At 60.7% G+C, this 115,343-nt stretch carries 100 protein-coding genes (1 of these 100 running past the window's edge); 46 read left to right on the top strand and 54 right to left on the bottom strand.

Annotated elements, in window-relative coordinates; all coding sequences use genetic code 11:
* Positions 1 to 254, bottom strand: partial view of an MFS transporter gene (locus K0H47_RS22565; RefSeq protein WP_063033811.1) — the start only. It extends 1,036 nt beyond the left edge of the window; only the first 254 of its 1,290 coding nucleotides appear in the window; it begins with the start codon at positions 252 to 254; the stop codon falls past the left edge of the window.
* Positions 255 to 710: 456 nt separating this feature from the next.
* Here K0H47_RS22565 and K0H47_RS22560 point away from each other — a divergent pair, with 456 nt between their 5' ends.
* Both K0H47_RS22560 and K0H47_RS22555 read left to right on the top strand, forming a co-directional pair.
* Positions 711 to 1,115 (top strand): acyl-CoA thioesterase, encoded by a 405-nt coding sequence (locus tag K0H47_RS22560; protein WP_003176975.1) that lies wholly within the window; start codon positions 711 to 713, stop codon positions 1,113 to 1,115.
* A gap of 58 nt (positions 1,116 to 1,173) precedes the next feature.
* Complete coding sequence (locus tag K0H47_RS22555; RefSeq protein WP_219273689.1) at positions 1,174 to 2,073, top strand: D-hexose-6-phosphate mutarotase; 900 nt, start codon at positions 1,174 to 1,176, stop codon at positions 2,071 to 2,073.
* 120 nt (positions 2,074 to 2,193) lie between these two features.
* On the opposite strand, the gene K0H47_RS22550 is transcribed toward K0H47_RS22555, so the two are convergent.
* The 5 genes from K0H47_RS22550 to K0H47_RS22530 all read right to left on the bottom strand — a co-directional run bounded on the left by K0H47_RS22550 (position 2,194) and on the right by K0H47_RS22530 (position 5,984).
* Positions 2,194 to 2,727 carry a DUF3299 domain-containing protein gene (locus tag K0H47_RS22550; protein ID WP_023659290.1) on the bottom strand — a complete coding sequence of 178 codons (534 nt, stop codon included), beginning with the start codon at positions 2,725 to 2,727 and terminating at the stop codon, positions 2,194 to 2,196.
* A gap of 78 nt (positions 2,728 to 2,805) precedes the next feature.
* A complete protein-coding gene (locus K0H47_RS22545; RefSeq protein ID WP_003213408.1) occupies positions 2,806 to 3,051 on the bottom strand; it encodes a GlsB/YeaQ/YmgE family stress response membrane protein in 246 nt (81 codons plus the stop codon).
* Between the two features lie 104 nt (positions 3,052 to 3,155).
* The gene (locus tag K0H47_RS22540) at positions 3,156 to 4,241 is read right to left on the bottom strand and encodes a 5-(carboxyamino)imidazole ribonucleotide synthase (RefSeq protein ID WP_017476761.1); all 1,086 of its coding nucleotides are present in this window, start codon (positions 4,239 to 4,241) and stop codon (positions 3,156 to 3,158) included.
* Positions 4,242 to 4,252: 11 nt separating this feature from the next.
* On the bottom strand, positions 4,253 to 4,744 hold the full coding sequence (purE, locus tag K0H47_RS22535) for a 5-(carboxyamino)imidazole ribonucleotide mutase (RefSeq protein WP_003195648.1): 492 nt from the start codon (positions 4,742 to 4,744) through the stop codon (positions 4,253 to 4,255).
* A gap of 316 nt (positions 4,745 to 5,060) precedes the next feature.
* On the bottom strand, positions 5,061 to 5,984 hold the full coding sequence (locus K0H47_RS22530) for a LysR substrate-binding domain-containing protein (RefSeq protein WP_063033807.1): 924 nt from the start codon (positions 5,982 to 5,984) through the stop codon (positions 5,061 to 5,063).
* A gap of 181 nt (positions 5,985 to 6,165) precedes the next feature.
* On the opposite strand from K0H47_RS22530, the gene aspA reads away from it, so the two are divergent.
* From aspA to K0H47_RS22495, 7 genes are all read left to right on the top strand, one after another.
* Positions 6,166 to 7,590, top strand: a complete 1,425-nt coding sequence (gene aspA, locus K0H47_RS22525; protein ID WP_003213415.1) for an aspartate ammonia-lyase — start codon at positions 6,166 to 6,168, stop codon at positions 7,588 to 7,590.
* A 390-nt stretch (positions 7,591 to 7,980) separates the two neighbouring features.
* The gene (locus tag K0H47_RS22520; protein ID WP_063033806.1) at positions 7,981 to 9,432 is read left to right on the top strand and encodes a sodium:alanine symporter family protein; all 1,452 of its coding nucleotides are present in this window, start codon (positions 7,981 to 7,983) and stop codon (positions 9,430 to 9,432) included.
* 77 nt (positions 9,433 to 9,509) lie between these two features.
* On the top strand, positions 9,510 to 10,487 hold the full coding sequence (locus tag K0H47_RS22515; protein WP_063033805.1) for an asparaginase: 978 nt from the start codon (positions 9,510 to 9,512) through the stop codon (positions 10,485 to 10,487).
* A 105-nt stretch (positions 10,488 to 10,592) separates the two neighbouring features.
* Positions 10,593 to 15,164: a hypothetical protein gene (locus tag K0H47_RS22510; protein WP_257626723.1), complete on the top strand. Its 4,572-nt coding sequence runs from the start codon at positions 10,593 to 10,595 to the stop codon at positions 15,162 to 15,164.
* Positions 15,165 to 15,222: 58 nt separating this feature from the next.
* Positions 15,223 to 16,215, top strand: a complete 993-nt coding sequence (locus K0H47_RS22505) for an AraC family transcriptional regulator (RefSeq protein WP_219273685.1) — start codon at positions 15,223 to 15,225, stop codon at positions 16,213 to 16,215.
* A 152-nt stretch (positions 16,216 to 16,367) separates the two neighbouring features.
* Positions 16,368 to 17,402 (top strand): histone deacetylase family protein, encoded by a 1,035-nt coding sequence (locus K0H47_RS22500; protein WP_219273683.1) that lies wholly within the window; start codon positions 16,368 to 16,370, stop codon positions 17,400 to 17,402.
* Positions 17,399 to 18,490, top strand: coding sequence for a polyamine ABC transporter substrate-binding protein (locus K0H47_RS22495; protein ID WP_093203570.1), 1,092 nt, complete (start codon positions 17,399 to 17,401; stop codon positions 18,488 to 18,490). The genes K0H47_RS22500 and K0H47_RS22495 overlap by 4 nt, the downstream gene beginning before the upstream one ends.
* Before the next feature lie 21 nt (positions 18,491 to 18,511).
* Here K0H47_RS22495 and K0H47_RS22490 read toward each other — a convergent pair whose 3' ends face one another.
* Positions 18,512 to 20,074: a PLP-dependent aminotransferase family protein gene (locus K0H47_RS22490; protein ID WP_219273681.1), complete on the bottom strand. Its 1,563-nt coding sequence runs from the start codon at positions 20,072 to 20,074 to the stop codon at positions 18,512 to 18,514.
* 90 nt (positions 20,075 to 20,164) lie between these two features.
* Between K0H47_RS22490 and K0H47_RS22485 the strand changes: the two genes are divergently transcribed.
* Genes K0H47_RS22485 through K0H47_RS22475 form a run of 3 tightly spaced genes read left to right on the top strand, consistent with a single transcriptional unit; the run spans position 20,165 to position 21,928 of the window.
* The gene (locus tag K0H47_RS22485) at positions 20,165 to 20,800 is read left to right on the top strand and encodes an FMN-binding negative transcriptional regulator (protein ID WP_219273679.1); all 636 of its coding nucleotides are present in this window, start codon (positions 20,165 to 20,167) and stop codon (positions 20,798 to 20,800) included.
* The gene (locus K0H47_RS22480) at positions 20,797 to 21,243 is read left to right on the top strand and encodes a GNAT family N-acetyltransferase (RefSeq protein WP_003213433.1); all 447 of its coding nucleotides are present in this window, start codon (positions 20,797 to 20,799) and stop codon (positions 21,241 to 21,243) included. The genes K0H47_RS22485 and K0H47_RS22480 overlap by 4 nt, the downstream gene beginning before the upstream one ends.
* Positions 21,244 to 21,256: 13 nt before the next feature.
* Positions 21,257 to 21,928 carry a GNAT family N-acetyltransferase gene (locus tag K0H47_RS22475; RefSeq protein WP_219273677.1) on the top strand — a complete coding sequence of 224 codons (672 nt, stop codon included), beginning with the start codon at positions 21,257 to 21,259 and terminating at the stop codon, positions 21,926 to 21,928.
* Between the two features lie 220 nt (positions 21,929 to 22,148).
* Here K0H47_RS22475 and K0H47_RS22470 read toward each other — a convergent pair whose 3' ends face one another.
* Positions 22,149 to 22,424, bottom strand: coding sequence for a helix-turn-helix domain-containing protein (locus tag K0H47_RS22470; protein ID WP_063033796.1), 276 nt, complete (start codon positions 22,422 to 22,424; stop codon positions 22,149 to 22,151).
* Positions 22,425 to 22,511: 87 nt separating this feature from the next.
* Between K0H47_RS22470 and K0H47_RS22465 the strand changes: the two genes are divergently transcribed.
* From K0H47_RS22465 to K0H47_RS22455, 3 genes are all read left to right on the top strand, one after another.
* Positions 22,512 to 25,484 (top strand): autotransporter domain-containing protein, encoded by a 2,973-nt coding sequence (locus tag K0H47_RS22465; RefSeq protein ID WP_219273675.1) that lies wholly within the window; start codon positions 22,512 to 22,514, stop codon positions 25,482 to 25,484.
* Positions 25,485 to 25,595: 111 nt separating this feature from the next.
* On the top strand, positions 25,596 to 26,924 hold the full coding sequence (locus K0H47_RS22460; protein ID WP_219273673.1) for an autotransporter domain-containing protein: 1,329 nt from the start codon (positions 25,596 to 25,598) through the stop codon (positions 26,922 to 26,924).
* 111 nt (positions 26,925 to 27,035) lie between these two features.
* Entirely contained in the window at positions 27,036 to 28,109 is a 1,074-nt protein-coding gene (locus K0H47_RS22455; protein ID WP_219273671.1) for a hypothetical protein, read from the top strand.
* A gap of 74 nt (positions 28,110 to 28,183) precedes the next feature.
* Here K0H47_RS22455 and oadA read toward each other — a convergent pair whose 3' ends face one another.
* Complete coding sequence (oadA, locus tag K0H47_RS22450; protein WP_201140717.1) at positions 28,184 to 29,992, bottom strand: sodium-extruding oxaloacetate decarboxylase subunit alpha; 1,809 nt, start codon at positions 29,990 to 29,992, stop codon at positions 28,184 to 28,186.
* An 11-nt stretch (positions 29,993 to 30,003) separates the two neighbouring features.
* Complete coding sequence (locus K0H47_RS22445) at positions 30,004 to 31,419, bottom strand: acetyl-CoA carboxylase biotin carboxylase subunit (RefSeq protein WP_003213442.1); 1,416 nt, start codon at positions 31,417 to 31,419, stop codon at positions 30,004 to 30,006.
* A 196-nt stretch (positions 31,420 to 31,615) separates the two neighbouring features.
* Between K0H47_RS22445 and K0H47_RS22440 the strand changes: the two genes are divergently transcribed.
* Positions 31,616 to 32,590, top strand: a complete 975-nt coding sequence (locus tag K0H47_RS22440) for a LysR family transcriptional regulator (RefSeq protein WP_063033791.1) — start codon at positions 31,616 to 31,618, stop codon at positions 32,588 to 32,590.
* Here the strand turns inward: K0H47_RS22440 and K0H47_RS31195 are convergent.
* From K0H47_RS31195 to K0H47_RS22430, 3 genes are all read right to left on the bottom strand, one after another.
* Positions 32,520 to 32,717, bottom strand: a complete 198-nt coding sequence (locus K0H47_RS31195) for a PA3496 family putative envelope integrity protein (RefSeq protein ID WP_081253237.1) — start codon at positions 32,715 to 32,717, stop codon at positions 32,520 to 32,522. The genes K0H47_RS22440 and K0H47_RS31195 overlap by 71 nt on opposite strands.
* 225 nt (positions 32,718 to 32,942) lie before the next feature.
* The gene (gene hexR, locus K0H47_RS22435) at positions 32,943 to 33,809 is read right to left on the bottom strand and encodes a transcriptional regulator HexR (RefSeq protein ID WP_010168370.1); all 867 of its coding nucleotides are present in this window, start codon (positions 33,807 to 33,809) and stop codon (positions 32,943 to 32,945) included.
* A gap of 162 nt (positions 33,810 to 33,971) precedes the next feature.
* A complete protein-coding gene (locus K0H47_RS22430; protein ID WP_177069887.1) occupies positions 33,972 to 36,845 on the bottom strand; it encodes an EAL domain-containing protein in 2,874 nt (957 codons plus the stop codon).
* A gap of 279 nt (positions 36,846 to 37,124) precedes the next feature.
* Here K0H47_RS22430 and uvrD point away from each other — a divergent pair, with 279 nt between their 5' ends.
* From uvrD to K0H47_RS22415, 3 genes are all read left to right on the top strand, one after another.
* A complete protein-coding gene (gene uvrD / locus K0H47_RS22425; RefSeq protein ID WP_003213452.1) occupies positions 37,125 to 39,308 on the top strand; it encodes a DNA helicase II in 2,184 nt (727 codons plus the stop codon).
* Between the two features lie 191 nt (positions 39,309 to 39,499).
* Positions 39,500 to 40,375, top strand: a complete 876-nt coding sequence (locus K0H47_RS22420) for a Tim44 domain-containing protein (RefSeq protein ID WP_017476777.1) — start codon at positions 39,500 to 39,502, stop codon at positions 40,373 to 40,375.
* Between the two features lie 136 nt (positions 40,376 to 40,511).
* Positions 40,512 to 40,919 carry an SMI1/KNR4 family protein gene (locus K0H47_RS22415; RefSeq protein ID WP_003213456.1) on the top strand — a complete coding sequence of 136 codons (408 nt, stop codon included), beginning with the start codon at positions 40,512 to 40,514 and terminating at the stop codon, positions 40,917 to 40,919.
* An 84-nt stretch (positions 40,920 to 41,003) separates the two neighbouring features.
* Here K0H47_RS22415 and K0H47_RS22410 read toward each other — a convergent pair whose 3' ends face one another.
* On the bottom strand, positions 41,004 to 42,767 hold the full coding sequence (locus K0H47_RS22410; protein WP_063033788.1) for a cation:proton antiporter: 1,764 nt from the start codon (positions 42,765 to 42,767) through the stop codon (positions 41,004 to 41,006).
* Between the two features lie 295 nt (positions 42,768 to 43,062).
* Between K0H47_RS22410 and K0H47_RS22405 the strand changes: the two genes are divergently transcribed.
* Positions 43,063 to 43,548: an acyl-CoA thioesterase gene (locus K0H47_RS22405; RefSeq protein WP_003213461.1), complete on the top strand. Its 486-nt coding sequence runs from the start codon at positions 43,063 to 43,065 to the stop codon at positions 43,546 to 43,548.
* Here the strand turns inward: K0H47_RS22405 and pdxY are convergent.
* A complete protein-coding gene (pdxY, locus tag K0H47_RS22400; protein ID WP_063033787.1) occupies positions 43,545 to 44,417 on the bottom strand; it encodes a pyridoxal kinase PdxY in 873 nt (290 codons plus the stop codon). The genes K0H47_RS22405 and pdxY overlap by 4 nt on opposite strands.
* Positions 44,418 to 44,534: 117 nt before the next feature.
* Between pdxY and K0H47_RS22395 the strand changes: the two genes are divergently transcribed.
* Entirely contained in the window at positions 44,535 to 44,933 is a 399-nt protein-coding gene (locus tag K0H47_RS22395) for a DUF3301 domain-containing protein (RefSeq protein ID WP_017476780.1), read from the top strand.
* Here K0H47_RS22395 and K0H47_RS22390 read toward each other — a convergent pair.
* Genes K0H47_RS22390 through dksA form a run of 4 tightly spaced genes read right to left on the bottom strand, consistent with a single transcriptional unit; the run spans position 44,927 to position 48,216 of the window.
* The gene (locus K0H47_RS22390; RefSeq protein WP_219273669.1) at positions 44,927 to 45,889 is read right to left on the bottom strand and encodes a GTP-binding protein; all 963 of its coding nucleotides are present in this window, start codon (positions 45,887 to 45,889) and stop codon (positions 44,927 to 44,929) included. The genes K0H47_RS22395 and K0H47_RS22390 overlap by 7 nt on opposite strands.
* Before the next feature lie 45 nt (positions 45,890 to 45,934).
* The gene (locus tag K0H47_RS22385; protein WP_063033785.1) at positions 45,935 to 46,579 is read right to left on the bottom strand and encodes a DUF1826 domain-containing protein; all 645 of its coding nucleotides are present in this window, start codon (positions 46,577 to 46,579) and stop codon (positions 45,935 to 45,937) included.
* Positions 46,579 to 47,784: a zinc metallochaperone GTPase ZigA gene (gene zigA / locus K0H47_RS22380; protein WP_076013227.1), complete on the bottom strand. Its 1,206-nt coding sequence runs from the start codon at positions 47,782 to 47,784 to the stop codon at positions 46,579 to 46,581. The genes K0H47_RS22385 and zigA overlap by 1 nt, the downstream gene beginning before the upstream one ends.
* A gap of 27 nt (positions 47,785 to 47,811) precedes the next feature.
* Positions 47,812 to 48,216, bottom strand: coding sequence for an RNA polymerase-binding protein DksA (dksA, locus tag K0H47_RS22375; protein WP_177043646.1), 405 nt, complete (start codon positions 48,214 to 48,216; stop codon positions 47,812 to 47,814).
* Between the two features lie 126 nt (positions 48,217 to 48,342).
* On the opposite strand from dksA, the gene K0H47_RS22370 reads away from it, so the two are divergent.
* Positions 48,343 to 48,711, top strand: a complete 369-nt coding sequence (locus K0H47_RS22370) for a glutamine synthetase (protein ID WP_201140707.1) — start codon at positions 48,343 to 48,345, stop codon at positions 48,709 to 48,711.
* On the opposite strand, the gene K0H47_RS22365 is transcribed toward K0H47_RS22370, so the two are convergent.
* On the bottom strand, positions 48,708 to 49,931 hold the full coding sequence (locus K0H47_RS22365) for an N-acetylmuramoyl-L-alanine amidase (RefSeq protein WP_177069882.1): 1,224 nt from the start codon (positions 49,929 to 49,931) through the stop codon (positions 48,708 to 48,710). The two genes, K0H47_RS22370 and K0H47_RS22365, sit on opposite strands and share 4 nt — an antisense overlap.
* A 127-nt stretch (positions 49,932 to 50,058) precedes the next feature.
* Here K0H47_RS22365 and folE2 point away from each other — a divergent pair, with 127 nt between their 5' ends.
* From folE2 to K0H47_RS22330, 7 genes are read left to right on the top strand one after another with little or no spacing between them, the layout of a single operon-like run.
* Entirely contained in the window at positions 50,059 to 50,955 is an 897-nt protein-coding gene (gene folE2 / locus K0H47_RS22360; RefSeq protein WP_063033780.1) for a GTP cyclohydrolase FolE2, read from the top strand.
* Positions 50,952 to 51,620 (top strand): metal ABC transporter ATP-binding protein, encoded by a 669-nt coding sequence (locus tag K0H47_RS22355; protein ID WP_093203514.1) that lies wholly within the window; start codon positions 50,952 to 50,954, stop codon positions 51,618 to 51,620. Before folE2 ends, K0H47_RS22355 begins: the two co-directional genes overlap by 4 nt.
* Positions 51,620 to 52,486 (top strand): metal ABC transporter permease, encoded by an 867-nt coding sequence (locus K0H47_RS22350; protein WP_063033778.1) that lies wholly within the window; start codon positions 51,620 to 51,622, stop codon positions 52,484 to 52,486. Before K0H47_RS22355 ends, K0H47_RS22350 begins: the two co-directional genes overlap by 1 nt.
* Positions 52,487 to 52,497: 11 nt before the next feature.
* A complete protein-coding gene (locus K0H47_RS22345; RefSeq protein WP_219273667.1) occupies positions 52,498 to 53,382 on the top strand; it encodes a metal ABC transporter substrate-binding protein in 885 nt (294 codons plus the stop codon).
* Entirely contained in the window at positions 53,379 to 53,804 is a 426-nt protein-coding gene (gene hisI / locus K0H47_RS22340; protein WP_219273665.1) for a phosphoribosyl-AMP cyclohydrolase, read from the top strand. Before K0H47_RS22345 ends, hisI begins: the two co-directional genes overlap by 4 nt.
* Positions 53,801 to 54,361 carry a carbonate dehydratase gene (locus K0H47_RS22335; protein WP_219273663.1) on the top strand — a complete coding sequence of 187 codons (561 nt, stop codon included), beginning with the start codon at positions 53,801 to 53,803 and terminating at the stop codon, positions 54,359 to 54,361. The genes hisI and K0H47_RS22335 overlap by 4 nt, the downstream gene beginning before the upstream one ends.
* 2 nt (positions 54,362 to 54,363) lie before the next feature.
* Entirely contained in the window at positions 54,364 to 55,701 is a 1,338-nt protein-coding gene (locus K0H47_RS22330; protein WP_219273661.1) for a dihydroorotase, read from the top strand.
* 140 nt (positions 55,702 to 55,841) lie between these two features.
* Here the strand turns inward: K0H47_RS22330 and K0H47_RS22325 are convergent, their stop codons facing one another.
* A complete protein-coding gene (locus K0H47_RS22325; protein ID WP_219273659.1) occupies positions 55,842 to 56,363 on the bottom strand; it encodes a DUF3617 domain-containing protein in 522 nt (173 codons plus the stop codon).
* 130 nt (positions 56,364 to 56,493) lie between these two features.
* Between K0H47_RS22325 and cls the strand changes: the two genes are divergently transcribed.
* Positions 56,494 to 57,933: a cardiolipin synthase gene (gene cls, locus K0H47_RS22320; protein WP_219273657.1), complete on the top strand. Its 1,440-nt coding sequence runs from the start codon at positions 56,494 to 56,496 to the stop codon at positions 57,931 to 57,933.
* A gap of 129 nt (positions 57,934 to 58,062) precedes the next feature.
* Here cls and cfaB read toward each other — a convergent pair whose 3' ends face one another.
* The 8 genes from cfaB to hflK form a co-directional block, all read right to left on the bottom strand.
* Positions 58,063 to 59,247: a C17 cyclopropane fatty acid synthase CfaB gene (gene cfaB, locus K0H47_RS22315; protein WP_063033772.1), complete on the bottom strand. Its 1,185-nt coding sequence runs from the start codon at positions 59,245 to 59,247 to the stop codon at positions 58,063 to 58,065.
* Positions 59,248 to 59,334: 87 nt separating this feature from the next.
* Positions 59,335 to 60,120, bottom strand: coding sequence for a DNA-binding domain-containing protein (locus tag K0H47_RS22310; RefSeq protein WP_219273655.1), 786 nt, complete (start codon positions 60,118 to 60,120; stop codon positions 59,335 to 59,337).
* Complete coding sequence (locus K0H47_RS22305) at positions 60,111 to 60,956, bottom strand: DUF692 domain-containing protein (RefSeq protein ID WP_219273653.1); 846 nt, start codon at positions 60,954 to 60,956, stop codon at positions 60,111 to 60,113. The genes K0H47_RS22310 and K0H47_RS22305 overlap by 10 nt, the downstream gene beginning before the upstream one ends.
* Before the next feature lie 67 nt (positions 60,957 to 61,023).
* A complete protein-coding gene (locus K0H47_RS22300) occupies positions 61,024 to 61,275 on the bottom strand; it encodes a hypothetical protein (RefSeq protein WP_003213503.1) in 252 nt (83 codons plus the stop codon).
* Positions 61,276 to 61,382: 107 nt separating this feature from the next.
* Positions 61,383 to 63,278, bottom strand: a complete 1,896-nt coding sequence (locus K0H47_RS22295) for a cation-translocating P-type ATPase (protein ID WP_177025250.1) — start codon at positions 63,276 to 63,278, stop codon at positions 61,383 to 61,385.
* A complete protein-coding gene (locus K0H47_RS22290; RefSeq protein ID WP_218263606.1) occupies positions 63,275 to 64,309 on the bottom strand; it encodes an SPFH domain-containing protein in 1,035 nt (344 codons plus the stop codon). The genes K0H47_RS22295 and K0H47_RS22290 overlap by 4 nt, the downstream gene beginning before the upstream one ends.
* The gene (hflC, locus tag K0H47_RS22285) at positions 64,306 to 65,304 is read right to left on the bottom strand and encodes a protease modulator HflC (protein ID WP_167410192.1); all 999 of its coding nucleotides are present in this window, start codon (positions 65,302 to 65,304) and stop codon (positions 64,306 to 64,308) included. The genes K0H47_RS22290 and hflC overlap by 4 nt, the downstream gene beginning before the upstream one ends.
* Before the next feature lie 9 nt (positions 65,305 to 65,313).
* A complete protein-coding gene (gene hflK / locus K0H47_RS22280; RefSeq protein WP_093203484.1) occupies positions 65,314 to 67,245 on the bottom strand; it encodes a protease modulator HflK in 1,932 nt (643 codons plus the stop codon).
* 184 nt (positions 67,246 to 67,429) lie between these two features.
* Between hflK and K0H47_RS22275 the strand changes: the two genes are divergently transcribed.
* The 6 genes from K0H47_RS22275 to K0H47_RS22250 are packed head-to-tail and all read left to right on the top strand — an operon-like array spanning position 67,430 to position 73,114.
* A complete protein-coding gene (locus K0H47_RS22275; protein ID WP_219273651.1) occupies positions 67,430 to 68,050 on the top strand; it encodes a CDP-alcohol phosphatidyltransferase family protein in 621 nt (206 codons plus the stop codon).
* A gap of 10 nt (positions 68,051 to 68,060) precedes the next feature.
* Complete coding sequence (locus K0H47_RS22270; protein ID WP_093203480.1) at positions 68,061 to 69,815, top strand: bifunctional alpha/beta hydrolase/class I SAM-dependent methyltransferase; 1,755 nt, start codon at positions 68,061 to 68,063, stop codon at positions 69,813 to 69,815.
* 3 nt (positions 69,816 to 69,818) lie between these two features.
* On the top strand, positions 69,819 to 71,117 hold the full coding sequence (locus tag K0H47_RS22265; RefSeq protein WP_219273649.1) for a phosphatase PAP2/dual specificity phosphatase family protein: 1,299 nt from the start codon (positions 69,819 to 69,821) through the stop codon (positions 71,115 to 71,117).
* Entirely contained in the window at positions 71,107 to 71,550 is a 444-nt protein-coding gene (locus K0H47_RS22260) for a hypothetical protein (RefSeq protein WP_093203471.1), read from the top strand. Before K0H47_RS22265 ends, K0H47_RS22260 begins: the two co-directional genes overlap by 11 nt.
* A 9-nt stretch (positions 71,551 to 71,559) precedes the next feature.
* Positions 71,560 to 72,180 (top strand): 1-acyl-sn-glycerol-3-phosphate acyltransferase, encoded by a 621-nt coding sequence (locus tag K0H47_RS22255; RefSeq protein ID WP_218263603.1) that lies wholly within the window; start codon positions 71,560 to 71,562, stop codon positions 72,178 to 72,180.
* 1 nt (position 72,181) lies between these two features.
* Positions 72,182 to 73,114, top strand: a complete 933-nt coding sequence (locus K0H47_RS22250; RefSeq protein ID WP_063033761.1) for a phosphatidate cytidylyltransferase — start codon at positions 72,182 to 72,184, stop codon at positions 73,112 to 73,114.
* 256 nt (positions 73,115 to 73,370) lie between these two features.
* Here K0H47_RS22250 and K0H47_RS22245 read toward each other — a convergent pair whose 3' ends face one another.
* Entirely contained in the window at positions 73,371 to 73,844 is a 474-nt protein-coding gene (locus K0H47_RS22245; protein ID WP_026078018.1) for an Lrp/AsnC family transcriptional regulator, read from the bottom strand.
* Positions 73,845 to 73,989: 145 nt separating this feature from the next.
* Between K0H47_RS22245 and K0H47_RS22240 the strand changes: the two genes are divergently transcribed.
* From K0H47_RS22240 to pbpC, 3 genes are all read left to right on the top strand, one after another.
* Positions 73,990 to 74,619 (top strand): LysE family translocator, encoded by a 630-nt coding sequence (locus tag K0H47_RS22240; RefSeq protein ID WP_219273647.1) that lies wholly within the window; start codon positions 73,990 to 73,992, stop codon positions 74,617 to 74,619.
* A gap of 80 nt (positions 74,620 to 74,699) precedes the next feature.
* Entirely contained in the window at positions 74,700 to 80,543 is a 5,844-nt protein-coding gene (locus tag K0H47_RS22235) for an alpha-2-macroglobulin (RefSeq protein ID WP_219273645.1), read from the top strand.
* Entirely contained in the window at positions 80,524 to 82,821 is a 2,298-nt protein-coding gene (gene pbpC / locus K0H47_RS22230; protein WP_063033759.1) for a penicillin-binding protein 1C, read from the top strand. The genes K0H47_RS22235 and pbpC overlap by 20 nt, the downstream gene beginning before the upstream one ends.
* Here the strand turns inward: pbpC and K0H47_RS22225 are convergent, their stop codons facing one another.
* From K0H47_RS22225 to rpmH, 23 genes are all read right to left on the bottom strand, one after another.
* Positions 82,822 to 83,988: a hypothetical protein gene (locus K0H47_RS22225; protein ID WP_218263600.1), complete on the bottom strand. Its 1,167-nt coding sequence runs from the start codon at positions 83,986 to 83,988 to the stop codon at positions 82,822 to 82,824.
* Positions 83,985 to 84,566, bottom strand: coding sequence for a LemA family protein (locus K0H47_RS22220; RefSeq protein ID WP_177025258.1), 582 nt, complete (start codon positions 84,564 to 84,566; stop codon positions 83,985 to 83,987). Before K0H47_RS22220 ends, K0H47_RS22225 begins: the two co-directional genes overlap by 4 nt.
* Before the next feature lie 161 nt (positions 84,567 to 84,727).
* Positions 84,728 to 86,560: a glutamine--fructose-6-phosphate transaminase (isomerizing) gene (glmS, locus tag K0H47_RS22215; protein ID WP_093203419.1), complete on the bottom strand. Its 1,833-nt coding sequence runs from the start codon at positions 86,558 to 86,560 to the stop codon at positions 84,728 to 84,730.
* 10 nt (positions 86,561 to 86,570) lie between these two features.
* Complete coding sequence (locus K0H47_RS22210) at positions 86,571 to 87,338, bottom strand: DeoR/GlpR family DNA-binding transcription regulator (protein ID WP_063033752.1); 768 nt, start codon at positions 87,336 to 87,338, stop codon at positions 86,571 to 86,573.
* A gap of 228 nt (positions 87,339 to 87,566) precedes the next feature.
* Positions 87,567 to 88,934: a bifunctional UDP-N-acetylglucosamine diphosphorylase/glucosamine-1-phosphate N-acetyltransferase GlmU gene (gene glmU / locus K0H47_RS22205; RefSeq protein ID WP_219273640.1), complete on the bottom strand. Its 1,368-nt coding sequence runs from the start codon at positions 88,932 to 88,934 to the stop codon at positions 87,567 to 87,569.
* A gap of 115 nt (positions 88,935 to 89,049) precedes the next feature.
* Positions 89,050 to 89,475: a F0F1 ATP synthase subunit epsilon gene (locus tag K0H47_RS22200; RefSeq protein WP_008439541.1), complete on the bottom strand. Its 426-nt coding sequence runs from the start codon at positions 89,473 to 89,475 to the stop codon at positions 89,050 to 89,052.
* A 44-nt stretch (positions 89,476 to 89,519) separates the two neighbouring features.
* Entirely contained in the window at positions 89,520 to 90,899 is a 1,380-nt protein-coding gene (gene atpD, locus K0H47_RS22195; protein ID WP_003213545.1) for a F0F1 ATP synthase subunit beta, read from the bottom strand.
* Positions 90,900 to 90,926: 27 nt separating this feature from the next.
* Entirely contained in the window at positions 90,927 to 91,787 is an 861-nt protein-coding gene (gene atpG, locus K0H47_RS22190) for a F0F1 ATP synthase subunit gamma (protein WP_003213547.1), read from the bottom strand.
* Positions 91,788 to 91,837: 50 nt separating this feature from the next.
* Complete coding sequence (atpA, locus tag K0H47_RS22185) at positions 91,838 to 93,382, bottom strand: F0F1 ATP synthase subunit alpha (RefSeq protein WP_003213549.1); 1,545 nt, start codon at positions 93,380 to 93,382, stop codon at positions 91,838 to 91,840.
* A 21-nt stretch (positions 93,383 to 93,403) separates the two neighbouring features.
* On the bottom strand, positions 93,404 to 93,940 hold the full coding sequence (locus K0H47_RS22180) for a F0F1 ATP synthase subunit delta (protein WP_003213551.1): 537 nt from the start codon (positions 93,938 to 93,940) through the stop codon (positions 93,404 to 93,406).
* Positions 93,941 to 93,952: 12 nt separating this feature from the next.
* Positions 93,953 to 94,423, bottom strand: coding sequence for a F0F1 ATP synthase subunit B (locus K0H47_RS22175; protein ID WP_008439543.1), 471 nt, complete (start codon positions 94,421 to 94,423; stop codon positions 93,953 to 93,955).
* Between the two features lie 56 nt (positions 94,424 to 94,479).
* Positions 94,480 to 94,737, bottom strand: coding sequence for a F0F1 ATP synthase subunit C (gene atpE, locus K0H47_RS22170; RefSeq protein WP_002555987.1), 258 nt, complete (start codon positions 94,735 to 94,737; stop codon positions 94,480 to 94,482).
* 133 nt (positions 94,738 to 94,870) lie between these two features.
* Complete coding sequence (atpB, locus tag K0H47_RS22165) at positions 94,871 to 95,740, bottom strand: F0F1 ATP synthase subunit A (protein WP_093203414.1); 870 nt, start codon at positions 95,738 to 95,740, stop codon at positions 94,871 to 94,873.
* Positions 95,741 to 95,756: 16 nt separating this feature from the next.
* On the bottom strand, positions 95,757 to 96,164 hold the full coding sequence (locus tag K0H47_RS22160; RefSeq protein ID WP_017477892.1) for a F0F1 ATP synthase subunit I: 408 nt from the start codon (positions 96,162 to 96,164) through the stop codon (positions 95,757 to 95,759).
* A gap of 148 nt (positions 96,165 to 96,312) precedes the next feature.
* Positions 96,313 to 97,185, bottom strand: coding sequence for a ParB/RepB/Spo0J family partition protein (locus K0H47_RS22155; protein ID WP_003213558.1), 873 nt, complete (start codon positions 97,183 to 97,185; stop codon positions 96,313 to 96,315).
* Positions 97,186 to 97,194: 9 nt separating this feature from the next.
* Positions 97,195 to 97,992 (bottom strand): ParA family protein, encoded by a 798-nt coding sequence (locus tag K0H47_RS22150; RefSeq protein ID WP_017477894.1) that lies wholly within the window; start codon positions 97,990 to 97,992, stop codon positions 97,195 to 97,197.
* Positions 97,993 to 98,010: 18 nt separating this feature from the next.
* Positions 98,011 to 98,655 (bottom strand): 16S rRNA (guanine(527)-N(7))-methyltransferase RsmG, encoded by a 645-nt coding sequence (gene rsmG, locus K0H47_RS22145; RefSeq protein WP_003213561.1) that lies wholly within the window; start codon positions 98,653 to 98,655, stop codon positions 98,011 to 98,013.
* On the bottom strand, positions 98,652 to 100,544 hold the full coding sequence (mnmG, locus tag K0H47_RS22140; RefSeq protein ID WP_063034100.1) for a tRNA uridine-5-carboxymethylaminomethyl(34) synthesis enzyme MnmG: 1,893 nt from the start codon (positions 100,542 to 100,544) through the stop codon (positions 98,652 to 98,654). Before mnmG ends, rsmG begins: the two co-directional genes overlap by 4 nt.
* Before the next feature lie 552 nt (positions 100,545 to 101,096).
* Positions 101,097 to 102,467, bottom strand: coding sequence for a tRNA uridine-5-carboxymethylaminomethyl(34) synthesis GTPase MnmE (gene mnmE / locus K0H47_RS22135; RefSeq protein WP_177069850.1), 1,371 nt, complete (start codon positions 102,465 to 102,467; stop codon positions 101,097 to 101,099).
* Positions 102,468 to 102,547: 80 nt separating this feature from the next.
* Positions 102,548 to 104,230: a membrane protein insertase YidC gene (yidC, locus tag K0H47_RS22130; RefSeq protein WP_003213572.1), complete on the bottom strand. Its 1,683-nt coding sequence runs from the start codon at positions 104,228 to 104,230 to the stop codon at positions 102,548 to 102,550.
* A gap of 2 nt (positions 104,231 to 104,232) precedes the next feature.
* Positions 104,233 to 104,478, bottom strand: coding sequence for a membrane protein insertion efficiency factor YidD (yidD, locus tag K0H47_RS22125; protein WP_003213574.1), 246 nt, complete (start codon positions 104,476 to 104,478; stop codon positions 104,233 to 104,235).
* Positions 104,471 to 104,875 carry a ribonuclease P protein component gene (gene rnpA / locus K0H47_RS22120; RefSeq protein ID WP_053128141.1) on the bottom strand — a complete coding sequence of 135 codons (405 nt, stop codon included), beginning with the start codon at positions 104,873 to 104,875 and terminating at the stop codon, positions 104,471 to 104,473. The genes yidD and rnpA overlap by 8 nt, the downstream gene beginning before the upstream one ends.
* A gap of 16 nt (positions 104,876 to 104,891) precedes the next feature.
* The gene (gene rpmH / locus K0H47_RS22115) at positions 104,892 to 105,026 is read right to left on the bottom strand and encodes a 50S ribosomal protein L34 (RefSeq protein WP_003213577.1); all 135 of its coding nucleotides are present in this window, start codon (positions 105,024 to 105,026) and stop codon (positions 104,892 to 104,894) included.
* A 585-nt stretch (positions 105,027 to 105,611) separates the two neighbouring features.
* Here rpmH and dnaA point away from each other — a divergent pair.
* The 5 genes from dnaA to dinD all read left to right on the top strand — a co-directional run bounded on the left by dnaA (position 105,612) and on the right by dinD (position 112,846).
* Complete coding sequence (gene dnaA, locus K0H47_RS22110) at positions 105,612 to 107,132, top strand: chromosomal replication initiator protein DnaA (protein WP_063033748.1); 1,521 nt, start codon at positions 105,612 to 105,614, stop codon at positions 107,130 to 107,132.
* 39 nt (positions 107,133 to 107,171) lie between these two features.
* Complete coding sequence (gene dnaN / locus K0H47_RS22105; RefSeq protein WP_003213582.1) at positions 107,172 to 108,275, top strand: DNA polymerase III subunit beta; 1,104 nt, start codon at positions 107,172 to 107,174, stop codon at positions 108,273 to 108,275.
* A 20-nt stretch (positions 108,276 to 108,295) separates the two neighbouring features.
* Complete coding sequence (recF, locus tag K0H47_RS22100) at positions 108,296 to 109,399, top strand: DNA replication/repair protein RecF (protein WP_003213585.1); 1,104 nt, start codon at positions 108,296 to 108,298, stop codon at positions 109,397 to 109,399.
* 4 nt (positions 109,400 to 109,403) lie between these two features.
* Positions 109,404 to 111,827 (top strand): DNA topoisomerase (ATP-hydrolyzing) subunit B, encoded by a 2,424-nt coding sequence (gene gyrB, locus K0H47_RS22095; RefSeq protein WP_219273637.1) that lies wholly within the window; start codon positions 109,404 to 109,406, stop codon positions 111,825 to 111,827.
* 164 nt (positions 111,828 to 111,991) lie between these two features.
* Positions 111,992 to 112,846: a DNA damage-inducible protein D gene (gene dinD, locus K0H47_RS22090; protein ID WP_219273635.1), complete on the top strand. Its 855-nt coding sequence runs from the start codon at positions 111,992 to 111,994 to the stop codon at positions 112,844 to 112,846.
* A gap of 71 nt (positions 112,847 to 112,917) precedes the next feature.
* Here dinD and K0H47_RS22085 read toward each other — a convergent pair whose 3' ends face one another.
* A complete protein-coding gene (locus K0H47_RS22085) occupies positions 112,918 to 113,640 on the bottom strand; it encodes a response regulator transcription factor (RefSeq protein ID WP_063033745.1) in 723 nt (240 codons plus the stop codon).
* Between the two features lie 171 nt (positions 113,641 to 113,811).
* On the opposite strand from K0H47_RS22085, the gene K0H47_RS22080 reads away from it, so the two are divergent.
* Both K0H47_RS22080 and K0H47_RS22075 read left to right on the top strand, forming a co-directional pair.
* The gene (locus K0H47_RS22080) at positions 113,812 to 114,063 is read left to right on the top strand and encodes a hypothetical protein (RefSeq protein WP_063033744.1); all 252 of its coding nucleotides are present in this window, start codon (positions 113,812 to 113,814) and stop codon (positions 114,061 to 114,063) included.
* Between the two features lie 275 nt (positions 114,064 to 114,338).
* Positions 114,339 to 115,325 (top strand): FecR domain-containing protein, encoded by a 987-nt coding sequence (locus tag K0H47_RS22075; protein ID WP_374106780.1) that lies wholly within the window; start codon positions 114,339 to 114,341, stop codon positions 115,323 to 115,325.
* Positions 115,326 to 115,343: the final 18 nt, after the last annotated feature.

Genomic DNA, 115,343 nt, shown 5'->3' with positions numbered 1-115,343 from the left:
TGCGCCATGATGATCCCGCCCAGCGGGCGCGCCAGGTAGCCGGCGGCGAAGATGCCGAAGGTCTGCATCATGCGCAGCCATTCGGGCATCTCGGCAGGGAAAAACAGTTTCCCGACCACTGTGGCGAAAAACACGAAAATGATGAAGTCGTAGAATTCCAGCGCCCCGCCCAAGGCAGACAGCGACAGGGTTTTGTAGTCGTTGCGGGTCAGCGGGCGCGAGGGTTGCGCACTGCTTGCGGGCACGGAGGACATGGCAAGGCTTCTCTTATAGTAGTCAGGACGGCAAGCCCGGGACTTGCGGCAGGCTTGGCAAGATAGCAAATCGCTTGAAAAAGCACAGCGTTGGGCCGTTAACAGTTCAGATAAGCGAAATATTCCCGTAGCAGAAGCGCAATTAGCATGAGCAGGAGCACAGTTGCCGGAAAAAGCCGCGATACAGCCTCTATTTACCGACCAAATGAGCGCCGGGAGGTCGTCGTGGCGCCGACGGCTCGATATACTCGCCCATTGCAAGCGCCAGACCCGCATCCTTGAGGGGCTGCTGTGCCAAAACGCCGTTGGCTGCCCGCCAGCCGATTTGGCAGAGTTTCCCTTTAGTACGCCTTACGAGAAACGCATCGAGCGGTGTATGTTGGTGCTGAAACGTTTTTCCAGAGACGGCTATCCACTTGAAATACCCATAAAGCGTCACGGGTCAGAGGCACCGGCATGATCGAACTCGAACAAGAAGATCCTATCCCGCAAGGCGATCTCGCCCTGCAAATTACCGCACTCCCGCGTGAAACCAACGGTTTCGGCGACATCTTCGGCGGCTGGCTGGTCGCGCAGATGGACCTGGCCGGCACCGCCATGGCGAGCAAGGTTGCCGGTGGCCGCGTCGCGACCGTGGCGATTGATCGCATGGCATTCCTGGTGCCGGTGGCCGTCGGCGCGCAGTTGTCCTTCTATACCCAGGCCCTGGAAATCGGCCGCAGCTCGATCCAGATGATGGTCGAAGTGTGGAGCGACGACCCGCTGTCCAGCGAATGGCGCAAAGTCACCGAGGCGGTGTTTGTGTTCGTTGCCATTGATGGCAGCGGTCGCACCCGGTCGGTTCCGTCACGGGCGCGTTAAACATCGCGACGTTTTGACGGTCCATTGCCCCATTGTCTGCCATTGAGAGCGCGCGCCTATGTCTACGCCCAACGTTGAAACCGTAAAACTGGATGAGCTGAACGCGTGGCGCATCCGCCATAACGGCGCCGAATTGGTGGTAGCCCAGCAAGGCGCGCATATCGTCAGCTACCAGCGCGCTGGCGAGAAGCCAATCATCTGGCCCAACGATCAGGTGGTGTACAAGAAAGGCAAAGGCATTCGTACCGGCGTGCCGGTGTGCTGGCCATGGTTTGGCGTGTTCGACCGCAACCCGCAAAGCGTCAAGGCGATGTACCAGGGTGACGAGCCGGCTGGGGCGCATGGTTTCGTACGGACCGCGGACTGGACGCTGGCTGGCGTGGAAGCTGAAAGCACGGCGTTGCGGGTTGAACTGGAACTGCCGGTGCCTGAAGGCGGCTTCCCGGGTTGGCCGCATCTAGTTGACCTGAAGATGAGCATCCTGCTGGATGATCAACTGCACATCCGCCTGACCAGCCATAACCGTGGTACCGAGACCGTCAGCCTCAGCCAGGCACTGCACAGCTACTTTGCCGTCAGCGATGTACGCAACGTGCAGGTCGACGGCCTGGACGGGCGAACCTATATCGACACCGCCGACGGTTGGACCCACAAGCAGCAATCCGGGCTCCTGCACTTCACCGCCGAGACCGACCGCATCTACCTCGACACGCCAGCGCAACTGAACATCGTCGATAAAGACTGGCAGCGCCGCGTCCAACTCACCAGCACAGGCTCGCGCTCGACGGTGATCTGGAACCCGTGGACCGACCGCGCCAAGGCTTTCAGCGACATGGCCGACGACGGCTGGCAGGGGATGCTGTGCATCGAGACGGCGAACGTGCTGGACGATGTGGTGACACTGGCGCCGGGTGAGAGCCATACCCTGGGCGTGAGCATCGCCGGTATTGCCCTGTAAACCCAATCAAAAATGTGGGAGCGGGCTTGCTCGCGAATGCGCCGTGTCAGTCAATACATGTGCTGACTGACACACCACTTTCGCGAGCAAGCCCGCTCCCACATTAGGTTCTGCGTCAGATCAGAGATCCGACTCTTTGACCGCCCGTACTTTCCCCGCATCCAGCGCATACGCCGCATCGGCCAGGTCATTGTTGACCTTTTCCACCTTCAGCGTGCCCGTCACCCACAGCGGCGTGTAGATGTCATCCAGCTTCAAACCCTTGGGGTAACGCACCAGCACCAACTGGTTGGGCGGCGGTGGCGGCACGTGGATGCAGGCGCCCGGGTAAGGCACCAGGAAGAACAGCGTACTGCGGCCCTTCGCGTCGGTTTCAAGCGGCACGGGGTAGCCGCCGATGCGGATGTTCTTGCCGTTCATGGCAGCCACAGTCTTGGTGGAATACATCACCGCCGGCAACCCCTTGCTTTGCTTCAGGCCACCCTTTGCGGTGAAGGTGCCTTGGGCTTCCGGGGAGTTGTGATCGATTTCCGGCATTTCTTCGAGGGCTTTCTGGTCCGACTTGGGCATCAGTTCCAGCCAGTCGGTTTCCGGCAGTTCGCCAGCGTGGGCCAACCCGGTGCATAGAAGAAGGGATAACAGGAGACGGCGCATGGAGAAGCTCGGCAAGGATTACAGTGCCGGCATTCTAGCCCTCTGCGCCTGCGCAGCGCAGAGGGCTTGGTCGCTAAATTACTTCTTTTTCAGCAAACCGTAGATCACCAGCAACACCACGGCACCCACCAGCGCACCAATGAAGCCTGCGCCTTGGCCCGCCTGATAGATGCCCAGTGCCTGGCCACCATAGGTCGCAACCAGCGAACCGGCGATACCCAGCAGGATGGTCATGATCCAGCCCATGCTGTCGTCGCCTGGTTTCAGGAAACGCGCCAGCAGGCCGACGATCAAACCGATAAAGATGGTTCCAATGATACCCATGGCATTTCCCTCTGATTGAAGTGAGCTAAGTCAAAGCCTAGTCAGACTTTGGCTTCCTGCAATCAGAGGGTGGCGGGTACCAATGGTTCCCGCCCGGCCTTGGGTTATTGCTCGGCGATCAGCGCTTCGACCTTGAGGATCTGCGCTTGCAGCGTCGCGCGGTCCTTGCAGCGCAGGTTGGCGTGGCCGACCTTGCGCCCGGCCTTGAACGCCTTGCCGTAGTGATGCAGATGGCAGTCATCAATCGCGATCACGCGATCAACCGGCGGCACCACGCCGATGAAGTTGAGCATGGCGCTCTCACCGACCTTGGCCGTCGAGCCTAACGGCAAGCCCGCCACCGCCCGCAGGTGGTTTTCGAACTGGCTGCACTCGGCGCCTTCGGTGGTCCAGTGCCCGGAGTTGTGCACGCGCGGGGCGATTTCGTTGGCCTTGAGGCCACCGTCAACTTCAAAGAACTCGAACGCCATCACGCCGACGTAATCCAGTTGCTTGAGCACACGGCTCGAATAATCTTCGGCCAGGGCTTGCAGCGGGTGGTCGGTGCTGGCCACGGACAGCTTGAGGATGCCGCTGTCGTGGGTGTTGTGTACCAGCGGGTAGAAACGGGTTTCGCCATCACGGGCACGCACGGCGATCAGCGAGACTTCACCGGTGAACGGCACGAAGCCTTCCAGCAGGCAGGCGACGCTGCCCAGCTCGGCGAAGGTACCGACCACATCGGCGGCGGTGCGCAGGACTTTCTGGCCCTTACCGTCATAACCCAGGGTGCGGGTCTTCAGCACAGCCGGCAAGCCGATGGAGGCGACTGCAGCGTCCAGGTCGGCCTGGGACTGGATGTCGGCGAAGGCCGGCGTCGGGATGCCCAGGTCCTTGAACATGCTCTTCTCGAACCAGCGGTCACGAGCGATGCGCAAGGCTTCGGCGCTCGGATACACCGGCACGAACTGCGACAGGAAGGCCACGGTTTCAGCCGGGACACTTTCGAACTCGAAGGTCACCAGGTCGACTTCATCGGCCAGTTGGCGCAGGTGATCCGGGTCGCTGTAGTCAGCCCGCAGGTGTTCACCCAGCGCAGCCGCGCAGGCGTCCGGCGCCGGGTCCAGGAAAGCGAAGTTCATCCCCAGCGGCGTACCCGCCAGGGCCAGCATGCGGCCCAGTTGGCCGCCACCGATTACACCGATTTTCATCGTCAACAACCTCAGGCAATGCGTGGGTCTGGATTGTCCAGGACGCTGTCTGTCTGTTCAGCACGGAATTTTTTCAGCACCGCGTGGAACTGCGGGTGCTTGGCGCCGAGGATGCTGGCGGACAGCAAGGCTGCGTTGATCGCGCCGGCCTTGCCGATCGCCAGGGTGGCCACCGGAATACCGGCGGGCATCTGCACGATGGACAACAGCGAATCCACGCCCGAGAGCATCGACGACTGCACCGGAACGCCCAGTACTGGCAGGTGAGTCTTGGCCGCACACATGCCTGGCAGGTGAGCTGCACCGCCGGCACCGGCGATAATCACCTCGATGCCACGGGATTCTGCTTCATCGGCATACTGGAACAGCAAATCCGGAGTGCGGTGGGCGGAAACCACCTTCACTTCGTAGGGAATGCCGAGTTTTTCCAGCATATCGGCGGTGTGGCTAAGGGTGGACCAATCGGACTTGGAGCCCATGATCACGCCAACCAATGCACTCATCGTCGTGCCTCTTCTCTCTGGGCGCCCGCAGGCGCGTCAAAAAACAACAAGCCACGCGGGAAATCCAGCGTGGCTTGTTGTACGAATTAAGGCCGGTTGGACCGGCCGAAGGCCGCGCAGTATACCGTAATAACGCAGATAAACAGCCCCTGGCATGACCATCTGTCTTACACCTCAAACAGGCGGTTTTATTGACTTCCAGGTCAGCGAAAACACCACAAAATACTGCGGGAGCTGGCTTGCCTGCGATGGCGGAGTGTCAGTGCCTGAAATGTCAGCTGATACACCGCTATCGCAGGCAAGCCAGCTCCCACATTTAACCGCGCTCAGCCGCCGGGGACTGCGCCGCACCACCTTCCAGCTTGCGCCACAACAACCGCACATTCGCCTTGCGCACCAACGCGCAGCGATACAGCCGGATCTCCAGCGGCACATGCCATTGCGGGCCGCCGCACACCACCAGTTCGCCCCGGGCCAGCTCGGCGCGCACGCTCAACTGCGGCACCCAGGCGATGCCCAAGCCTTCAAGGGCCATGCTTTTCAGGCTGTCGGCCATGGCGGTTTCGTAAATCGTGGTGAAGCGCAGCGCCCGCTGGCGCAGCAGCAGGTTAACCGAGCGCCCCAGGAAGGCGCCGGCGCTGTAGGCCAAAAGCGGCACACTGCCCTCGCCTTCCAGGTCGAACAGCGGCTTGCCATCGGCATCCGCGGCGCACACCGGCAGCATCTCGGTGTTGCCCAAGTGCAGCGACGGGAAGATTTCCGGGTCCATCTGCATGGCCGCATCCGGGTCGTAGAACGCCAGCATCAAATCGCAGCCGCCTTCACGCAAGGCATGCACGGCGTCGCCCACGTTGGTGGCGACCAACCGCGTGGCGATGTTCAGCCCTTCGTTGCGCAATTGCGCGATCCAGCGCGGGAAGAAGCCCAACGCCAGGGAGTGCGCCGCCGCGACTTGCATGACTTCACCCTGCCCGCCTTCCAGGTGATGCAAGTGCCGCAGCACTTCGCCGAGCTGCTCGACCACGGTGCGCGCGGTGACCAGGAACAGCTGCCCCGCCGCCGTCAGTTCGACAGGCGTGCGTGAACGATTGACCAGCGTCAGCCCCAGCGCGGCCTCGAGGCTACGGATGCGCCGACTGAACGCCGGCTGGGTGACGAAGCGCCGCTCAGCCGCCTGGGAGAAGCTGCGGGTGGCAGCCAGGGCGCTAAAGTCTTCCAGCCATTTGCTTTCAAGGTTCATCACATCCTCCCGGGGCACGCACCATTTTGGCACACACGTCCGTCATGGTAACGGGGTCACACCGACATTATGCCGTTTATGCATAGGCCAGTGTTTAACAGCATTGGCCCAAAATCTCCTGCAAGCCTAGCATTCACAGCGTTCCGGCCTAGCCCGGGTCCATATCGAGATGATTTCCGTCATGTCCTCCGCTGCATCTTTCCGCACAGAAAAAGACCTGCTTGGCGTACTCGAAGTACCCGCTCAAGCGTATTACGGCATCCAGACCTTGCGAGCGGTGAATAACTTCCGCCTCTCGGGCGTTCCGATTTCGCATTACCCGAAATTGGTGGTCGGCCTGGCAATGGTCAAGCAGGCAGCTGCTGACGCCAACCGCGAGTTGGGCCAGCTCAGCGAAGCCAAGCACGCTGCCATCAGCGAAGCCTGTGCCCGTCTGATCCGCGGCGATTTCCACGAAGAGTTCGTGGTGGACATGATTCAAGGCGGCGCTGGCACTTCAACCAACATGAATGCCAACGAAGTCATCGCCAACATCGCGCTGGAGGCCATGGGCCACAGCAAGGGCGAATACCAATACCTGCACCCGAACAACGACGTGAACATGGCGCAGTCCACCAACGACGCCTACCCGACCGCGATCCGCCTGGGTCTGCTGCTGGGCCACGACGCACTGTTGGCCAGCCTCGACAGCCTGATCCAGGCATTCGCCGCCAAGGGTGAAGAGTTCAGCCACGTCCTGAAGATGGGCCGTACCCAGCTGCAAGACGCCGTGCCGATGACCCTCGGCCAGGAATTCCGCGCCTTCGCCACCACCCTCGGTGAAGACCTGGCTCGCCTGAAGACCCTGGCGCCTGAGCTGCTGACTGAAGTGAACCTGGGCGGCACCGCCATCGGCACCGGCATCAACGCCGACCCGCGTTACCAGGCCCTGGCCGTTCAACGCCTGGCGACCATCAGCGGCCAGCCGCTGGTACCGGCTGCCGACCTGATCGAAGCCACCTCCGACATGGGCGCCTTCGTGCTGTTCTCCGGCATGCTCAAGCGTACCGCGGTGAAGCTGTCGAAGATCTGCAACGACTTGCGCCTGCTGTCCAGCGGCCCACGTACCGGCATCAACGAAATCAACCTGCCGGCGCGCCAGCCAGGCAGCTCGATCATGCCCGGCAAGGTCAACCCGGTGATCCCGGAAGCCGTGAACCAGGTAGCGTTCCAGATCATCGGTAACGACTTGGCACTGACCATCGCGGCCGAAGGCGGCCAGCTGCAACTGAACGTGATGGAGCCGCTGATCGCCTACAAGATCTTCGACTCGATTCGCCTGCTGCAACGCGCCATGGACATGCTGCGCGAGCACTGCATCGTCGGCATCACCGCCAACGAAGCCCGCTGCCGCGAACTGGTGGAGCACTCCATCGGCCTGGTCACCGCGCTGAACCCCTACATCGGCTATGAAAACGCCACCCGCATCGCCCGTATCGCTCTTGAAAGCGGCCGCGGCGTGCTGGAACTGGTGCGCGAAGAAGGCTTGCTCGACGACGCCATGCTCGACGACATCCTGCGCCCCGAAAACATGATCGCTCCACGTTTGGTCCCGTTGAAGGCCTAAGCGTTTGTTGCACCGCTCACCAGGTTGAGGGACTAGACACCTCTCACCTTTTGAGGGCCTGAAGGCTCGTTCTTCAGGCCCTTTTTTTTGCCTCAAGGTTGCGAAATGATGCCAATAAAAACGCCAAGATCGCCCCACAAAACCGCCTTGCCCGTAACGCCGTGGCTGAAACCTTTAATCGCCTCGTGCAGACGGATCACACACTCCTAGGTATAGTGCCGCCCCTCTTCGCGTCAGCGGTCGTCGGTAACGAGACCCTGGAAGCGCGAAACCGCATGAATAACAACACCCGCAAAAGGATTGGGGCGAAGCGTCGTGCACTGCCTGGTGCCGAGCGATGCATCGGACCGTCCTGCGTTTGCCATTAGAAAAATCAGCGAGGAACACTCCATGCTAGAAGTCATCAACGACTTCCTCTCAGGGAAAGTATTGATCGTGCTCATTGTCGGGCTCGGTGGTTACTTCACGATCCGCTCGCGTTTCGTTCAGTTGCGTCACTTTTTCCACATGTTTTCGGTGTTTCGCGACAGCCTGAAAAGCAGCGCCGGCCAGCTCAGCTCGTTCCAGGCGCTGATGCTCAGCCTCGCCGGGCGCGTGGGTGCCGGCAACATCGCAGGCGTCGGCATTGCTGTGACTCTGGGTGGCCCGGGCGCCGTATTCTGGATGTGGGTCACCGCACTGGTGGGCATGTCTTCGAGCTTTATCGAGTGCTCCCTCGGCCAACTCTACAAACGCACCGACGCTGAAGGCACCTACCGTGGCGGCCCGGCGTATTACATCCAGCACGGCCTGCACAAGCGCTGGTTGGGCATGGTGATGGCGTTCCTGCTGCTGGTGACTTTCGGCTTCGCCTTCAATGGCCTGCAAGCCCACGCCGTCACCCACTCGCTGAACAATGCGTTTGGCCTCGACACCACCTACACCGGCCTCGCCCTGGCGGTGCTGCTGGGCCTGGTGTTCATCGGCGGGATCAAGCGTATCGCCTCGATCGCCGACCTGCTGGTGCCGGTCAAGACCCTGGTCTACATCGCGGTGACCCTGTACGTGATCGTGCTGCAATTCGACCACGTGCCGGCCATGCTCGCGACCATCGTCAAGAGCGCCTTCGGCCTCGACCAAGCCTTCGGTGGCCTGGTGGGCAGCGCGATCATCATGGGCGTGAAACGCGGCGTGTTCGCCAACGAAGCCGGCCTGGGCAGTGCGCCTAACGTGGCGGCAGTCGCTTCGGTAGAACACCCGATCGCCCAAGGCGTGGTGCAAGCGTTCAGCGTATTCCTCGACACCTTCGTCATCTGCACCTGCACCGCGCTGCTGATCCTGCTCTCCGGTTTCTACACTCCGGGCTTCGAAGGCGACGGCATTGCCCTGACCCAGAACTCCCTGGCGGCAGTCGTTGGTGACTGGGGCCGGATGTTCATCTCGGTGGCCCTGGCGTTGTTCGTGTTCACCTCGATCATGTACAACTACTACCTCGGCGAGAGTAACCTGCGCTTCATCGTGGGCGACAACCGCAAGGTCCTGATGGGCTACCGCGCGCTGGTGCTGGTGCTGATTTTCTGGGGTTCCATCGAGAACCTGAGCACCGTGTTCGCCTTCGCCGACATCACCATGACCATGCTGGCGTTCGTCAACCTGTTCGCCCTGGCGTTCCTGTTCAAGATCGCCATGCGCATCCTGAATGACTACGACGGTCAGCGTGCTGCGGGCATCAAGACTCCGGTGTTTGATTCCAGCAAGTTCCCCGACCTGGACCTGGACCGCAAGGCGTGGCCGGCGAATCCGGTGAAGCCCGAGCCAGCCGCTCAAGCGACGGCAGAACTGAACGCTCAAACGCAACGCTAAACCTAGATAGATGACACGCCGCCCGGCCTTGGGCATGCTCTGGGCCCGGCGGCGTTTTTCGTTCAGGAGATTCTTCAATGCAACCAGCCAACAACGTCATGGTGCTCTACACCGGCGGCACCATCGGCATGCAGGCCAGCGCAAACGGCCTGGCCCCCGCTTCGGGTTTTGAAGCGCGAATGAGCGAAGCCCTCGCCCAACTGAATATGCCAGCCTGGCGCTTCCGGGAAATGTCCCCGCTGATCGACAGCGCCAACATGACCCCCGCCTACTGGCAGCGCCTGCGCGCCGCCGTGGTTGAGGCGGTGGACGAGGGTTGCGACGCCGTACTGGTGCTGCACGGCACCGACACCCTGGCCTACAGCGCGGCCGCCATGAGTTTCCAACTGCTGGGCCTGCCCGCACCGGTGCTGTTTACCGGCTCGATGCTGCCGGCCGGTGTGCCCGACAGCGATGCCTGGGAAAACGTCAGCGGTGCGCTGGCAGCCTTGGGCGAAGGCCTGGCGCCGGGCGTGCAACTGTACTTCCACGGCGCACTGATGGCCCCGACCCGTTGCGCGAAAATCCGCAGTTTTGGTCGCCACCCGTTTGCCGCATTGCAGCGTAACGGCGGCGTCGCCAAGGCGGATATGATTCCGGCGGCGCTGCATTACCGCCAGCCCAAGGCGCTGATCAATGTGGGCGTGCTGCCACTGGTGCCGGGCATCGCCGCCGCGCAATTGGACGGGTTGATCGACAGCGGCATCCAGGCGCTGCTGCTGGAATGCTTCGGCAGCGGCACCGGGCCGAGCGACAACCCCCAGTTCCTCGCCAGCCTCCAGCGCGCGCAGGATAACGGCGTGGTGGTGGTGGCAATCACGCAATGCCATGAAGGCGGTGTGGAGCTGGATGTGTACGAAGCCGGTAGCCGCTTGCGTGGCGTGGGCGTGTTGTCAGGTGGCGGGATGACCCGCGAGGCCGCGTTCGGCAAGCTCAACGCACTGCTCGGTGCCGGCCTGCCGGTGGCCGAGGTTCGCCGCCTGGTGGAACTGGACCTGTGCGGCGAACTCGCCTGAGGCTGGCCAACCTATATATCCACCCCCAGGTCAGCCAGGCGCTCCCTAGCATGAAACCCCCGAGGCATCGCCTCGGGTCGTTTTCATACGCCAGGGATGCCCGCCATGACCACACCCACCCCGCTCCGTCCAACGCCTGAAAGCCTGCTCACCCAACTGTGCCTGGGCCCCTCGTTTCGCGAGACCGCTTCGGTGCAGTTGCGCTATTCACTGCACACGTTATATCCCGCCTTGGCACTGGACCCGGATATCGTCCTGGTCTGCACACCCGCCTGGGGGGTTGTCGGTGACCAGGTTCAGCCACTCGAACCCCGCTACCAGACCCTCACCGATATCCTTGCGCACCAGGCTGTATCGGGCCTCCCGACCCTTTACATCGAGGGTGTGCATTTCTTGACCCAGCAGCCGCTCAGCGACCCACCGCTGCACTTGCCGGTGCGCATCGGCGAGATCGCCCAGATGCTCAATGTGCTGGCGCCCGTCATGCTCTGTGCCTTCCAGGAGCAACAGCTCAATTACTGGAACCGCATGATCGAAGGCCAACCCCAGTGGCGCACGCTGTCCAGCAGCCTGCAGGCGGTGTGGAATGTCGACACGGTCGAGGGCTGGGACAGTGATGACTGTGCCATGGCCCGGGGACTGTTCAACGCCCCCGACCAAAGCAACCGTCAGGCTACCGACACCTATGCCAGCAAGGCCTACCTGATCGATATCTGCCAGGTGGAAGGCAACACCCTGACCGCGCTCAACCTGATGCCCATGGCCGTGCTGATCGGCACCCATCAATCGAGCTCGCGGATCCTCAGCCATTCGCTGGTGCATGGTTATCAGAAGTTTGCCACCCTGGAGAACCTGGGCAACGCCTTGGGCACCTTGATGGTACGTACGCAATTGCAATGGCGACTGTACCGCCCCGACGGCAACTTCTTCGACCAACTGGCCTGCGCGCTGATCGGCATTCAGATCGAGGCCATTGCGGCCATTGATTTCCCCACCCTGCGCCAGGTCGATGCCAACCCCGAACCGCTCGGCGCACCGCCGGCCGTGCAGTCGCTGGTTGCCCGCCAGGACCCCGACCTCGACTGGTATCAAGCCCGGCTGCCCAACTGGCTGGCCAATGCCCTGACCAGTGACCTGAACCTGTACGCCCGGCACTTGAAAGACCTCGCGGCGCTGCACAGCCAGAACCAGGGCAAGTCCTACCAGGATGACATCCCGCCCTTGCGCGACTACGCCCTCACTCAACTGAAAGCGCGCATGACCGCCGACCATCCCGATGCAGCTCAACTGAACCTCAACGACCTTGAAATGCGCGTAGACAGCCAGGTGGTATGGGGCCTCTTCACCGTACCCGGACAGGTCGAGACAACCACGTTCCGGCTGGCGGACCTGGCGCTGCAAAACCTGATCGCCCTGCCGCTGGGCAACAAGACCTTGCGTTTGCACAACGCAACAAAGGCTCCCGCGTGGCTGACGGTGGCCTACGTCGAACGCTTGATCAGCCAGGCCGATATCGGCAACCGCTACCCGGCACTGGTCAAGGCCAAGCTGCTGGATGACTCACTGGAGTCAGCCCGCCGCCAGCAGCTGTACCGCCAGCACCTGCAGGTGCAGCTGCCGTTGCTGGCGCTGCAATGCAAGATCCACCAGGAAGCGGGTATCGACGAACTCGGCTACCGGTACGTCGCGGCGCTGATGGAGACGGATGTTGCCAAGCGCCAGGTGCAGGGCCAGAAGATTGTTTTGCGCCCGTTGGCATTTGCCCCGCAACGCCGGGCCGGAAACACAGTGGATGAGGTGGCCAACATGTTCGTCATCGGCCCTCAAGACCCGAGCGCGGGCCCTTGCCTGTTGTATCGGCCACTGTTCGACCAACCCTTGAGCCAATACCCGTCGCCCGCCAACTTGCTGTACACCCTGACCCAGGACCGCAACCTGCGCGATTCAGTGCTGGCCTGGCTGCCGGAAAGCGTGCGCAGCGACTACGTCAACTACGTGTTCCCAGGCGCATTGCCTTCGCCGTGGGCGGTGCTGCGGTTTCTGGTGGAGCCGACCAAGCTCTGGGCGATGTCCGGCCCCATGGCCTTGGGTACCCAAGTACTGCCTGGGGATCTGTTCGAGAGTTTGTTCCGCGCCAACGCCAAGGCCCTGGTGGAGCTGGCCGACCGCCAATCGGTGTCCAACACCGAAGCCCGCTGGGCGACATTTAAACGGGCCGGCTGGTTGCTGCTCAATGCTGCACTGCCGTTCCTGGGCCGCACTGCCGGTACAGCGGCGTGGATCTGGCAACTCATGGACCAGGTACAAGCCTTGGCCGACGCACAACAACGTGGCAAATCCGAAGACCAATGGCAGGCCTTCACCGAACTGCTGCTGAACCTGGGCATGGCTATCACCCTGCACGCCACCGGTCGCAGCCACCCCGCCAGCCGTCGCCTGCCGGGTTATCAGGCGGAAAAAGCCCCCCTCGCCCCGGCCAAACCCAAGACCAGCGTGATCCAGCAACAGCCGAACATCGCGACCACCGAACTGCCAGCCGGCCATCCACAGTCGCTGCATGTACTTGGCGCCGTCACCCGCACTCCCAGCGGCCTGGCACACCTGCTGGATCGCTTCAAGGTCAGCAAGCCCGAAGGGCTCGGGCAGGCCAGCGCCCAGGTCGACGTCCATCAGCATCTCTACCCGTTGGGTACGAAATGGTATGCGCCTGTGGGAGAGCGCTGGTTCGAAGTGCAGCTGGACGAAAACGCCAACGTGCTGATTGTCGACCCGAGCCAACCCGCCCACACCGGCCCGCTGCTGATTCATAACCTCAAGGGAGAATGGTTCATCGACACGCGCCTGCACCTGCGCGGCGGCGGGCCAAAAATCATGACCAAGAAAGCCCAGGACCAGGCCACCGTCAAAGCCGCCGAGGTTCGCGCGAAACTGGCACTGTTTGAAAGCGGCAAGCATGCAGCCCAGCGCCAACTGGAGCTCGCGCGCCAAGCCATGAACAACGCCCCGGGCACCTCCGCCGACGCCCGGCGCCAGACTTACCTGGAGAAACTCGACACCCAGCGCAGCGCGTACGACGCCGCACTGCAAAATCTGCAAACCTTGAGCATCTTCACCAACATGCCCGACTACCAGCCTCGGGCACTGGGCTACCTCAAGGCTCAGCTCGATCTCAACCAGGCCGGCATCAGTGAAGTCCAGACCCGGTTCAGCCCCAAGCTCAAGACCGTGCTCGACCAGGTCGAACGCCAGATTGAAGCGCCCGGGGAACGGCATATCGAAGACGCGCGGCAAATGAGCGAGCTGATCCAGGACATGATCACTCGCATCGACTACACCACCTCCCGCTTCGACCAACTCAAGGGACTGGCCAGAGAGGGCCTGCAACTGATCCAGGAGACCAGGCGCCTGCTGCCGTCCTACACCAGCGATCACCTCAAGGCCCTACAAGTGATGCTGGCGCGCAACCTCTGCGTGTCCAAAACCACCCTCGGCACCGACCCACAGGCCTGGACGGCGATCGACCAGATTATCGACAAGGCGGCCATCGCAGTGCGAACCTTGAGCGACACCCTGAGCGAACGCAGCGAGTCGCGGCTCGATGAGCGCATCGAAACCCTGAGCAGCCTGATTGATCAGTTCAAGCACGTGGATGAACGCCTGGAAGACTTCCCCGGAGAGTTTCCCGATTCCGCCCAGGACACGCCGATCCAGCAGTTGCGCCAGCAATTGAGTGAATTTTCCCAGCGCGCGTTGAGCAACCTAACCTTGCTGCATGCCGAACGCGACATGCTCAGGAATCGGCCAACCCCGCCGCCGACGCCGCCGCGCCCGCGCAAGAAATTCATCAAGACCCGCTTCGACGGCGTGCTGGTAGGCGAGCCACGCCTGACAGAACTTGGCCTGGAGACCCACTTGGTCGACATCAAGTCACCGCTGACCGACACCGTAATGGCGACCTTCCACGAGAAACTTCCGGGCCTGTGGTTCCGGCATATCGAGGCACCGGCCACGCCGCCTCCCGCGCCCGACCTGGCAACCAGCCTGCGCGATGGGCAGGCATTGATCGATGGCTTGCCCACCTTTAACCAGCGGGCCGCCGTGCAGATGAGCAAGCCTGCCCGCACCATCGAAGGCATCGAGCAGATGCTTCACCAGCACGCCATGCACCTGGAACAAGCGGATCGAGACATCGAGCACGCCTTGACCCTGATCAACGCCACGGAAAGTGATACCACTTCCGCCGCCGCCCTGGGCAAACAGCTCAGCCAGGCAGCCGAAGCGCTTTACCAAAAGGCTGCCCAGCATCGGCTGCAACTGACCAAACAACGCCCACCCACCCTCGACGGCGTGGAATGGCTGAAAAACCGCAACGAAATCACCATCAAGAAAACCATCAACCGTCGCCGCCTCAAGGCACCCAGCCCGGACTACCTGGACGAGTACACCATCACCGAGCGCTCCACCCGCAAGATCCTCTGGTATGCGCACTTTCACTATTCGGCCGCCTGGACACCGGCCAAGGCGTTTATCTCGGCACGTCTGAAAACCCCGGACGAATTCCGCCGCGGCTCTGCTGCCGATACGACTGAAGGCTTGAGCGAGCACCAATTGGCCGCGTTTTACCGCAGCGAATTCAGCCTCGACCAGGCCACGCGGGTATTCTTCGCGATCGGCTGATGACGCGGCGCGGCATGTAACTTGCTCGGTCCAGGGCAGTCTCCGGCGGGAATTACCCATGTTGCATTCGCACCTCACCACCCTCAACGCCGTCTCCCTGGTACTCGGCACCTTCAAGGCCCAGGGCATGCCCAGCGAAGCGTTGCTGGCCGGCAGCGGTATCTGCACGGCCGACCTGGGCCGTGCCGATGCGCGTATTACCACCCACCAGGAGATGCGGGTGTGTGCCAATGCCGTGGCGTTGCAGCAGGATATCGGCCTGGAACTGGGCCAGCGCATGCATGTTTCGTCCTACGGCATGCTTGGCTATGCCCTGCTCACCAGTGCCACCTTCGGTGACGCTTTGCGCCTGGCCCTGTGTTATCCCGCACTGTTGGGAACACTCTTCGAGCTGAGCCTGGTGCAAGAAGAGGAGCGCATCTGGTTCACCGCCAGCGATTATCGAGAAGACCCGGCGCTGGCGATGTTCAACGTCGAACTGTGCCTGGTCTCGTTGAAAGTCATCTGCGACGACTTGCTGGGTCAGCCCCTGCCCTTGCTCGGCGCGCGCTTTGAACACGACGCCCCGGCCTATCGGGCCCACTACGCCGAACACTTCGATTGCCCGCTGCAATTTGAAGCCACGGCCAATGCGTTTGCCTTCGACCGCCGCTGGCTAGACCAGCCATTGCCCCTGGCCGATGCGGTAACGCACCAGGCCATGGCCGAGCGCTGCCGCAAGCAGAACACCGAATTCACCGGGCGCCAGGCCTGGCTGGGGCGGATTCGCCAATTGCTGGGGTCGCAGTTGCACGCGGCCCCGGGCCTTGATGGGCTGGCGCTGCAGATGAACTGTTCAGCCCGCACCCTTCGCCGGCATTTGCAGAACCTGGGGTGCAGCTACCAGGAACTGCTCGACGAGCTACGCTTCGAGCGGGCCAAGCAGTTGCTGGGCGAAGATGCGCTGCCGATCCATCGGATTGCCGAGCAGTTGGGTTTCAGCGAGACCGCCAGTTTCCGCCATGCATTTGTACGCTGGAGCGGGGTCGCGCCCAGCCAGTTCCGGCCTTGATCCATTCAAGGGCATGGCTGCGCTATTGAGGGGCGAATTGCGGACAGATAATTTGGCCATATAGATCCCCTTTTGGCCGCTCCTGCCATTCTCATAAACCGCGCCCGCCGCAAGACTGGACCTCACCGATTCAGCCTGCGGAGAACAACAATATGCTGACGATCTACTCGGACGATCACCACCTGCACCATGGCCGGTGCGAGTTGATGGACGGGCAACTGATGCCGTGTTTCGAAATGCCCTCGCGCGCCGACCACGTGCTGCAACGCGTCAGGGATCGCGAACTGGGACCAGTGCAAGCCCCGGAGGATTTTGGCCTGGCGCCGCTGCAACGTGTTCACAGCCCGGCATACCTGGACTTCTTCAAAGACGCCTGGCAACGCTGGACGGCATTTGGCCAAGACGGGGACTTGCTGCCCTACACCTGGCCCGCACGCACCTTGCGCCGGGTCATCCCCACCAGCCTGCACGGCCAGCTCGGCTATTACAGCTTCGACGGCGGCGCGCCGATCACCGCCGGTACCTGGCAAGCGGCCTACAGCGCAGCGCAAGTCGCGCTGACGGCGCAACAGGCGATCCAGCAAGGCGCTCACAGTGCCTTCGCCCTGTGCCGTCCGCCCGGGCACCATGCCGCCAGCGACTTGATGGGCGGCTATTGCTACCTGAACAACGCGGCGATCGCAGCCCAGGCGTTTCTCGACCAGGGCCACGGGAAGGTCGCCATCCTCGACGTGGACTACCACCACGGCAATGGTACCCAGTCGATTTTCTACGAGCGCAGCGATGTGCTGTTCACCTCGATTCATGGCCATCCGGAAGCCGAGTTTCCGTTCTTCCTGGGCTACGCCGACGAGTTGGGCGAAGGCGCCGGTGAAGGTTTCAACTTCAATTACCCGCTGCCTGCAGGTTCTGGCTGGGACCGCTGGAGTGCCGCCCTGGAGCAGGCGTGTGAGGAGATTGAACGCTATGGCGCCGACATCATCGTGGTCTCGCTGGGCGTGGACACCTTCAAGGACGACCCGATCTCCCAGTTCAAGCTTGACAGCCCCGACTACCTGGCGATGGGTGCGCGAATCGCCCGCCTCGGCAAACCGACGCTGTTTGTGATGGAAGGCGGCTACGCCGTGGAAGAAATCGGCATCAATGCCGTCAACGTTCTCGAAGGTTTTGAGGGATTCGCCCAATGAACATGCTCAAGCATCTCGTCCTCTGCGCTGCCGTGCTGAGCGGGGCCGCGCACGCCGAAGAAAGAACCCTGCGGGTCTACAACTGGTTCGACTACATCACCCCCAAGGCCCTGGAAGATTTCAAGGCGCAGAACCCCAGCGTCAAGCTGGTCTACGACATCTTCGACACCAACGAGGCCCTGGAGGCCAAGCTGCTGACCGGCAACTCCGGCTATGACGTGGTGGTGCCGTCCAACGTGTTCCTGGCCAAGCAGATCGAAGCCTCGGTGTTCCAGCCGCTGGACCGAAGCAAACTGCCCAACTGGAACCACCTCGATCCCAAGTTGATGAAGCTGATCGAGGCCAACGACCCCGGCAATAAATTCGCCGTGCCCTACATGTACGGCACCATCCTGATCGGTTTCAACCCGGACAAGGTCAAGGCCGCGCTGGGGGCCAACGCGCCCGTGGACAGCTGGGACTTGATCTTCAACGTAGAGAACATCAGCAAGCTCAAGCAATGCGGCGTGGCGCTGCTGGATTCGCCTTCGGAAATTCTGCCGCTGGCCCTGCAACACCTGGGCCTGGACCCCAACAGCAGCAACCCGGCGGACTATGTCAAAGCCGAAGCGCTGCTGATGAAGATTCGCCCGTACATCACCTATTTCCACTCGTCCAAGTACATGGCCGACATTGCCAACGGTGACATCTGCGTGGCGGTCGGCTATTCCGGCAGCTTCTCCCAGGCCGCCAACCGCGCCAAGGAAGCCAAGAACGGCGTGACCGTGGACATGCGACTGCCGAAAGAAGGCGCGCCGATCTGGTTCGACATGCTCGCCATCCCCAAAGGCGCCAAGGACCCGGAAGACGCCTACGCCTTTATCAACTATCTGCTGCAACCCGGCGTAATTGCGCCGATCAGCGATTTTGTCGGCTACCCCAACCCCAACAAGGACGCCACCGGGTTGGTGGATCCGGCGATTCGCAACAACCCCAACCTGTACCCGACCGAGGCGGCCATGGCCACGCTGTATACCCTCAAGCCCCTGGGACGTGATGCCGAACGGGCCAGGACCCGCGCCTGGACCAAGATCAAGTCAGGCACCTGATCGGTTACCGCCGGTTGCGCCTCAGCGCGTAACCGGCGCGTGCCAAACCTGGCCCAAGCGCTTCAACGCCTGACTGATCTGCGCCTCGGGCACGGCAGCAAACCCCAACACCAATCCGGCACGCTGATCCTGCGGCGTAAGCGAGTCCGGCAGCCAATAGTTGCTCAGGCCATTGATCTCCACACCCACCGCCGCGGCCTGGGCGATCAGCTCCTTTTCCCGCGCCAGGCTGTCGACCCGCACGGTCAAGTGCAGCCCGGCCGCCACTGACGGTAGGCGGCCAACGCCATCGATACCGGCGGGCCATTCGGCCACCAGCGCATTGAGCCGGCTTTGCGCGGCTCGGCGCATGCGGCGCACATGGCGTTGGAAATGCCCGGTCGCCATGAACTCCGCCATCACCGCTTGAGTGCTGACTTCCGAGTGGCGCACGTCCACCGCGCGGCGCCGGGCAAAGGCCTGGACCAGGCCGACCGGCAACACCAGGTAACCCAGGCGTAGCGCCGGAAAGGCCACCTTGCCGAAGGTCCCGACATACAGCACCCGCCCCGTACGATCGAGGGCTGCCAATGGCGCCAAGGGCGCGCCGCTGTAGCGGTACTCACCGTCGTAGTCGTCCTCGACGATCCAGCCGCCCGTACGCTCGGCCCAGGCCAGCAGTTCCAGGCGCCGGGCCAGGCTCATCACCACACCCGTTGGGTATTGATGCGACGGGGTGACGTAGGCCAGACGGCAACTGCCGAGGCCGTTCAAGGCAGCGCAGTCGATGCCCTCGCTGTCCACCGTCACGCCATGCAATTGGCCCCCCGCCACCGCGAACGCATGGCCCGCCGCCCGATACCCAGGGTTTTCAATGGCAACTGCATCGCCGGGCTCCACCAGTAACTGTGCACAAAGGCTGATTGCCTGCTGCGCGCCACTGGTGATCACTATTTGCTCAGCAGTGCACTGCATGCCGCGAGAACTGCGCAAATAGGCAGCAATCAATCCACGCAGGCGCTCGTCGCCGGCCGGGTCGCCATAACACAGTTGCTGCAAGTCCGGCTTGCGCCAGAAAGCCGCATTCAGCTTGGCCCACACGTCGAAGGGGAACAGATCAAAAGCCGGTACGCCCACCCTGAAAGCTCTCGGCGGACCGCTGGGTGGAAGTGCCAAATGATTGTTTTCCACCCGCGCCAACGCACCGCTGTGGATAACTTGACTGGACGAAACCCCAGGTAAATCCGCCCGATTTGTGGATAACCCTGGGGATAAGCCTGTTGATAACCCTGTGGACACTTTTGTGGATAGTTTTTTTGCGGGCGTCGGCGTCTGCGGCAATTGCGCCACATAGGTGCCATCACCCACGCGGCCCTCAATAAATCCTTCGGCATACAACTGGTCGTAAGCGCGGACCACGCTGTTGCGTGAGATCGACAGTGCCGCCGCCAGGTCGCGGCTGGCGGGGAGCCGGGTGCCACTGACCAGCCGGCCATCCAATACCCGCTGGCGCAGCGCCTGATAGAGCTGGCGCGTGAGGCCCTGGCGACGGTCCAACTCGATACCCGCCGGGTTGAACGAGAGCGGTGGTTCTAACGCAGGCATGGAATTGGACCTATGAAATTGACTGTAGATGGCTCTTACAACGAACCAATAGCCTGCCTAGGATGCAGGCATTCGCCAAGGAAAATCTTCATGTACACACCACGCGCCTTTGCCCTCGATGACTTGCCTGAAATCCAGCAACTGATCCAGCACACGCGCCTGGCGCAACTGGTGACCTTTGGTGAACAAGGCCTGCAAGCCAGCCATTTGCCGCTGCTGCTCAACCCTGATGAAGGGCCCAACGGCACCCTTTACGGGCACATGGCCAAGGCCAATCGCCAATGGCAGGACCTGCAAAATGGCGGCGAGGCCCTGGTGATTTTTGCCGGTGCCGAGGCCTACGTCAGCCCATCGTTCTACCCGGCCAAAGCCGAACACGGCAAAGTGGTGCCGACCTGGAATTACATCGCGGTACACGCCTATGGCACCGGCGAAGTGTTCACCGAAACCGAGCGCCTGCTGGAGCTTGTCAGCGCCCTCACCGACCGCCATGAAGGCAAGCGCGCCCAGCCCTGGAACGTCAGCGACGCCCCGGCCGACTACATCGACGGCATGCTCAAGGCCATCGTCGGCTTTGCCCTGCCGATCCAACGCCTGGAAGGCAAACGAAAACTCAGCCAGAACCGCAGCCCGGCGGACATCGCCGGCGTTCGTGAGGGCCTGGCGGCCAGCACCGACGTGCGCGACCAGACCCTCGCCCGCTTTATTCCCAAGGAGCCAACATGAGCCAGATCGAAATCCGCCAGGTCAGCGCCGCCGACCACGCCGCGTGGCTGCCCCTGTGGCAAGCCTACCTGCGCTTCTACAACACCGAGTTGCCGGACGCCGTCAGCCAGAACACCTGGCAACGCTTGATCGACGCCAATGAGCCGACCCACTCGGCCCTGGCCTGGCAGGACGGCAAGGCCGTAGGCATGGTCAACTTCATCTACCACCGGTCCAACTGGAGCATCGAAAACTCCTGCTACCTGCAGGATCTGCTGGTAGACCCGGCCCAACGTGGCACCGGCGTCGGCCGCAAGCTGATCGAATTCGTCTACGCCACCGCCAAGGCCGACGGTTGCTGCAAGGTCCACTGGCTGACCCACGAGACCAACGCCACCGCCATCCAGCTGTACGAACGCATCGCCGAACGCCCCGGTTTTATCCAGTTTCGCAAAGGTCTTTAAGGAGAAGCACAGCATGACGACATCATTGGCCGACTGGAAAGGTGTCCCGGCGCCTACCGTCACCGTTATCGAAGGGCGCTTCATCCGCCTGGAAAAACTCAACCCGGCCCGCCACGGCGATGACCTGTTCAACGCCCTGCAAGGCCCCGGTGCTGATCCAAAGCTGTGGGACTATTTGCCTTACGGCCCGTTCCCCGAGCGCGCCGCCTTCGACGCCTGGCTGAACAACCACGCGTCCCACAGCGACCCGTACTTCTTCAGCGTGATCGACAAGGCCAGCGGCGACGTGCAAGGCATCCTCAGCCTGATGTCCATCGTGCCCGAGCAAGGCCGCATCGAAATCGGCCACGTGACCTTCGGCGCGCCGATGCAACGCTCTCCGAAAAGCACCGAGGCGGTGTACCTGCTGGCCAAGCACTCGTTTGAGCTGGGAAATCGTCGCCTGGAATGGAAGTGCAACAACGCCAACGCCCGCTCCAAAAATGCGGCCGAGCGGTTGGGATTCAGTTTTGAAGGGGTGTTTCGCCAGCACACCGTGGTCAAGGGCCGCAACCGGGATACGGCGTGGTATTCGATCCTGGATGGGGAATGGCCGGCGATTGGGGCGGGCTTTGAGCGGTGGCTGTCAGATGCCAACCAGACCGGTTCGGGACAGTTGAAAACGCTGGTGGAATGCCGTACCTAATCCACCCTGCCACCCCCTTACAAATGTGGGAGCGGGCTTGCTCGCGAAAGCGGTGTATCAGTCACAAATGTATTAACTGACCCACCGTCATCGCGGGCAAGCCCGGCTCCCACATTGTATCTTCAGCGTATCCGGGCCTTGTGCTCAGCCGAGGCGAATAGGCGAGCATCTATACCTTGAAGTACTTGCTCACGATCAAACACCACGGCATCGCTTTTTCCTACAAGCTTCTGCGAACCTTCACCACTCCCATCTTCAACCCAAACGGCCTGAACACTGCGTTCAACGACTTCAGCGTCTGATTGCCCTCGCCATGTTCGATATGCACCAGCGTGCGTACGGAGATTTTGCACATCTTGGCAAACTGGCTCTGATGCAGCCCAGTGACTTCCGTTCGCAGCCGGCGTACCGCCTCGGCTATTTCCAGCATTCCCTCGGCCAATGCATCCTGAATGCTTTCGATCAACCGGGTTCGTTCTTCAACCGTCAGGCTCATTTCAATCCCCGTCACCTCCCCGCCATCATTCTGTAAAAAACCTCCGCTATACAGGTCGACTCTTTTCCAAAAACAAGGTCGCCCGCCATGCCCCCTTCGCCCCAGCGCCTTGCGCTCACTCTCGGCCTGCTGGTCAGCAGCGGTTTTGCCGATGCGGCGCCCGCGCCAACCAAGACGCTGCAGATCGACACGCCCACTACCACCGGGCAAACCCTCGGCGGTAGCGACTCGTTGACGATTTCGGCACCGGGCAGCATCACGACTTCCAAAGTCGCGGTGACCTTGAAGGACGGCACCACCGGCAATGGCGTGGTGATCGACAACGCCGGCAGCATTACCTCCACGGGTGGCCGGGCCATCGACAGCAGCGGCGATCTCACCGCCGCGCGCAACTACAGCATCTACAACCGCGCCGGCGGCGTGATCCAGGGTGCCAACGACGCGCTGCGCATCGACAGCAATTTCGCCAGCGGCAGCCTGTTGATCGACAACAGCGGCACCATTCGCTCTGCCACCGGCCAAGGCCTGGACCTGGATGCGATCCGCAGCCCCAACGTCACCACCACTATCATCAACCGCCAGGGCGGGTTGATTCGCGGCGACGCCAGCGACGGCATGAAGACCGGCGGCAACGCCAGCATCACCAACTACGGCGAGATTTCCACCGGCGACACTCACTCGCGCGATGACAAATTCGACGGCGTCGACATCGACTCCGCCACCGGCGTGACCGTCACCAACTACGGCCTCATCTCCGGCGGGCGCCACGGCATCACCACCGACCTGGGCGCCACGCTGACCAACTACGGCACGGTGATCGGCCGTAACGGCTCGGGCTTTGGCTCCGACGGCGACGGCACGGTGATCAACCACGGCACCATCACTGGCGCATTCTCCGGACTGCAGCCGGATGGCGACGGCGACGGCGTGGACATCGACAAGATCGCCCACATCGAAAACTACGGAGTCATCCAGGGCGTAGGCGCCGGTGGCGTCGACAAGAACGGCTTTGCCAACGGCAGCGAAGGCATCGCCCTTGGCGGTGGCTATGTGTTCAACGGTGTCGGTGCGCTGGTGAGCGGCGCCAATAACGCGGTGCTGGTGGACGACGGCAGCGACGGCTCGGGACTGGCAGCCACGACCCTGATCAACCACGGCACCATCCAGGGCCTGGATGGCTTCGGCGTGAAGTTCGTCGGCGAGTTTGCCGACACGGTGGTCAACGCTGGCTTGATCAGCGGCAGCAACGGCCTGGCCCTGGATTTGGGCGGCGGCGATGACAAGCTGACCCTGCTCGGCGGCAGCCGTTTTGTCGGCGTGGTGGATGGCGGCACGGGATATGACCGCGTGATCATGGACGACGCCGCCGGCGGCAGTTTCGGCGACAGCCGCAACTTTGAATGGCTGGACGTGAAGCAAGGCACCTGGACCCTCACCGGCAGCGGTGACTTCAGCGATGGCGGCGAGATTTTCAGCGGCGCGAAGCTGATCAACCAAGGCGGGATCGCCGGCAACGTGACCGTCGATGAAGGCGGTATTTATGCCGGTGGCGGCAGCGTCGGCAGCCTGTTGGTCAAAGGCACGTTGCAGACAAACACTGCACTCGGCACCGCCAGCATCATCCGCGACCTGACCATGACCAGCGGCTCGACCCTGGCCTATGGCGTGAATGCCGACGGCAGCAGCGCTCCAGTCCAGGTCGGTGGCACGGCCTACCTGAATGGCGCGACCCTGGCGGTCAATCCCGGCACCGGCACCTACCCGTGGCAAAGCCATTACACGGTGCTGCAGGCCGGCAGCATCAATGGCACATTCGGCAAGGTCACCAGCGACTATGCCTTCCTCACCCCCACCCTGGATTACAGCCCTACCCAGGTTGGCCTGACCTATACCCGCAACGACGTGGCCTTCAATCAGTTCGCCAACACCGGCAACGGCACCAGCGCCGCCAACGCCCTGGCAACCCTGGGCAACAATAACCCGCTGTATAACGCCCTGCTCAACACCACCAACAGCAGCGCCGGTGCCGCCATCGAGCAACTGGCAGGCAGCAGCACTGCCAACCTGACCAGCGCGACCCTCGGCGCCAGCGCCCAGGTCGGCAACAGCATGCTCAGCGCCATGCATCAACTGGGCGGCGGCGCAGGATTGCTGGTGGGCCTTGATCAAAAAGACACCCCCGTTCTGGCCGCCACTGGCGTACCCGCCGAAGCTCGTAACCTCAACGATCCGAATGCCCGAGGCCGCCTGTGGCTGCAAGGCATCGGCAGCTACGGCAAGCTCGACGGCGACCACGGCAGTAACGGCTTGACCCAGCGCACCAAAGGCAGTGTGCTGGGGGCCGATTGGGCACTCGATTCGGAGTGGCGCGTGGGCGTACTGGGCGGTTACTCGAAGACCGACCTGGACACCACCGGCGTCGATGGCAGCGTCGACAGCTGGCACGCCGGCGTCTACGCCATGCGCCAGAGTGGACCGCTGGCCTTGCGCCTTGGTGCTGCCTACAGTGGGCATCAAGGGGACAGCAAACGCACCGTGACCTTCGACGGTTTCAGCGATCGCCCCAAAGGTGACTACGACGCCAACAGCCAACAAGCCTTCGCCGAACTGGGTTATGCCTTGGGCAGCGGGCGTCTGAGCGCCGAGCCGTTCGCCAACCTCGGCTACCAGCGCTACCACCGCGACAGCTACAACGAAAAAGGCGGTGCTGCGGCCCTGCATGTCGACGGGCAAACCCAGGACAATTTCAGCAGCACGTTCGGCCTGCGCCTGGCACACCTGAGCCAGCTCGACAATGGCATCAGCCTCACGCCACGGGTCAGCGCCGGCTGGAAACACACCTACGGCGATGTCGACAGCAGCACTCGCCAGGCCTTCCTGATGGGCGGTACCGCGTTCAACGTCGAAGGCAGCGCACTGGACCGTGACAGCTTGATGCTGGAGGCCGGGCTGGATGTTGGCCTGTCGGCCCGCCACACGCTGGGTGTGGGCTACAGCGGCGAAATAGGCAGTAACAGCCGCAATCACGGGTTGATCGGGCAATGGCAGATGAGTTTTTAATCGCAGCCCACTAGAGACATCTCTGGCAAGGCAAGGGTGGATAGCCTGACATTTATCCGCCCTTTACCTCGCTAGATTTCCCGACCTCATACATCAAGAGGTTCGGTTTACATGCCACTCCTACAGAAACAGCTCGCTGTCGCCATCATCTTCGCACTGGGAGCCAACAGCGCCCAATTCGTCCAGGCGCAAGAGGAGATTGATCCAGACAGCGAGTGGCTCACCCCACAACCGGCGGTAGGCCAGCAGGGCCACCCGTATCCCAAGCCACCCGAGCCCACTCCCGACTTCTACTTCGCCGACCAAGCGACCACCCGCAACGGCCAGCAGGTCGCTCGCGTCTTGGACTCGGCCGTGGATACCCTTCTCGAGTCGGGAAAGCTCAACGAATGGCAAGAATATCAACTGGAAAGCTTCACCCGGGACCTCGACAATCTGGCACCAGGCCGTGCGGGTGCGGTCCTTGAGCAACTGGCAGGCAGCCAGAACGCCAACCTTGGCACCGCCACTCAAGACAGCATGAAACAGCTCAATAGCAGCCTGCTTTCAGCCATGCGCCAACTGAGCGACGACCGCAACGTCAGCAATGGCGCAGGCAATGGTCGCGTCTGGCTCCAGGCTCTGGGCGACGCTGGCAAGCTCGATGGGCAGCACGGTAGCGCGGGTCTGGATCGCCGAACCACTGGCCTGATGCTGGGTGGCGACTGGGCAGTGAATGACGCATGGCGAGTGGGTGTAATGGGCGCCAAGTCTGCCAGCGACCTGAGCGCCAAACGCTTCAAGGGTGACCTGGACAGCTGGCACCTTGGTGGTTACGCGGTGCGGCAGGACGGGCCCCTGGCCCTGCGCCTGGGTGCGATCTACAGCGGCCATGCCGGCCAATCCAAACGCTCCGTGGACTTTGACTTCGTCGATTATCGCGAGCAGGCCAAAGGCAAATACAACGCCCAAAGCCAGAACGCTTTCGCCGAACTGGGCTATCAACTGGACAAGGGCAGCTTCAGCGTCGAACCCTTTGCCGGTGTCGGCTACCAGCGCTATCACCGTGACAGCTACCAGGAAAAAGGCGGCTTCACAGCGCTGAACGTCGGCACCCAGACCCAGGAAAACCTCAGCAGTACCTTCGGCCTGCGCATGACCAGCGCGTTTGAGCTGGACAACCGGATGACCTTGAAACCGCATCTGAGCACTAGCTGGAAGCATCTCTACGGCGACGTGGACAGCAGCGTGCGCCAATCCTCAGCCTTGATAAAACGACCAAGCTTCAACAGTGACTTCAGCATCGAAGGCACCTCCCTTGACCGTGACAGCCTCGCCTTGCATACCGGGCTCGACCTGGCACTCTCGACACAACAGACCATGGGCCTGGCCTATACCGCCGAGGTCGGCGGCAACAGCCTTCAACAAGGACTGATGGGCAACTGGCGGATGGCGTTCTAACCTCGGTGAATTGAGGAAGAATCCCGCAAGCATCGGCCCGATGGCCTGACAGTCAACAACCCGGGTTGCTCGCTACATTCCGGTCTCTTTCACCCAAGAGGCCGGAACATTATGTCGTCGACAATCCCGTACCTTCCTTCCCTAGGCTCCCTGCTGGCCTACGGCACTCGGTCACTCGCCGAGGCCGTCGCACCTCGCCCACCTTCAGCCGCCCCCGTCGGTGGAAACTTCACCTCCATCTCCGTAACCCTCAACAATGGGGCAGGACTGGACATCGATAATGTCAGCCAGCTGATTTCCCCCTACGCCAAAACCGGTCCCCGCACTTCACTGCGAGGCATCGAAATCACCAACTCGCCTACCGCCACGACCCAGGGCCTTTCAAGCGCCGGCCAGAATCCTGTCTGGCTGGAAAACCAGGGCCTTATCGAAAACAAAAAGGGCACCGGGGTAAAACTTGCGGGCAACCAGGCGGACGAGGTGGTGAACGCAGGCCTGATCAAAGGCAGCAACGGCATTGCCCTGGACATGGGCGGCGGCGACGACCTGTTGATTGTGCGCGGCAGCGGCGGTTTCGACGGCGCCGTCGACGGAGGCAGCGGCACCAACCAGGTGCTGCTGGACAGCGCCAAGGGTGGCACCTTTGACGGTGCCAGCCAGATGCAACACCTCTGGGTCGGCAGCGGCACCTGGACCTTGACCGGCCCCGTGCCCGCCAACCAGAAGGGTGAGGTCTACGCCGACGCAACCCTGATCAACAAAAGCCGAATCGGTGGGGAGATGCACATACGCCCGGGCGGCACCTACGCAGGTGGCACCATTGGCAGCCTGAATGTCGCGGGCACCCTGCTGCTCGACCCGGCCACGAAGTCGCAGACCAGGATCAAGGACACCTTGAGCCTTGAACCGGATTCGACACTGGCCTTCAAGGTCGGCAAGGACGAAGCCCACAGCACGTTGAAAGTCGAGAACCGCGCCGTCTTGAATAACGCCACGCTGAACATCGACGTCACGGCCGAGAATGACCAGCTTCTGGGGCGCCAGCTACGGGTGGTTGATGCCCAGCAGGTAGACGGCCAGTTCGGCACGGTCACCAGCAACCTGAAGGCCTACACCCCCGAGCTGATCTACACCCCAACCGGGGCTTCTGTGGCGTTCAAACCCAAGGAAGCCGTGGCGGCCTGAGGGCAAATTCCAGGCGAAAAAAAAGGGGGCACATGCCCCCCCGAGGTTTAAGCGGTAATCTCGAAGGCTGTTGATCAGCCTTCGATTTCAATCAGGATTTCACCCGGGTTGACCCGGTCGCCCTTGGCCACATGAACGGCGGTGACCTTGCCGGCGATAGACGCCTGTACTTCGGTCTCCATCTTCATCGCTTCAGTGATCAACACGGCCTGGCCGGCTTTCACCACATCGCCTTCCTTGACCAGCACGTCGACGATATTGCCCGGCATTGCGGTGCTGACATGGCCCGGCGCGGTAGCGTGCTTGCGCTTGCTGCCGCCGCTGCTGACGAATTCGTTGAGCGGTTCGAACACCACTTCTTCGGGCATGCCGTCGATGGACAGGTAGAAGTGGCGCTTGCCTTCAGCCTTGACGCCCACGCCGGTGATATCCACGCGGTAGCTTTCGCCGTGCACGTCGATCACGAACTCGGTCGGCACGCCTTCACCACCGGCACGGGCCACGCCGCCGGCTTCAGGAATCGGCAACAGCACTTCAGGGCTCAAGGTGCCGGCATCACGCTCTTCGAGGAACTTGCGCCCGATGTCCGGGAACATGGCGTAGGTCAGCACGTCTTCTTCGGACTTGGCCAACGCGCCGATTTCGCCGCGCAGCTTGGTCATTTCCGGCTTGAGCAGATCGGCCGGACGGACGTCGATCACCTCTTCGCTGCCGATGGCCTGGCGCCGCAATTTTTCGTTCACGGTACCCGGCGCCTTGCCGTAGCCGCCTTGCAGGTACAACTTCACTTCGTTGGTGATGGTCTTGTAGCGCTCGCCGGCCAGCACGTTGAAGAACGCCTGGGTGCCGACGATCTGCGAAGTCGGGGTAACCAGCGGCGGGAAGCCGAGGTCTTCACGAACGCGCGGGATTTCGGCCAGCACTTCGCTCATGCGGTTCAGCGCGCCCTGCTCTTTCAACTGGTTGGCCAGGTTGGAAATCATCCCGCCCGGTACCTGGTTGACTTGCACACGGGTGTCGACCGCCGTGAATTCGCTTTCGAACTGGTGGTACTTCTTGCGCACGGCGTAGAAGTACAGCCCGATTTCCTGCAGCAGTTCCAGGCTCAGGCCGGTGTCGAATTCGCTGCCTTTGAGGGCGGCGACCATCGACTCGGTGCCCGGGTGGCTGGTGCCCCAGGCGAAGCTGGAGATGGCGGTGTCGATATGGTCGGCGCCGTTTTCGATCGCCTTGAGTTGGCACATCGCGGCCAGGCCGGCGGTGTCATGGGAGTGAATGAAGATAGGCAGGCTTTGCTCTGCTTTCAGCGCCTTGACCAGTTCGCCGGTGGCGTATGGCGTCAGCAGGCCGGCCATGTCCTTGATCGCCACCGAGTCGCAACCCATGGCTTCCATTTGCTTGGCCTGGGCCACGAACGCCTCGATGGTGTGCACCGGGCTGGTGGTGTAGGCGATGGTGCCCTGGGCATGTTTGCCGGCCGCTTTTACCGCTTCGATGGCCACCCGCAGGTTACGCACGTCGTTCATCGCGTCGAAGATGCGGAACACGTCGATACCGTTGACGGCAGCCTTGGCGACGAAGGCTTTGACCACGTCGTCGCTGTAGTGGCGATAGCCCAACAGGTTCTGGCCACGCAGCAGCATTTGCAGGCGCGTGTTGGGCAATGCCGCACGCAGTTTGCGCAGGCGCTCCCACGGGTCTTCTTTCAGAAAGCGCACGCAGGCGTCGAAGGTCGCGCCGCCCCAGACTTCCAGGGACCAGTAGCCGACTTTGTCGAGCTTGTCGCAGATCGGCAGCATGTCGTCAGTGCGCATGCGGGTCGCCAGCAACGATTGGTGGGCGTCGCGCAGGATGGTGTCGGTTACGAAGATCTTTTTAGTCATTGGAATGTTCCTCACAGGCCTGCGTGGGCGGCGATGGCGGCGGCGATGGCCAGGGCCAGCTCTTCGGGTTTGCGCTTGATCGAGTAGTTGGTCAGCTCAGGGTGGCTTTCCACAAAACTGGTGTTGAACTGGCCGCTGCGGAATTCCGGGTTACGCAGGATTTCCTGGTAGTAGGCGGCAGTGGTCTTCACGCCTTGCAGGCGCATGTCGTCCAGGGCGCGCAGGCCACGGTCCATGGCTTCTTCCCAGGTCAACGCCCACACCACCAGCTTCAGGCACATGGAGTCGTAGAACGGCGGGATGGTGTAGCCGGTGTAGATCGCCGTGTCGGTACGCACGCCGGGACCGCCGGGCGCGTAATAACGGGTGATCTTGCCGAAGCTGGGCAGGAAGTTATTCTTCGGGTCTTCGGCGTTGATGCGGAACTGCAACGCGAAACCCCGGTGCTGAATATCTTCCTGCTTGACCGACAGCGGCAGGCCCGACGCAATGCGGATCTGCTCACGCACAATGTCGATGCCGGTGATTTCTTCGGTGATGGTGTGTTCCACCTGCACCCGGGTGTTCATCTCCATGAAGTACACCTCGCCCTCGGCGAGCAGGAACTCCACGGTGCCGGCATTCTCGTAGCCCACGGCTTTGGCGGCACGCACCGACAGGTCGCCGATGTAGGCGCGCTGTTCAGGGGTCAGCTGGGGGCTTGGGGCGATTTCGATCAGCTTCTGGTTACGGCGCTGGATCGAGCAATCACGCTCGAACAGATGCACCACGTTGCCGAAGCTGTCACCGAGGATCTGCGCCTCGATGTGCTTGGGATTGACGATGCATTTTTCCAGGAACACCTCCGCCGAACCGAACGCCTTGGTGGCTTCGGAAATCACACGAGGGAAGGCTTGTTCGAGTTCTTCACGGCTGTTGCAGCGACGAATGCCGCGACCGCCACCACCGGAAGTTGCCTTGAGCATCACCGGGTAACCGATACGGTCGCCTTCGGTGAGGGCTTCAGCAATGTCGGCAACGTTACCTTCGGTGCCAGGGGTGACCGGCACACCGGCCTTGATCATGCTGCGGCGGGCTTCGGTCTTGTCGCCCATGCGACGAATCACTTCGGCCGACGGGCCGATGAACTTGATCCCACGTTCGGCGCAAATATCCGCCAGCTCGGCATTTTCCGAGAGGAAGCCGTAGCCGGGGTGCAGCGCGTCGCAACCGGTTTCCACCGCCAGGTTCACCAGCTTGCGCGGGTTCAGGTAGCCGGCCAATGGCTCGGCACCGATGCTGTGGGCTTCATCTGCGCGCTTTACATGCAGGGCATGGCGATCGGCGTCGGAATAGACCGCGACCGAACGGATGCCCATCTCGGCGCAGGCACGCACGATACGTACGGCAATCTCACCACGGTTGGCGATCAGGATCTTTTTTATCACTTGGAAATTCCCTTGAGCCGATTGCTACCTACTTCGACCCGCCGGAGCCGGGTCGGCGCGTGACCAAATGTTTCAAGCCAGTCGCGAGACACACACTATGCCCCTGTAGGGATTAACAAAAATCAATAATAATTGGGTTGTGTATAAGCAAAGACTTATAGTCAGGGCATCAGAGGTTGGCGGGAGTGCTTGAGTAATGCGTAAGTCATTGATGCGTATGACATTGCGTCAGTTGCAGATTTTCAATGAAGTCTGTGATTTGCGTTCCTATAGCCGCGCAGCCGAGGAAATGTCCCTCACGCAACCGGCCGTTAGCCTACAAATCAAGCAGCTGGAAGAGCTGCTGGGCCAGCCGTTATTCGATTACGTCGGCAAAAAGCTCTATATGACTGAAGCAGCTGAAGCCCTGCAACGGGCCAGCCGAGACATCTTCGGGCGCCTGGAAAACCTCGACATGCAGCTCTCTGACATGCAGGGCTCGTTGCAAGGCCAGCTGAAACTGGCGGTGGAATCCAGCGCCAAGTACTTCGTGCCGCACCTGTTTGCCGCCTTCAAGCGCCAGCACCCTGAGGTCAACCTGCACCTGACGGTGGTCAACCGCGCCCAGGTGATTCGCAGGCTGTCGGACAACCGCGATGACCTGGTGATCATGTCCATGGTGCCCCAGGACATGGGCCTGGAATTCCTGCCGTTCCTGAACAACCCGATTGTCGCGGTGGCGCCCCACGACCATCCGCTGAGCCATCAAGGGCCGTTGCGCCTGCAGGACCTTGAGCCTTACACCCTGCTGTTGCGCGAGCCGGGGTCCGGGACGCGGATGGCGTGCGAGGAGTACTTCAAGGAGAAGCGCGTGCACTTCACCCAGACGGTGGAAGTGTCTTCGGCCGAGGCGCAGCGCGAGTGCGTGACCGCCGGGTTGGGCGTGGCGCTGCTGACGCGCCACGCGGTCAACCTGGAACTGGCCACCGGCAGGCTCAAGGAGCTGCCGGTGGAAGAACTGCCGCTGTACCGCAGTTGGTGCCTGGTGCAGGCCAAGGCCAAGCGTCTGTCACCGGTGGCCCATGCCTTCCTGGGCTTTATCCGCAGCGAGCGGCTGCAAATCAGCGCGCTGGCTGAGCGCTTCGCTGGGCAGCTGCGGGCGCCTGCCAGTGGAGTTCCGGATAGTCACTGATGCTCTGTTGCAATTGGCGCTGATCGCAGCGGTCTTCAATTGCGCGACGGAAGGCCATGCGGCGCTGGTCTTCCTGTTGGCGGCGGGTTTTGACAGCGCTGTTGCTTTCTTCGTATTGCCGAGCCATTTCGAGTCTCCCAATGCGAGTAAGGGGAGTTCAGGATGGGCTCGGGCAATGACGGTTTAGCGGCACGGGGATGACAGGACGATGAATCTTCCGAGGCTCAAACACGATCAACTGTGGGAGCTGGCTTGCCTGCGATAACGGTGCATCAGCCAATGAAGATGGCAACTGACAGATCGCTATCGCAGGCAAGCCAGCTCCCACATTTTGACCGAGTATGCCCTTGAGTCAGTCGTCGAGGGCTTTTACGGACTTGGGTGACAACCGCAGACTGCGCAAGCTTCGCTTCACGCTCTTGAGGTGGTTGACCAGGCTCGGGCCCCGCGCCATGGCCACGCCCATCGCCAGCACGTCGATCACCACCAGGTGGGCGATACGCGAGGTCAATGGCGTGTAGATTTCGGTGTCTTCGTGCACATCGATCGCCAGGTTGACGGTCGACAGCTCCGCCAATGGCGTCTGGCTCGGGCACAGGGTAATCAGGGTCGCACCGCTTTCACGCACCAGGTTGGCGGTGATCAGCAAATCCTTGGAGCGGCCGGACTGGGAAATGCAGATCGCCACGTCGGTGGGCTTCAACGTCACTGCCGACATCGCCTGCATGTGCGGGTCACTGTAGGCCGCCGCCGTCAGCAGCAAACGGAAGAACTTGTGCTGGGCATCCGCCGCCACCGCACCGGACGCGCCGAAACCATAGAACTCCACGCGCTGGGCCTGGGACATGGCGGTCACGGCTTTTTGCAGCTCTACCGGGTCAAGCTTTTCCCGCACTTCCATCAGGGTATGCAGGGTGGTGTCGAAGATTTTCAGGCTGTAGTCGGCGACGGAGTCGTCTTCGTGAATCGCGAACTGCCCGAAGCTCGCACCGGCGGCGAGGCTCTGGGCCAGCTTGAGCTTCAAGTCCTGGAACCCGGAGCAACCAATGGCGCGGCAGAAGCGCACGATGGTCGGCTCGCTGATGCCCACGCTGTGGGCCAGGTCGGCCATGGAACTGTGCATCACAGCCGCAGGGTCAAGCAGCACGTGATCGGCAACCTTGAGTTCCGATTTGCGTAACAGGTGGCGCGACTGGGCGATATGTTGCAACAGGTTCAAAGGGCTGGACTCTTGTTATTGGCAGACGCCAGGGATGTAGCAAGCTTGTAGTTATACTACAAGAATTACCGATTTGCCCGCTCGATGCATCACTTAATCACGCTGCTGCCCGCTGAAACAGCGGGCAGGACCGATGTAGCCCCGCGTGCGGCTTGGGCTCAACTACGGAAAATCGGCATTTTTTCGTAACAAATCCGCCAGACCGTCCGCTTCCACCGGCCGACTGATCAAATAGCCCTGCACTTCATCGCATTGCTCGGCCCGCAGGAAATCCAGCTGCTGCTGATCTTCCACGCCCTCGGCCACCACCTTGAGCGACAGCCCGTGGGCCATGGCGATGATTGCACGGGTGATCGAGGCATCTTCGCGGCCCTGCCCGAGGCCTCGAATGAACGTCTGGTCGATCTTCACGTAGTCCACGGGGATGCGCTTGAGGTAACTGAGGGACGAGTAGCCGGTGCCGAAATCATCAATCGCCAGTTTCACACCCAAGTCGCGCAGTTGCTGGAAGGTCGAAATAATGTGTTCGACACTGTCGAGCAGTTGGCTTTCGGTCAGCTCCAGCTCCAGGTACTGCGGATCAAGCCCGGTTTCTTCCAACACCTGGCGCACCAGACTGACCAGCTTCCCTTGGCGCAACTGGTGCACCGACAGGTTGACCGACACACGGATCGGTTCCAGCCCCTGGCGCTGCCACTCACACGCTTGCCAGCAGGCCTGACGCAATACGAACTCCCCCAGCGGTACGATCAATCCGGTTTCTTCGGCCAGCCCGATAAAGTCCCCTGGCGGCACCATGCCCCAGTGCGGATGCTCCCAGCGAATCAACGCCTCAGCGGCATTCAGCTTGCCGCTGGCCAGGCACAGCTTGGGTTGGTAGAACACCGTGAGCTGGCGCTCATCAATCGCCTTGCGCAGCTGGTTTTCCAGCTGCAAGCGCTCCAGGGTGCTGGCTTGCAGGCTGTCGGTGTAGAACTGGAAATTATTCCCGCCCAGATGCTTGGCGTGCTGCATGGCCATGTTCGACTGGCTGACCAATGCGGATATTTCCCGTGCATTGTCGGGCAACAGGCTGACGCCCATTGAGGCGCTGACCACCAGCTCATGCCCTTCCACCGTCACCGGCACCCGCAACTTGGCCAGCAACCGCGTGGCCACCCGCGCCAGGCTCGACAGGTTGCCGTACGCATCGAACAACACGGCGAATTCATCGCCCGAGAGCCGCGCAATGGTGTCGGCTTCGGGCAAGGCGTTGATCAAGCGGCGGGCCATCTTCTGCAATAACTGGTCAGCCACTTCATGCCCGAGGCTGTCGTTGAGCAGCTTGAAACGGTCCAGGTTGATATGCAGCAGGGCCAGGCTGCGGCCGCCCTGGCGCACACGTTGATGAGCTTCCCGCAGCCGCTCGCGGAACAACGAACGGTTGGCCAACCCGGTCAATTCATCGTAATGAGTGAGGTAGCGCATGCGCTCCTCGGACTCGCGCCGCGCGGACAGATCGGCGAAGAAGCCGACGATATGGCTGACATTTCCCCGAATATCGCGCACCACGTTCAGTTGCAGCCATTGCGGGTAGAGCTCGCCGTTCTTGCGGGTTTCCACCAGTTCGCCCTGCCAGGTGCCGTGGCTAAGCAGCGCCTGGCGGATTACCGGGAAGTGACGCCGTGCGTCGCGGCTGCTGGGGAGTTCGACGACATTGCGGCCGATCATGTCGTCAATGTCGAAGCCGGTGACGCGGCTGAACGCCTGGTTGACCGCTACCAGCACGTAGTCCGGGTCCAGGATCACAATGCCTTCACTGGCCGCCTCGAACACCGTCGAGGCCAGGCGCTGCTGTTCTTCCAGAGCTTTGCCAGCACTGATGTCGCGGCGGGTGCCGAGCATCCGCGTGACGCGTCCGCCGGGCGAGCGCTCCACGGCGCGGCCACGGTCCTGAATCCACACCCAATGGCCATCGCCATGGCGCACCCGGTACTCCACCAGGTAATCCTCGCTGCGGCCTTTCAGGTGTTCCACCAGCGCACGCTTGAGCAGCGGTAAATCGTCCGGGTGCAGACGCGGCTTGAGATGGCTGAGCATCGCCGTGACGTATTCCGGCTCCAGGCCGAACAGTTCCTTGAGTTGGGTGTGGTGGACCTCGTCGGTTTGCAGGTTCCAGTCCCACAGGCCCAGTTCGCTGGCCTGCAATGCCATCGCCAGGCGCGCCTCGCTTTTGCTCAGGGCCAGGCTGGCGACATCCAGTTCCTGGCTACGCTGATCGACGCGCTGTTGCAGGCCGATCTGCGCCTCGCGCAACTCTTGCTCGACCTGGCGTCGCTGCTCCACTTCACGCACCAGTTCCTGATTCAACTGCTCGCTGCGCTGCTGCGCTTGCTGCAGGTGCTCGATCAACGCCTGGTTCTGGAAGCGCCTGAGCAGCCCGCGCTGGATCAGGCGGTTGACCTGCCACGCCACCAGACTCAGGGAGGCCAGCAGAATCAGGCCCAAAAAGCCCCAACCCTGCTGCTGCGGGTCGCCGGTCCAGAATAAATAGAGGATGGCCGGCACCAGACAGGGCAAGGCAAACGACAGAAACGCAGGCAGGCTGACGGCGTAGGCCACACTCGCGGACAAGGTCGCCGCGCCGAGCAAGCCGAACACCCAGGCCTGTTGCGCGAAGCTGTCCACCGGCACCAGGGCGATGGCAGCGCTGGCCAGCGTCAGGCCGCTGACGGCCGAGCCCAGCATGAACATGCGGCGCCAGATCGGCAGCGCCTGACGACTCGGCATGGCCGAATCGAACGCCGCCACCTGAATCACCCGCAGCGCCACCAGCGTCAGCAGCCACACCAGCCAAATGCTGTCCAGCAGGTAACGCTGCGGGCTCCAGAGTAACCAGGCGCAGACCAGTCCGTTCACCAGCATTAATAAGGTAGGCAGCAGGGAGCCCTGGTAAAGCAGGCGCGTGCGCTCGACCGCCATCTCCATGGCGTAGTGCTTGCGGATAACCTGCGCCGGCGCCACCGAGGGGCCAGCCAGGTCAATGCTAAGGGTCATAGGCAGTGTTCTTATAATGGTGAGCCCGAAACGTCGACGGAGCATACACAAGCAAACGCTCGGGCCAAACTGCTCCACGTCATAAAAACAGCGCGATAATCAGGCGCAAACCTTGGAGCCAGACAGCTTGAGTGAGACAGGGCGCGGGCTGTGGGCGATGACCGACCGGTCATCACCGTGAATAGATTGTTGCCTTATCCAGTGCAGGCCCTGAAGTTTTCCCGCGACCATCCGGCATTGGGATTTGCCCGACTCCCCCGGGCACCCTAGAATGCGCCGATGCGCGATGATCTCTCCCTTTTGCTGAACTCCCTCAACGATGCCCAACGCCAGGCCGTAGCTGCCCCCGTTGGCCGTCAGTTGGTCCTGGCCGGTGCTGGCTCCGGTAAAACCCGAGTGCTGGTGCACCGTATCGCCTGGTTGATCCAGGTCGAGAACGCCTCGCCTCACTCCATCCTGTCGGTGACCTTCACCAACAAGGCCGCTGCGGAGATGCGTCATCGCATCGAGCAGTTGATGGGCATCAGCCCGGCCGGCATGTGGGTGGGCACCTTCCACGGTCTGGCGCACCGCCTGCTGCGGGCCCATTGGCAGGAAGCCGGCCTGAGCCAGACCTTCCAGATTCTCGACAGCGACGACCAGCAACGCCTGGTCAAGCGGGTGATCCGCGAGCTGGGCCTGGACGAACAACGCTGGCCGGTCCGTCAGGCCCAGTGGTTTATCAATGGCCAGAAAGATGAAGGCCTGCGCCCGCAACATATCCAGGCCAGCGGCGACCTGTTCCTGGCGACCATGCGCAGCATTTATGAAGCCTATGAAGTGGCTTGCCAACGCGCCGGTGTGATCGACTTCTCCGAACTGCTGTTGCGCGCCCTCGACCTGTGGCGCGACAACCCGGGCTTGCTGGCGCACTACCAGAAGCGTTTCCGCCACATCCTGGTGGACGAGTTCCAGGACACCAACGCCGTGCAGTACGCCTGGTTGCGCCTGCTGGCCAAAGGCGGCGACAGCTTGATGGTGGTGGGCGACGACGACCAGTCGATCTACGGCTGGCGTGGCGCGAAAATCGAGAACATCTACCAGTACAGCGACGACTTCCCGGACGCCGAAACCATTCGCCTGGAGCAGAACTACCGCTCCACCGCCGGGATTCTCAAGGCCGCCAACGCCTTGATCGCCAACAACACCGGGCGCCTGGGCAAAGAGCTGTGGACCGACGGCGGCGAAGGCGAGGCGATCAACCTGTACGCCGCCTTCAACGAACACGATGAAGCGCGCTACGTGGTGGAAACCATCGAAAGCGCCCTGAAAACCGGCCTGGCCCGCAGCGATATCGCGATTCTTTATCGTTCCAACGCCCAATCACGGGTGCTGGAAGAGGCCTTGCTGCGCGAGCGCATTCCGTACCGTATCTATGGCGGCCAGCGCTTCTTCGAACGTGCTGAAATCAAGAACGCCATGGCCTACCTGCGCTTGCTGGAAGGTCGTGGCAACGATGCGGCGCTGGAGCGGGTGATCAATATCCCGGCCCGCGGCATTGGCGAGAAGACCGTCGAGGCGATTCGCGACCATGCACGCCACAGCGATGTGTCGATGTGGGAAGCCATGCGCCTGCTGATCGCCAACAAGGGCCTGACCGGCCGTGCGGCCGGTGCGTTGAGCGTGTTTGTCGAGCTGATCGAGAACCTGGCCGCCAAGTGCATGGAAATGCCCCTGCACCTGATGACCCAGACCGTGATCGAGCAGTCCGGCCTGATCGCCTACCACGAAGCGGAAAAAGGCGAGAAAGGCCAGGCCCGGGTAGAAAACCTTGAGGAACTGGTCAGCGCCGCCCGCGCGTTCGAAAACACTGAAGAAGACGAAGACCTGACGCCACTCGCGGCATTCCTCGGCCATGCTTCGCTGGAGGCCGGCGACACCCAGGCTGACGAGCACGAAGACAGCATCCAGCTGATGACCTTGCACAGCGCCAAGGGCCTGGAATTCCCGTACGTGTTCCTGGTGGGCATGGAAGAAGGCCTGTTCCCCCACAAGATGAGCCTGGAAGAGCCCGGCCGCCTGGAAGAGGAACGCCGCCTGGCCTATGTGGGCATCACCCGGGCCATGCAGAACCTGGTGATGACCTACGCCGAAACGCGGCGCCTGTACGGCAGTGAGACCTACAACAAGGTCTCGCGCTTCGTACGTGAAGTGCCGAAAGGGCTGATTCAGGAAGTGCGCCTGTCCAACAGCGTCAGCCGACCATTCGGCGGCGGCCAGCAGCAGAACTCCAGCAGCATGTTCGCTGGCTCGGAAATCCCCGAAACACCGTTCAGCCTTGGCCAGCAGGTCAAGCATGCGATCTTTGGCGAAGGCGTGATCCTCAACTTCGAAGGCGCCGGCGCCCAAGCCCGGGTGCAGGTGAACTTCGCCGAAGGCAGCAAGTGGCTGATGATGGGCTACGCCAAGCTCGAAGCAATCTGAAACAACTGCAGAACATGAAGGATGTTGCCCCGCCCTTGTATTTGGCAGCGGTGGGGCCAATATCTGTACTAAGTCCTACAGACGATTCGGTATTGGCCCTACGCAAAAGCCCGAAACACTATGCCGCTAGCCACTGACATCACACCTGTGCAACATGGCGCGCGTGCAATCCACAAATGGGAATTCCCTTTATGAAACGTTTTCTTAGCATCGCCATGGCGTTGTGCATCGGCCTGACGATGAGCCTCGACGCCAACGCCAAGCGCTTCGGTGGCGGCAAATCCATGGGCTCGGCCCCGAGCCACCAGACCAGCCAAATGGCCCCATCCGGCGGCGGCATGGGCGGCGCAGCTGCGACCGCTGGCGCGGCCGGTGCCGCAGGCGCTGCTGCCAAGGCTGGCGGTGCTTCGCGCTGGTTGGGCCCTCTGGCCGGTATCGCGGCCGGTGGCCTGCTCGCCTCCATGTTCATGGGCGGCGGCTTCCAGGGCATGCAGATCTTCGACATCCTGATCATGGCGGTCATCGCCTTCCTGATCTTCCGCTTTATCGCCGCCCGTCGCCGCAAGCAGCAGGAGCACATGGCTCCAGCTGGCGCGCCGATGCAGCGTGAAGTGTTCGAGCAGAAGCCTGCTGCAATGGGTTCGATCTTCGGTGGTTCGGCGGCTCCTGCCGCCGCTCGTCCGGTGATCAACGCGCCAGCCTGGTTCAACGAAGAGCGTTTCGTCGAAGCGGCCCGCAGCCACTTCCAGTCCCTGCAGCAACACTGGGACGCCAACGAAATGGACAAGATCGCCGAGTTCGTGACCCCGCAATTGCTGGAGTTCCTCAAGCGCGAACGTGCTGACCTGGGCGACGGCTTCCAGTCGACCTACATCGAAGACCTGAAAGTGCAGCTTGAAGGTGTGGATGACCGCGCCGACAAGACCATCGCCACCCTGACCTTCAGCGGCGTGTCGAAGACCTCGCGTTTCGACCAGGGCGAAGTGTTCAGCGAAAGCTGGAACATGGAACGCCCACAAGGCGAAAACCAGCCTTGGCTGGTCGCCGGTATCCGCCAGAACGGCTGATCCCTGCTCGCTTCGAGTATGCAGTAACAAAAACCCCGGACTTGTCCGGGGTTTTCTATTTCACGGTTGCACTTATAGCGAGCTACTGTATAAAACGCCCCTATAAACCGCGCCATCTAGCAAGAGGATCCCGGCCGTGGAAGAAGTTATCGAACAATTGCGTGAAGCCAACGAACCGGTACCGGTTCCTCTGGAGCTGCCTGACGAAGACCAACTGGTGGAAATCGAGGAACAACTGTTCATCGATATTCCGTTCGTCTTCCGTGAATTCCTGCTGACCGTCAGCGACGTGGTCTACGGCAGCCTGGAGCCGGTGACCGTCACCGACCCACAGTCCCACACCTACCTGCCAGACGTTGCCGCCAACGCTTGGGATGCCGGTGTTGACCGCAGCATGATCCCGATCTGCCAGGACGGCGACGATTACTACTGCGTCGAAGAAGACGGCACCGTGGTGCTGTGGTCCGGCGAAGAAGAACTCGTCACCGAAGAAACCTGGGAATCGGTGTGGCACTGGGCGCGGGACGTCTGGCTGGAAAGCTGATACCTACGGTGTGCCGAGGGCGCTTGTAGTGGCGAGCGAGCTTGCTCGCGCTGGGCTGCGAAGCAGCCCCAACCTCAGGCCCATTTAGTGCTCCGGCGTGTCCTTATGGTTATCCAGGGTCTCCAGCAAAGCGACCTGCATCCGCGTATGCACGCGGATGAACCAGCGCCAGAGCACGGCGGCCACCGCGGCCGTCACCACCGCGATCAGCACCAGCAACTTGTTGGTCGGCAGAATACTGGCCGACAAGGCTGCCAATAGCAGGAAAATCACCAGCAGCGAAAGAATCGGGATCACTTCGGCGATCACCCGGCGCACGCGCTGAGTGTGGCGCCCAGCCATCTCCGGCTTCACGCTCATCTCCGCCAGCAGCATCGACAGCGCCTTGAGCTTGCGGTACGCCGCGATCAGGAACGGCAGCGACAGCAGCAACGCCCCACCCCAGATCAATGCCTTCTGCCAGCTTGGATCGCTGATCCAGCCTTCCAGGTAGCTGCCAATACGCGCCGCGAAAAAGCTGCCGGCAAAGAAGATCGCCACTACCAGCGCCAGATTCACCCCCACCTGCAAAATGATCTTGCGGATCATCGACGCCAGCATCGCACCCTCGCCCTGGGGCTGAATACTGCGCAACCACTCGCCATACATCCCGAACACCCGGCTCATGCGCTTGGGCATCACGGCCGCAATCTTCAGCGACAGCGGGTCAGCGCCACGGATCAGATACGGGGTAAGCAGCGTGGTGATCGCAGAAACCGCCACCGCCACCGGATACAGGAAATCGCTGGTGACCTGCAACGTCATCCCCAGCGCGGCGATGATGAATGAAAACTCGCCAATCTGTGACAGGCCCATCCCCACCCGCAGCGAGGTGCGGCCATCGTTGCCGGCGATAAACGCCCCCAGCCCGCAGGACAACATCTTCCCCAGCACCACGGCCACGGTAATCACCGCGATCGGCCAGGCGTATTGCAAGAGGATTTGCGGGTCGATCATCAAACCAATGGCAACAAAGAAGATCGCACTGAACATGTCGCGAACCGGTTCGATCAGGCGTTCAATCTTCAACAATTGCCGGGATTCGGCCATGATCGCGCCGATCAGAAACGCCCCCAGCACCATGCTGTATTCCAGCTTGACCACCAGCAGGCAGAAGCCGAAGCACAGGCCCAGCACGGTGATCAGCAGCATTTCGTTGCTTTCGAACTTGGCTACGTACTCCAGCAAGCGTGGCACCAGCAAGATCCCGATCACCAGCGCGACGATCATGAACAACGACAGCTTGCCGACGGTGGAGAACACCTCGCCCGAGCTGACCGAACCGCTGACGGCGATGCTCGACAGCAAGGCGATGATGCCGATGCCGAGGATGTCTTCGACGATCAGCACGCCAAAAATCAGCTGGGCAAAGCGCTGGTTTTTCATCTTCAGGTCATTGAGTGCCTTGACGATGATGGTGGTGGAGGAAATCGCCAGGATCGCGCCCAGGAACAGTGAGTCCATGGTGTTCCAGTCGAACCAGCGGCCGATTTCGTAGCCGATCCAGATCATCAGGATGATCTCGAGGAACGCAGCAATGAACGCCGTGGCACCGACCCTGAACAGCTTGCGCAGGCTGAACTCCAGGCCCAGGCAGAACATCAGGAAGATCACCCCCAGTTCGGCCAGGGTCTTGATGGTGTCTTCGTCGTGGATCAGGCCAAACGGTGGGGTGTGCGGGCCGATAATAAAGCCGGCGACGATATACCCCAACACCACCGGCTGCTTGAGCCGATGGAACAGGATCGTCACCACCCCGGCCACCAGCATGATCACGGCCAGGTCCTGGATAAAGCTGATGGCGTGCATGGCGAGGGGCTCCTTGAGGGGTACTGGCGCTTTTCCCATTTCCACGCATTCGCCCCGAAAGGTCCAAATGAACGGAAAGAAAAGTCTGCCTTGATCGTAAGAATTGCCCCTGAGACGGGCTTTTGAAGGGTAACACCGCGACTTGCGACAGAAAGCCGGTGCAATATATGGAAACAGATCGCCCCGGGCGTGACGGCAAGCCGGGCCCCAGCGTCCCGTTATGAATGGCTCTGCAAAGATTCCAGCACCCGCAGAGGTGCCTCCCCACCCAATGCCTACAACCCGTGAGTGTGCTATGGAACCCGGAAACGCCCAGCTGTCGATGACAGTATTGATGACCCCTGACATGGCCAACTTTTCAGGCAATGTGCACGGCGGCACGCTGCTCAAATACCTCGACGAAGTGGCCTACGCCTGCGCCAGCCGTTATGCCGGCCGTTACGTGGTGACGCTGTCGGTGGACCAGGTGATTTTTCGCGAGCCGATCCATGTCGGCGAGCTGGTGACCTTCCTGGCCTCAGTCAACTACACCGGCAACACGTCGATGGAAGTGGGGATCAAGGTGGTCACCGAGAACATCCGCGAGCGTTCGGTGCGCCATACCAATAGCTGCTTCTTCACCATGGTCGCGGTGGATGACCAGCGCAAACCGGCCGCCGTACCGCCGCTGCAACCGCAGAACAGCGAAGACAAGCGCCGATTTGTGCAGGCTCAACAGCGCCGGCAGATTCGCCAGGAGCTGGAGAAGCGCTATCAGGAAATCAAGGCCGACGGGCCTTAAAGCCCTATTGGCGTCGCCTCAAAGCGAACCCGCGGATGGGCAATCCGGTCCTGGGCGCGCACCAGTTCCAGCTCATAGCTGGCGCACGCCTGGGTTTCCAGCAGCACTTCGTGCACTGCTGCAGCGGTGAACTCAAAGGCCGCCACCAGGCTGTCGCCCAACAACACCCGCGCCAAAAACAGGCCCGACGTCAGGTCACCCACGCCCACCGGCTGACGCGGGAACGCCAGCAACGGCCGGCGCAGGTGCCAGCTGCCTTCGGCTGTCACCAGTAGCATCTCGAAGCCGTCCGGCAGCTTGCCGGGATAATCCAGGTGCTTGACCAACACCGCTTTCGGCCCACGGGCCAGCAACGCACGGGCCATGCCCAGGCAATCGAACAGCGACTGTGGCTTGCGCCCGGCAAAGCTGTCCAACTCCAACTGGTTGGGGCACAGGAAGTCGGCCATCGCCGCCGCTTCGTCCAGCAGGAAGTCGCTGACCTCCTGGGGCACGATGCAGCCTTTCTCCGGATGACCCATCACCGGGTCGCACAGGTACAACGCCTTGGGGTTGATCGCCTTGATTCGCGCCACGCCGGTAAGGATCGCCCGCCCCTGGGCCGCACTGCCCAGGTAGCCGGAGAGCACCGCATCACAGTTGCCCAGCTCGCCAATCGCCGCGATGCCTTCCACCAGTGCAGGAATTTGCTGCGGCGCCAACACTTCTCCCGCCCACTGACCATACTGAGTGTGGTTGGAGAACTGCACGGTATTGAGCGGCCACACGTTCACCCCGACCCGTTGCATGGGGAACACGGCGGCGCTGTTTCCGGCGTGGCCAAAGACCACATGAGACTGGATCGCAAGCAGATGGGGCGTACGTTTCATGCAGGGGATTTCCGTAAAGCGGTTGAATTTCTGGCTGCGCAGTATGCGACTAAACGCGGCCTGTACGACAGACCGGAGACGCAGTTAAGCTGGCCACACTTTGTTGGAGTTCATCGAATGCTGACCCTCGGAAATATCTTCGTGCTGATGCTGCTGGCGACCGGTGCCGCCTGGCTGTGGCACAACCACGGCCTGCGCGAGCGGGCGCTGGAACGGGTCAAGCAGCACTGCGCCAAGCTCGACATTGAGCTGCTCGATGGCGCCGTGGCGTTGAAGCGTATCGGTTTTGTGAAGGATGCCAGCGGTCGGCGGCGTTTGGCACGGATCTACAACTTTGAATTCACCGTGACCGGCGAAACGCGGCACCCGGGGACCATCACCCAGTTCGGCGCCCACAGCGCGCAAATCGAGCTGGCGCCCTACCCGTTTGAGATCAAGACGCCACTGCCCAGCGCCGAGATCATCGAGCTAAGCCAGTGGCGCCAGGAGCATGGCAGCAGCAAGACCCGTCACTGACGGCAATCGGCTAACGCGTCCTGTAATTGCGCAACATCCTGCGCTTCACTGAAGATCAATTCGATACGCGAATCTCGGCGCCATTCACTGGGCAACCAGGCCAACATGGCGTTATCCACAGCGTTGGCGGACATCCAACCGTCGAGGCTGTGGATAACCAGTTTTGCCCGCCGCCAGTCCAGCAACGCCAGCCATTGCTGCAAGCGCTGCCGGTCGAATTGCTGGCTTGGATGCCAGCGCCAACCAATGCTCCAGCCACCCTCCTGGCCCTGACTCAGGCAAATCGGCGCCGACGGATCAGTCCAGATGGCCGGCATTTGCCCCACGCCTTTGGGCACCTCGAAGTTATCCACAGCCGCTGCGGCTTGAGCGTTCAAACCCGGCAGTTGCGCCAGGGGTAGATGCGCCTGCTGAGTCCAATAGATCGGCCGGTCAGGCAATTGCCCTTGAATCACCAGGCGCTGCGCATCACTTAGGGCTTCATTCTTGTTCAATACCAACAGCCCGGCGCTGGCCAATGCCTCACGTTGGGCATCAGGTAATGGCTTGCCCGCCGCCAACGCCTGGGCATCCAGTACCAGCACGCACGGCTGCACCGCCAGCACTTGCTGCCAGGGCGCTTCCCGCAATTGCTTGAGCAGTTGAGCCGGATGCCCCAACCCGGACGGCTCGATAAACAGCCGGTCGGGCTTGGCCTTACGCAACAAACGGCCCAGTCCTACCTGGAACGGCGCACCGTTGACGCAACACAGGCAACCACCCGCCACTTCACCGAGGGCAATACCGTCGTCATCACGGGTGAGCAACGCGGCATCCAGGCCAATCTGCCCGAACTCGTTGATCAACACCGCCCAGCGCTCGTTGGCCGGGCGCTGGGCCAGCAGGTGCTTGATCAGGCTGGTCTTGCCGGCGCCCAAGGGCCCGGCAATCACGTGGGTAGGAATGTTCTGCAGCATGGTGGACATCATTCAGACCGTGTAGAGAGCTTTGATCCTACCCGGTTACGCCAACCAATCCAGCGTCAGAATCAAGCGTCGCTCATCCGCTTGCAGTTGCGGGGAACGGTGGATCAGGCCAAAGCCTTCGTTGCCGTGCCATTTTTCGCCCTTGAGCAACGCCACTTCACCGCAGTGGATTTGCTCAATGCGCGCTTCCGGCTCCGCGCTCGCCTGGCTCAGGTGCCGCCGCTCCATCACGCCTTCGCGCAACCACTGGCTGCCGATACCGGCGTAAGTGGTGATCAGCCGCACCGGCACATGGTCCACGTGAAAACGCGGGCACATCGCTTTGTCCAGCAGCCGCAGGCGCACGCCGATGCGCTTGGCGCCCAGCAAACAGGCAAAGGCGCTGACCAGCCACGACACATCGGCGATAAAGCCTTCGTAACCTTCAAGGTCGCGGCTACCTGACGCGAAGTCCTGCAGGTTCGGCTCGGTGTCTTCGCTGTTCAACTCAACCACCAGCGACTCGGCCAACGGCTCATTGAGCGCTACCAGCAACGCGCCGAACTCGGCGATGTGCAGCGGCAACTGACGCTGCCACACCGCGAGATTCACGCCATCTTCAAGGATATCGGTGAGCACGGCCGGGGTTTCACCGTGAGTCTGGCGAATCACCGGGCGCAGTTTCAGGGTCGGTGCCAGCATCAGGCAGCCTCTTCGAACCAAGGGCCAAAGGGATCAGCCAACAAGCGCCAGCCTTCGACGCCTGTGGCCATTTCATCGTCAGTGAGCAGGCAGGCGTCCAGTTCGGCGGTCATCTGCGCGAAGTCGATGTTCTGGCCGATAAACACCAGTTCCTGGCGGCAATCGCCGGTACTCGGCTGCCAGTTGTTCATGATCGCGGCGACACCCTCCTCGTCCTGCGGCCACTGGGTTTTTGGCACGAAACGCCACCAGCGTCCGGCGAAACCATGGCGCATCAGGCCGCCGGCCTGGGACCAACTGCCTGCGTCCTGGTGTTTGCTGGCCAGCCAGAAAAAGCCCTTGGAGCGCAGCAGTTTTCCATTCACCCAAGGCCGGTCGATAAAGTCGAAAAAACGCTGCGGATGGAATGGGCGGCGGGCGCGATACGCGGTGGAAGCGATGCCGTATTCCTCGGTTTCCGGCACATGCTCGCCACGCAATTCCTGCAACCATCCGGGTGCCTGGGACGCGCGTTCGAAGTCGAAACGACCGGTGTTGAGGATCTTCGCCAGCGGCACTTCGCCCATGACCATCGGGATGATTTCCGCTTGGGCATTCAGGCGCTCCAGGATCGCCATCAGCTCCTGACGCTCACTGCTGCTGATCAGGTCGATCTTGCTGATGAGGATCACGTCGGCGAATTCAATCTGCTCGATCAGCAGGTCGGTGATCGAGCGTTCGTCTTCTTCACCCAGGGTTTCGCCCCGCGACGCCAGGCTTTCGGCAGCCTGGTAGTCGAGCAGAAAGTTCATGCCGTCGACCACGGTGACCATGGTGTCGAGCCGAGCGATATCCGCCAGGCTCTGGCCTTCCTCATCGCGAAAGGTGAAGGTTTCCGCCACCGGCAACGGCTCGGAGATGCCGGTGGATTCAATCAGCAGGTAATCGAACCGACCTTCCTTGGCGAGCTTTCCGACTTCCTCCAGCAAGTCTTCGCGCAAGGTGCAGCAGATGCAGCCGTTGCTCATCTCCACCAGTTTTTCTTCGGAGCGATTGAGGGTGACGTCGCGCTGGACCTCACTGCCATCGATGTTGATTTCGCTCATGTCGTTGACGATCACCGCCACCCGCAGGTTTTCGCGGTTGCGCAGGACGTAGTTGAGCAGCGTGCTTTTACCGGCGCCGAGGAATCCGGACAGCACAGTAACGGGGAGACGATTGGGCATCAGGTATTCCTCATCAGGGTTGGCCGGTCAAATCGCCCGTTGATGGCGTTCGCGCAGCTCTTCACGTTCTTTGGCTTCGATACACAGGGTGGCCGTGGGGCGCAGCAACAGGCGCTTGAGGCCGATGGGCTCGCCGGTTTCACGGCACCAGCCGTATTCGCCTCGGGCCAGGTGCTCCAAGGCCTCGTCGATCTTGTCCAACAGCTTCTTTTCGCGCTCCAGCAGGCGCAGTTGCCATTGGCGCTGTTCTTCAGCACTGCCCACATCGGCGGGATCGCTGTTGGGTTCCTGTTCGCGCAGCACCATGAATTCAGCGTCGATGCGCACTTGCAGCTCATTGCGCTGGGCCAGCAACAGCTCGCGGAAGAAACCTTGCTGGGCTTCATTCATGTAGTCGGCGGAGGGTTGGGCGAGAAGGTCTTGTTCGGTCATTGGAGGTGGTTCACGGGTCAGGCTGTTTTTTAATGTTATAGTATAACAATGCAAATAAGCCAATCCCCCTTGCTCGTAACGACGAAGGGCGCAATGCTGGCAGGCGAAAACGCCCCGAGAACCTCTATGAAATACCTGTTGTGCGCTGTGTTGCTGATGGTGGCGAGCCTGGCCAACGCCCAGGTGCCCAGCCTGCTGGCCAACTGCACCCGCAGCGCCAACCTGCTGGCGTGCGTCGACGCGCAGGGCAATGCCTACAGCGTCGCGACGGCGGGCAGCACCACGTATTTGCGGGGTTTCGAGGTGATCGGCAAACGCTACTGGGCACAGACCAACAGCCGCTACGGGCAGCTGACGTTCTTTACCGGGTTGGCATCCGATGGTGAGGCGTGGGTGGGCTACACGCGGCGAGTGGGCTGGACCACCATCAATCGGTTTTCCAGTTCTGGTGGAGCCAGCGCCAAATTCACCTGCAGCCGGATTACTGGCTGTTAGACCTGGCCATTCTTCTGTTCCTGAACCCAGGCCATGTAGCTGTTCATCGGCGGGTTCTTCTGGAAGTAGTTTTTCAGCCCTTCAAATAAACCGTCTGCCACCGCCTGTTGATGGCGTGCGGTGACCAGCCGCTGGGCGTCCTGGGTGTTGGAGATAAACCCGGTTTCCACCAGGATCGACGGCACGTCCGGTGACTTGAGTACCGCAAAGCCGGCCTGTTCCACGCGTTTTTGATGCAGCGAGGTGATGCTTTGCAGGCTGCCCAGCACCGAGCTGCCCAGTTGCAGGCTGGAGGCGATGGTGGCGTTCATCGACATGTCGAGAATGACGCCGGCTAACATCGGGTCTTTGTCCTTGAGGTTGAGCAAGGTGGTGGCGCCCAGCAGGTCGGCACCGTTCTCCCGTTGTGCCATGAACCGCGCGGTGGCGGACGTCGCGCCGCCTTCAGACAACGCATAGACAGAAGCGCCTGACGCCGTGAGCCGTGGCGCCGCATCGGCATGCACCGAGATAAACATGTCGGCCTTGTGCTGACGGGCGATGTCCACGCGTTTACGCAGCGGCACGAAGAAATCGTCGTTGCGCACCAGCTTCACATCGAAGCCCTTCTCACGCTTCAAGCGCTTGGCCAGCAATTGGGCGATGGACAGCACCACGTCTTTTTCACGCTGGCCTTTGGAGCCGATTGCACCAGGGTCCTTACCGCCATGGCCGGGGTCGACCACTACGATGATGTCGCGTTTCGGATGCGCTTTGTCCACCGGCGCCGGCACGGGGGCAGCCAACGCGGCCGGTGCCGCAGCGATTTGCATAGGCGCATGAGTGGCAGTTGTCAGGTCCAGCACGAGGCGGTGGCCCTGGCCATCCTGCGGCGGCAGCAGAAAGCTGTTGAGCTGCATCGGCGCCTTCAAATCCAGCACGATCCGCGTATCACCCTGGCCAAAGTGCCCCGAGCGAATCGAGGTAATGCCGCTGTTGGTCAGGGCCAGTTGGCTGAAATCCCCGGTCAACTTCGCGCCGCTCAAATCAATGATCAACCGCTCCGGCGCGGTCAGGGTGAAGGTCTTGTATTGCACCGGGCCACTGAGATCCAGCACCAGCCGCAGCTTGTTATCCGAGCGCCACAACCGTGCATTGCGGATCTGCGCGGCAGATACACCAAAGGGCAGGGTGAACACCGCGCTGGCCAGCAGCAGGTTGAGGAGTTGACGTCTGTGCATGACTTACACCGCAAATAAAGGAGCGTCCGTACTCGACATGACTGAATAAAAGACAGAGCAGAAAAACTTTCGTCGATTCAATTGTAATAATATAACATGTCTTTTTATTTCCAACGATGGACTGCTCATGAACGCGCTGACTCTGCCCGATATCGCCGCGCAGGCTTCACGCCAAGCCTTGCCGCTGGATTGGGTGGGCATGTGCGGCATTGCCCTGCCCATTCAGATCGACGGCCAGCGCCTCAGCGCCAAGGCCGATGCAGGCGTCAGCCTGGACGACGGCGAAGCGCGTGGCATTCATATGTCTCGGCTTTATCTGGCGCTGGAGATGCTTGAACAGCAGCCGCTTACGCCAGCACTGCTGCGCAGTGTATTGCAACGTTTTCTCGACAGTCATGAAGGTTTATCCACAAATGCCTACCTGCGGATTCATACGGATCTGCTGCTAAAACGCCCGGCGTTGGTCAGCCCGTTGGCCGGGTGGAAAAGCTACCCGGTGAGCATCGAAGCCCGCCTGGAAAACCAGATGTTCCACGTGGAACTAAAAATTGACGTTACTTACTCTTCAACCTGCCCGTGCTCGGCTGCCCTCGCCAGGCAATTGATTCAGCAGCAATTTATCGAAGACTTCGCCGGCACACCGCTGCAACACGAAGACGTGCTGACCTGGCTCGGCAGTGCAAACGGCATCGTCGCCACGCCCCACAGCCAGCGCAGCAGCGCGCTGTTGCAGGTCCGCCTTCAAGGCGACCAGCCAACCCTGCCGCTGACGCAACTGATCGACGAAACCGAAGCAGCCCTTGGCACCGCCGTACAAACCGCCGTAAAGCGCGCGGACGAACAAGCCTTCGCCCTGGCCAACGGGCAGAACCTGATGTTCTGCGAAGACGCCGCCCGCCGCCTGAACCTCGCCTTGAAACGCTCGGATGCGGTCATTGCCTTCCACTTGAAAGTGATCCACGCCGAAAGCCTGCACGCGCACGATGCCGTGGCTGAAAGCCGCTGGACGAGACCTTCCGAATGATCACCTGCACCGCTTTGCGCTGGGGCGCCCCCGGCCAACCACTGACCCCTGCCGTCGATTTCACCCTGGAAAAAGGCAGTCTCACCGGCATCATCGGCGCCAACGGCACCGGCAAAAGCAGCCTGCTGAAAGTCATCGCCGGCTTGCAGAAGCCCTTGGCCGGGAAAGTGACGATTGAGGTTCCACGCCGTGGTGGCCTGTCGTTCCTGCCCCAACAACAGAACCTCGACCGCCAGTTCCCCATCAGCTTGCAAGAGTTGGTGGCCGCCGGCTTCTGGGGCAACAAGCAAACCCCGCAACAACGCACCGAACGCCTGAGCGCCGTACTCGAAGACTGGTGCCTCAGTGGCCTGGAGCATCGGCCGTTGATGGCCTTGTCCGGTGGCGAACTGCAACGCGCCCTGCTCGCCCGCATGAGTTTGGCCGAGTCCCCGATATTGCTGCTGGACGAACCCCACGCCGCCCTCGACGAAGACGGCCAGGCGCTGTGCTGGAAACACATCCATGCCTGGCACGATGAAGGCCGCACGGTGGTCGTGGTGTGCCATGACCTCGGCTCGGTCCGCCAACACACCCAGCAAGTGGTGCAGATCAAAAGCAGCGGTTGCGTGTTCGGCTCAAGCAAAGAGCTGATCCGCCCCCAGTCACACATGCAGGTGGCCTGATGCACTTCGCCGCTCACCTGTGGATGCCGTTTCTCGACTTCGTTTTCATGCGCCGCGCCCTCGTCGGCGGGCTGGTATTGGCATGCAGCACGGCGCCGCTGGGAGTGTTCCTGATCCTGCGTCGCATGAGCCTGATCGGTGACGCGGTGTCCCACGGCATCCTCCCCGGCGCCGCCCTGGGCTTCTGGTTTGCCGGGCTGAGCCTGCCCGCGCTGACCATCGGTGGCCTGGGCGCCGGCCTGAGCATGGCCGGCCTCGCCGCCTGGATCACCCGCCGCACGGGCCTTAAGGAAGACGCGAGCCTCGCCGCCATCTACCCAATCTCCCTGGCCAGCGGCGTGCTGATTCTTGGCCTCGCCGGCAAGCGCCTGGACCTGCTGCACCTGCTGTTCGGCTCGGCCCTGGCGGTCGATGGCCCGACCCTCACCGGCATGCTCTGGGTCTCGGGCTTCAGCCTGATCGCCATGGTGGTGATCTACAAACCGCTGCTGCTGGACACCCTCGACCCGCTGTTCCTGCAAACCGTCAGCCGCCTCGGCCCACTGGCCCATGGCCTGTTCCTGACGCTGGTGGTGCTTAATCTGGTGATCGGCTTCCAGGCCATCGGCGCCTTGATGGTGGTCGGCCTGATGATGTTGCCGGCGATTGCTTCACGTTTCTGGAGCCGGCGCCTGCCGGTGTTGATCGCCATATCGGCAGTGCTGGGATGCCTGTCGGTGTGGCTTGGCTTGTTGCTGTCGTTCTACTACTCGCTGCCCAGCGGCCCGGCGATTGTGCTGGTGGCTGGCGGCTTGTACCTGCTGTCCGTGGTCTTCGGTCCGGTGCACGGCTTGCTGCGCCGCCCGCCTTTGCTTACATCCCAATGAGGTGTTTCCCGATGCGCGCTCTACTCGTGCTGTTCAGTGTGTTGCTGCCGCTGTCGTTCGCGACGGCCCAGGCTGCCGACAAGCTTCAGGTGGTTACCAGCTTCAGTATTCTTGAGGACATGACCCACCAGGTCGGTGGCGATCATATCCAGATCAGCAACATGGTCGGCCCCGATGCTGACGCCCACACCTACGAACCGACGCCAGACGATGCCAAGGCCCTGCTCAAGGCCAAGGTCATCATCAAGAACGGCCTGGGCTTCGAGCCGTGGCTGGATCGCCTGGTCACCAGCACCGAAACCAAGGCCACCGTGGTCACCGCCAGTAAAGGCGTGCTGTCCCACACCATGGAAGAAGACGGCGAGACCATTCCCGACCCACACGCCTGGCACAACCTGGCCAACACCGTGATCTACGTGAACAACATCACCAAGGCGCTGATCGCTGCCGACCCGGCCAACAAGGCGGACTATGAGCACAACAGCCAGGTATACCTGAAAGAAATCTATCGCCTGCTGGCGGAAGCCAAAGCCAAGTTCGGCGCCTTGCCACCGGGCAACCGTCGCATCGTGACCTCCCATGACGCCTTCGGTTACCTGGGCCAGGCCTACGGTATCGAGTTCCTGTCGCCTCAAGGTTTGTCCACCGAACGTGAACCGTCCGCCGCTGAAGTCGCCAAGCTGATCACCCAGATCCGCAAGGACAAGGTCAAGGCCGTGTTCATGGAAAACATCAAGGACTCGCGCCTGCTCAAGCAGATCGCGGACGAAAGTGGCGCGCAAATCGGTGGCACGCTGTACTCGGACGCCCTGGCATCAGAAGGCCCGGCCAGCACCTTTACCGGCCTGTTCGAATACAACCTCAACACCCTGTGCGCGGCCCTGAGCAAGCCATGAAGCTGAGCATGCTCGACCTGGAAAAGGCTGCCATCGGCAGCCGCTTTCCACTCGAACGCGTGCTCGACGCCCTGCCGTGGAACAGCGATGGCCTGATCGCCGCCATCGCCCAGCAACACGGCAGCGGCGAGGTGTTGATGCTGGCCTGGATGAACCGCCAGGCCCTCGACGAAACCCTGGCCACCGGGCAGGTCTGCTACTGGTCCCGCTCGCGCCAGCAGTTGTGGCGCAAAGGCGAAACCTCCGGCCACTGGCAACTGCTGGTGGAGGCGCGCCTGGATTGCGACGGCGACGCCGTGTTGCTGATCGTCGACCAGCAAGGCCCGGCCTGCCACACCGGGCGACCCACCTGTTTCTACAACGCCATCGACGGCCGCCACGTACACATCCTCACTGCGCCCCTCCAGGAGCCTGCCCCATGATCCGCAAGAACCCTTCCGGTGATCTGCCCGTGATTGCCGAATCGGCCTACGTCGACAAAACCGCAATCATCTGCGGCAAGGTCATCATCGGCGAAAACGTGTTTGTCGGCCCTTACGCGGTGATCCGCGCCGACGAAGTCGACGCCAATGGCGACATGGACCCGATCACCATCAGCGCCAATTCAAATATCCAGGACGGCGTGGTGATCCACTCCAAATCCGGCGCCGCCGTGAACATCGGCGAGTTCACCTCCATCGCCCACCGTTCCATCGTTCATGGCCCGTGCACCGTCGGCGACCGGGTCTTCATCGGCTTCAACAGCGTGCTGTTCAACTGCGTCGTCGGCGACGGCTGCGTGGTGCGGCACAACTCGGTGGTCGATGGCCGCGATTTGCCCGCCGCGTTCTACGTGCCTTCCACCACCCGCATCGGCCCCAACACCGACCTGTCCCAGTTTCCGCCGGTGAGTGTCAGCGCTTCGGAGTTTTCCGAAGACGTGGCGCGCACCAACGTCGACCTGGTGCTGGGTTACAAAGCCCTGCAAAACGAGTTTTGACCATGAGCCGCCTGCTGATCCGCAACGCCCGCCTGGTGAACGAAGGCCAGGAATTCGAGGCTGACCTGCTGGTCGCCAATGGCCGTATCGAGAAGATCGCCAGCAGCATCGACAACGCAAACGCCACCGTGGAAATCGACGCCCAAGGCCAGTGGTTACTGCCGGGGATGATCGACGACCAGGTGCACTTCCGTGAACCCGGCGCGCCGGACAAAGGCAGCTTCTACAGTGAATCCCGCGCGGCGGTGGCCGGTGGCATCACCAGTTTCATGGACATGCCCAACACCAACCCGGCGACGTTGAACCTGGACGCCCTGGCCGACAAGAAGCGCCGCGCGGCCCTGCATTCGGTGGCCAACTATGGCTTTCACTTTGGGGTGAGCAACGACAACCTCGACATCGTGGCCGCGCTGGACCCCCGCGAAGTCGCCGGTGTGAAAGTGTTCATGGGCGCCTCTACCGGCAATATGCTGGTGGATGACCCGAAGATTCTCGAACGCCTGTTCGCCGAGGTGCCGACCATTCTCCTGGCCCACTGCGAGCACACGCCCAGCATCCAGGCCAGCGAGCAACGGATGCGCGAGCGCTTCGGCGAGCACATTCCTGCTGTGGCTCATCCGCTGATTCGCGATGCCGAAGCCTGCTATCGCTCGTCGTCTTTGGCGGTGGAACTGGCCAAGCGGCATGGCACGCGCCTGCATGTGTTGCACATCACCAGCGCCCGGGAGTTGGTGCTGTTCGAAGACAAACCTCTGGCGGAAAAACGCATCACGGCGGAGGTGTGCCTGCATCACCTCTTGTTCGATGACCGCGACTACGCGCACCTCGGCCACCAGATCAAATGCAACCCGGCCATCAAGACACGCGCCGACCGCAACGCCCTGCGCCTGGCATTGTTGAGTGATCGTCTGGATGTAATTGGCAGTGACCATGCGCCGCACACCTGGGCGCAAAAACAGCTGCCGTATCGTGAGGCGCCGTCAGGCTTGCCGCTGGTGCAACACGCCCTGCCGGCGCTGCTGGAATTGGTGGCTGACGGCCTGCTGCCGCTGACTACTCTGGTGGCGAAAACCAGCCATCGCGTTGCTGACCTGTTTGCGATCCCCGACCGTGGCTACCTGCGGGAAGGCTATTGGGCCGACCTGGTGCTGATCAAACCCGAACCCCAAGGCAAGCCCGTCAGCAGCCAGCCGATTATGGCCCGTTGCGGCTGGACGCCCTTTGCCGGGCGCAGCTTCCGGCACAGCGTCAACACCACCCTGGTCTCCGGCCACCTGGCCTGGCACGACGGGCGCGTGCACGACAGTTGCCAAGGACTGCCGCTGCACTTCCAGCGTTGAAGAGAGCTATGAGTTGGCACCCCAATCACTGTGGGAGCTGGCTTGCCTGCGATTGCGGTGTGCCAGTCAACCTGATTGGCACTGATAAACCGCTATCGCAGGCAAGCCAGCTCCCACAATTCTATCGGGGTACCTCTCAGTTAAGCGCGCGGTTTGACGGTGCCGCAGTCGCTGCCCAACCACTGCGCGTGGGTGTCCAGGCTGCCCTTCTGCTGAACGCCGGTAGCGTTGAAGGTGCCGTTCACCGTGGTGGTGAATTCCTGTTGGCTCTGGAACGTCGCCACGCCAGTGCCCTGGGCTTTCGGGCAGCTGAAGCGGAATTTCCACTGGTTGCCGGTCTTGTCCGTCACCTGCTGTTTGCAACCCGATTGCGGGTCCGTCAACGGGATGGAATCGGACGCCACCTGGGCTGGAGTCAGGCACACCTGGACGCCTTTGCCGGCCATGGTGATGCCTTGCTTCTCAAGCATCGCGCGTTGTTCCGGGGTCATCTGTTGCTTGAGCTGACCGAGGATCAGCGACAAGTCCGGCAGGTCCTGGTTATCGACCTTCATGTTGCTGGTGGTCAGTTCCCACAAGCCCGGCGCCAGCATCTGCGCTTGCGCCGCCACGGGCAGCGTTAAACCAACAACCATGGCCAAACCAAGCAGACGAGCACTCATCGGGTAACTCCTGGGCAATTGTCGGCGTTAGACGCCGCAAAAGCGCCAGTGTTGCACAGCAAATAAAATAGCGACATTCGGGGCCGAACATGGTCTGTTAGGCACTTGTTCGTCAGGAGTACCGTTGTCCATGGATTTCTTTGGCCCGCACCTGCTCGCCTATTTCATTGCCACCCTGCATTTTCTGGGCACCCTCGCCGCCATCCATGCGGTGCTGACCGTCAGGACCGCCCAAGGCTCGATTGCCTGGGCGTTGTCGCTGATGTTCATCCCCTACCTGACGCTGATTCCCTACCTGATCTTTGGCCGGAGCACTTTCGACGCCTACATTCAGGCGCGGCGCCAGGCCAACCAGGAAATGCACAAGGCGATCACCGAGCTGAACTGGCGCCCATGGGTTGAAGAGGCATTGGCCGCGCGCAACTCCCAGGCCTACGCTTCGCTACGGGCCATGCCCAAGCTGGGGCGCATGCCCTGCCTGGCGAACAACCAGGTGCGCTTGTTGATCAATGGCGAGGCCACCTTCAGCGCGATTTTCGAGGCGATCCGCTCGGCAAAAACCGCCGTGCTGTTCCAGTTCTTCATCATTCATGACGACGAGCTCGGCCGCCAACTGCACACCTTGCTCAAGGAAAAGGCCGCCGAAGGCGTGTCGATTTTCGTCTTGTATGACCGTATCGGTAGCCATGCCCTGCCCCATCGTTATGTGCAATCACTGCGGGACGCCGGGGTGCAGGTCAAGGCATTCGCCACGCGTAGCGGCTGGCTCAATCGCTTCCAGGTCAACTTCCGCAACCACCGCAAGATCGTGGTGGTCGACGGCATTACCGGGTTTGTCGGCGGGCATAACGTCGGCGATGAATACCTGGGCAAGAAACCACCTCTGGCACCGTGGCGTGACACCCATGTGCAAGTCAGCGGCCCGGTGGTGGCGTGCTTGCAGGAATCCTTTGCCGAAGACTGGTTCTGGGCCGCGCGTGAGTTGCCGCCGCTGCTGCTGCCGGATACCTACCCGGACGACGGCGTGCTCTGCCAATTACTCGCCAGCGGCCCGGCGGATCCCTACGAAACCTGCTCGCTGTTTTTCGTCGAGGCGATTCATGCGGCGACCGAGCGGGTGTGGATCACCAGCCCGTATTTCATTCCTGATGAGGCGGTGTTTGCGGCGTTGAGGTTGGCGGTATTGCGCGGTGTCGACGTGCGCCTGCTGCTGCCGTCACGGCCGGACCACCGCATCGTCTACGCCGCCTCCAGCCTGTATGCGATCGAAGCAGTGCGCGCGGGCGTGCGGGTCTTCCGCTACACGCCGGGGTTCCTGCATCAGAAAGTGGTGTTGGTGGACAGTGAAATCAGCGCCATCGGCAGTGCGAACCTGGATAACCGTTCATTCCGGCTGAATTTCGAAGTGATGTTGCTGACCGTTGATGAGGCCTTCGCCAGCCAGGTAGAGCACATGCTGCTGGAAGACTTCGCCCTGGCTCATGAAATCAGCCAGGAAGAAAACCGCCAGACCCACCGCCTGCAACAACTGGGCATGCGGGTCGCGCGGCTTATTTCCCCAATTTTGTAAGGCTTGCACCGAACCCAATGTGGGAGCGGGCTTGCTCGCGAAAGCGGGGTGTCAGTCACTGAATGTGTTTCTGATACAACGCCTTCGCGAGCAAGCCCGCTCCCACATTTAGATCACCGGTACCATTGCTTACTGGTAAAGGTCATCCCGCGTCCACGGCAGCTCATGGCTACCATCGGCATGGGGTTTCACCGCCAGAATCTGGTGCAGGTTGATCCAGCCCCTGGCAAACGCATACGCGCAGCCGGCCAGGTACAGGCGCCAGATGCGCAAGGCCTGCTCCGGCACCATCTTGCCCGCCGCCTCCAGGTTATCTTCCAGGCGCTCGCTCCAATGGTCCAGCGTGCGCGCGTAATGCAGGCGCAGGCTTTCGACGTCGACCACTTCCAGCCCGACTTCGCTGATCTCGGCGGTCATCATCGCCAGGTGCGGCAGCTCGCCATTGGGAAACACATAGCGCTCGATAAAGTCCCCGGCGCCACGGCCCACAGGCCGGCCATCGGTGTGCTTGGCGGTAATGCCGTGGTTCATCACCAGGCCGCCCTCACGCACCGCGCCGTAGAGAATCTTGCAGTACTCCGCCAGGTTGGCGTGGCCAACGTGTTCAAACATCCCCACGCTCACCACCTTGTCGAACCGGCCATCCTGGGGCAAGTCGCGGTAGTCCAGCAGCGTCAGCTCTACCTGATCTTCCAGGCCTTCGGCTTTCACCCGCTCTTGGGCCAGCTCCAGCTGTTCCTTGCTCAGGGTGATACCAAACACCTTGACCCCGAATTCCCGCGCGGCATAGCGCGCCAGCCCGCCCCAACCGCAGCCCACATCGAGCAGATACTCCCCCGGCTGCAGCCGCAGTTTGCGGCACAGGTGGCGGAATTTGTCTTGTTGGGCTTGATCGAGGGATTCACTGCCGGTCTCGAAATACCCGCAGGAATAGGCCATGTCACGGTCCAGCCACAGCTGGTAGAACTCGTTGGACAGGTCGTAATGGTAGGAAATAGCCGCTGCGTCGGTGGCCTTGTCGTGGATCGAGCGCACCGGACGGGTGTCCTCGTCGTCATCAACCAAGGCATGACTCAGCTCGTCAACGACCCTGATCACTTCGGAAATGGAGCCTTCCAGCTCCAATTTGCCCTCGACGAAGGCTTCGCCCAATGAATCGAGTGTCGGATGGCTAAGCTTTGAAACCATCATGGGGTCCTTGACCACAATGGTGACGCTGGGATCCGGGCCCAGGTTGAATTCATGGCCGTCCCAGAGTCGAAGACGCAGCGGTAGCTGAAGATTCTGTAAGGCCGGTGGAAGTTGCGCGAGCATGAGTAGTCCCCCCTTGTTTCAGACGTCTGAAATGAGGGTAGACCATCCACGGAAAAATTAGCAGGCTATCGAAACAATAGCCCTTTTCTATGGTGCCCGCCGCTGGAGCAAACCCTCCTGGACCCACTGTTTCAGCCAGGTAACCGCTTGCAATGGCGCGCCCTCTTGGTAAGTGACTGCCAACTCGGCACACAGTTCGGAAAAACTCCAGCCGCTGGTGACCATGCCGGTCAGCGCGCCGGCTTCAGCCGCTTCCAGGCTGCGGTACTGGCAAACATTCTGATGGCGCCAGACCAGGCAGACCTGCGCCAACGGCAAGGCCTCGCTGCCGGGAAAGTCCCACTCGCCCTTGCTGGCACGCCAGATACCCAGGCTGTTGAAATCACACGTCACCTGCTGCACCGAAGGTGCGAGCTGCACGTGCAACCCGGGCCAATCTTCAGGCGGCAGCGTTGCCATGTCTTGCAGGGTCAACGGCTCGCCTTGCGGTGCATCAAAGGCCAGGGTGAAGGCCCATTCCAGCCGCGCCAGCTCGGCCAGCGGAGCGCCCTGCTCGGCATAATGTTCAACGATAAACCCGGGGAACCGCTCGCCGAACCAACGCAGGCTGTAATGGGCCGAGGGGTAACGCCGGATATAGGCCGAACCCAACTGCGCAAACTCATCGTCCCCCAGCCAATACCAGACGGCGCTGAAGTCATCGCGCAGCACTTCCTGCAACCGTGCGTGATAGGCGTTGTGGTAAATCGCCAGGCCCGTCTCGACATCCAGGGTCGGGCCGCCGATCAAGGTGGCACTGAAGCTGTTGCTGGCAGTGGACGTCTCGGCCAGCAAGTGCTGTTCAAAGGCCAACTGCCAATCGATCAGGCGCATAACGCTCTCCTGTCCAACGCGCTCGCGCCCAGGTCACGGGCCTTGCTCAGCTCGTCGAGCAGTTCCTGGAACGGCGGGAAATGGTCATCGCGCTCCAGCAAGGTCGAGACCGGCCCAAGATGCTCCAGGGTCTGCTGATACAGCGCCCACACGGGATCGCATACCGGATGGTCGTGCGTGTCGATCACGTAGTCGCCGTAATCCATATGCCCGGCCAAGTGCAATTGGCGGATGCTTTCGGGCGGCAGGTTGCGGATAAATTCCCAGGCGTCGAACCCATGATTGCGTGAACTGACGTAGACGTTATTCACATCCAGCAGCAGCTGGCAGCCGGTGAGATGGGTCAGGGCGTTGAGAAATTCCCACTCGGTAAACTCATCCGCCTTGGAGCGCACATAGCTGGAGACGTTTTCCAGCACGAAGGGACGCTGCAACACATCCTGCACCTGCCGGACGCGACCGGCGACGTGGTACAGGCTTTCTTCGGTGTATGGCAGCGGCAGCAGGTCATGCAACTGGTGCGCGTTGCCGCGGCTCCAGCACAAGTGGTCGGAAACCCAAGCCGGCTGGATGCGCTCGGAGAGTTGCTTGAGTTGTTTCAGGTAATCGGTATCGAGGGCATGGGGTCCACCAATGGACAGGGACACACCATGCATCACCAGGGGATAACGCTCGGCTATCGCGTCCAGGTAGTACAGGGCCTTGCCGCCCTGCACCAGATAATTCTCGGAGATCACTTCGAACCAATCCACGGCCGGCGATTGTTCAAGGATCTGCTGGTAGTACTCGCTGCGTAAACCCAGGCCGTAACCCAGACTCGGAAGGGAAGCGGACATAAAAACACTCCTGGGGAAAGTGTCCGCAGCGGAGGGGGTGCCCGCTGCGGTTGCACTCGGTTGCCGGTTACTCGCCGACTTTGCCGCCTTTCTGATCGCACATCGCTTTGCTCATCGACAGGAAGCCCTGGCCTTTGCAAGAACCCATGCCTTTGCAGGCGTGGTCTTTGGTTTTGCAGTCGTTCTGGCCTTTGCAGGCGTTGACGCCATAGCAATGGACCTGGGCGTCTGCTGCCTGCACCTGAGTGGCAACACCGGCAAACATGCCAGCAGCGGCGATAGCGAGGGCGGCACCAGCAGCAGCGGATTTGATGTTCATTGTGTATTCCTCATGATCGGTAGTGGAGTCGGTCTGAACGGATTGTTCAGTCTCGACATAGCACTAGAGTGAGGTCCCCCCATGGCGTTACAGCGAGACTGAAAAATTTATTCCTCGAGTTTCAATAACGGCTCCTGGAACCGCAACAGACGCCCCGCATTACCCAGCACCAGCAGCGTACTGAGGTTGTGCAACACCGCCGCAATCATCGCTCCCGCCGCGCCCAGCCAGCCAAATGCGGCGAACACCACGATCGCCAACGTCCAGCCCAGGCCGATGATCACATTGACCTGCAACGTGTGCCGGCACTGGCGACTCAAGCGCACACAGGTACCCAAGCGCCGCAGGTCGCTACCGATCAGCACCACATCCGCCGACGCCAAGGCGATATCCGCCCCGCCCGCGCCCATCGCCACGCCGACCACACCCGCCTTGAGCGCCAGGGAATCGTTGATCCCGTCGCCCACCACCATCGGCCGGAAGCCGCTGCCGATTTCCCCCAGCACGCGGTTGAGCTTGTCTTCCGGCAAAGCCTGGGCTTCGACGTCGCTGATGCCCACTTCCAACGCCAGGCTGTCGGCCACGCTTTGGCGGTCGCCCGTCAGCAACAGTTGGCGACCCAGGCCCAGTTCACGCAGCTCCTTCATCGCCTGGCGGGCTTCAGGTTTCACGCTGTCCGCCAGCAACAGCCAGGCGAGGAATTGCCCATTCAGCGCCAGCCCGGCAATCGGGCCATCGTGGTTGGGGACTGCCGTGGTCGGGATGCCCAATTGTTCAAACAATTCCGGCCGACCGAGGGCGGCTTCGCCCTGCCCGGTCTGCGCGACCACACCGAGGCCCTGGCGCTCGCGAATATCCGACAGCACCAGCATTTGTTCCTGAGTCGCCAACCCCGCCAATGCCCGGCTGACCGGGTGGCTGCTGGCGGAGCCGAGGCTGGCCGCCAGGTTGAGCAGCACTTGCCGATCCGGCTCGCGGGTGTCGATGGACTGCAAACGCAGGGTGCCAAACGTCAGAGTGCCGGTCTTGTCGACCACCAGTGACGTCAGGTCTGCAAGCTCTTCGAGAAATGCCGAGCTGCGAATCAGAATGCCGTGACGCGCCGCCACCGCAATGCCCGCAATTGCCGTGGCCGGAGCCGACAACACCAATGCACACGGGCATGCAGCCACCAGCACCGCGAGCATCGCCTGGGCGTCATTGGTGACAAACCAGGTGACCGCTGCCAGCAACAGCACCAGCACCATATAACTGCCGGCGTAGCGCTCCAGCAATCGGGTGATCGGCGGTTTGGAACGTTCGGCGCTCTGCATCAGCGCGATGACTTTGCCCAGGGTCGACTCATTGCCGGTACGGGTCACTTCCAGGCGCAGCAGGCCGTCGAGGTTGATCGCGCCACCAAACACCTGCACGCCAACACTGGCTTCCAGCGGCACCGATTCGCCGGTGATCGGCGCAGTGTCCAGGCTGGCCTGGCCCGACAGCACCACGCCATCGGCGGGCACCCGGTCACCGGCACGCACTTCGACGATATCGCCGGTCTTCAGGATGCCGTTGTCGACTTCCAGAATGGTCCCGTCCGCCTGCACCAGGCGCGCATGGCTGCGGGTCAATTTGCCTAGGGCATGAATCGCTTCCTGGGAGCCGATGACACTGCGCTCTTCCAGCACATGGCCGAAGATCATGATGATCGGCAGCAGCGCAGCGGTCAGCAGGTCGCCGGTGGCCCAGGCGCCGAGCATGGCCAGGGCGATCAGTTGGTCGGTGATGCCATGCAGGCTCGGATAACGCAGGCTGTACCAGGCCGAGCGCATCACGGGCACGGCCACCAGCAACGAGGCGACGCCCAGCAGCAGTTGGCTCACGCCGGTCTGGTCCGGCGCCAGCCAGCGCCATACCAGGCCCAGGCTGAGCAAGCCCAAGGCGAGCATTGCCAGGGTCAGTTGCCGGGCGGCGCTGCGTTGTTCGGCCGATGAGAGCATCGGGGCGGCGTGGGCGGTCATTGTTCGGCTCCCTGAATGATCAGGCGGGAATCGTCTTTAGGGTCAACCGTGGTCACGGAGCCGGCCTGACCGAGAATCTTCGGCAGGCGTTCGCGGTACAGGCGCAGCAGCAGGCCGGGGTCTTTGACCTGGGCCAGGCTGGCGACGGTGGCGGTTTGTGCCTGGGCGTTGGCCAGACGCTCGCTGGCCTGGGCGTGAGCTACCTGGACAGCACGGTCGGCGTCCTGGTTGGCGGTCTGGGTGAGTTTCTCGGCGTCGGTGCGCGCATTGGCTACGGCCTTGTCGGCTTGCTGGCTGGCGGTCAGTACCGCGTTGAAGGCGTTGACCGCCGGGCCCGGCAGGCTAGATTGCACATCGACCCGGGTGACTTCGATGCCCAGGCCAAGGCCGGTGGACGTCAGGTCGGCCAGGCGTTGATTGATGCCTCGCACCAGATCACCGCGCAGCCGTTCGCGGCGTTCGGCAGCCTGGTTGTCGGCGCCGATCAGCTCGGGGCGCGCCACCAGAATGGTGTCCAGGTCTCGCGCAGCGGTCAGCACCACGGCGCTGCGGGTGACCAGTCGATCCAGCGCCGGCAGAACATGATCGCCCTGCAACACAAATGCATAGGGCTCGATAACCTTGTAGAAGACCCGCACATCCAGTTGCACCACCCCGGCATCGCCGGTCAGCAGGTAGCCGGAGCCGGCCAGGGCGTCGCTCAGCGGCGTGGCAAAACTGGCCACGCGGTCGGCTTGGGTGGCCGCATCGGAACGCAGCAGGTTCTCCACCCGGCGCTCGATTACCCGGTCCGCTGCGGGCAACAGCACCACTTGCTCGAACGGACGCGGCCAGGCCAGCAGCAGCCCGGCATTCTGGATCCGGTCCAGCGCGCCGAAGTGCAACACCACGGCGCGGTTCTGCGGGTCGATCTGCCGCACGTTGGAAAACGCCCATGCCAATGCGGCCAACACCGTCACCGCATACAGCGCCAGGAACGTCAGCCGTCCAGCCTGGATCCACGGGCTGTCGAGGCTTTCCCGCTCACTCATGGCTGAATATCCTTCGGCCCATCCACCAAAGCGCGGAACGGCGCAGCGTCGGTGCGCAGGATGATTTTGGTACCCGGTGTGACAACTGTGCCCAGGGTGTCGAGGGAGCGCAGCAGGTTGTACAACTGCGGATTGCCGGCGTAGGCCCGGCCATAAATCTGCGCGGCTTCGACCCGGGATTGCGCTTCGATATCGGCGGCTTTCACCGTGGCGTCGGCCTGGACGATCCGCGCATCACGCTCGGCAGCCGAACGAATCTGCGCCGCCTCACGCTTGCCCACGGCCGTGCGTTCAGTGGCGATGGTCTCGCGCTCGGCGCGCATGCGGTCGACGGTGGCGGCGAGGGTCACCGAGGGCAAGGTCAGCCGTTCAACGCCCACCTGCACCACGCGCACGCCGTAGGTAGTGAGCAATTGTTGATCAATCTGCTGGCGCAGTTGCGCTTCAAAATCAGCAATACGCACCTGGCTGGCATCGGTGTTCACCAGGTTGGCCAGGTCGAAACTGGCGGCGGTGGTTTCCAGCGCCGAACCGACAAAGGTGCGAATCTGCCGCGCCGCTTCATCCGGCTGGTTCTGCACCGCGCGCATAAAGCGCTGCACATTGTCGGGGTCGCCCTGCACCTGCCAGGCCACGTAGGCCTGCACGATGATTCGCAGGCCATCGCGGGTGCCCACATCCTGCAAACCGCTGGAGGTGGTGCGCAGGCGCAGGTCCACCGGGATCGCCGCTTCGAACGGGGCGGGCCAGCGCCAGCCCAGGCCAGGTTCCAGCAATACCCGCGACGGGTTGCCGAAACGGGTAATCACCGTGGCTTCACCGGAACGCACCTGCACCAGGCTCGCCGCGGCGACGGCGAACAGCACCAGCAACACCGCCCAGCCCATACGCCGCCAAGGGAACGGGCCGGCTTCCTGTTCATCACCGTGATGGTGGTGATGATGGCCGTGGTGGTGACCATGGCCCGCGTGATCGTGAGAATGAGCGCTCAACAGATGAACTCCTTATTGAACGGCTTTACGCGGCACCGCAGGGTCAGCCGGTAAGGTAAAGGAACGCAGATCGATGGTCGGTGCGCCACTGGCGCCCAGGCGATGATCAAGAATGAGTAATTTGGCGTGGGCCAGGCCCTGGCTCAGTTGGCTCAGGTACTGCTCCAGCACGAAGGCCTGGCCCGCTTGTTGATAGGCCTTTTGTTCGGCGCTGAAGCGCAGGTCTGCTGCCTGGGCGCCAGCACTGACTTCGTGAGCCGTGGCCTGGGCCTGGTCGCGGGCGGTGCTGGCTTGCAGCAACGCCTGGTTGGTTTGCTCGCTGGCAGCGCCGCGCTCTCGGGAAATCAGCGCCTGGGCGCCAATCTGTGCGGCCTGAACCGCGTGGTAAGCGTTGGCCGCACCGGAAGGCGGGTGAATGGCTTCCACCACGGTGGCGAGGATTTCCACGCCGCTGTCGAGTGTCTTCAGGTCCGCTTGCACCGCCTTGCCAATGTCATCGGCGAGGTTGTTGCGTTCTTCACCCAGCAATTCATCGAGGGTTCGCGAGGCAAATTCGTGGACGAGGATGCGGCTGGCGGTACTTCGGATGAGCGTGGGCACATCGGCACTGTTATAGGTGGCGGCGAGTGCGGCCTGGTCGGTCAAGCCGATGCGGTACACGAAGCGCACATCCATATTGACGATCTGGAAGCTCTGTTTGTCGCCGCTGCTGCTGGCAATCACCTGGGCTTTGTCATTCACATGGGTAGCGTCCCAGAGGCGGTTGGCGATCAACGGCGCCGGGCCCTCGGCCGGAGCGACGTCGGTGTTTGCCGCTTCGCCAACGCTGGTGGCCAGCTCATGGACCACGCCGTTCTCCACGTTCAGCACGCGGCCCAGCGGCCACGGCAAACCGGCATGCAGGCCAGGCCCGAAGACCTCCACCGGCTTGCCAAAGCGTTCATAAATCCCACGGCTTTGCAGAGCGACTTCATGCACGCCGGTCAGCAACCAACCTACAGCCAGCACCACCACCAGTACCGGCAGGAACGCCCGGCGCATGTAGGTAAAGGCCCAGATCTGTCGCAGGTCGATGCCGAAACGGTTGTGCAGTTCGTGCTGCAAGGCGAGCAACGGTTGCGGCGGCCAGCGCAGCATCCCGGCGATAAAACTTTGCGCCATCAGGCGCGGTTCAAGCCGCTCTTGGCGCGGGCTGAACAGCGACAGCAAGCCTCTTAACAGAAACTCCAGCGCCACCAGGGCCGGCAACAGGCCGATCAACACGGCCAGGCGCAGCGGCCAGACGGATTCTTCACCGGCGAACAGCAGACAAATCGCACTGATCACCAGGCAGATAATCGCCACCCGGCTCAATTGCGCGAGTTGCGCGGCTTCCGGCCATTGGGCGGTGCTCTCCTGGGCCATGCGCCGTTCAAACACCAGCAAGCCGAATGCCAGTGCCAAGGCAATGGCCGCGCCCACACTGGCAGCCTGGCCCACTGCAGCGGCGGGCAAGGTCAGGCTCCAGAATTCCAGCACGCTGAACAGCGCCAGCAACGACCAGCCACACAGCCAGAACACCGGCGCGCCAATCTGCACCAGCAAGCCATTGCCGACGCGACCGAACTGCCGGTTAAGCCAGCCAGGTTCTTCTTGTGGCAGCGGCTGCTCGATCAGCCGTGCAGCCGGCTCCTCCAGCGCCATGGCCCGCCAATCCGCGACCCACCAAGCCGACTGAACACCGGCCACCAGCACCAGCAACGCCGAGGCGCAGTTGATCAGTACCACCGGCCAGATCGACAGCGGGGCGAACAGCGCCACAAACAGCGCCAGCATCCAGCCGCCGACCGCCAGCACCGTCAGGGCAATGCCGGCCTGCCTTAAACGGCGGGCATGAAACAACCCTTGCTGAAACCGCGGCAACCCTTCGATGGCCACGTCATCAGCGTCTAGATCCACTCGCATCCCCAAACGCCCACCCAGAAACAATTAGTTACTCTATAACCCGAAGCGTGAAATTTTTGTTTGGTTTCACACAGATAGTGACGAAAGCCCCAGAAACAGGAGCCATCACTGGTTTCAACCGTGATAAATCGGCACACTCCCCAGAGTTTTTCGCGGGCTTACGGACAAGGAAGCGCCACTCCCCATGATTTCGATCTATCAGCTTAAACCGCGTTTTCAGAACCTGCTGCGCCCGCTGGTGCAGCGCCTCTACGACAACGGCACCACCGCCAACCAGATCACCGTGCTGGCCGGGGTGATTTCCCTGCTGGTGGGATTGCTGATTGCCGGCTTCGCACAACATGTGTGGCTGTTTGCGCTGATTCCGCTGTGGATGATCCTGCGCATGGCCCTCAATGCCATCGACGGCATGCTCGCCCGGGAATTCGGCCAGCAGTCGCGACTCGGCGCCTACCTCAATGAACTGTGTGACGTGATCGCCGACAGCGCGCTGATCCTGCCGTTTGCGCTGATCCCCGAGGTCAGCCTGGTGCCGGTATTGCTGGTGACGCTGCTGGCGGTGTTCAGCGAATACGCCGGCGTGCTCGGGCCGATGGTCGGGGCCTCGCGGCGCTACGACGGCCCCATGGGCAAGAGCGATCGGGCATTTGTGCTCGGGGTGCTGGCCACCGGTGTGGCACTGGGCTGGCTCGGTGCCGGGTGGGTCGAGGCGGTGATGTGGGTGGTCGCGGCCTTGTTGGCCTACACCCTGGTCAACCGCGTGCGCCAAGGCCTCAAAGAACAACAAACCTCCCCTTCTGCATAAGGATTTTGCGATGCGTGAACAGCAAGAGCACACCTTCAGCACCCATGACGGGGTGGAGCTTTTCTACCGTCACTGGCCCGCCACCGCGCCCGCGGGCTTTGCACCCCGCAAGGCGATTTTGCTGTTCCATCGCGGCCACGAGCACTCCGGGCGTATCGCCCACCTGGTGGACGAGCTGAACCTGCCGGAATTCGACTTCTTCGCCTGGGACGCCCGCGGCCACGGCCAATCCCCCGGCGCGCGCGGCGACAGCCCGAGCTTCGCCACCAGTGCGCGGGACGTGCAGACCTTCGTTGACCATATCGGCACCACCTACAGCATTGAGGAAGAAAACCTCGCGGTGATCGCCCAGAGTGTCGGCGCAGTGATCGCGGCGACCTGGGTGCACGACTACGCACCAAGGATCCGCTCGCTGGTACTCGCCTCGCCCGCGTTCAAGGTCAAGCTCTACGTGCCCTTCGCCCGGCCGGGCCTGGCGCTGATGCGCAAGTTTCGCGGCAATTTTTTCGTCAACAGTTACGTCAAGGCCAAGTTCCTGAGCCATGACCCGGAGCGCGTGGCGTCCTACGACAGCGATCCGCTGATCACCAAAGCTATCTCGGTGAATGTGCTGCTGGGCCTGTACGAAGCCGCCGACCGGGTTGTAGCCGATGCCCAGGCAATCCAGGTGCCGACCCAACTGCTGATCTCCGGCTCAGACTTTGTGGTGCACCGCAAACCCCAGCAGCAGTTTTTCGACCGCCTGGGCAGCCTGAAAAAAGAACTGCATATCCTCCCCGGCTTCTTCCACGACACCCTCGGTGAACGTGACCGCGCGGTGGCCTTGAGCAGCGCCCGGCGCTTTATCCTGCAGAACTTCGAACACCCGCTGGACCGCGCGACGCTGTTGGATGCCGACAAGATCGGCCTGACCTGCGCCGAATCCGAATCCCTCGCCGCGCCGTTGCCACGCAACTCCCTGCGCGACCTCTACTGGCGCATGACCCGCGCCAGCATGGGCCTGGGCAGCAAACTGTCGGATGGCGTGAAGCTTGGTTTCGATACCGGCTTCGACTCCGGCAGCACCCTGGACTACGTGTACCGCAACAAACCCACCGGCAAAGGCGGGCTGGGGCGGATGATCGACACCAATTACCTGAACTCCATCGGCTGGCGCGGTATTCGCCAACGCAAGCTGAACGTGGAAGAGCTGCTGCGCCTGGCGATGGCCAAGCTGCGGGACGAGCAGCAGGAAGTGCGCATCGTCGACATCGCCGCCGGGCATGGTCGGTACATTCTGGAAGCCTTGCAGGGCGTTTCGCCGTTGCCGGAATCGATCCTGCTGCGGGACTACAGCGACATCAACGTGCGCGACGGTGGCGCGCTGATTCGTGAAAAAGGCCTGGGAGACATCGCCCAGTTCGTCAAAGGCGATGCGTTTGACCGGGCGGACCTGGCAGCGCTGCAGCCCAAGCCGACGCTGGCGGTGGTGTCCGGGCTGTATGAACTGTTCGCGGATAACGCGATGGTCGGCGGTTCGCTCGCCGGTTTGGCCGAAGCCGTGGAGCCCGGAGGCTATCTGGTGTACACCGGCCAACCGTGGCACCCGCAACTGGAACTGATCGCCCGCGCCCTCACCAGCCACCGTCAGGGCCAGGCCTGGGTAATGCGCCGGCGTAGTCAGGCAGAGATGGATCAACTGGTGGAAGCCGCCGGTTTCCGCAAGATCACCCAGCGTGTAGATGAGTGGGGGATTTTCAGCGTGTCCCTGGCACAGCGAGTCTGACCCATGCGTGAACCGGGCCTGTTAAAACCGGCGGTGCTGTGGCTGCTGCTGTTGGCGCCGCTGTTTTTCAGCACCTACGGCTTTGCTACGTGGGTCACCAGCCAGCGCAGCGACGTGGGCACCATGGTGTTCGGCTGGGAAACCCATATCCCGTTCTGGGCCTGGACCATCGTGCCCTACTGGTCGATCGACCTGCTCTACGGTTTTTCCCTGCTGCTGCCCAGCACCCGCCATGAGTTGAAGCAACACGCCTTGCGCCTGCTGACGGCCCAGGTGATTGCCGTCACCTGCTTCCTGATCTGGCCGTTGCGCTTCACCTTCGAAAGGCCGGAACTGGACGGCGTGTTCGGTTGGCTGTTTGCCGTACTCGCCGGGTTCGACAAGCCGTTCAACCAGGCGCCATCGCTGCACATCGCCTTGCTAGTAGTGCTGTGGATAATGTACCAGCGGCATAGCCAGGGCCTTTGGCGCTGGCTGGTGCATGGCTGGTTTGCGCTGATCGGCCTTTCGGTACTGACCACTTATCAACATCACTTTATCGACTTACCCACAGGTGCCCTCGCCGGCTGGCTGTGTGTGTGGCTGTGGCCGCTGGAACATCCGAGCCCGCTGCTGAATGCCCACCTGACCCGGGACCGGCAGCGTTGGCGGCTGGGGTTGCGCTATGGCTTCGGGTCGCTGGTGTGTCTGGTCCTCGCGTTTTCTCTCGGTGGGGGCTGGTTGTGGCTGCTTTGGCCGGCAGTTTCCCTCGGGTTGATGAAGGCGAATTATCTGGTGTTGGGCGTCTCAGGCTTTCAGAAACGCGCCGACGGGCGACTCACTCCGGCGGTACGCTGGTTGTTGGCGCCTTATCTAGTAGCCGCCTGGATCAATTCCCGCCTGTGGACACGTAAACATCCACAGCCCGACGAAGTTATGGATAACGTTTGGCTAGGGCGAATTCCCACCGGCGGCGAGCTGGAGTCATTCAAGGCGGTGGTCGATCTCTGCGCCGAGTTACCGATTAATCCACAGGGCCGCGCCTATTACAGCTTGCCGGTGCTCGACCTCACGGCGCCCACCGCCGCGCAATGCCTGGAAGCCGCCCAAGCCATTGAACGACTGCGCTCAGCCGGGCCATTGCTGGTGTGCTGCGCCCTTGGTTACTCGCGAAGTGCCACGGCTGTGGCTGCATGGCTGTTACATACCGGGCGCGCAGGCAATGTCGACGAAGCGGTGGCTATTATTCGTACAGCACGCTCGCGTGTGGTCCTGCATCCCGCTCACCGTGAAGCCCTGGAGGGTTTAACCCATGCCCGCTGATATGGAATTACAGGTCGTCGCCAGCCTGCTGCGCCGCGGCCGTTCCCTGGATCAGTTATCCACAGGCCTGACCTTGCTCGGCGTACTGTTCGGCCTCGCGCAACTGCTGATGGCCAGTATCACGCCGATCTGCCTGACCCTCAGCCTGTGGATGATTGTGCTCGGGCTGCTGCAAAAATACTGGGCGCTGCGGGTGGCCTTCGACGCTGACCTGTTCGCCCTGCTGGCCCGGGACACCGAGCGCACGCCCGACTTCGACCAAGCCATGCAAACCCTTGGCCTGCAATCCGCCAAACGCGCGGGCCGGCCCTGGACCGAACGCCGTCGCGGCGCCTTGAAACTGTTGCGCAAGCAAGCGTACCTGCTGGCGGCGCAAGTGCTGCTGACCGTGGCCGTCATCCTGGCCAGCCCTTGGCTGCCCTTCGCCGGATAAGGAATCCTCATGTTCGAACCCGTGGTCGCCACCCTGATTACCTCCATGGCCCGCACCGTCACCGGCGCCCGCAGCCTGTGGCTTGGCTGCGCGCCCGTGCCGGTGCAGCGCATCTATTACGCCAACCACAGCAGCCACGGTGATTTCGTGCTGCTGTGGGCCTCGTTGCCGCAGAACCTGCGTAAATTCACCCGCCCGGTGGCCGGCAGTGACTACTGGAACAAAAGCGCCCTGCGACGCTACATCATCAGCCGGGTGTTCAATGGCGTGCTGATCGACCGCGAGCGCAAGGACCCTGTGGATAACCCCCTGCAACCAATGCTTCAGGCCCTGGAACAGGGAGACTCGCTGATCATCTTTCCCGAGGGCACCCGCAACCTGGAAGATGGGTTGCTGCCGTTCAAAAGCGGGCTGTATCACCTGGCCAAGAGTTATCCACAAGCCGAGTTGATCCCGGTGTGGATCGCCAACCTCAACCGGGTCATGCCCAAGGGCCGCGTGCTGCCGCTGCCCTTGCTGTGTACCACCAGCTTCGGCGCACCGCTGCAACTGGAGGACGGCGAAGACAAGGCGTTGTTCCTCGCCCGCACCCGCGACGCCTTGCTCGCCCTCGCCCCGGAGCATTCCTGACATGGATAGCCAAACCCTGATGTTGTTCGGCGGGATCGGCGCGATCCTGGTGCTCGCCTCGCTGATCGGCCTGATCCTCAAACTCCGTACCCGTGGCACGCCCAACGCGGTGATCGACAACCTCAACGCCCGCATCAATGCCTGGTGGGTGATGGTGGTGGTGATCGGCGTGGCCTTCTGGCTCGGCACCGGCGCGGTGATCCTGCTGTTCTACGCCGTGTCGTTCTATGCGCTGCGGGAGTTCCTCACGCTCACGCCCACCCGGCGCAGCGATTACCCGGCACTGGTGGCGGCGTTTTACCTGGCGTTGCCGCTGCAATACCTGCTGATCTACTTCGACTGGTATGGGCTGTTCTCGATCTTTATCCCGGTGTACGTATTTTTGCTGCTGCCGATCCTTGCGTCACTGGGCGGCGACAGCACGCACTTCCTGGAACGGGCGTCGAAGGTGCAATGGGGGCTGATGATCGCGGTGTTCTGCGTGTCCTTCGTGCCGGCGCTCCTGACCCTGGATATCGTCGGCTACGAAGGCCGCAACCTGCTGCTGATCGCCTACCTGGTGATTGTGGTGCAGCTGTCGGACGTCTTGCAGTACGTGTGTGGCAAGCTGTTCGGCAAACACAAGATCGCGCCCAACCTGTCGCCGTCGAAGACGGTGGAAGGGTTTGTCGGCGGGATTCTGCTGTCATCCCTGATCGGCGCGGCGCTGTGGTGGACCACGCCGTTCAATCCCTGGCAGTCGTTCCTGATTGCGCTGCTGATCAACCTGCTGGGGTTTGCGGGCGGGATTGTGATGTCGGCGATCAAGCGCGACCGCGGCGTGAAGGATTGGGGGCACATGATCGAAGGACACGGCGGGATGCTGGACCGGCTGGATTCGGTGTGTTTTGCCGCGCCGATCTTCTTTCATCTCGTACGCTACTGGTGGACCTGAAACCTCACTCCATGACCTTCTCCCCCGTAGCTGCTGTCGAGCTCCAGCGAGGCTGCGTCGGCCGCACCACCGACCTCAGACCGAGTCGCGCCCTACGCAGCCTCGCTAAAGCTCGACAGCTGCTACGAAGGGAGAGGAGTTTCTGATCGTTCCCACGCTCTGCGTGGGAATGCATCCGGTGACGCTCCGCGTCACGACGTTAAGAGCGGACGCGGAGCGTCCAAGGCGGCGTTCCCACGCGGAGCGTGGGAGCGATCTAGCCGGGAAGATGCCCCAACGGCAACGCACCCGGGGTCTTCACCGTCTGAATCGCGAAGTTGCTGCGGATATCGCTCACTCCCGGCAACTTCAACAAACTCCCGGTCAGGAACCGCTCGTACCCGCGCAAGTCCGGCACCACCACTTGCAGCAGAAAATCCGATTCCCCCGACACCAGAAACGCCGAAATAACCTGAGGCAACGCGGTCACCGCCAACCGAAACGCTTCCGCCTGTTCGTCGTTATGCCGCTCCACTTTGACCCCGACAAACACCGTCAGCCCCAACCCGACTTCATCCCGATCGAGGCTTGCCTGGTAACCACGAATCACGCCCGCTTCTTCCAACAACCGCACCCGCCGCAAGCAAGGCGACGCCGACAAGCCAATCTCGTCTGCCAGTTGCACATTGCTCAAGCGGCCGTCCCGTTGCAGGGCCTCAAGAATCTTGCGGTCAAACGCATCCAGTTTCAGGTTTGGCATAAGTAAACTGTTTCGCCCGTCAAAAGTGGCAGATTGTGCCAAGACTAGACGCCTTTCCGGTTGACTACGCAAGCACCTGCCCCGGCCTTCACCTCTAAAATTGCCCTACGAATCACGTACCGCAAGGGGCAGGCACATGGCAGAACTCTGGTTGTTTTTAGTCGCGCTGGCGGTGGTGTACCTGCTGCCCGGCCCGGACATGATCCTGCTGCTGCAAACCGGCGCCCGCCAGGGCAAGGCGATGGCGCTGGCAACCGCAGCCGGTTTGGGGCTCGCACGGGCCTGCCATGTGGCGCTGGCGGGGATGGGCCTGGCGACGTTGTTCAAGGTCGCGCCCTGGACCTTCGATGTGGTGCGCCTGGGCGGTGCGGCGTATCTGCTGTGGATCGGCGTGCAGTGCCTGCGCTCCAACCTGCTGCCCAACCTGAACACCCGGGATGGCCCGGCACCGGCGCATGCCTGGCGCGAAGCCTTCCAACGCGGCCTGCTGACCAACCTGCTCAACCCCAAGGCGCTGCTGTTCTGCTCCGTATTGCTGCCGCAGTTCATTGATCCACACGGCGCCTCGGTGGCGGCGCAATTCGCAACGTTGGGCGCAATTCTGGTGACCGTCGGCCTGGCATTCGACAGTTGCTATGGATTGGCCGGCGCCAGAATCGGTCGCTGGCTGCAGCGCAGCCCGTCCGCCCAACGCCTGCAACAATGGCTGTTTGGCAGTCTTTTGATTGGTTTTGCGATACGCCTCACCTTCGTACAGCAAGCCTGAGCAAAACGACGTGTTTTGCCGTCATCTTTTGTATTAAAGAGACGTGTAAGATACGCGACACATTGCCAGGGATGCTCACCATGTTTGATTCGTTAAAAGCGACCAGCCGCCGTTTTTTCGGGGCCTTGATCTCAGTGGTGAGTGTTCTGTTCCGCGCCGTGCGATGGCTGGCGCGCAGCCTGTTCGGTCAGTGGCAACCGCCGCGCTGGCTGCAAGCCACAGGCAACGGCTTGGTCAATGTCGTCCATAAGGCCCGGGCATATCCACGCCAGGCCGCTGGCGGTGTGCTGACCCTGGCGTTGCTGGTGGCCGCAGGCGTCTATGGCTGGCATTGGTATTCCCACCTGCCACAGCCCCACACCGTGGGCTATTCGCTGCACAAGCCCAACCTGACGGATTACACCCAGCCGCAGCCGGTTGTGGATAACTTGCAGGTGCGCTTCGCCGAATCCGTGGCACCGCTGGCGGCCATTGGCAAGCCGGTCACCGAAGGCATCACCCTTAAGCCGACCATCGCGGGTACCTGGCGCTGGTCGGACGACCGCAGCCTGGTGTTCACCCCGGAAAAAGACTGGCCCGTCGACGCCCACTACACCATCGACCTGGCCAAGAAGAACCTGTTGGCCGACGGCGTGCTGCTCAGCCAATACACCAGCCAATTCTCCACCCAGCCGTTCCGCGCCACCTTGACGCAAAACGAGCTGTACCAAGACCCGAGCAACCCGACGCAGAAACAGCTGGTCGCGACCTTCCACTTTTCCCACCCGGTAGACGAAGACAGCGTACGCAAGCGTGCTTCGGTCACCCTCGGCAAAGGCCTGGCCTACCGCGACGCACAACTGCCCAACCGTCCGGAAGTCACCTTCGACGAGCACAAGCTCAACGCTTTTGTTCGCTCCGCCGCCCTGGCCACTCCGCTGGAAAGCACCCCGGTCAGTGCCAAGCTCGATGAAGGCCTCAAGGCCCGCGACGGCGGCAATGCCAGCTCGGCGCCGTTGGTGGCCGAAGTCACCGTGCCCGGCCGCTATCGCCTGACCTTTACCGGCGCCGAAGTCAGCTTTGTCGACAACGAGCGCGGCGAGCCCGAGCCGGTGTTGATGTTCAGCAGTTCCAGCGCCGTGGCCGACGAGACCATCGCCAACAAGGTCCAGGCCTGGATGCTGCCGGAAAAAGCCGAGGACGATACCCGCCCCTGGAACCTGCAAGACATCGACGACAAGCTGCTGGCCAGCAGCACCAAGGTCAAGCTGACCCACGTGCCGAGCGTCGAACCGCTGAATACCCTGCACGCCTTCAAGTTCAAGGCCCCGCCGGGCCGCGCCCTGTACGTGCGGGTACCGGCCAACCTGGAAGCCATCGGCGGCTATCTGGCGAAAAATCCGACAGCTTCTCTCGTGAGCATGCCGGCTTATCCGCGCACGCTGCAGTTCCTGTCCGACGGCGCCCTGCTCAGCCTCACCGGCGAAAAACGCTTGGGCTTCATGGCCCGTGGCGTACCTGGCGCCCATGTGGAAATCGCGCGCCTGCTGCCCAACCAGTTGCAACACCTGGTGGACCAGAGCAGCGGCAGCTTTGCCCGACCGAATTTTGCCAATGACTACTTCGATCGGATGGTGGAGCGTCAGAGCCTGGACATTCCGCTGTCGGCTGGCGACCCGTCAAAAACCGTCTACGACAACGTCGACCTGAGCAGCTACCTGACAGCCAACGGCGGCCGCCGAGGCATTTTCGTGCTCAAGCTCAGCCCGCAGGACGACCCGGCTGATCGCACCTTCGACTACTCGCGCAATACCACCAGCGACCTGCGTTTCATCGTGGTCACCGACTTGGGCATCATCGCCAAGCGCTCCAGCGATGGCAGCCACGACGTGTACGTACAGTCCATCGGCAACGGCTCGCCGGTGTCCGACGCCCAGGTCGATATCATCGGCCGCAACGGTTTGCCGGTGGCCAGCGGCCATACCGACGCCGAAGGCCACGCGCACTTCGCCAAGCTGGATGAACTGCGCCGTGAGAAAACGCCATTGATGTATGTGGTCAGTCGCGGCAACGACCAATCGTTCCTGCCGATTGCCCGTCAGTCCCAACAGCTGGATTTGTCGCGCTTTGATGTAGGCGGCCTGGAAGAAGACGGTGCGATCAATCGTCTCAGCGCCTACCTGTTTACCGACCGCGGCCTGTACCGGCCCGGCGAGACCGCGCACCTGGGCATGATCGTGCGCAGCGGCGACTGGAAAGGCGCGCTGCAAGGCCTGCCGGTTGAGCTGCAGATCACCGACCCACGTGGCCTTGAGGTGATTCGCCAGCCATTGAAACTGTCGGCCAGCGGCTTTGAGACTTTTGATTTCCCAAGCAGCGAAGTCGCGCCATCCGGCGATTACACCGCGACCCTGCAACTGATCGGCGAGAAGCAGCGCCGCACTGACCTGGGCAGCGTCAGCTTCAAGGTCCGCGACTTTGAACCGGACCGGATGAAAGTCAGCCTGAGCTTGCACGATACACCGGTGCTGGGCTGGATCCCGCCGGACCAAGTGGTGGCCAAAGTCACCGCGATGCACTTGTTCGGCGCTCCGGCGGCGGGCCGTCGCGTCACGGCAAAAATGTCCCTGAGCCCCACGCTCGCGGCCTTTGATCGCTACCCGGATTACCGCTTCCGCCTGAATGACTCGCTGGAGGAAGCCAGCTCCGAAGACCTGGCCGAAACCACCGTCGACGATAATGGCCAGGCGCTGCTCGACCTGAACCTGCAACGCTTCGCCAACAGCACCTACCGCCTGCAAGTGATGACCCAGGTGTACGAAGCCGAAGGCGGTCGTAACGTCGCCGCACAAAGCGCGTTGCTGGTGTCGGCAGCGCCGTACCTGGTGGGTGTGAAGAGTCAGGATTCGCTGTCCTTCGTCGCCAAGGACGCACCGCGTCAGGTGCAATGGCTGGCCGTGGCGCCAGACCTCACGCCAGTCGCCGTGGACGGCCTGACCAGTGAAGTAGTCGAGCACCGTTACGTCTCGGTGCTGGTGAAGCAAACCAACGGCACCTACAAATACGAGTCGCGCATCAAGAACATCAGCCAGCCGGCCTCGCCGGTGGTGATGACCAAGGACGGCGCCAAGCAAACCCTGAACACCGGCACCCCGGGCGATTTCACCCTGCAACTCAAGGACGCCAACGGCAACCTGCTGAACCAGATCGACTACAGCGTCGCCGGCCGGGGCAACACCTCGCGCTCCCTGGAGCGCAACGCCGAACTGCAACTGCGCCTGGATAAACGCAGCTACGCCACCGGTGATGAGATCGCCATCAGCATTCGTGCGCCGTACACCGGGGCCGGGTTGATCACCATCGAACGGGACAAGGTCTACACCCAGCAGTGGTTCAAGGCCGACAGCACCAACAGCGTGCAACACATCCGCGTTCCTGCGGGGCTTGAGGGCAATGCCTACGTCAACGTGCAGTTCGTGCGGGACATCGGCTCGTCCGAGGTCTACATGAGCCCGCTGTCCTACGGCGTGGTGCCGTTCAGCATCAACCTCGACGCGCGGCGCATGGCGCTGAAAGTCGAAGGCCCGGCGAAGATCGAGCCGGGGCAGACCCTGGATATCAAGGTCAACGCCGACCGCCCTGGCCGCGCAGTGGTCTACGCGGTAGACGAAGGCATCCTGCAAGTGGCGCGCTACCAGACGCCGGACCCGCTGGGCTTCTTCTTCCAGAAGCGTGCACTGGAGGTCGGTACCAGTCAGATTCTTGACCTGATCCTGCCGGAATTCAGCCGCCTGCTCAGTGGGGCAGCGCCGGGTGGTGACACCGAAGGCGCCCTGGCCAATCATCTCAACCCGTTCAAGCGTAAACATCAGCCGCCAGTGGCCTGGTGGTCTGGCTTGGTGGACTTGCCGGCCGGTGAAACGGTGCTGCATTACCAGGTACCGGACAGCTTCAACGGCAAGCTGCACCTGTTTGCCGTCGCGGTGGACAGCGACAGCGTAGGCGTCAGCGAGGCCAACACCGAAGTGCGCGGGCCACTGGTGATCACGCCGAACGTGCCTGCCTTTGTCGCGCCGGGGGATGTGTTCAGCGTCAGCGCCGGGGTGTTCAGCAACCTGGACGCCGCGGCGGACGTGAAGTTTGAAGTGCAGACCAGCGATGGCTTGCAGGTGCAAGGCGACAAGGCCAGCACCCTGGCCCTGCAACCGCGCAAAGAAGGCGTCGCCGAGTTCAAGATCAAGGTTGGGGAAAACCTCGGCTCGGCCGACTTGCGCTTCGTCGCGGTGCTGCCGGATGGCAAGCGGATCCAGGTGGCGGAAACCACGTCGATCCGACCCTTGAGCGAACATCGGGTGGCCCTGAGCCTGGGCCGTTTCGACAGCGCCAGCAAAGAGCTGAAACCGACCCGCGACCTGTTCGGCCAGTTGCGCGATGTGCAATTGGGCGTCGCCGCTTCGCCGCTGGTCTGGGCCAACGGCCTCAAGCATTACCTGGATGACTACGGCTACGCCTGCACCGAGCAATTGGTGTCCAAGGCCATGCCGGCGTTGATCTGGGGCGGTAATGCGCCGGAGGCCGAGCAGGCCTTCAACGGCGCGGTGCGCATGCTGCGTCAGCGGCAGAACCAGGCCGGTGGGTTCGGCTTGTGGGCGGCCAACCCGGACGTGGCGCCGTACGCCAGCCTGTACGCCACCGACTTCCTGATCGAAGCCAGGGAGCGCGGGCTGCCGGTACCGGAAGACCTGTTGCAACGTTCCAACGCGTACCTCACCGACCTGGCCAACGGCCCGAGCGAAGGCCTGTCTGAATTGCGCAACCGCGCCTATGCCAGTTACCTCCTGAGCCGTCAGGGGATTCTGGTGAGCGGCGCCTTGAGCGATATCCGCGAACGCTACGAGAGCTACTTCAAGGACACCTGGCAGAACGACATTGGCGCCGCGTACCTCGCCGCCAGCTACAAGTTGCTCAAGCAGGATCGTCAGGCCGACACGCTGTTCCGCAAGGTGCCGTGGCTTTCCCTGTCGGATAAATGGAACAGCGACGGCCTGTATTACGACCCGCTGGTGCACGACGCAGAGCACCTGCATTTGCTCGCCCGTCACTTCCCGGAAATGCTCGACGATGTTCCGGCAAGCCTGCTGGATAAACTCGGCAAGCGCCTCAACGAGCAACGCTACAACTCGCTGTCGGCGGCACTGTTGCTGCGGGCCCTGGACAACTATGGCCAGCGCGCGCAAAGCGACATGACCCTCAAGGCCACCGCATGGCTCAGCGACAAGCAGCAACAGTTGTTGCAGATGGCCGGCCAGCCGCCACGAGCGGCGGTGCCTGCCGGTACGCAAAAACTGCAGATGGAAAAATCCGATGGCCCGGCGGCGTTCTACATGCTCAGCGAAGCCGGCTATGACAAGGGCGCCAACCTCAAGCCGATCAACAGCGGCCTGGAAATCATCCACGAATACCTCGATCTCAAAGGCAATCCCGTCAGCAAGGTCGCGGTAGGCGATGAGTTCCTGGTGCGCCTGCGCTTGCGCGCCACCGACCGTGATCAGGTGCAGCAAGTGGCGGTGGTCGACCTGCTGCCGGGCGGCGTCGAGCCTGTGTACAACTTGCCGCCGGAGCCGGAAGCGGCCAGCAGCGAGGAAAGCGAAGGCGACGATTCGGAGTACGTTGAAACCAGCGAAGACACCGAAGAAGCCGACGCCTGGCAGGCGCCGATCGGCGAGACCGACTTGAGCAACTGGCAGCCGGACTACGTCGATGTGCGTGATGACCGAGTGGTGTTGTACGGCACCGCGCTGCGGGACGTAGGCACCTTCGTGTACCGCGTGCGCGCCACCAACGCCGGTACCTTCAATACGCCACCGGCCTACGCCGAGGGCATGTACGAAACCACCCTGCAAGGACGCGGCAAAGTAGGCCAGCTTGAAATTACCAAGCCTTAAAAGCCTGACGCCGCTGCTGGCAGCGGCGTTGATTCTGGCGGGGCTACGGTTGTGGCCCCACGCGCCGCTGGAACAGGCAGCCACCTCCTCACGGGTGGTGCTGGCCGATGACGGTTCGCTGCTGCGCATGACCCTGGCGGCTGACGGGCAATATCGCCTGTGGCTACCCCTGGAGCGGATTTCTCCGTCATTGGTGGAGGCGTTGCTGCTCAAGGAAGACCGCAATTTCTACTGGCACCCGGGGATCAATCCCCCGGCGTTGCTGCGGGCGGCCATGGCCACTTATAGCGGCGGCCAGCGCCAGGGCGGCTCGACCTTGAGCATGCAGTTGGCCAGGCGCCTGTGGGATCTCAATACCCGCCAGGTGCCCGGCAAGCTGCAGCAGATGGCCCTGGCGTTGTGGTTGGAGGCGCGTTACAGCAAGCATGACATTCTCGAGGCCTACCTCAACCTGGCCCCCATGGGCGGCAATATCGAAGGTGCCGAAGCGGCCAGCCGGATCTATTTCGGCAAGTCAGCGGCGCAATTGTCCTTGTCTGAAGCGCTGGCGCTGGCCGTGATTCCTCAGCAACCCGGTCGCCGCGCGCGCTTCGGGCCATCGCTGCAAACCGCTCGACAACGGCTGATGGCGGACTGGCGGGAAACTTATCCACAAGACCCGCGTAACGACAGCTTGCTGGACCTGCCGCTGGAAGCCCGCAACCGCCAGCAGATCCCGTTTCTGGCGCCGCACTTGAGCGAACAGTTGCTGGCCTCGCAAACCGGCAACGAGTTGAACAGCACCCTCAACCAGCCGCTGCAACAATTGCTGGAACGGCTGATCACCGGTTTTATCGCCGAGCGCCGCAGCAGCGGTGTGGAAAACGCTACGGCGATTCTGGTCGACAGCCGCGACCAGAGCGTAAAAGCCCTGGTGGGCTCGGCGGATTACTTATCCACAGGCATCCATGGCCAGGTCAACGGTGTGCTGTCGCGGCGCTCGCCCGGCTCTACGCTCAAGCCATTCCTGTATGGGCTGGCGCTGGACCAAGGGGTGATCCACCCCATGAGCATCCTCAAGGACATGCCGAGTAACTTCGGCTACTTCCAGCCGGAAAATTTCGACGGCAGTTTTGTCGGGCCGGTGACAGCCCGCGACGCGCTGATTCGCAGCCGCAATATTCCGGCGGTGTGGCTGGCCAGCCAAACCCGCTCGCCGTCACTCTACGGATTGCTGCAACGGGCCGGGATCAAGGGCCTGCGGGGCGAAAGCCATTACGGTTTGGCCCTGGCCCTGGGCGGCGGCGAGATGACGCCCGAGGAGCTGGCGCGGCTGTATGTGATGCTGGCCGGTGACGGACATCTGCGACCCTTGCGCTATTTGCAGGAACAGCCGCAAACCACCGGTCCCCAGCTACTCACCCCACAAGCGGCCTTTATGGTGCGCGACATGCTGCGGCGCAACCCGCGCCCGGACGGGCTGCCGGGACGCCATTGGCGCACGGCCTGGAAGACCGGCACCTCATGGGGTTTTCACGATGCGTGGAGCGCCGGCCTCGTAGGCCCTTACGTGCTGGTGGTGTGGGTGGGCAACTTCGATGGTCGTCCGAATCCGGAGTTTATTGGCGCGAAAACCGCCGCCCCCCTGTTCTTCCGTATCGCCGACGCCCTGCCCCTGGCCTTGCCGAATGTGGTGATCAAACCCGACAAGCCGCCCGCCGGGCTGATCCGCATCGACGTCTGCGCCGCCTCTGGCGACTTGCCCAACCGCTGGTGCCCACGTACCCGCAAGACCTGGTACATCCCCGGCGTGTCACCAATTCGCGTGTCCAACCTGCACCGCCCGGTGCTGATCGACACCCGGACCGGCAAGGCCGCGTGCCCGCCATTCGACCCGCAGTACACCCGTGAAGAAGTCTTCGAATTCTGGCCCAGCGATGTGCAGCGGCTGTTCCGCGCTGCCGGGCTGCCCCGGCGCACGCCGCCCAATGTGCAGAAAAGTTGCCAACCCAATCGAATCGGCGACCAGAGCGAGGCGCCGCAGATTCGCTCGCCGCTGACCCAGGTCAGCTATCACCTGCGCCTGTCCCAGCCCCAGGAAAGCATCCCGCTGAACGCCAACGCAGCCAGTGATGCACTGACGCTGTATTGGTTTGCCGACCAGACTCTGATCGGCCAGGGCCCGCCGCAAACCACGCTGAACTGGCGGCCGGGTAAGTCGGGGGACTATCGGTTGCGGGTCACTGATGATCAGGGCCGCAGCGCCAGCCGGGGACTGAAGGTGGAGTTTGTGCCCTGATCAGGGATCTTCGTCGCCTAAACCGACGGTGCCGGCATCTTTTGCGAAATGCTTGTACGCCACCCCTAGCTTGCGTTGCTCGAAGATCGAAAACACCAGGGTGCCCAGCAGAATCATCATCCACACCAGGAACACCTTCATGGTGTCCACCTGTGCCACCACCAGCAGCAACGTCACCACGCCGCCAATCACCATGCCCAAGCCCATCCAGGCACCCAGCACACGGCCCACCGCCAGGCGCATGCCCTTGGGCAGCAACAGCCGCAGCGCGAGCAACACCACAAACATCGTCAGCAAAAAGCCAAACGCGGCCATGAAAGGAATTACGAAGCCATTGTCACGGTACAACCAGGCCAGAAAACGATAGGCCGGGTTCAATCCCGCCATTTGCTGGTAGGTGGCGGGGCCCGGCAGGTGCAGTTGGGCAAAATGTTCCGGGGTCATGGCCATGATGCCGACACCGATCAGGCCCACCACCACCGCATAGAAACCACCGGCACGCCACAACGGCGCCAGCACACGGCGATTCTCCACATCCTTGGTCTCGGCCACGCCGAACACTGCGTCACGTTGCCTGCCCTGGGCAATCACCGTCTTGCCGTCACGTTCGCAGGCGTCGCCAATCAGCATCACCTGCATATCCTGGGAGAGGAGCAGTTCGCCCTGGCGGCGGGAGTTGCTGATCCACTCATGGTCGTCAGGACGCTTCTTGCCGAACAGGTCGATGCCTTCGGCAATCACCGTCACTTCCCCGGTGGCGTCCTGCAGGCGGAAGTCGTTGCAGCGAGCCTCGGCTGAGACCTGGCTCCAGCTCCAATCGCCGTCCTTGTCTTTGGTGCCTTCCTCGATGATCCACACGTAACCCGCACAAGGCTTGCCGTTGACCGGGGAGATCAGCGGTGTGTCGACGATCACCTTGCCATTGACCTCCACCAGGCCCATGGCCAAGGAGCGTATCTGGCTGGTGGCCAGGCGTTGTTCGGTGCGATAGAAGTTGGGGCCGAAGCTGGCCAGCAAACCGATCAAGATGCAGACAGGGAAAAACAGCGCGACCAGGATCGTCGGGGCGTAAACCATCAGGCCGATGAAGCCGGCAAGAAAGATCAGCGCCACCAAGGTTTTCCAAGCCGGCTTTTTCGCGACAACGCCCGCCTGAGTGGTTTTCATGCTCCCGGCACCTCAAGCTTCACGCCCTCGTAGCGGGTTTCTTCGGCGCTGATGGCCAGCAGCGGGATGCGCTGGTAGCCAAGCATCTTGGCGAAGAACAGATCAGGGAAAATCGCGATGGCGATGTTGTAGAGGTTGACCGACTCATTGAAGAACTCGCGGCGGTCGGCGATGCGCTCTTCCACCGCCGAGATCGCCTGCTGCAACTCGACCATGTTGGGGCCGGAGATCAGCGTCGGATAATTCTCGGCCACCGCAATCACCGACTTGAGCGCCGTATTGAGCTGGTTGGAGGCATCGACCTTATCGGTGAGGCTGCTGGCGTTGAGGTACGCGGTACGGGCGTCGCTGAGGCGGGTGAACAGCGCGTTCTCATGGCTCATGGCGGCTTGCACCACGCGCATCAGGTCGGGAATCTGGTCTGCCCGCTGCTTGAGCAACACGTCGATGTTGGCGAAGGCTTTATCCACATCGTTGCGGCGCATCACCAGGCCGTTGTAGACCCCCACCAGCCAGCCAACCAGGCCGACGACAATAATCAGCACGACGATACCGGCGATCAGCAGTTCGATGTTCATGGCGGCGGCATTCCCTGGCTAGTTATCCACAGGGCGCATTCTAGGGGTAAAGCAGGGGAATACTCCCGGAATTAGTCCACAGAAACGGCAAGACCCGATATCCGGTAGCCTGAAAAAGCAAAACCCCCGAAGAACGGGGGTTTTGGTGGTTCGAGTGCGGCTTATTCCACCGTCACCGACTTCGCCAGGTTGCGCGGCTGGTCAACGTCAGTGCCCTTGAGCACGGCGACGTAGTACGACAGCAACTGCAGCGGGATGGTGTAGAGAATCGGCGACAGGGTGTCGTGGATGTGCGGCATGTTGATGACGTGGGTACCTTCGCCATTGGTCATGCCGGCCTTTTCGTCGGCGAACACGATCAGTTGACCGCCACGGGCGCGCACTTCCTGCAGGTTGGATTTGAGCTTCTCCAGCAGTTCGTTGTTCGGCGCGACGGTAACGACTGGCATGTCGTCATCCACCAGGGCCAACGGGCCGTGCTTCAGCTCACCGGCTGGGTAGGCTTCGGCGTGGATGTAGGAGATTTCCTTGAGCTTGAGCGAACCTTCCATCGCCACCGGGTATTGCGCGCCACGGCCGAGGAACAGGGTGTGGTGTTTGTCGGCGAACAGCTCGGCAACTTTTTCCACGGTGCTGTCCATGGCCAGTGCTTCGCCCAGGCGGGCCGGCAGGCGGCGCAGTTCTTCGACCAGGTGCGCCTCGACGCCTTCGCCCAGGGTGCCGCGAACCTGGCCCAGAGACAGGGTCAGCAGCAACAGCCCGACCAACTGGGTGGTAAAGGCTTTGGTGGAGGCCACACCGATTTCACGACCGGCCTGGGTCAGCAGGGTCAGGTCGGACTCACGCACCAGGGAGCTGATGCCGACGTTGCAGATTGCCAGACTGCCGAGGAAGCCAAGTTCCTTGGCGTTGCGCAGGGCGGCCAGGGTGTCGGCGGTTTCACCGGACTGGGAGATGGTCACGAACAGGGTGTCGGGTTGCACCACCACCTTGCGGTAGCGGAATTCGCTGGCGACTTCGACCTGGCACGGGATGCCGGCCAGTTCTTCCAGCCAATAACGGGCAACCATGCCGGCGTGGTAGCTGGTACCGCAGGCGACAATTTGCACATTGCGCACTTTGGCGAACAGTTCGGCGGCTTGCGGGCCGAAGGCTTGCACCAACACCTGGTTCTGGCTCAGGCGGCCTTCCAGGGTGCGTTGCACCACGGCCGGTTGCTCGTGGATTTCCTTGAGCATGAAGTGGCGGAACTCGCCCTTGTCGGCGGCTTCGGCGCCGTCGCGGTACTGCACGGCTTCACGTTCCACGGATTGGCCGTTGACGTCCCAGATGGACACGCTTTCACGGCGGATCTCGGCGATGTCGCCTTCTTCCAAGTACATGAAGCGGTCGGTCACCTGGCGCAGGGCCAGTTGGTCGGAGGCGAGGAAGTTCTCACCCAGGCCCAGGCCGATCACCAACGGGCTGCCACTGCGGGCGGCGACCAGGCGGTCGGGCTGGCTGGCGCTGATCACGGCCAGGCCATAGGCGCCGTGCAGTTCCTTGACAGTGGCCTTGAGGGCGTTGGTCAGGTCACCGAGGTCCTTGAGCTTGTGGTTCAGCAGGTGGGCGATGACTTCGGTGTCGGTGTCCGAGGTGAAGACATAACCCTGGCCCTTGAGCTGTTCACGCAGCACTTCGTGGTTTTCGATGATGCCGTTGTGCACAACCGCCAGGTCACCGGAGAAGTGCGGGTGAGCGTTGCGTTCACACGGTGCACCGTGGGTGGCCCAACGGGTGTGGGCGATACCCAGGCGGCCTACCAGCGGCTCACCAGCCAGTGCCTGTTCCAGTTCGCTGACCTTGCCCGGGCGACGCATGCGCTCAAGCTTGCCGGCGTTGGTGAAAAGCGCCACACCGGCGCTGTCGTAGCCACGGTATTCCAGGCGTTTGAGGCCTTCGAGCAAAATGGCGGTGACGTTTCGTTCAGCGACTGCGCCAACAATTCCACACATGGTTTCTCTCCTAGATGACTGCCGCGCAAATCAGCGTGATGCCGCGGGCTTGAATCTGGTCGCGGGCCTCAAGCGGCAGGCGATCATCGGTAATAAGGGTATGGACGCTGCTCCAGGGCAGTTCCAGGTTGGGGATCTTGCGGCCAATCTTGTCGGACTCGACCATCACCACCACTTCGCGGGCGACCTCGGCCATGACGCGGCTCAGGCCCAGCAATTCGTTGAAGGTGGTGGTGCCGCGCTCCAGGTCGATGCCATCGGCACCAATGAAGAGCTGGTCGAAGTCGTAGGAACGCAGTACTTGCTCGGCGACCTGGCCCTGGAACGAGTCCGAATGCGGGTCCCAGGTGCCGCCGGTCATCAACAACACCGGCTCGTGTTCCAGTTCGCTCAAGGCGCTGGCCACGTGCAGGGAGTTGGTCATCACCACCAGGCCGGGTTGCTGGCCCAGTTCGGGGATCATGGCGGCGGTGGTGCTGCCGCTGTCGATGATGATGCGTGCGTGTTCCCGCAAGCGCCTGACGGCCGCACGGGCGATGGCGCGCTTGTAGGCAGAAATGGGCTGGGCCGGATCACCGACCAATTCCTGAGGCATGGTGATGGCGCCGCCGTAGCGACGCAGCAACAGGCCGTTACTTTCGAGGGCGGCCAGGTCCTTGCGGATGGTCACTTCCGAGGTTTCGAAACGTTTGGCCAATTCGTCCACGCTGACTTCGCCTTGCTCGGTGAGCATGGCAAGGATGTTGTGGCGACGTTGGGGTGTATTTCGTTTCGACATGGTGATGATAAGTTTCGTTTCGAAAGATAACGAAGGCAATCAAAACCTATTCAATCAAAATGGTCAAGCATGCGACTGAGTTTTTTGAATCAACACAGATAAAAATGTGGAAGCGGGCTTGCTCGCGAAAGCGGTGTGTCAGTCAGCGCATGTATCAACCGAAAGACCGCCTTCGCGAGCAAGCCCGCTCCCACATGAGTACTACAGTGATTCAGGGGTGTGGATAACTCAGTTCTTCTTGATTTTGACCGGGCGCTTCCAGCCGTCGATGTTGCGCTGGCGGGCGCGGGCTACGGCCAGTTGGGACTTATCCACATCCTGGTTGATGGTTGAGCCTGCCGCCGTATTCGAACCATCACCAATGGTGACGGGCGCGATCAATGAGTTGTTGGAGCCAATAAATACGTCTTCACCAATGGTCGTCTGGTACTTATTGGCGCCATCGTAGTTACAGGTAATAGCGCCGGCGCCGATATTGCTGCGTGCACCAATCACTGCATCACCGAGGTAGGCCAGGTGTCCTGCCTTGGCGTCGTCGCCCATCCGGGCGTTTTTCAGTTCTACAAAGTTACCCACATGGGCGCGGGCGCCCAGCACGCTGCCCGGACGCAAACGCGCGAACGGACCGGCATCACTGCCCTCGCCCATCACCGCACCGTCGATATGGCTGTTGGCCTTGATCACCACACCTTTGCGCAGGGTGCTGTTCTTGATCACGCAGTTCGGCCCGATCACCACGTCGTCTTCAATGACCACGCGGCCTTCGAGGATCACGTTGATATCGATCAGCACGTCGCGGCCAACGGTGACATCACCTCGCACATCGAAACGTGCCGGATCACGCAGCGTCACGCCCAGCGCCATCAGGCGGCGGCCTTCACGCAGTTGATAGTGACGCTCCAGCTCCGCCAGTTGCTTGCGGTCGTTGGCACCCTGCACTTCCATCGGGTCGTGGGGCTGTTCGGTGGCGACCACCAGGCCATCGCTGACGGCCATCTCGATGACGTCGGTCAGGTAGTACTCGCCCTGGGCGTTGTTGTTGGACAGACGGCTCATCCAGTCCGCCAGGCGATCGGCCGGAACCGCGAGGATGCCGGTGTTGCCTTCAGTGATGGCGCGCTGGGCTTCGCTGGCGTCCTTGTGCTCGACGATGGCGGCGACCTTGCCGTCAGCGTTGCGCACGATACGACCGTAGCCGGTAGGGTCATCCAGCTCGACAGTGAGCAGGCCCATCTGGCCTGGCACCACATGCTTGAGCAGGCGCTGCAAGGTTTCCACTTCGATCAGCGGCACGTCACCGTAGAGGATCAGCACGGTGTCGGCCTTGATGAACGGCACGGCTTGCGCTGTGGCATGGCCGGTACCCAATTGCTTGTCCTGCAATACGAAATTCAGGTCATCCGCCGCCAGCCGCTCACGCACCACATCGGCACCGTGGCCAATCACCACATGAATGCGCTGTGGATCAAGCTGCCGGGCGCTGTGGATAACATGGCCAAGCATGGAGTTGCCGGCAACCGGGTGCAGCACCTTGGGCAGAGCCGAACGCATACGGGTGCCCTGGCCTGCGGCAAGAATTACGATTTCGAGAGACATGAATGGCTACCAATCCTGGGCGGTCAGACTTCAGACCAAAGAAGTGTTTTGCAAAAAAAGAAAAAGGGTAGCCGAGGCTACCCTTTTTAATCAATCACACATGAGGCTTGACGGCTTAGCCGCCAAACTTCTTGCGGATCTGCTGGACGGTGCGCAGCTGAGCTGCGGCCTCGGCCAGACGTGCAGCAGCAGAACCGTAGTCGAAATCTGCGCCTTTTTCGTTCAGGGCCTTCTCGGCAGCCTTGACGGCTTCCTGAGCGGAGGCTTCATCCAGGTCGGCAGCACGTTGCACGGTGTCGGCAAGTACCTTGACCATGTTCGGCTGAACCTCGAGGAAACCACCGGAGATGTAAAACACCTCCCTTTCCCCGCCCAGCTTGGTCAGAGTGATCGGACCAGGCTTCAAGGATGTAATCAATGGCGCGTGGCCAAAGTTAATACCCAGGTCGCCCAGTTCGCCGTGTGCAATCACACTCTCGATCTGACCGGAGAAGATTTCCCCTTCCGCGCTGACGATATCGCAATGGAATGTCATAGCCATCTGCTTGCCTCAACCTGATTAGCGCCCGTTACCGGGCGCCGGAATTACAGTTTCTTGGCTTTCTCGATCGCTTCTTCGATGCCGCCGACCATGTAGAACGCTTGTTCTGGCAGGTGGTCGTAGTCACCGTTGAGGATGCCTTTGAAGCCAGCAATGGTGTCTTTCAGGGAAACGTATTTACCCGAGGCACCGGTGAAGACTTCAGCCACGAAGAACGGCTGCGACAAGAAGCGCTGGATCTTACGAGCGCGGGATACCAACTGCTTGTCGGTTTCCGACAGCTCGTCCATACCCAGGATCGCAATGATGTCCTTCAGTTCTTTGTAACGCTGCAGAACGTACTGGACGCCGCGAGCGGTGTCGTAGTGTTCCTGGCCGATAACGTTCGGGTCCAGCTGGCGCGAAGTCGAATCCAGTGGATCGACCGCTGGGTAGATACCCAGGGAGGCGATGTCACGGGACAGTACGACGGTGGCGTCCAAGTGGGCGAACGTGGTCGCTGGCGACGGGTCAGTCAAGTCATCCGCAGGTACGTATACCGCTTGGATCGAGGTGATCGAACCGTTTTTGGTCGAAGTGATACGCTCTTGCAGAGTACCCATCTCTTCGGCCAGGGTCGGCTGGTAACCTACTGCGGAAGGCATACGGCCCAGCAGTGCGGATACTTCAGTACCGGCCAGGGTGTAACGATAGATGTTGTCGACGAACAGCAGAACGTCGTTACCTTCGTCACGGAACTTCTCGGCCATGGTCAGGCCGGTCAGTGCTACGCGCAGACGGTTACCCGGCGGCTCGTTCATCTGACCGTAAACCAGTGCCACTTTGTCCAGAACGTTGGAATCCTTCATCTCGTGGTAGAAGTCGTTACCCTCACGAGTACGCTCACCCACACCGGCGAACACGGAATAACCGCTGTGCTCGATGGCGATGTTACGGATCAGTTCCATCATGTTTACGGTTTTGCCTACACCGGCACCACCGAACAGACCGACTTTACCGCCCTTGGCGAACGGGCAAACCAGGTCGATAACCTTGATGCCGGTTTCCAGCAGGTCGTTGCCGCCCGCTTGTTCCGCGAAGGAAGGTGCAGGACGGTGAATGCCCCAGCGCTCTTCGGTGTCGATTGGACCGGCTTCGTCGATCGGGTTACCGAGGACGTCCATGATCCGGCCCAGGGTCGCTTTACCGACCGGTACGGAGATGGCTGCGCCAGAGTCAGTGACTTCCAGACCGCGCTTCAAGCCTTCGGTGGAACCCATTGCAATGGTACGAACCACGCCGTCGCCCAGCTGCTGCTGAACTTCCAGGGTGGTGCCTGCATCGCTTTTGACTTTCAAAGCGTTGTAGATGCTCGGTACGCTGTCGCGTGGGAATTCCACGTCGATAACGGCGCCGATGATTTGAACGATACGTCCGCTACTCATAGCTGGATCCTCTGAATATTTGAACCGTTAAACCGCGGCAGCGCCGCCGACGATTTCCGAGATCTCTTGGGTGATCGCAGCCTGACGCGCCTTGTTGTAGATCAGCTGCAAATCGCTGATCAAATCACCGGCGTTGTCGGTAGCGTTCTTCATCGCGATCATCCGCGCAGCTTGTTCAGCCGCGTTGTTCTCGACCACCGCCTGGTACACCTGCGACTCCACGTAGCGCACCATCAAGCCGTCAAGCAGCTCTTTGGCGTCTGGTTCGTAGAGGTAGTCCCAGTGGTGCTTGAGTTCTTGTTCCGGGGCCGCCACCAATGGAATCAACTGCTCCACGGTAGGCTGTTGCGTCATGGTGTTGATGAACTTGTTGGACACCACGGAGAGGCGGTCAATCCGGCCTTCCAGGTATGCATCCAGCATCACTTTGACGCTGCCGATCAAATCATTGATCGACGGTTCTTCACCCAGGTGGCTGATAGCTGCAACGACGTTACCGCCGAAGTTGCGGAAAAAGGCCGCACCCTTGCTACCGACCACACACAGATCGATCTCGACGCCTTTTTCGCGGTTTACCGCCATGTCCTTGACCAGGGCCTTGAACAGGTTGGTATTCAAACCACCGCACAAACCACGGTCACTGCTCACCACGACATAACCGACGCGCTTAACTTCGCGATCGATCATGAACGGGTGGCGATATTCCGGGTTGGCGTTGGCCAGATGACCAATAACCTGGCGGATACGCTCCGCGTAGGGACGGCTAGCAGCCATGCGCATTTGTGCCTTGCGCATTTTGCTGACCGCCACTTTTTCCATGGCGCTGGTGATCTTTTGCGTGCTTTTGATGCTCGCAATCTTACTGCGAATCTCTTTTGCGCCTGCCATGTAACACCTATCAGGTTAGCAAGCGGGAGCCTCGCGGCCCCCGCTGCGGCTTACCAGGTTTGGGTGGCCTTGAACTTCTCGATACCGGCTTTGATGCCAGCGTCGATGTCGTCATTGAAGTCACCCTTCACGTTGATCTTCGCCATCAATTCGGCGTGATCGCGGTTGAAGTAAGCAATCAGCGCTTGTTCGAAGCTGCCGACCTTGGTGATTTCAACGTCGGTCAGGAACCCACGCTCAGCGGCATACAGCGACAGCGCCATGTCAGCGATCGACATTGGTGCGTATTGCTTCTGCTTCATCAGCTCGGTAACGCGCTGACCATGCTCAAGTTGCTTACGGGTCGCTTCGTCCAGGTCAGAAGCAAACTGGGCGAATGCCGCCAGTTCACGGTACTGAGCCAGAGCGGTACGGATACCACCGGAGAGCTTCTTGATGATCTTGGTCTGAGCGGCACCACCCACACGGGATACCGAAACACCGGCGTTCACTGCAGGACGGATCCCGGAGTTGAACATGGCCGATTCCAGGAAGATCTGACCGTCGGTGATGGAAATCACGTTGGTCGGAACGAACGCGGAAACGTCGCCAGCCTGGGTTTCGATGATCGGCAGTGCGGTCAGGGAACCGGTTTTGCCGGTCACTGCGCCGTTGGTGAACTTCTCTACGTATTCTTCCGAAACGCGGGATGCGCGCTCCAGCAGACGGGAGTGGAGATAGAACACGTCGCCTGGGTAAGCTTCACGGCCTGGTGGACGGCGCAGCAGCAGGGAAATCTGGCGGTAAGCCACTGCTTGCTTGGACAGATCGTCATAAACGATCAGCGCGTCTTCACCGCGGTCGCGGAAGTATTCGCCCATGGTGCAACCGGAGTACGGTGCCAGGAACTGAAGTGCAGCGGATTCGGAAGCACTGGCGGCCACGACGATGGTGTTAGCCAGGGCGCCGTTTTCTTCCAGCTTACGAACCACGTTGGCGATGGTCGATTGTTTCTGACCGATGGCTACGTAGACGCAGAAAATCCCGCTGTCTTTCTGGTTGATGATCGCGTCGATCGCCAGAGCGGTTTTACCGATCTGACGGTCACCGATGATCAGCTCACGCTGGCCACGGCCGACAGGAATCATGGCATCGACAGCCTTGTAGCCAGTCTGTACAGGCTGGTCTACCGACTTACGCCAGATCACGCCTGGAGCAACTTTCTCGACCGCATCGGTCTCGGTGTTGTTCAGCGGACCTTTGCCGTCAACTGGGTTACCCAGTGCGTCGACAACGCGACCCAGCAGTTCCTTACCAACCGGAACCTCCAGGATGCGGCCTGTGCACTTGGCGCTCATGCCTTCAGCCAGAGTCTGGTAGGAGCCCAATACAACGGCACCTACAGAGTCTTGCTCCAGGTTGAGAGCCATACCGTAGACGCCGCCCGGAAACTCGATCATCTCGCCGTACATTACGTCGGCCAGACCGTGAATCCGCACGATGCCGTCAGATACGCTGACGACAGTGCCTTCGTTACGGGCTTGGGAGGTCACATCGAGCTTGTCGATGCGGCCCTTGATAATTTCACTTATTTCGGAAGGATTGAGTTGCTGCATTGCTCTGCTGCCCCTTCAAACTCAAGATTTCAATGCTTCGGCAAGATTCGCGAGTTTGCCGCGAATCGAGCCATCGATAACCAGGTCGCCGGCGCGAATGATGACACCACCAATCAGGGTGGCATCCTCCGCAACTTGCAGGCGCACTTCCCGGTCGAGTCGTGCACTGAGAACCTTGGCGAGTTTGTCTTGCTGTTCTTGGTTCAATGCAAAAGCACTGGTCACTTCAACGTCTACCGATTTCTCTTGTTCGGCCTTGTACAGGTCAAACAGAGCGGCGATCTCCGGCAGAAGCGGGAGACGGTCGTTTTCGGCAACGACGTGGATGAAGTTCTGCACTTTTACATCAAACTTGTCGCCGCACACGTCAATAAACGTGGCGGCCTTGTCTGCGCTCGTCAGTCGCGGGGCCTTGAGCACGCGCTGCATGGTGTCGTCTTGCGACACTGCTGCAGCCAGGCCGAGCATGGCTGACCAAGAGGCCAGCTGCTGGTGGGCCTGGGCGTGCTCGAAGGCTGCCTTAGCGTAAGGTCGGGCCAACGTGGTCAATTCTGCCATGATCGCCCTCGCTTAAATTTCAGCAGCCAGTTTGTTTACCAGCTCCGCGTGCGCGTTTTGATCGATTGTGGCACCCAGGATCTTCTCAGCACCGCCGACGGCCAGAGCACCCAGTTGGGCACGCAGCGCATCTTTGACACCGTTCAGTTCCTGCTCGATCTCGGCTTGAGCCTGAACCTTCACACGGTCAGCGTCGATACGGGCTTTTTCAACAGCCTCTTCAACGATCTGGTTACCGCGTTTCTTGGCTTGCTCAATGATTTCAGCTGCCTGAGCTTTCGCTTCGCGCAGTTGTTGACCCGCTTTATCTTGGGCCAACTCCAGGTCGCGAGCTGCTCGTGCGGCAGCGTCCAGTCCGTCTGCGATCTTCTTCTGACGTTCGTGCAAAGCCGCGATGACCGGAGGCCATACGAACTTCATGCAGAAAACTACAAAAATCAAGAACGCTAAGGACTGACCAATAATGGTTGCATTAATGTTCACGCCAATACCTCGCTCGTTCGTTGCACAACACACCAATCACTCGAAAAAACGAGTGATTAACCGGCGAGTTGACCAACGAAGGGGTTCGCGAAGGTGAAGAACAGAGCGATACCAACACCGATCATGGTCACGGCGTCGAGCAGGCCGGCGACGATGAACATTTTAACTTGCAGCATTGGAACCATTTCTGGCTGACGCGCTGCGCCTTCCAGGAACTTGCCGCCCAGCAGGCCGAAACCAATGGCAGTACCCAGGGCGCCCAGGCCGATCAACAGTGCAACAGCGATAGCGGTTAGACCAACTACAGTTTCCATCTTTCCTCCCGACTTTTACGTCGTATGGTTTAGGTTTTTTAGATTTTAAAGCGGTAAAACAAATCGTTTCATAGCCCTTCAGGGCTACCCTCCCGTTTGACCGGGAGGGACATCAGACTAGTCGAGACTGGTCTTAATGGTTCTCTTCGTGCGCCATCGACAGGTAGACGATGGTCAGCATCATGAAGATAAACGCCTGCAGGGTGATGATCAGGATGTGGAACACAGCCCACGCCCACTGCAGAACAATGCCCAAGCCGCTAAGCCAGAGCAGACCACTGCCGAACATCACAGCGATCAGAATGAACACCAGCTCGCCGGCATACATGTTGCCGAACAGTCGCAGAGCCAGGGAAATCGGCTTGGCGATCAGGGTCACGAATTCCAGCAGGAAGTTCACCGGGATCAGCAGGGCTTGAATGAAGATGTTCTTGCTGCCGAACGGGTGCAGGGTCAGTTCGCCGATGAAGCCGCCGATGCCCTTGATCTTGATGCTGTAGAAAATGATCAACACGAACACCGACAGGGCCATGCCCAGGGTAGCGTTCGGGTCAGTGGTCGATACGGCACGGAATGGAATGTGCGGATCGCCGGAGATCGCCATGGCCAACTGAGGAATCCAGTCAACCGGAATCAGGTCGACGGCGTTCATCAGGAACACCCAAACGAAGATGGTCAGTGCCAACGGTGCAATCACCGCGCTACGACCATGGAAGCTGTCTTTCACGCTGCCATCGACGAATTCGACCAATACTTCAACGAAGTTCTGCAAAGCACCTGGCTGACCGGAAGTCGCCTTCTTTGCCGCCATGCGGAAAATCAGGACGAAGATCAGACCCAATGCGACAGACCAGCCCAGAGTATCCAGGTGGAATGCCCAGAAGCCCATTTCTTTGGCTTCTGCTGCGGTGTGGGCAAAGCCCCAGCCGCCGTTGGGAAGCTGACCGAAGGTCAGGTTCTGCAAGTGGTGCTGGATATAGCCCGAAGCGGTTGTTTCTGCCATGGTTGCCTCAAACGCCCTAAGGTTTCGAAAGTCTTGTTTTCATTAGCAGGGGAGCGAACCAGCTGACCAGTTGGGTCAACACGAAGACGCCGAATACAGCCAGCGGCGCCAATGGCTTCACACCTGCAAAGGTCAGTGCAAACAGCACTGCCGTCAAAATCAATTTCCCCGCCTCGCCAGCATAAAAAGACCGGACGATGGCTTGGGCTGCTCGGGCGCCGGAAAACCGAAAGGCCCTGTGAGCAAAATACATATTGGGCAGCAAGGCTATCAGGCCTCCGCAGAGTCCCGAGTATCCGGCTACGACTCCATGCCAGTACCAAAACGCCAAAGCGGCGATCAGCAAGATGACAAATTGAGCCACTAAAACCGGGAAAACGGCCAAGCGATGGAACGGCAACGTGTTTGGCGTGCGGGTTTCCATCACTCTTGCTCCTCAATGGTCGGCTGCCGGAAATCAATAACTTGGCATAATTTGTGCCGACAAAATGCGCGCAGAGTATAGGGGCGGTTCTGCCCCTATTCAACTGCCGGGTAGTGATTTCCGACTGCGCGCTACAGAAGCAATTGTTTCAACGGATGTGGGCAAGGACGCCCTGAAGCTCATCCAATGAGTTATATCCGATGACCAATTGCCCTTTACCTTTCTTGCCGTGGCGAATTTGCACCGCAGAGCCTAGGCGTTCGGCCAGGCGCTGCTCCAGGCGCGCAATGTCCGGATCAGGTTTGGCGGTTTCGACCGGTGCAGGTTTGCCACTGAGCCACTGGCGAACCAAGGCCTCGGTCTGACGAACGGTGAGGCCTCGTGCGACAACGTGTCGCGCCCCTTCAACCTGTTGATTTTCCGGCAAACCGAGCAAGGCACGGGCATGACCCATTTCCAGGTCGCCGTGGGAAAGCATGGTTTTGATGACTTCCGGCAGCGCGATCAGGCGCAGCAGGTTGGACACGGTCACGCGGGATTTGCCCACCGCATCCGCGACTTCCTGCTGCGTCAGTTTGAATTCCTGCTGCAAACGCTGCAGGGCGATCGCTTCCTCGATCGGATTAAGGTCTTCGCGCTGGATGTTCTCGATCAACGCCATGGCAATGGCGGTTTCATCCGGCACATCGCGCACCATTGCCGGGATGGTTTCCTTGCCAGCCTGCTGGCTGGCGCGCCAGCGGCGCTCGCCAGCGATGATTTCAAAGCGACCGGCACCAATCGGGCGCACCACGATCGGCTGCATCACGCCCTGGGCCTTGATCGAATTCGCCAATTCTTCCAGCGCCTGGGGGTCCATGTCCCGGCGCGGCTGGTATTTTCCGCGCTGGATCAGGTCCAGCGGCAGGTGCTGCAGCTCACGCTCGTCGGCCTGCACCGCTTGTTCTTCAAGGGTCGTGACAGTCGGACCACTCAGCAGTGCATCCAGTCCACGTCCGAGACCTCGTTTCTTGACGGCCATGGGGATTCCTTAAGTTGGCTGGGCTGCAGCGGTGCGTGAATTGCGGCGTTGACGACGAACCATCTCGCCGGCCAGCGCCAGGTAGGCAATGGCACCACGGGATGATTTGTCGTACGCCAGCGCGGGCATGCCATAGCTTGGCGCTTCGGCCAGGCGGATGTTGCGTGGAATCACGGTGTCGTAGAGCTGGTCGCCGAAGTGTTCCTTGAGCTGCGCCGACACATCGTTCATCAGGCTCAGGCGCGGGTCATACATGGTCCGCAGCAAGCCTTCGATTTGCAGGTTCGGGTTGAGCAACTCGGCAATACGCTTGATGTTATCCACAAGGTCGCTCAAGCCTTCCAGCGCGAAGTACTCGCACTGCATGGGGATAATTACCCCGTCGGCGGCAACCAGTGCGTTCAACGTCAGCATCGACAGCGACGGTGGGCAGTCGATCAAAATGTAGTCGTAATTCTCGCGGATCGGCGCCAGGGCGCTGCGCAGACGGCTTTCTTTCATCTGCATTTCCAGCAGCACCACTTCCGCCGCAGTCAAATCGCGGTTGGCCGGCAGCAGTTGATAACCACCGTGCTCGGAATAGTGCATGGCCTGGGCCAGGTCGCACTCGCCAATCAGCAAGTCGTAGACCGAGTTTTCCAGGCCGTGTTTATCCACACCGCTGCCCATGGTGGCGTTGCCCTGTGGATCGAGATCGATCAACAGCACCCGACGCTTGGTAGCGACCAGGGATGCTGCGAGGTTGATGCAGGTGGTGGTTTTGCCCACGCCACCTTTCTGGTTCGCTATCGCGAATACCTTAGCCATTCTTGCTTGTGTTCCCAATCATGCCGTGCGGCGCAGTATCAGCAGATGGCGTTGGCCTTGGCAACCGGGTACGGCCAAAGCGTGTTCGCTATCGAGGTGGAAGTCTGCCGGCAATGCTAACAGCTCGTCGCTTGGATGAACGCCCTTCATTGCCAGCCAACGGGTATCGCGGTCGCCGAGGTGGCGGGTCCAGTTGCTGAAGTTCTCCATACTGCTGAACGCCCGGGACACAATTCCGTTGAATGGCTGTTCAGGCGTGAAGGCTTCGACGCGACTGTGGATAACTTGCAGATTATCCAGCTTGAGTTCGAGTTTTACCTGGGTCAGGAAGCGAGTTTTCTTGCCATTGCTGTCGAGGCAGGTCACTTGCGACTCGGGAAACAGGATCGCCAACGGGATGCCGGGCATGCCGCCGCCGCTGCCAACGTCGAGCCAGCGGCCGTTTTCGATAAACGGCATCACGCTGAGGCTGTCGAGCAGATGGCGAGAGACCATTTCGTCTGGATCACGCACCGCAGTGAGGTTGTAAGCCTTATTCCATTTGATCAACAGGGCCAGATAACCCAGCAGCAACTCGTGCTGGGCTTCGGTCAGGTTGACGCCAAGCTGGCGAGCACCTGTGGATAACTCTTCGGCGTGTTGCGAGGTGACCAACGAACTCAAGCGCTTTGCTCCAACTGACGGCCCGCGCCGCGTTTTTTCAAATGAATCATCAACAGCGAAATGGCTGCCGGCGTGACGCCCGGGATACGGGACGCCTGGCCCAGGGTCTCTGGTCGAGTTATCCCCAGCTTGCCTTGAATCTCTTTCGACAGCCCGGAAATGTTTGTGTAATCGATATCCACAGGCAGCTTGGTGTCTTCGCTGGCCCGCAGACGAGCGATCTCATCCTGCTGGCGGTCAATATACCCGGCGTATTTGGTCTTGATTTCGACCTGTTCGGCGACCTGTGGATCTTCTGCGCCAACGCCGGTGACCGAGATCAGCCCAGCGTAGTCGATTTCCGGACGGGACAGCAGGTTCAGCAAGTTGTATTCGTGAGTCAGCGGCGTGCCGAATTTTTCGGCAATCGCGTCGCCTTGCTCGGTGCCCGGGCGAACCCAGGTACTTTTCAGGCGTTGCTCTTCCAACTCGATGCTTTCGCGTTTTTTGCAGAAGGCAGCCCAACGCACATCGTCGACCAGGCCCAGCTCGCGACCTTTTTCGGTCAAGCGCAGGTCGGCGTTGTCTTCCCGCAGGATCAGGCGGTATTCGGCCCGGGACGTAAACATCCGGTACGGTTCCTGGGTACCGAGAGTAATCAGGTCGTCGACCAACACCCCGATGTACGCCTCATCGCGACGCGGGCACCAGCTGTCTTTGCCCTGGGCACGCAGTGCCGCGTTGGCTCCAGCCAGCAAACCCTGGGCGCCGGCTTCTTCGTAACCGGTGGTGCCGTTGATTTGGCCAGCGAAGAACAAGCCGCCAATAACCTTGGTTTCCAGGCTGTATTTCAAGTCACGCGGATCGAAGTAGTCGTACTCGATGGCGTAACCAGGCCGCACGATGTGAGCGTTTTCCATACCGCGGATCGACTGCACGATCTGGATTTGCACGTCGAACGGCAAGGAAGTTGAAATCCCGTTCGGGTACAGCTCGTGGGTAGTCAGACCTTCCGGTTCGATAAAAACCTGGTGGCTTTCCTTGTCGGCAAAGCGGTGGATCTTGTCTTCGATCGACGGGCAGTAGCGCGGGCCAATACCTTCGATCACCCCGGAATACATCGGCGAACGGTCGAGGTTCGCAGCAATGATTTCGTGGGTGCGAGCGTTGGTGTGGGTAATCCAGCAACTGACCTGTTTCGGATGCTGTTCCTTGGAGCCCATGAACGACATCACCGGGATCGGTGTATCGCCGGCTTGCTCGGTCATCACCGAGAAATCCACAGACCGGCCATCAATTCGCGGCGGCGTGCCGGTTTTCAGGCGACCAACACGCAGTGGCAGTTCGCGAAGGCGCTGAGCCAAGGCGATTGACGGTGGATCACCGGCGCGGCCACCGGAATAGTTCTGCATACCGATGTGGATAAGTCCGCCGAGGAAGGTACCGGTGGTCAACACCACGGATTCTGCGAAGAAACGCAGGCCCATTTGCGTGACCACACCGCGTACCTGGTCTTGTTCGACGATCAGGTCATCGGCTGCCTGTTGAAATATCCACAGGTTCGGCTGGTTTTCCAGGGTTTCGCGGACAGCGGCCTTGTACAGGATCCGGTCGGCTTGAGCACGCGTGGCTCGCACGGCCGGGCCTTTGCGGCTGTTCAATACGCGAAATTGAATACCACCTTTGTCGGTAGCCATGGCCATCGCGCCGCCCAGGGCATCGATTTCCTTGACCAAGTGGCTTTTGCCAATACCGCCGATTGCGGGGTTGCAGCTCATGGCGCCGAGGGTTTCCACGTTATGCGTCAGCAACAGGGTTTTTGCCCCCATGCGTGCTGACGCCAGTGCTGCCTCGGTACCGGCATGACCGCCGCCGATGACGATCACTTCAAAACGGGAAGGGAAATCCACCACGCACCTCGTGCCTGCTTCTGTAGGTAATTAGGAATGAGCGTTCGAGATCAGGTTTTCGAACGAGTCGGCAAGTATAGGGACTTCGCCCTTCCTAAAGAACCCTTTGCACAAAATTTAACCAGCTGTGGATGAATCACGAACAATAGAAATTAAAAGAGAGAAATTTATTAAATCTTTGTTTTTATGTTTATTTCTACTGAGGCATGTTTCTGTGGATAGATCTCTACAGGCCTTTATTTACTTTGTGTACAGAGCTTCAAAAGTCTGTGGTTAGGTGCCAAGGAGGCCCTTGGATAAGTGGTTTAAGCCTGTGGATTAAACAGGCGGTTATCCACAGAGGGGTTTTTACTCAGGTTTCAAGGCTGGTTATCAACTGGGCACAGGGGGGGTTATTCACAGGGCTTAATCCACAGAAAAGCGTCCGTAGAGACAAATTACGGGCGCAGAAAAGCCGTCGCAGCGTTCGCGTTATTCAGAAAAGACAGTTGGATGCCCTGAAACGGGCAGAACAGACAGGCGCGAATGGCCTGTCTGGGTAGCAGCGAAAGGTTATTTACCGATGCAGAAGCTGGAAAAGATCCGTCCCAGCAAGTCATCGGAGCTGAACGCACCGGTAATCTCGCCCAATAACTGTTGAGCCTGGCGCAGATCTTCAGCCAGAAGCTCACCAGCACCTGCCAGGGTCAACTGTGCCCGCCCGTGCTCGAGGGCCGCGCTGGCATGACGCAACGCTTCCAGGTGCCTGCGGCGCGCGCTAAAGCTGCTTTCCGAGGTCTGTTCGTAGCCCATGCACGCTTTCAGATGATCGCGCAGCAGTTCCAGCCCTTCTCCTGCGGCCTTGGCACTCAAGCTGATTGTCACGTGGCCATCTTCACTGACTTCCAGGGCAATTGCCTCGCCCGTCAGGTCAGCCTTGTTGCGAATCAGCGTGACCTTGGCCGGGTCCGGCCGTTGTTCGAGGAATTCCGGCCACAGCGCGAATGGATCTGCAGCCTCTGGCGCAGTGGCATCCACCACCAGCAGCACACGGTCAGCTTCCGTAATGGCCTTCAACGCGCGTTCCACACCGATCTTTTCCACCTGGTCATCGGTGTCACGCAGCCCGGCCGTGTCCACCACATGCAGGGGCATGCCATCGATGTGGATATGTTCGCGCAGGATGTCCCGCGTGGTGCCGGCGATCTCGGTGACGATCGCGGCTTCTCGCCCGGCCAGGGCATTGAGCAGGCTCGACTTGCCGGCGTTGGGACGACCGGCAATCACCACGGTCATACCGTCGCGCAGCAAGGCACCTTGCCCGGCTTCACGCAGTACTGTGGATAACTCGTCACGGACTTTATCCAGCATCGCCAGGACATGGCCATCGGCGAGGAAGTCGATTTCTTCCTCCGGAAAATCAATCGCGGCCTCCACGTAGATGCGCAAGCTGATCAATTGCTCGGTCAGGTTATGCACACGCAGGGAAAATGCGCCCTGCAATGAGCGCAACGCATTGCGCGCGGCTTGTGCAGAGCTGGCTTCGATCAGGTCGGCGATCGCCTCGGCCTGAGCCAGGTCAAGTTTGTCGTTGAGGAACGCGCGTTCGCTGAATTCACCCGGCCGTGCCAGGCGGCAACCCAACTGCAGGCAACGCTGCAGCAGCATGTCCAGGACGATCGGGCCGCCGTGGCCTTGCAGTTCCAGGACGTCTTCACCGGTAAAGGAGTTCGGCCCCGGGAAATAAAGGGCAATGCCTTCATCCAGCACTTCTTCATCAGTGCCTAAAAATGGCCCGTAATGCGCATACCGTGGCTTCAGTTCGCGCCCAATGATGGCCTGGGTCGCCACGCCGGCGAGCGGCCCGGAAATACGAACGATACCGACACCACCACGACCTTGAGCGGTGGCGACAGCGGCGATGGTTTCACGAGGAGCGCTCATGGCGGGTACCCGGATAAAAGTGACGGAAAGCAAAACGCCCCACTAGGGGGCGTCTTGAGTGGTGTTATCCACAGAGTAAATTACGCCTCGGCTTTTTTGGTAGCCGCTTCGATTTTACGTGTGATGTACCACTGTTGGGAGATCGATAGGCAGTTGTTGACCACCCAGTACAGCACCAGACCAGCCGGGAACCACAGGAAGAAGAAGGTGAAGATGATTGGCATCATTTTCATTACCTTGGCCTGCATCGGGTCCGGCGGCGTCGGGTTCAGACGCTGCTGGATGAACATGGTCGCGCCCATGATGATCGGCAGGATAAAGAACGGGTCTTTGATCGACAGGTCAGTTATCCACAGCATGAACGGAGCCTGGCGCATTTCCACGCTTTCCAGGAGCACCCAGTACAGCGACAGGAACACCGGCATCTGCACCAGAATCGGCAAGCATCCACCCAACGGGTTGATCTTCTCTTTCTTGTACAGCTCCATCATGGCCTGCGACATTTTCTGCCGGTCATCGCCATGTTGTTCTTTCAGCGCGGCCAGTTTCGGGGCCACGGCACGCATACGCGCCATCGACTTGTAGCTGGCAGCCGACAGTGGGAAGAAGATCCCCTTGATCAGCATGGTCAGCAGGATGATCGAGAAGCCCCAGTTGCCGACGATGCTGTGGATATGTTGCAGCAACCAGAAGATAGGCTGGGCAATGAACCACAGAATGCCGTAATCCACAGTCAGTTCCAGACCTGGGGATAACTCTTTCAGCACAGCCTGGCTCTTCGGACCGGCGTACAACGTAGCGCTGGCTTCGGCCTTGGCACCTGGAGCGACGGTCAACGTCGGGCCAGTAAAGCCAATGATGTAGTTGCCTTGGCTGTCTTTGCGGGTTTGAACCAGGTTCGCATCACCCTTGTTCGGGATCCATGCGGTCACGAAGTAGTGTTGCAACCAGGCAACCCAGCCACCTTGAACGGTTTCTTTCAGCGCGCCCTTGTCGATATCTTTCATCGACACTTTTTTGTACGGCTCGCTACTTGTCCACAGGGCGGCGCCCAGGTAAGTCGCGGTGCCGGTGGCGGTGCTGGAAGAAGGATCGGCGCTGTTGTCACGCTTGAGCTGGGCAAACAGGTTGCCAGTCCACGGCTTGGCGCTTTCGTTATCGATCAGATAAGTGACTTTCAGATCGTACAAACCGCGGGTGAAGCTGAAACGCTTGATGTAGTTGACGCCGTCGTGACTGAATTTCAGGTCGACGTTCAACTGGTTCTGGCCGTCAGCCAGTTGATAAGTCTTCTGTTCGGTCGAATAAACCGGACGACCGGTAGCACGAGCATCCGGACCGTCAGTACCGGTCAGGCCACTTTGTGCCAGATATACACGTTCGCCGCCGTTATCGAACAGCTGGAACGGAACATCCGGGTGGTCTTGGCGACGTGGATACAGCGGCAGTTTCAGCTGGGCGATGTCACCACCCTGTGGATCGATTGCCAGGTCCAGTACATCCGTTTTTACATGGATGAGGTCTTTATTGGTGACGACCGGGGTTTCTACCGGGGTGCTGGTATCGGCATTCGCGCTGGGTACATCGGCACTGGCGGCAGCATTGTTACCCAGTGGCGTATCCGGAATAGCCGGCGCCGACTGATTGGTAGCAACATTCTGAGTCGGCAGGGCAGCTTGGCCATAATCCTGGTTCCACTTAAGAACCATAGAGTAGGACACGATTGCCAGGGCGACGATCAGGATCGTGCGTTTAATATCCATGATTACTCGGCCATCGAAGAAGAACGGGAGGTAGGGATAGGTGGAACCGGGTCATAACCACCGGGATTCCACGGATGACAGCGACCTAAACGACGAAAGGTCAGCCAGCCACCGCGCAGAAGGCCATGATTTTCTATGGCTTCCAACGCGTAGCAGGAACAACTGGGGTAGAAACGACAGTGATTTGCCATCAGGGGACTAATGGCATAGCGGTAAAACTGGATCGGAACGAGGGCCAGTTTACGCATCAGTACTGTCTACCCCTACAGTTTCGGTGCTGACAGCTGGTGCTGGCTTGTTGGTACGAGCCAAACGTTTCCAGAGCTTGCCGAAATGCTGAATCAATTCGGGGTTTTCTACGTCCCCCAAGCCTTTGCGCGCGACGATAACAATATCCCAACCAACCAGAGTGTCCTGGTGGAGGCGAAACGATTCGCGCATCAGACGCTTGAGGCGATTGCGCTCAACGGAGAGCTTTACGCTCTTCTTGCCGATCACTAACCCGAGACGGGGGTGATCCAGATCGTTGTTACGCGCAAGGAGCAGGAGATTTTTCCCCGGAACCTTGCCGGTGGGGGAGTCAAAGACTGCCTTGAAATGCCGGGGGGTTAGCAGACGCTTTTCCCGACTGAAGTCCTGACTCACCACCAGTACCGGATTATCAAACTGCCAGACGCGCACGACCTTTGGCGCGGCGACGCGACAGGACAGCACGGCCGTTCTTGGTTGCCATGCGAGCACGGAAGCCGTGAGTACGGGCGCGTTTGATGGTGCTTGGTTGGAAAGTACGTTTCATGGCGTGTTACCTGGTTCGTCCACAACGGGCCGGAATGGCCCCCGTTTTAAGAGACCGGCGATTCTAGAGAAAGCAAGCCTCTAGGTCAATTTCCAACCAGCTTTTCCTTTAATTAGATATCTGGGGGCCCCTGGACCGAATCCGGGCGGTTCGGCTTTCACGAGCAATGCCATAGATATAAAAATAAAGAAGGAAGTTATTTAAAGCTTTTCTGTAAAGCTTATAAAAGCTAGGGAGGCGATCTTCTGTGGATAACTGCCTTAAGGCCATATTCTACGTGCTGTACAGAGAATGACAACACGGGGGAGAAACGGTGCTCTGCCTGTGCTGCGCTATCGGATAAGCTGTGTGTGGAATGGCTACTTATCCACAGGCCAGTTACCCACAGACTTTCGACCCCACTTGTACAACGAGCTTAGGGGCGCTTATCCACAGAGCTTATGCACAGACCATTTGTCGCCTTTTTTACGGTTAAGGCATTGATTCTTGGCGCCCTGTGAGCAACCTACATGTGGATAAGTGGACGGCTGGCCGCTACAATGGCGGCTGTTTTTGCCTCACCGGCTTTCAACTTAGGGGATATCCGTGTCAGTGGAACTTTGGCAGCAGTGCGTGGAGCTTTTGCGCGATGAGCTGCCTGCCCAGCAATTCAACACCTGGATCCGTCCGCTACAGGTCGAAGCCGAAGGCGACGAGTTGCGTGTCTACGCACCCAATCGTTTTGTTCTCGACTGGGTCAACGAGAAATACCTGAGCCGCGTTCTCGAATTGCTCGATGAACATGGCAACGGGCTTGCTCCGGTGCTCTCCTTATTAATAGGCAGCAAACGCAGCTCGGTACCTCGTGCTGCGCCGAATGCACCGTTGGCAGCCAGTGCCTCCCAGGCTCAGGCCGCGGCGGCACCTGTTAATAACTCGCCGGCCCCGGTTGCCCAGACGCCTTCGAAATCGTCGTCGCAGAAAAACGCGCCTATAAATGAAGAGCCGTCCCGCGACAGCTTTGACCCAATGGCCGGCGCCAGCTCTCAGCAGGCCCCGGTTCGTGCTGAACAGCGCACCGTCCAGGTAGAAGGTGCGCTTAAGCACACCAGTTACCTGAACCGCACGTTCACCTTTGAGAACTTTGTCGAAGGTAAATCCAACCAGCTGGCCCGTGCGGCTGCCTGGCAGGTTGCCGACAATCCCAAGCACGGTTACAACCCGCTCTTCCTTTATGGCGGTGTTGGCTTGGGTAAAACTCACTTGATGCACGCCGTGGGGAACCACCTATTAAAGAAGAACCCGAATGCCAAGGTCGTGTACCTGCACTCGGAGCGCTTCGTGGCCGACATGGTGAAGGCGCTGCAGCTCAATGCAATCAACGAGTTCAAACGGTTCTACCGTTCCGTTGATGCCTTGCTGATCGATGACATTCAATTCTTCGCCCGCAAGGAACGTTCCCAGGAAGAGTTTTTCCACACGTTCAACGCGTTGCTCGAAGGTGGCCAACAGGTCATCTTGACCAGTGACCGTTATCCGAAGGAAATCGAAGGCCTGGAAGAGCGCCTGAAGTCGCGCTTCGGCTGGGGCCTGACCGTCGCGGTAGAACCGCCGGAACTGGAAACCCGCGTCGCGATCCTGATGAAAAAGGCCGACCAGGCTAAAGTCGACCTGCCTCACGACGCCGCGTTCTTCATCGCCCAGCGCATTCGTTCCAACGTGCGTGAGCTGGAAGGCGCACTCAAGCGGGTCATCGCTCACTCGCACTTCATGGGCCGCGACATCACCATCGAGTTGATTCGCGAATCCCTGAAAGACCTGTTGGCGTTGCAAGACAAGCTGGTGAGTGTGGATAACATCCAGCGCACTGTGGCCGAGTACTACAAGATCAAGATTTCCGACCTGCTGTCCAAGCGCCGTTCGCGCTCGGTAGCACGTCCCCGTCAGGTAGCGATGGCGCTCTCCAAAGAGCTGACCAACCACAGCCTGCCGGAAATTGGTGATGTGTTTGGCGGTCGCGACCACACCACGGTCTTGCACGCGTGCCGCAAGATCAACGAACTTAAGGAATCCGACGCGGATATTCGCGAGGACTACAAGAACCTGCTGCGTACACTGACTACTTGATGAACACCAGCGCAGCTTATTAAGGCAAGGGACTAGACCATGCATTTCACCATTCAACGCGAAGCCCTGTTGAAACCCCTGCAACTGGTCGCAGGCGTCGTCGAGCGCCGACAGACCTTGCCGGTGCTTTCCAACGTATTGCTGGTTGTCGAAGGCCAGCAATTGTCCTTGACCGGTACCGACCTGGAAGTCGAACTGGTCGGTCGTGTCCAGCTGGAAGAGCCCGCCGAACCTGGCGAGATCACCGTGCCGGCGCGCAAGCTGATGGACATCTGTAAAAGCCTGCCTAACGACGCACTGATCGACATCAAGGTTGATGAGCAGAAGCTGGTGGTCAAGGCCGGTCGCAGCCGCTTCACCCTTTCGACCTTGCCGGCCAACGACTTCCCGACCGTGGAAGAAGGTCCTGGCTCGCTGACCTGCAGCCTGGAACAAAGCCGACTGCGCCGTTTGATCGAGCGCACCAGCTTCGCAATGGCCCAGCAGGACGTGCGTTATTACCTCAACGGCATGCTGCTGGAAGTCTCCGAAGGCATCATCCGCGCCGTAGCCACTGACGGTCACCGTCTGGCCATGTGCTCGATGAAAGCCGATATCGGTCAGCCGGATCGCCACCAGGTGATCGTGCCGCGTAAAGGTATTCTGGAACTCGCGCGCCTGCTGACCGAGCCGGATGGCAATGTCAGCATCGTCCTGGGCCAGCACCACATCCGCGCGACTACCGGCGAGTTCACCTTCACATCCAAGCTGGTTGACGGCAAGTTCCCGGATTACGAGCGTGTTCTGCCTAAAGGCGGTGACAAGCTGGTGATCGGTGATCGTCAGGCCCTGCGTGAAGCATTCAGCCGTACCGCTATTCTCTCCAACGAGAAGTACCGTGGTATTCGCCTGCAATTGGCCAACGGCCAGCTGAAAATTCAGGCGAATAACCCTGAGCAGGAAGAAGCGGAAGAGGAAGTGGGCGTCGACTACAACGGCGGCAACCTGGAAATCGGCTTCAACGTCAGCTACCTGCTGGACGTGCTGGGCGTCATGACCACCGAACAGGTTCGCCTGATTCTGTCTGACTCCAACAGCAGCGCCCTGGTGCAAGAATCCGACAACGATGACTCGGCTTACGTTGTCATGCCGATGCGCCTGTAATCATGTTCAGCAGAAGCTAGATGTCCCTCAGTCGCGTCTCGGTCACCGCGGTGCGCAATTTGCACCCGGTGACCTTCTCCCCTTCCCCCCGCATCAATATCCTCCACGGCGCCAACGGCAGTGGCAAAACCAGCGTGCTGGAAGCCATTCACCTGCTAGGGCTAGCCCGTTCCTTTCGCAGTGCCCGCTTGTTACCGGTGATTCAGTACGAGCAATTGGCGTGCACGGTATTTGGCCAAGTCGAATTGGCGGAAGGCGGTCATAGCAGCTTGGGGATTTCTCGTGATCGCCAGGGGGAGTTTCAAATACGCATTGACGGGCAGAATGCTCGCAGTGCCGCGCAGCTGGCGGAAATCCTGCCACTGCAACTGATCAACCCAGACAGCTTCCGCTTGCTGGAAGGCGCGCCAAAAATCCGCAGGCAATTCCTCGATTGGGGAGTGTTCCACGTGGAACCGCGTTTCATGGCCACTTGGCAGCGCCTGCAGAAGGCCCTGCGGCAGCGGAACTCATGGCTGCGGCATGGTACACTTGACGCCGCTTCGCAAGCGGCCTGGGACCGGGAACTGTGCCTGGCCAGCGCTGAAATAGATGAATACCGCCGCGCCTATATCAAAGCCTTGAAACCAGTCTTTGAACAGACCTTGAGCGAGTTGCTTGAACTCGAGGGGCTGACGTTGAGCTACTACCGTGGTTGGGACAAAGACCGGGAACTGAGTGCAGTGCTCGCCACGTCCTTACAACGGGATCAGCAAATTGGTCACACCCAGGCCGGACCACAACGGGCTGATTTGCGCCTTAGATTAGGCGCACATAATGCTGCGGACATCTTGTCCCGCGGTCAGCAGAAGTTGGTGGTTTGCGCCCTGCGTATCGCCCAGGGGCATCTGGTTAGCCAGGCCCGGCGCGGGCAATGTATTTATCTGGTGGATGACTTGCCGTCCGAACTGGACGAGCAGCACCGCCGCGCGTTATGCCGCTTGTTGGAAGACTTACGCTGCCAGGTGTTTATCACCTGTGTAGACCACGAATTATTGAGGGAAGGCTGGCAGACGGAAACGCCAGTCGCTTTGTTCCACGTGGAACAAGGCCGTATCACCCAGACCCACGACCATCGGGAGTGAAGGCATGAGCGAAGAAAATACGAATACGTACGACTCGACCAGCATTAAAGTGCTTAAAGGTTTGGATGCCGTACGCAAACGTCCCGGTATGTACATCGGTGATACCGATGATGGCAGCGGTCTGCACCACATGGTGTTCGAGGTGGTCGATAACTCGATCGACGAAGCTTTGGCCGGTCACTGCGACGACATCAGTATCATCATCCACCCGGACGAATCCATCACCGTGCGCGACAACGGTCGCGGCATCCCGGTAGATGTGCATAAAGAAGAAGGCGTTTCGGCGGCAGAGGTCATCATGACCGTGCTCCACGCCGGCGGTAAGTTCGACGACAACTCCTACAAAGTATCCGGCGGTTTGCACGGTGTAGGTGTTTCCGTGGTGAACGCCCTCTCCGAACTGCTGGTGCTGACCGTGCGTCGCAGCGGCAAGATCTGGGAACAGACCTACGTTCACGGCGTTCCGCAAGAACCGATGAAGATCGTCGGCGAAAGCGAAACAACCGGTACCCAGATTCATTTCCGTCCTTCCGACGAAACCTTCAAGAACATCCACTTCAGCTGGGACATTCTGGCCAAGCGGATTCGTGAATTGTCCTTCCTCAACTCCGGTGTGGGTATCGTCCTCAAGGACGAGCGCAGCGGCAAGGAAGAGCTGTTCAAATACGAAGGTGGCCTGCGTGCGTTCGTTGAATACTTGAACACCAACAAGACTGCGGTCAACCAGGTGTTCCACTTCAACATCCAGCGTGAAGACGGCATCGGCGTGGAAATCGCCCTGCAGTGGAACGACAGCTTCAACGAGAACCTGTTGTGCTTCACCAACAACATTCCTCAGCGCGATGGCGGTACTCACCTGGTGGGTTTCCGTTCGGCACTGACGCGTAACCTGAACACCTACATCGAAGCAGAAGGCCTGGCGAAGAAGCACAAAGTCGCCACCACCGGTGACGATGCCCGTGAAGGCCTGACCGCGATTATTTCGGTCAAGGTTCCGGATCCGAAGTTCAGCTCCCAGACCAAAGACAAGCTGGTGTCTTCCGAAGTGAAGACCGCCGTTGAACAGGAAATGGGCAAGTACTTCTCCGACTTCCTGCTGGAAAACCCGAACGAAGCCAAATTGGTTGTCGGCAAGATGATCGACGCGGCGCGGGCTCGTGAAGCGGCGCGTAAAGCCCGTGAGATGACCCGTCGTAAAGGTGCACTGGATATCGCTGGCCTGCCGGGCAAACTGGCTGACTGCCAGGAGAAAGACCCTGCCCTCTCCGAACTGTACCTGGTGGAAGGTGACTCTGCTGGCGGTTCCGCCAAGCAGGGTCGTAACCGTCGCACCCAGGCCATCCTGCCGTTGAAGGGTAAGATCCTCAACGTCGAGAAGGCACGCTTCGACAAGATGATTTCCTCGCAGGAAGTCGGCACCTTGATCACCGCCCTAGGCTGTGGCATCGGCCGCGACGAGTACAACATCGATAAGTTGCGCTACCACAACATCATCATCATGACCGATGCTGACGTCGACGGTTCGCACATCCGGACCCTGCTGCTGACGTTCTTCTTCCGTCAGTTGCCGGAGCTGATCGAGCGTGGCTATATCTACATCGCCCAGCCGCCGCTGTACAAAGTGAAAAAGGGCAAGCAAGAGCAATACATCAAAGACGACGACGCCATGGAAGAGTACATGACGCAGTCGGCCCTGGAAGATGCGAGCCTGCACTTGAACGACGAAGCCCCGGGCATCTCCGGTGAAGCGTTGGAGCGCCTGGTAAACGATTTCCGCATGGTGATGAAGACCCTCAAGCGTTTGTCGCGCCTGTACCCTCAGGAGCTGACCGAGCACTTCATCTATCTGCCTGCCGTCAGCCTCGAGCAGTTGGGCGATCACGCTCATATGCAGAATTGGCTGGCCCAGTATAAAGTCCGTCTGCGTACCGTTGAAAAATCCGGCCTGGTTTACAAAGCCAGCCTGCGTGAAGACCGTGAACGTAATGTCTGGCTGCCAGAGGTCGAACTGATCTCCCACGGCCTGTCGAACTACGTCACCTTCAACCGCGATTTCTTCGGCAGCAACGACTACAAGACGGTTGTTACGCTCGGCGCGCAACTAAGCACCCTGCTGGACGACGGTGCTTACATCCAGCGTGGCGAACGCAAGAAAGCGGTCAAAGAGTTCAAGGAAGCCCTGGACTGGTTGATGGCTGAAAGCACCAAGCGCCACACCATTCAGCGATACAAAGGTCTGGGCGAAATGAACCCGGATCAGCTGTGGGAAACCACCATGGACCCAGCTCAGCGTCGCATGCTGCGTGTGACCATCGAAGACGCCATTGGCGCGGATCAGATCTTCAACACCCTGATGGGTGATGCGGTGGAGCCTCGTCGTGACTTCATCGAGAGCAATGCCTTGGCGGTGTCCAACCTGGACTTCTGAAGGCGCAGCGAAGTTGCAATTGTAGGGAGGCTGTCTATGCCTCCCTTTAAAAACAACCCCGGCTATGTCCGGGGTTTGTCATTTTTAGAAACGGTAGAAAGGGCGATGGAAACCAATCATCTCTAAGGTCATGCTAAAAAGTGTGCCTCACTGAGGATGCGCAGATGACAGACAAACACATTGCTCAAAGGCACCACGAAACCTTTGAAGGTATCCGTCAAGTCGACTTCGACGGAAATGAATACTGGTTGGCGCGTCAACTGGCAAAGGTGTTGGATTATTCGCAGTATCGCCATTTCTTACCGGTTGTTGAGCGGGCAATGGACGCTTGTCGTAATAGCGGCCAGACGATTTCTGACCATGTGGAGGGTGTCCTCACAATGGTGGAAATTTGGTCAGGTGCTAAACGTCAACTGGAGGACCTGCGCCTCTCCCGTTATGCTTGTTATCTCATTGTGCAAAATGCCGATCCCGCTAAACCGGTTATTGCAAATGGACAGACCTATTTTGCCATTCAGACCAGAAGGCAGGAGTTGGGTGATAGTGAGGCGTTCAGGCAACTTTATGAAGACGAAAAGCGACTATCTATTCGTAATGAGCTTGCTGTTCACAACAAGCATTTGGCCGCAGCAGCCAAGGAGGCCGGTGTAGAAAGTGGGATGGATTTCCCCATCTTTCAAGACCACGGTTACAAGGGACTATATGGCGGTTTAGGTAATAGAGACATTCACGTCCGTAAAGGATTGAAGAAGAGTCAAAAGATTCTCGATCATATGGGTAGCACTGAACTTGCAGCCAATCTCTTCCGAGCGACGCAAACCGAAGAGAAATTACGGCGAGATCATGTGGATTGTAAAAGCAGAGCGAACAACACGCACTATGAGGTCGGGCGCAAGGTCCGACAAACCATAGAAGAGTTGGGTGGCACGATGCCTGAAGACCTGCCGAAACCTGCCAGTAGTATTCAGCAAATCGAGTCAGACAAGAGCAGGCTGCAAAACGGCAAACCGAAGAAGTGAGTTCACCGGGTACTGCAGGGTTAAATGCTTTGAGAAGGGTGGAGATTTATAAATGCTCCACGTGGAACATCTCAATCCTCGGCAGCAGATGTCACACTCTCCAGCCGATACCCATACCCATAGATCGTCAGCAACTGCCACCCCCGCTCCGCCGTCAGTCCGAGCTTATTCCGTAGCCGATAAATATGCGTATCCAGCGGCCGTGACGACACCATTTCTTCATGAGTCCAAAACCGCTCATACAAATATTCCCGAGAAAGTGGTCGCGCCAGATTCTCAAACAGACACCGAGCCAGGCGGTATTCGCGCTCCGTCAGGCTGATGGGTTTCCCTGCCCTGCTTACCGTGAGCTCAGCATCATCAAAGGTCAGGTCGTTGAAGGTTAGAACTTCGCTCGCCGCGGACTTTTGCAGGCCGTGGCGACGCAGAACAGCATTCACCCGCGCCTTAAGCTCGTTAGGGCGAAATGGCTTGCTGACGTAATCGTCGGCGCCACTGTTCAGCGCCTGGACGATATCGCTCTCGGCATCGCGGCTGGTGAGCATGATGGCGGCGGGTGGCGCTTCCATGTGCTCGCGGGTCCAGCGCAGCAATGCCAAGCCGCTGAGGTCGGGCAGTTGCCAGTCAAGGATTAGCAGGTCAAAGGTTTCCCGGCGCAGTTGGCGCAGCAGGTCTTCTCCACGCTCGAAGCAGTGCAGCGTCCATGGCTGATCCGCAGCGCTGGGGATTTGTCGCAGTGTCTGTTCCACCCGCCGCAGTTCAGCAGGTTCGTCATCCAGTATTGCGACACGCATGGCAGGGTCCTTTCTTATTGAAGAATGCGGGCATGAATCTGAACAATTATGGCCAGATTCTCAGGCCCTCTGAATCTCTCGGTACGCTGATATCAAATGGCCGTAGCCATTCGAAATCGTCAATACCCAAGCTGGGAAGATACCGGCTCGAGACCTTCAGGAAAAGGATCAATGGCAATCTGGTTTTATGCTGTTTCGAGGCGTGTGATTGTTCTGGAAAAGATTAATGTGTGGGGGCGATTGGTATTGGTGGTAATGGCGGCAACCTTGGGGACCGAAACGGTGGGGGCATCGAAGCCGGTAATGCCTGCATCATTCGATGAGCGTCAAACCCTGAGTGAACCCGGTAACGGCATGGGCTTCGCCAACTCACCCTTTGAGCAGCTCAGCGAACAACAGCAGAACCAACGCTGGGTGTTTTAAGCACCGCCAAATCTGAACAAATGTTGCGAATCGATCCGATGCACCTATCTTGTAGGTAAATTCGTTGTCGCTGGATGACACACGGATTGGGGCGAGGGAATTGCTCCGACACAGGGACGTGTCATCTTCTGCATAGATCCCACGCCCCAGACATTTCGGCTATCGACTGGATACCTCATCGAGTATCGTAGGCGGTATTCAAGGTCTTCCCGCGCAAGACGCTTCCTGAACGTGCTTTCTGATGACCCATTAGAACTAGAATCTTGATGAGCGCCATGACCTTTTTTCCCTGCCGATTCCGCTTTGCCATTTCTACCCTGTTGGGCTCAGGCTTGATCCTTACGCTTGGCGTCATGAGTATGCCGGCTTTCGCACGTCCCGCCCCTTCCCGCGCGCCCTACATTGACGACAACCAGATGTGCCGTCCGCAGCCTCTGCCGGCGGTGGTGCAGCATCTGACAGGCGAGGCTTGGAAGCTGGATGCCAAGGGCGTGTCTACTGCCTTGGAAGAAGGCATGGTCATTGATGAACAGGAGAGTGTGAAAACCTCACCGGACGCGTTTGTCAGCCTTCTGCTGGGAGACGGTTCGCGGATTGTCTTGCCGTCCAGCTCCCAGGTTCGACTGCACCTGGTCGAGGAGCAATCGATCCCTCAGGTCATTCTTGAAGAAGGTCAGGTTGAGGCGTATGTGATCAAGCGTGCCAGCGACTATGACCGTTTCCAGATCGTGACACCGGTAGGTGTGCTCGGTGTGCGCGGCACGCATTTCCGTGTACGCAACGACGGCGAACAATCACTGGTGGAAGTGCTCAATGGGCAAGTCGCGGTCAATCGTGATGATGCTCCACCGAGCCCACGACCGATCAAGAAGAAGCCCATTACCGGTCCGGTTGCGGGTGAAGTGAAGGTCGGTGCGAGGCAAGGTCTGGCATTCAAGAAACAAGGCGAACTCAAGCCCGTGGAATTGCTGGATGCGCCACGTCTGGTGGGCCAGGACGGGCAAAAAGGCGATGCGCCGGTATGGACGCTGTTCCTGCGTCCGTTAGCCGGTGCCCAGCGTTACAGGGCCCAGGTCGCGACCGATAAGGCGTTTCTGAACATCAAGCAGGAAAACTTCTCCGACAAGCCGCAAATGCACTTCACTGGGCTCAAAGCATCGTTCTATCACGTTCGTTTGTCGGCCTATGATGAACACGGGCTTGAGGGAGAAACCGGGGTCTATGACATCTTCTATTACCCGCCCGCGAACCGCGTGCAATAGTGCTCCGGACGCTAACCG

Source organism: Pseudomonas sp. Xaverov 83 (assembly GCF_019352905.1).
In the GTDB taxonomy this organism is placed as follows: Bacteria; Pseudomonadota; Gammaproteobacteria; order Pseudomonadales; family Pseudomonadaceae; genus Aquipseudomonas; species Aquipseudomonas yamanorum.
The sequence above is the reverse complement of the archived record's forward strand: the minus strand, read 5'-3'. Positions and strand labels throughout refer to the sequence as shown.

What these genes read in the sequence shown, in the direction of transcription:
- yidC (WP_003213572.1), bottom strand. Translation starts at nt 104,230, where the DNA reads ATGGATATTAAACGCACGATCCTGATCGTCGCCCTGGCAATCGTGTCC.
- K0H47_RS22250 (WP_063033761.1), top strand. Translation starts at nt 72,182, where the DNA reads ATGGATAGCCAAACCCTGATGTTGTTCGGCGGGATCGGCGCGATCCTG.
- dksA (WP_177043646.1), bottom strand. Translation starts at nt 48,216, where the DNA reads ATGACCGAACAAGACCTTCTCGCCCAACCCTCCGCCGACTACATGAAT.
- K0H47_RS22540 (WP_017476761.1), bottom strand. Translation starts at nt 4,241, where the DNA reads ATGAAAATCGGTGTAATCGGTGGCGGCCAACTGGGCCGCATGCTGGCC.
- K0H47_RS22545 (WP_003213408.1), bottom strand. Translation starts at nt 3,051, where the DNA reads ATGGGTATCATTGGAACCATCTTTATCGGTTTGATCGTCGGCCTGCTG.
- K0H47_RS22210 (WP_063033752.1), bottom strand. Translation starts at nt 87,338, where the DNA reads ATGTCGAAACGAAATACACCCCAACGTCGCCACAACATCCTTGCCATG.
- K0H47_RS22485 (WP_219273679.1), top strand. Translation starts at nt 20,165, where the DNA reads ATGTACACACCACGCGCCTTTGCCCTCGATGACTTGCCTGAAATCCAG.
- cfaB (WP_063033772.1), bottom strand. Translation starts at nt 59,247, where the DNA reads ATGCTCGCGCAACTTCCACCGGCCTTACAGAATCTTCAGCTACCGCTG.
- K0H47_RS22550 (WP_023659290.1), bottom strand. Translation starts at nt 2,727, where the DNA reads ATGCGCCGTCTCCTGTTATCCCTTCTTCTATGCACCGGGTTGGCCCAC.
- K0H47_RS22515 (WP_063033805.1), top strand. Translation starts at nt 9,510, where the DNA reads ATGCAACCAGCCAACAACGTCATGGTGCTCTACACCGGCGGCACCATC.
- atpD (WP_003213545.1), bottom strand. Translation starts at nt 90,899, where the DNA reads ATGAGTAGCGGACGTATCGTTCAAATCATCGGCGCCGTTATCGACGTG.
- K0H47_RS22410 (WP_063033788.1), bottom strand. Translation starts at nt 42,767, where the DNA reads ATGCACGCCATCAGCTTTATCCAGGACCTGGCCGTGATCATGCTGGTG.
- K0H47_RS22500 (WP_219273683.1), top strand. Translation starts at nt 16,368, where the DNA reads ATGCTGACGATCTACTCGGACGATCACCACCTGCACCATGGCCGGTGC.
- K0H47_RS22350 (WP_063033778.1), top strand. Translation starts at nt 51,620, where the DNA reads ATGCACTTCGCCGCTCACCTGTGGATGCCGTTTCTCGACTTCGTTTTC.
- K0H47_RS22465 (WP_219273675.1), top strand. Translation starts at nt 22,512, where the DNA reads ATGCCCCCTTCGCCCCAGCGCCTTGCGCTCACTCTCGGCCTGCTGGTC.
- folE2 (WP_063033780.1), top strand. Translation starts at nt 50,059, where the DNA reads ATGAACGCGCTGACTCTGCCCGATATCGCCGCGCAGGCTTCACGCCAA.
- pdxY (WP_063033787.1), bottom strand. Translation starts at nt 44,417, where the DNA reads ATGAAACGTACGCCCCATCTGCTTGCGATCCAGTCTCATGTGGTCTTT.
- K0H47_RS22270 (WP_093203480.1), top strand. Translation starts at nt 68,061, where the DNA reads ATGCGTGAACAGCAAGAGCACACCTTCAGCACCCATGACGGGGTGGAG.
- K0H47_RS22365 (WP_177069882.1), bottom strand. Translation starts at nt 49,931, where the DNA reads ATGCACAGACGTCAACTCCTCAACCTGCTGCTGGCCAGCGCGGTGTTC.
- dnaN (WP_003213582.1), top strand. Translation starts at nt 107,172, where the DNA reads ATGCATTTCACCATTCAACGCGAAGCCCTGTTGAAACCCCTGCAACTG.
- K0H47_RS22260 (WP_093203471.1), top strand. Translation starts at nt 71,107, where the DNA reads ATGCCCGCTGATATGGAATTACAGGTCGTCGCCAGCCTGCTGCGCCGC.
- rpmH (WP_003213577.1), bottom strand. Translation starts at nt 105,026, where the DNA reads ATGAAACGTACTTTCCAACCAAGCACCATCAAACGCGCCCGTACTCAC.
- K0H47_RS22405 (WP_003213461.1), top strand. Translation starts at nt 43,063, where the DNA reads ATGGAACCCGGAAACGCCCAGCTGTCGATGACAGTATTGATGACCCCT.
- K0H47_RS22355 (WP_093203514.1), top strand. Translation starts at nt 50,952, where the DNA reads ATGATCACCTGCACCGCTTTGCGCTGGGGCGCCCCCGGCCAACCACTG.
- K0H47_RS22495 (WP_093203570.1), top strand. Translation starts at nt 17,399, where the DNA reads ATGAACATGCTCAAGCATCTCGTCCTCTGCGCTGCCGTGCTGAGCGGG.
- K0H47_RS22305 (WP_219273653.1), bottom strand. Translation starts at nt 60,956, where the DNA reads ATGTCCGCTTCCCTTCCGAGTCTGGGTTACGGCCTGGGTTTACGCAGC.
- recF (WP_003213585.1), top strand. Translation starts at nt 108,296, where the DNA reads ATGTCCCTCAGTCGCGTCTCGGTCACCGCGGTGCGCAATTTGCACCCG.
- atpB (WP_093203414.1), bottom strand. Translation starts at nt 95,740, where the DNA reads ATGGCAGAAACAACCGCTTCGGGCTATATCCAGCACCACTTGCAGAAC.
- K0H47_RS22220 (WP_177025258.1), bottom strand. Translation starts at nt 84,566, where the DNA reads ATGAACATCGAACTGCTGATCGCCGGTATCGTCGTGCTGATTATTGTC.
- K0H47_RS31195 (WP_081253237.1), bottom strand. Translation starts at nt 32,717, where the DNA reads ATGGCTCGGCAATACGAAGAAAGCAACAGCGCTGTCAAAACCCGCCGC.
- K0H47_RS22310 (WP_219273655.1), bottom strand. Translation starts at nt 60,120, where the DNA reads ATGCGCCTGATCGATTGGCAGTTGGCCTTTGAACAGCACTTGCTGGCC.
- atpG (WP_003213547.1), bottom strand. Translation starts at nt 91,787, where the DNA reads ATGGCAGGCGCAAAAGAGATTCGCAGTAAGATTGCGAGCATCAAAAGC.
- zigA (WP_076013227.1), bottom strand. Translation starts at nt 47,784, where the DNA reads ATGCCCAATCGTCTCCCCGTTACTGTGCTGTCCGGATTCCTCGGCGCC.
- gyrB (WP_219273637.1), top strand. Translation starts at nt 109,404, where the DNA reads ATGAGCGAAGAAAATACGAATACGTACGACTCGACCAGCATTAAAGTG.
- K0H47_RS22470 (WP_063033796.1), bottom strand. Translation starts at nt 22,424, where the DNA reads ATGAGCCTGACGGTTGAAGAACGAACCCGGTTGATCGAAAGCATTCAG.
- K0H47_RS22460 (WP_219273673.1), top strand. Translation starts at nt 25,596, where the DNA reads ATGCCACTCCTACAGAAACAGCTCGCTGTCGCCATCATCTTCGCACTG.
- aspA (WP_003213415.1), top strand. Translation starts at nt 6,166, where the DNA reads ATGTCCTCCGCTGCATCTTTCCGCACAGAAAAAGACCTGCTTGGCGTA.
- K0H47_RS22440 (WP_063033791.1), top strand. Translation starts at nt 31,616, where the DNA reads ATGCGTAAGTCATTGATGCGTATGACATTGCGTCAGTTGCAGATTTTC.
- mnmE (WP_177069850.1), bottom strand. Translation starts at nt 102,467, where the DNA reads ATGAGCGCTCCTCGTGAAACCATCGCCGCTGTCGCCACCGCTCAAGGT.
- glmU (WP_219273640.1), bottom strand. Translation starts at nt 88,934, where the DNA reads ATGTCTCTCGAAATCGTAATTCTTGCCGCAGGCCAGGGCACCCGTATG.
- yidD (WP_003213574.1), bottom strand. Translation starts at nt 104,478, where the DNA reads ATGCGTAAACTGGCCCTCGTTCCGATCCAGTTTTACCGCTATGCCATT.
- K0H47_RS22505 (WP_219273685.1), top strand. Translation starts at nt 15,223, where the DNA reads ATGTTGCATTCGCACCTCACCACCCTCAACGCCGTCTCCCTGGTACTC.
- K0H47_RS22530 (WP_063033807.1), bottom strand. Translation starts at nt 5,984, where the DNA reads ATGAACCTTGAAAGCAAATGGCTGGAAGACTTTAGCGCCCTGGCTGCC.
- K0H47_RS22430 (WP_177069887.1), bottom strand. Translation starts at nt 36,845, where the DNA reads ATGACCCTTAGCATTGACCTGGCTGGCCCCTCGGTGGCGCCGGCGCAG.
- K0H47_RS22150 (WP_017477894.1), bottom strand. Translation starts at nt 97,992, where the DNA reads ATGGCTAAGGTATTCGCGATAGCGAACCAGAAAGGTGGCGTGGGCAAA.
- dinD (WP_219273635.1), top strand. Translation starts at nt 111,992, where the DNA reads ATGACAGACAAACACATTGCTCAAAGGCACCACGAAACCTTTGAAGGT.
- K0H47_RS22385 (WP_063033785.1), bottom strand. Translation starts at nt 46,579, where the DNA reads ATGCTGGCACCGACCCTGAAACTGCGCCCGGTGATTCGCCAGACTCAC.
- atpE (WP_002555987.1), bottom strand. Translation starts at nt 94,737, where the DNA reads ATGGAAACTGTAGTTGGTCTAACCGCTATCGCTGTTGCACTGTTGATC.
- K0H47_RS22265 (WP_219273649.1), top strand. Translation starts at nt 69,819, where the DNA reads ATGCGTGAACCGGGCCTGTTAAAACCGGCGGTGCTGTGGCTGCTGCTG.
- uvrD (WP_003213452.1), top strand. Translation starts at nt 37,125, where the DNA reads ATGCGCGATGATCTCTCCCTTTTGCTGAACTCCCTCAACGATGCCCAA.
- hflK (WP_093203484.1), bottom strand. Translation starts at nt 67,245, where the DNA reads ATGCGAGTGGATCTAGACGCTGATGACGTGGCCATCGAAGGGTTGCCG.
- glmS (WP_093203419.1), bottom strand. Translation starts at nt 86,560, where the DNA reads ATGTGTGGAATTGTTGGCGCAGTCGCTGAACGAAACGTCACCGCCATT.
- K0H47_RS22480 (WP_003213433.1), top strand. Translation starts at nt 20,797, where the DNA reads ATGAGCCAGATCGAAATCCGCCAGGTCAGCGCCGCCGACCACGCCGCG.
- atpA (WP_003213549.1), bottom strand. Translation starts at nt 93,382, where the DNA reads ATGCAGCAACTCAATCCTTCCGAAATAAGTGAAATTATCAAGGGCCGC.
- K0H47_RS22345 (WP_219273667.1), top strand. Translation starts at nt 52,498, where the DNA reads ATGCGCGCTCTACTCGTGCTGTTCAGTGTGTTGCTGCCGCTGTCGTTC.
- oadA (WP_201140717.1), bottom strand. Translation starts at nt 29,992, where the DNA reads ATGACTAAAAAGATCTTCGTAACCGACACCATCCTGCGCGACGCCCAC.
- K0H47_RS22080 (WP_063033744.1), top strand. Translation starts at nt 113,812, where the DNA reads ATGGCAATCTGGTTTTATGCTGTTTCGAGGCGTGTGATTGTTCTGGAA.
- K0H47_RS22490 (WP_219273681.1), bottom strand. Translation starts at nt 20,074, where the DNA reads ATGCCTGCGTTAGAACCACCGCTCTCGTTCAACCCGGCGGGTATCGAG.
- K0H47_RS22295 (WP_177025250.1), bottom strand. Translation starts at nt 63,278, where the DNA reads ATGACCGCCCACGCCGCCCCGATGCTCTCATCGGCCGAACAACGCAGC.
- K0H47_RS22240 (WP_219273647.1), top strand. Translation starts at nt 73,990, where the DNA reads ATGGCAGAACTCTGGTTGTTTTTAGTCGCGCTGGCGGTGGTGTACCTG.
- purE (WP_003195648.1), bottom strand. Translation starts at nt 4,744, where the DNA reads ATGAGTGCATTGGTTGGCGTGATCATGGGCTCCAAGTCCGATTGGTCC.
- K0H47_RS22300 (WP_003213503.1), bottom strand. Translation starts at nt 61,275, where the DNA reads ATGAACATCAAATCCGCTGCTGCTGGTGCCGCCCTCGCTATCGCCGCT.
- K0H47_RS22390 (WP_219273669.1), bottom strand. Translation starts at nt 45,889, where the DNA reads ATGCTGCAGAACATTCCTACCCACGTGATTGCCGGGCCCTTGGGCGCC.
- K0H47_RS22225 (WP_218263600.1), bottom strand. Translation starts at nt 83,988, where the DNA reads ATGAAAACCACTCAGGCGGGCGTTGTCGCGAAAAAGCCGGCTTGGAAA.
- K0H47_RS22085 (WP_063033745.1), bottom strand. Translation starts at nt 113,640, where the DNA reads ATGCGTGTCGCAATACTGGATGACGAACCTGCTGAACTGCGGCGGGTG.
- K0H47_RS22235 (WP_219273645.1), top strand. Translation starts at nt 74,700, where the DNA reads ATGTTTGATTCGTTAAAAGCGACCAGCCGCCGTTTTTTCGGGGCCTTG.
- K0H47_RS22275 (WP_219273651.1), top strand. Translation starts at nt 67,430, where the DNA reads ATGATTTCGATCTATCAGCTTAAACCGCGTTTTCAGAACCTGCTGCGC.
- K0H47_RS22290 (WP_218263606.1), bottom strand. Translation starts at nt 64,309, where the DNA reads ATGAGTGAGCGGGAAAGCCTCGACAGCCCGTGGATCCAGGCTGGACGG.
- K0H47_RS22330 (WP_219273661.1), top strand. Translation starts at nt 54,364, where the DNA reads ATGAGCCGCCTGCTGATCCGCAACGCCCGCCTGGTGAACGAAGGCCAG.
- K0H47_RS22255 (WP_218263603.1), top strand. Translation starts at nt 71,560, where the DNA reads ATGTTCGAACCCGTGGTCGCCACCCTGATTACCTCCATGGCCCGCACC.
- K0H47_RS22475 (WP_219273677.1), top strand. Translation starts at nt 21,257, where the DNA reads ATGACGACATCATTGGCCGACTGGAAAGGTGTCCCGGCGCCTACCGTC.
- K0H47_RS22370 (WP_201140707.1), top strand. Translation starts at nt 48,343, where the DNA reads ATGAAATACCTGTTGTGCGCTGTGTTGCTGATGGTGGCGAGCCTGGCC.
- K0H47_RS22325 (WP_219273659.1), bottom strand. Translation starts at nt 56,363, where the DNA reads ATGAGTGCTCGTCTGCTTGGTTTGGCCATGGTTGTTGGTTTAACGCTG.
- hisI (WP_219273665.1), top strand. Translation starts at nt 53,379, where the DNA reads ATGAAGCTGAGCATGCTCGACCTGGAAAAGGCTGCCATCGGCAGCCGC.
- K0H47_RS22555 (WP_219273689.1), top strand. Translation starts at nt 1,174, where the DNA reads ATGTCTACGCCCAACGTTGAAACCGTAAAACTGGATGAGCTGAACGCG.
- K0H47_RS22155 (WP_003213558.1), bottom strand. Translation starts at nt 97,185, where the DNA reads ATGGCCGTCAAGAAACGAGGTCTCGGACGTGGACTGGATGCACTGCTG.
- cls (WP_219273657.1), top strand. Translation starts at nt 56,494, where the DNA reads ATGGATTTCTTTGGCCCGCACCTGCTCGCCTATTTCATTGCCACCCTG.
- K0H47_RS22510 (WP_257626723.1), top strand. Translation starts at nt 10,593, where the DNA reads ATGACCACACCCACCCCGCTCCGTCCAACGCCTGAAAGCCTGCTCACC.
- K0H47_RS22560 (WP_003176975.1), top strand. Translation starts at nt 711, where the DNA reads ATGATCGAACTCGAACAAGAAGATCCTATCCCGCAAGGCGATCTCGCC.
- K0H47_RS22520 (WP_063033806.1), top strand. Translation starts at nt 7,981, where the DNA reads ATGCTAGAAGTCATCAACGACTTCCTCTCAGGGAAAGTATTGATCGTG.
- K0H47_RS22160 (WP_017477892.1), bottom strand. Translation starts at nt 96,164, where the DNA reads ATGGAAACCCGCACGCCAAACACGTTGCCGTTCCATCGCTTGGCCGTT.
- K0H47_RS22455 (WP_219273671.1), top strand. Translation starts at nt 27,036, where the DNA reads ATGTCGTCGACAATCCCGTACCTTCCTTCCCTAGGCTCCCTGCTGGCC.
- K0H47_RS22395 (WP_017476780.1), top strand. Translation starts at nt 44,535, where the DNA reads ATGCTGACCCTCGGAAATATCTTCGTGCTGATGCTGCTGGCGACCGGT.
- K0H47_RS22075 (WP_374106780.1), top strand. Translation starts at nt 114,339, where the DNA reads ATGACCTTTTTTCCCTGCCGATTCCGCTTTGCCATTTCTACCCTGTTG.
- K0H47_RS22200 (WP_008439541.1), bottom strand. Translation starts at nt 89,475, where the DNA reads ATGGCTATGACATTCCATTGCGATATCGTCAGCGCGGAAGGGGAAATC.
- K0H47_RS22335 (WP_219273663.1), top strand. Translation starts at nt 53,801, where the DNA reads ATGATCCGCAAGAACCCTTCCGGTGATCTGCCCGTGATTGCCGAATCG.
- K0H47_RS22420 (WP_017476777.1), top strand. Translation starts at nt 39,500, where the DNA reads ATGAAACGTTTTCTTAGCATCGCCATGGCGTTGTGCATCGGCCTGACG.
- K0H47_RS22180 (WP_003213551.1), bottom strand. Translation starts at nt 93,940, where the DNA reads ATGGCAGAATTGACCACGTTGGCCCGACCTTACGCTAAGGCAGCCTTC.